The 115,343-nt window shown below is 38.6% G+C and carries 109 protein-coding genes, 2 pseudogenes, 5 riboswitches and 1 other annotated feature (2 of these 117 cut by a window edge); of the genes and pseudogenes, 89 read left to right on the top strand and 22 right to left on the bottom strand.

Going from position 1 to position 115,343, the window contains the following annotated elements:
• Positions 1 to 114, bottom strand: the start of a protein-coding gene (locus ACYQ2D_RS08550) for an ECF transporter S component (protein ID WP_022304241.1). 513 nt of this gene lie to the left of the window's left edge; the window shows 114 of its 627 coding nt (coding positions 1-114); its start codon is at positions 112 to 114; the stop codon falls past the left edge of the window.
• A 144-nt stretch (positions 115 to 258) separates the two neighbouring features.
• Positions 259 to 376, bottom strand: a riboswitch (FMN riboswitch).
• Positions 377 to 534: 158 nt separating this feature from the next.
• Here ACYQ2D_RS08550 and ACYQ2D_RS08545 point away from each other — a divergent pair.
• The 6 genes from ACYQ2D_RS08545 (at position 535) to ACYQ2D_RS08520 (ending at position 6,025) form a co-directional block, all read left to right on the top strand.
• Positions 535 to 2,115, top strand: a complete 1,581-nt coding sequence (locus tag ACYQ2D_RS08545) for a glucose-6-phosphate isomerase (protein ID WP_459785139.1) — start codon at positions 535 to 537, stop codon at positions 2,113 to 2,115.
• A 174-nt stretch (positions 2,116 to 2,289) separates the two neighbouring features.
• Positions 2,290 to 3,288: a biotin synthase BioB gene (gene bioB / locus ACYQ2D_RS08540; protein ID WP_022304243.1), complete on the top strand. Its 999-nt coding sequence runs from the start codon at positions 2,290 to 2,292 to the stop codon at positions 3,286 to 3,288.
• Positions 3,289 to 3,422: 134 nt separating this feature from the next.
• Positions 3,423 to 3,611 carry a DUF6472 family protein gene (locus ACYQ2D_RS08535; protein WP_022304244.1) on the top strand — a complete coding sequence of 63 codons (189 nt, stop codon included), beginning with the start codon at positions 3,423 to 3,425 and terminating at the stop codon, positions 3,609 to 3,611.
• 70 nt (positions 3,612 to 3,681) lie between these two features.
• Complete coding sequence (locus ACYQ2D_RS08530) at positions 3,682 to 5,004, top strand: MATE family efflux transporter (RefSeq protein ID WP_117457700.1); 1,323 nt, start codon at positions 3,682 to 3,684, stop codon at positions 5,002 to 5,004.
• 51 nt (positions 5,005 to 5,055) lie between these two features.
• Complete coding sequence (locus ACYQ2D_RS08525) at positions 5,056 to 5,709, top strand: ATP-binding cassette domain-containing protein (RefSeq protein ID WP_118701258.1); 654 nt, start codon at positions 5,056 to 5,058, stop codon at positions 5,707 to 5,709.
• A 1-nt stretch (position 5,710) separates the two neighbouring features.
• Positions 5,711 to 6,025, top strand: a complete 315-nt coding sequence (locus ACYQ2D_RS08520; protein ID WP_022304247.1) for a hypothetical protein — start codon at positions 5,711 to 5,713, stop codon at positions 6,023 to 6,025.
• A 70-nt stretch (positions 6,026 to 6,095) separates the two neighbouring features.
• Here ACYQ2D_RS08520 and thrH read toward each other — a convergent pair whose 3' ends face one another.
• Together thrH and ACYQ2D_RS08510 are read right to left on the bottom strand one after the other, a co-directional pair.
• On the bottom strand, positions 6,096 to 6,698 hold the full coding sequence (thrH, locus tag ACYQ2D_RS08515; protein ID WP_022304248.1) for a bifunctional phosphoserine phosphatase/homoserine phosphotransferase ThrH: 603 nt from the start codon (positions 6,696 to 6,698) through the stop codon (positions 6,096 to 6,098).
• Between the two features lie 247 nt (positions 6,699 to 6,945).
• The gene (locus ACYQ2D_RS08510) at positions 6,946 to 8,112 is read right to left on the bottom strand and encodes a glycoside hydrolase family 5 protein (RefSeq protein ID WP_117457698.1); all 1,167 of its coding nucleotides are present in this window, start codon (positions 8,110 to 8,112) and stop codon (positions 6,946 to 6,948) included.
• A 209-nt stretch (positions 8,113 to 8,321) separates the two neighbouring features.
• Between ACYQ2D_RS08510 and ACYQ2D_RS08505 the strand changes: the two genes are divergently transcribed.
• From ACYQ2D_RS08505 to ACYQ2D_RS08475, 7 genes and pseudogenes are all read left to right on the top strand, one after another.
• On the top strand, positions 8,322 to 9,590 hold the full coding sequence (locus ACYQ2D_RS08505; protein WP_117457697.1) for a helix-turn-helix domain-containing protein: 1,269 nt from the start codon (positions 8,322 to 8,324) through the stop codon (positions 9,588 to 9,590).
• Between the two features lie 89 nt (positions 9,591 to 9,679).
• Positions 9,680 to 11,008: an MATE family efflux transporter gene (locus ACYQ2D_RS08500; protein WP_459785136.1), complete on the top strand. Its 1,329-nt coding sequence runs from the start codon at positions 9,680 to 9,682 to the stop codon at positions 11,006 to 11,008.
• Between the two features lie 91 nt (positions 11,009 to 11,099).
• Positions 11,100 to 12,203, top strand: a complete 1,104-nt coding sequence (locus tag ACYQ2D_RS08495) for an ROK family transcriptional regulator (protein WP_022304252.1) — start codon at positions 11,100 to 11,102, stop codon at positions 12,201 to 12,203.
• Positions 12,204 to 12,429: 226 nt separating this feature from the next.
• Positions 12,430 to 13,458, top strand: a complete 1,029-nt coding sequence (locus ACYQ2D_RS08490; protein WP_022304253.1) for a zinc-dependent alcohol dehydrogenase — start codon at positions 12,430 to 12,432, stop codon at positions 13,456 to 13,458.
• A 56-nt stretch (positions 13,459 to 13,514) separates the two neighbouring features.
• Complete coding sequence (locus tag ACYQ2D_RS08485) at positions 13,515 to 14,879, top strand: MFS transporter (RefSeq protein WP_022304254.1); 1,365 nt, start codon at positions 13,515 to 13,517, stop codon at positions 14,877 to 14,879.
• Positions 14,863 to 15,818, top strand: a pseudogene (locus ACYQ2D_RS08480) (carbohydrate kinase family protein). Before ACYQ2D_RS08485 ends, ACYQ2D_RS08480 begins: the two are co-directional and overlap by 17 nt.
• Positions 15,819 to 16,024: 206 nt before the next feature.
• Entirely contained in the window at positions 16,025 to 16,597 is a 573-nt protein-coding gene (locus ACYQ2D_RS08475; RefSeq protein ID WP_459785133.1) for a family 43 glycosylhydrolase, read from the top strand.
• A 118-nt stretch (positions 16,598 to 16,715) separates the two neighbouring features.
• Here ACYQ2D_RS08475 and ACYQ2D_RS08470 read toward each other — a convergent pair whose 3' ends face one another.
• Positions 16,716 to 17,912, bottom strand: coding sequence for a metallophosphoesterase (locus tag ACYQ2D_RS08470; protein WP_187558843.1), 1,197 nt, complete (start codon positions 17,910 to 17,912; stop codon positions 16,716 to 16,718).
• A 183-nt stretch (positions 17,913 to 18,095) separates the two neighbouring features.
• Positions 18,096 to 18,296: a hypothetical protein gene (locus ACYQ2D_RS08465; protein ID WP_117457693.1), complete on the bottom strand. Its 201-nt coding sequence runs from the start codon at positions 18,294 to 18,296 to the stop codon at positions 18,096 to 18,098.
• A 361-nt stretch (positions 18,297 to 18,657) separates the two neighbouring features.
• Here ACYQ2D_RS08465 and ACYQ2D_RS08460 point away from each other — a divergent pair, with 361 nt between their 5' ends.
• The gene (locus ACYQ2D_RS08460; protein ID WP_118701267.1) at positions 18,658 to 19,122 is read left to right on the top strand and encodes an Hsp20/alpha crystallin family protein; all 465 of its coding nucleotides are present in this window, start codon (positions 18,658 to 18,660) and stop codon (positions 19,120 to 19,122) included.
• A gap of 133 nt (positions 19,123 to 19,255) precedes the next feature.
• Here the strand turns inward: ACYQ2D_RS08460 and ACYQ2D_RS08455 are convergent, their stop codons facing one another.
• The gene (locus ACYQ2D_RS08455; protein ID WP_117457691.1) at positions 19,256 to 20,626 is read right to left on the bottom strand and encodes an MATE family efflux transporter; all 1,371 of its coding nucleotides are present in this window, start codon (positions 20,624 to 20,626) and stop codon (positions 19,256 to 19,258) included.
• A 324-nt stretch (positions 20,627 to 20,950) separates the two neighbouring features.
• On the opposite strand from ACYQ2D_RS08455, the gene ACYQ2D_RS08450 reads away from it, so the two are divergent.
• Complete coding sequence (locus ACYQ2D_RS08450) at positions 20,951 to 21,415, top strand: Hsp20/alpha crystallin family protein (RefSeq protein ID WP_117457690.1); 465 nt, start codon at positions 20,951 to 20,953, stop codon at positions 21,413 to 21,415.
• Between the two features lie 82 nt (positions 21,416 to 21,497).
• Here the strand turns inward: ACYQ2D_RS08450 and ACYQ2D_RS08445 are convergent, their stop codons facing one another.
• The 3 genes from ACYQ2D_RS08445 to ACYQ2D_RS08435 are packed head-to-tail and all read right to left on the bottom strand — an operon-like array spanning position 21,498 to position 23,763.
• Positions 21,498 to 22,061, bottom strand: coding sequence for a hypothetical protein (locus ACYQ2D_RS08445; RefSeq protein ID WP_459785131.1), 564 nt, complete (start codon positions 22,059 to 22,061; stop codon positions 21,498 to 21,500).
• Positions 22,058 to 22,684 (bottom strand): YesL family protein, encoded by a 627-nt coding sequence (locus tag ACYQ2D_RS08440; RefSeq protein ID WP_118701274.1) that lies wholly within the window; start codon positions 22,682 to 22,684, stop codon positions 22,058 to 22,060. Before ACYQ2D_RS08440 ends, ACYQ2D_RS08445 begins: the two co-directional genes overlap by 4 nt.
• A gap of 11 nt (positions 22,685 to 22,695) precedes the next feature.
• Positions 22,696 to 23,763, bottom strand: a complete 1,068-nt coding sequence (locus ACYQ2D_RS08435; RefSeq protein WP_459785129.1) for a LacI family DNA-binding transcriptional regulator — start codon at positions 23,761 to 23,763, stop codon at positions 22,696 to 22,698.
• A 300-nt stretch (positions 23,764 to 24,063) separates the two neighbouring features.
• On the opposite strand from ACYQ2D_RS08435, the gene ACYQ2D_RS08430 reads away from it, so the two are divergent.
• From ACYQ2D_RS08430 to ACYQ2D_RS08400, 7 genes are all read left to right on the top strand, one after another.
• Positions 24,064 to 24,981 (top strand): ABC transporter permease, encoded by a 918-nt coding sequence (locus ACYQ2D_RS08430; protein ID WP_118701276.1) that lies wholly within the window; start codon positions 24,064 to 24,066, stop codon positions 24,979 to 24,981.
• Positions 24,982 to 24,992: 11 nt separating this feature from the next.
• Positions 24,993 to 25,898, top strand: a complete 906-nt coding sequence (locus tag ACYQ2D_RS08425; RefSeq protein WP_117457685.1) for a carbohydrate ABC transporter permease — start codon at positions 24,993 to 24,995, stop codon at positions 25,896 to 25,898.
• A 15-nt stretch (positions 25,899 to 25,913) separates the two neighbouring features.
• The gene (locus ACYQ2D_RS08420) at positions 25,914 to 27,605 is read left to right on the top strand and encodes an extracellular solute-binding protein (RefSeq protein WP_459785128.1); all 1,692 of its coding nucleotides are present in this window, start codon (positions 25,914 to 25,916) and stop codon (positions 27,603 to 27,605) included.
• Positions 27,606 to 27,682: 77 nt separating this feature from the next.
• The gene (locus tag ACYQ2D_RS08415; protein WP_459785126.1) at positions 27,683 to 29,167 is read left to right on the top strand and encodes a glycoside hydrolase family 32 protein; all 1,485 of its coding nucleotides are present in this window, start codon (positions 27,683 to 27,685) and stop codon (positions 29,165 to 29,167) included.
• Positions 29,168 to 29,218: 51 nt separating this feature from the next.
• Positions 29,219 to 30,172: a carbohydrate kinase family protein gene (locus ACYQ2D_RS08410; protein ID WP_459785124.1), complete on the top strand. Its 954-nt coding sequence runs from the start codon at positions 29,219 to 29,221 to the stop codon at positions 30,170 to 30,172.
• A 234-nt stretch (positions 30,173 to 30,406) separates the two neighbouring features.
• Positions 30,407 to 31,522, top strand: coding sequence for a GGDEF domain-containing protein (locus ACYQ2D_RS08405; RefSeq protein WP_459785122.1), 1,116 nt, complete (start codon positions 30,407 to 30,409; stop codon positions 31,520 to 31,522).
• A gap of 27 nt (positions 31,523 to 31,549) precedes the next feature.
• Positions 31,550 to 31,807 (top strand): hypothetical protein, encoded by a 258-nt coding sequence (locus tag ACYQ2D_RS08400; RefSeq protein WP_022303512.1) that lies wholly within the window; start codon positions 31,550 to 31,552, stop codon positions 31,805 to 31,807.
• 119 nt (positions 31,808 to 31,926) lie between these two features.
• On the opposite strand, the gene ACYQ2D_RS08395 is transcribed toward ACYQ2D_RS08400, so the two are convergent.
• Positions 31,927 to 33,306 carry an RNA-guided endonuclease InsQ/TnpB family protein gene (locus ACYQ2D_RS08395; RefSeq protein ID WP_459785120.1) on the bottom strand — a complete coding sequence of 460 codons (1,380 nt, stop codon included), beginning with the start codon at positions 33,304 to 33,306 and terminating at the stop codon, positions 31,927 to 31,929.
• A 96-nt stretch (positions 33,307 to 33,402) separates the two neighbouring features.
• Between ACYQ2D_RS08395 and tnpA the strand changes: the two genes are divergently transcribed.
• From tnpA to rsmA, 4 genes are all read left to right on the top strand, one after another.
• Entirely contained in the window at positions 33,403 to 33,825 is a 423-nt protein-coding gene (tnpA, locus tag ACYQ2D_RS08390; protein ID WP_459785118.1) for an IS200/IS605 family transposase, read from the top strand.
• Between the two features lie 177 nt (positions 33,826 to 34,002).
• Positions 34,003 to 34,170, top strand: coding sequence for a hypothetical protein (locus tag ACYQ2D_RS08385; protein ID WP_187558845.1), 168 nt, complete (start codon positions 34,003 to 34,005; stop codon positions 34,168 to 34,170).
• A gap of 320 nt (positions 34,171 to 34,490) precedes the next feature.
• Positions 34,491 to 36,842, top strand: a complete 2,352-nt coding sequence (locus tag ACYQ2D_RS08380) for a tetratricopeptide repeat protein (protein WP_334297838.1) — start codon at positions 34,491 to 34,493, stop codon at positions 36,840 to 36,842.
• Positions 36,843 to 36,958: 116 nt separating this feature from the next.
• Positions 36,959 to 37,828: a 16S rRNA (adenine(1518)-N(6)/adenine(1519)-N(6))-dimethyltransferase RsmA gene (gene rsmA, locus ACYQ2D_RS08375; protein WP_118701410.1), complete on the top strand. Its 870-nt coding sequence runs from the start codon at positions 36,959 to 36,961 to the stop codon at positions 37,826 to 37,828.
• Positions 37,829 to 38,108: 280 nt separating this feature from the next.
• On the opposite strand, the gene ACYQ2D_RS08370 is transcribed toward rsmA, so the two are convergent.
• Positions 38,109 to 39,275 carry an ROK family transcriptional regulator gene (locus ACYQ2D_RS08370; protein WP_459785116.1) on the bottom strand — a complete coding sequence of 389 codons (1,167 nt, stop codon included), beginning with the start codon at positions 39,273 to 39,275 and terminating at the stop codon, positions 38,109 to 38,111.
• Positions 39,276 to 39,640: 365 nt separating this feature from the next.
• Between ACYQ2D_RS08370 and ACYQ2D_RS08365 the strand changes: the two genes are divergently transcribed.
• Positions 39,641 to 40,546 (top strand): DUF1002 domain-containing protein, encoded by a 906-nt coding sequence (locus ACYQ2D_RS08365; RefSeq protein ID WP_459785115.1) that lies wholly within the window; start codon positions 39,641 to 39,643, stop codon positions 40,544 to 40,546.
• A 94-nt stretch (positions 40,547 to 40,640) separates the two neighbouring features.
• Here ACYQ2D_RS08365 and ACYQ2D_RS08360 read toward each other — a convergent pair whose 3' ends face one another.
• Positions 40,641 to 41,261, bottom strand: a complete 621-nt coding sequence (locus ACYQ2D_RS08360; protein ID WP_459785113.1) for a GTP pyrophosphokinase — start codon at positions 41,259 to 41,261, stop codon at positions 40,641 to 40,643.
• A 227-nt stretch (positions 41,262 to 41,488) separates the two neighbouring features.
• Between ACYQ2D_RS08360 and ACYQ2D_RS08355 the strand changes: the two genes are divergently transcribed.
• The 11 genes from ACYQ2D_RS08355 (at position 41,489) to ACYQ2D_RS08305 (ending at position 50,848) form a co-directional block, all read left to right on the top strand.
• Positions 41,489 to 42,532, top strand: coding sequence for a LacI family DNA-binding transcriptional regulator (locus ACYQ2D_RS08355; protein WP_117457034.1), 1,044 nt, complete (start codon positions 41,489 to 41,491; stop codon positions 42,530 to 42,532).
• 537 nt (positions 42,533 to 43,069) lie between these two features.
• Positions 43,070 to 44,434, top strand: a complete 1,365-nt coding sequence (locus ACYQ2D_RS08350; protein ID WP_117457033.1) for an ABC transporter substrate-binding protein — start codon at positions 43,070 to 43,072, stop codon at positions 44,432 to 44,434.
• Between the two features lie 91 nt (positions 44,435 to 44,525).
• Positions 44,526 to 45,419 carry a carbohydrate ABC transporter permease gene (locus ACYQ2D_RS08345; protein ID WP_118701339.1) on the top strand — a complete coding sequence of 298 codons (894 nt, stop codon included), beginning with the start codon at positions 44,526 to 44,528 and terminating at the stop codon, positions 45,417 to 45,419.
• Position 45,420: 1 nt separating this feature from the next.
• Positions 45,421 to 46,284 carry a carbohydrate ABC transporter permease gene (locus tag ACYQ2D_RS08340; protein ID WP_117457031.1) on the top strand — a complete coding sequence of 288 codons (864 nt, stop codon included), beginning with the start codon at positions 45,421 to 45,423 and terminating at the stop codon, positions 46,282 to 46,284.
• A 53-nt stretch (positions 46,285 to 46,337) separates the two neighbouring features.
• Positions 46,338 to 47,852 carry an arabinosylfuranosidase ArfA gene (gene arfA / locus ACYQ2D_RS08335; RefSeq protein WP_022303232.1) on the top strand — a complete coding sequence of 505 codons (1,515 nt, stop codon included), beginning with the start codon at positions 46,338 to 46,340 and terminating at the stop codon, positions 47,850 to 47,852.
• A gap of 261 nt (positions 47,853 to 48,113) precedes the next feature.
• Positions 48,114 to 48,338, top strand: coding sequence for a DUF3791 domain-containing protein (locus tag ACYQ2D_RS08330; RefSeq protein WP_459785110.1), 225 nt, complete (start codon positions 48,114 to 48,116; stop codon positions 48,336 to 48,338).
• Complete coding sequence (locus ACYQ2D_RS08325) at positions 48,331 to 48,897, top strand: DUF3990 domain-containing protein (protein WP_459785108.1); 567 nt, start codon at positions 48,331 to 48,333, stop codon at positions 48,895 to 48,897. The genes ACYQ2D_RS08330 and ACYQ2D_RS08325 overlap by 8 nt, the downstream gene beginning before the upstream one ends.
• A complete protein-coding gene (locus ACYQ2D_RS08320; RefSeq protein ID WP_459785106.1) occupies positions 48,885 to 49,127 on the top strand; it encodes a hypothetical protein in 243 nt (80 codons plus the stop codon). Before ACYQ2D_RS08325 ends, ACYQ2D_RS08320 begins: the two co-directional genes overlap by 13 nt.
• Positions 49,128 to 49,632: 505 nt before the next feature.
• Positions 49,633 to 49,998, top strand: a complete 366-nt coding sequence (locus ACYQ2D_RS08315) for an IS110 family transposase (RefSeq protein ID WP_459785105.1) — start codon at positions 49,633 to 49,635, stop codon at positions 49,996 to 49,998.
• Between the two features lie 141 nt (positions 49,999 to 50,139).
• Positions 50,140 to 50,391 (top strand): hypothetical protein, encoded by a 252-nt coding sequence (locus tag ACYQ2D_RS08310; protein WP_459785104.1) that lies wholly within the window; start codon positions 50,140 to 50,142, stop codon positions 50,389 to 50,391.
• The gene (locus tag ACYQ2D_RS08305; RefSeq protein WP_237925599.1) at positions 50,336 to 50,848 is read left to right on the top strand and encodes a transposase; all 513 of its coding nucleotides are present in this window, start codon (positions 50,336 to 50,338) and stop codon (positions 50,846 to 50,848) included. The genes ACYQ2D_RS08310 and ACYQ2D_RS08305 overlap by 56 nt, the downstream gene beginning before the upstream one ends.
• 139 nt (positions 50,849 to 50,987) lie before the next feature.
• Here ACYQ2D_RS08305 and ACYQ2D_RS08300 read toward each other — a convergent pair whose 3' ends face one another.
• Both ACYQ2D_RS08300 and ACYQ2D_RS08295 read right to left on the bottom strand, forming a co-directional pair.
• Positions 50,988 to 52,373, bottom strand: a complete 1,386-nt coding sequence (locus tag ACYQ2D_RS08300; protein WP_278713123.1) for a M56 family metallopeptidase — start codon at positions 52,371 to 52,373, stop codon at positions 50,988 to 50,990.
• Positions 52,374 to 52,387: 14 nt separating this feature from the next.
• Positions 52,388 to 52,765 carry a BlaI/MecI/CopY family transcriptional regulator gene (locus tag ACYQ2D_RS08295; protein ID WP_459785101.1) on the bottom strand — a complete coding sequence of 126 codons (378 nt, stop codon included), beginning with the start codon at positions 52,763 to 52,765 and terminating at the stop codon, positions 52,388 to 52,390.
• A 432-nt stretch (positions 52,766 to 53,197) separates the two neighbouring features.
• Here ACYQ2D_RS08295 and ACYQ2D_RS08290 point away from each other — a divergent pair, with 432 nt between their 5' ends.
• Complete coding sequence (locus ACYQ2D_RS08290; protein ID WP_278713125.1) at positions 53,198 to 54,274, top strand: C39 family peptidase; 1,077 nt, start codon at positions 53,198 to 53,200, stop codon at positions 54,272 to 54,274.
• 28 nt (positions 54,275 to 54,302) lie between these two features.
• Complete coding sequence (locus ACYQ2D_RS08285) at positions 54,303 to 55,202, top strand: hypothetical protein (RefSeq protein WP_459785099.1); 900 nt, start codon at positions 54,303 to 54,305, stop codon at positions 55,200 to 55,202.
• Between the two features lie 189 nt (positions 55,203 to 55,391).
• Here ACYQ2D_RS08285 and ACYQ2D_RS08280 read toward each other — a convergent pair.
• From ACYQ2D_RS08280 to ACYQ2D_RS08270, 3 genes and pseudogenes are all read right to left on the bottom strand, one after another.
• Positions 55,392 to 57,146 (bottom strand): annotated as a pseudogene (locus tag ACYQ2D_RS08280) (IS1182 family transposase).
• Positions 57,147 to 57,361: 215 nt separating this feature from the next.
• Positions 57,362 to 58,426 carry a PTS sugar transporter subunit IIC gene (locus ACYQ2D_RS08275; protein WP_459785098.1) on the bottom strand — a complete coding sequence of 355 codons (1,065 nt, stop codon included), beginning with the start codon at positions 58,424 to 58,426 and terminating at the stop codon, positions 57,362 to 57,364.
• Between the two features lie 24 nt (positions 58,427 to 58,450).
• Positions 58,451 to 59,158 (bottom strand): S1 RNA-binding domain-containing protein, encoded by a 708-nt coding sequence (locus ACYQ2D_RS08270; protein ID WP_459785097.1) that lies wholly within the window; start codon positions 59,156 to 59,158, stop codon positions 58,451 to 58,453.
• A gap of 216 nt (positions 59,159 to 59,374) precedes the next feature.
• Between ACYQ2D_RS08270 and ACYQ2D_RS08265 the strand changes: the two genes are divergently transcribed.
• The 24 genes from ACYQ2D_RS08265 (at position 59,375) to ACYQ2D_RS08150 (ending at position 84,573) form a co-directional block, all read left to right on the top strand.
• The gene (locus ACYQ2D_RS08265) at positions 59,375 to 59,878 is read left to right on the top strand and encodes a GNAT family N-acetyltransferase (protein ID WP_459785095.1); all 504 of its coding nucleotides are present in this window, start codon (positions 59,375 to 59,377) and stop codon (positions 59,876 to 59,878) included.
• 99 nt (positions 59,879 to 59,977) lie between these two features.
• Positions 59,978 to 61,633 carry a putative manganese-dependent inorganic diphosphatase gene (locus ACYQ2D_RS08260; RefSeq protein ID WP_117457019.1) on the top strand — a complete coding sequence of 552 codons (1,656 nt, stop codon included), beginning with the start codon at positions 59,978 to 59,980 and terminating at the stop codon, positions 61,631 to 61,633.
• Positions 61,634 to 61,678: 45 nt separating this feature from the next.
• The gene (locus ACYQ2D_RS08255) at positions 61,679 to 62,263 is read left to right on the top strand and encodes a flavin reductase family protein (protein WP_117457018.1); all 585 of its coding nucleotides are present in this window, start codon (positions 61,679 to 61,681) and stop codon (positions 62,261 to 62,263) included.
• Complete coding sequence (locus ACYQ2D_RS08250) at positions 62,260 to 62,769, top strand: shikimate kinase (protein WP_022303226.1); 510 nt, start codon at positions 62,260 to 62,262, stop codon at positions 62,767 to 62,769. The genes ACYQ2D_RS08255 and ACYQ2D_RS08250 overlap by 4 nt, the downstream gene beginning before the upstream one ends.
• Before the next feature lie 186 nt (positions 62,770 to 62,955).
• Positions 62,956 to 64,248, top strand: a complete 1,293-nt coding sequence (murA, locus tag ACYQ2D_RS08245; RefSeq protein ID WP_022303225.1) for a UDP-N-acetylglucosamine 1-carboxyvinyltransferase — start codon at positions 62,956 to 62,958, stop codon at positions 64,246 to 64,248.
• Positions 64,249 to 64,358: 110 nt separating this feature from the next.
• A riboswitch (cobalamin riboswitch) is annotated at positions 64,359 to 64,563 on the top strand.
• 355 nt (positions 64,564 to 64,918) lie between these two features.
• Positions 64,919 to 65,461, top strand: a complete 543-nt coding sequence (locus ACYQ2D_RS08240) for a DUF2284 domain-containing protein (RefSeq protein WP_459785093.1) — start codon at positions 64,919 to 64,921, stop codon at positions 65,459 to 65,461.
• A gap of 21 nt (positions 65,462 to 65,482) precedes the next feature.
• A complete protein-coding gene (rpoN, locus tag ACYQ2D_RS08235) occupies positions 65,483 to 66,829 on the top strand; it encodes an RNA polymerase factor sigma-54 (protein ID WP_459785091.1) in 1,347 nt (448 codons plus the stop codon).
• A 118-nt stretch (positions 66,830 to 66,947) separates the two neighbouring features.
• Positions 66,948 to 67,048: riboswitch (SAM riboswitch) on the top strand.
• A 101-nt stretch (positions 67,049 to 67,149) separates the two neighbouring features.
• Positions 67,150 to 68,343: a methionine adenosyltransferase gene (gene metK / locus ACYQ2D_RS08230; RefSeq protein ID WP_022303222.1), complete on the top strand. Its 1,194-nt coding sequence runs from the start codon at positions 67,150 to 67,152 to the stop codon at positions 68,341 to 68,343.
• Positions 68,344 to 68,645: 302 nt separating this feature from the next.
• Complete coding sequence (locus ACYQ2D_RS08225; RefSeq protein ID WP_117457016.1) at positions 68,646 to 70,163, top strand: sensor histidine kinase; 1,518 nt, start codon at positions 68,646 to 68,648, stop codon at positions 70,161 to 70,163.
• On the top strand, positions 70,164 to 70,853 hold the full coding sequence (locus ACYQ2D_RS08220; RefSeq protein WP_022303220.1) for a response regulator transcription factor: 690 nt from the start codon (positions 70,164 to 70,166) through the stop codon (positions 70,851 to 70,853).
• A gap of 44 nt (positions 70,854 to 70,897) precedes the next feature.
• A riboswitch (TPP riboswitch) is annotated at positions 70,898 to 71,004 on the top strand.
• Between the two features lie 285 nt (positions 71,005 to 71,289).
• Complete coding sequence (gene thiS / locus ACYQ2D_RS08215) at positions 71,290 to 71,487, top strand: sulfur carrier protein ThiS (RefSeq protein ID WP_022303219.1); 198 nt, start codon at positions 71,290 to 71,292, stop codon at positions 71,485 to 71,487.
• Between the two features lies 1 nt (position 71,488).
• On the top strand, positions 71,489 to 72,115 hold the full coding sequence (gene thiF / locus ACYQ2D_RS08210) for a sulfur carrier protein ThiS adenylyltransferase ThiF (protein WP_022303218.1): 627 nt from the start codon (positions 71,489 to 71,491) through the stop codon (positions 72,113 to 72,115).
• A 77-nt stretch (positions 72,116 to 72,192) separates the two neighbouring features.
• Complete coding sequence (locus ACYQ2D_RS08205) at positions 72,193 to 72,963, top strand: thiazole synthase (protein WP_022303217.1); 771 nt, start codon at positions 72,193 to 72,195, stop codon at positions 72,961 to 72,963.
• A 19-nt stretch (positions 72,964 to 72,982) separates the two neighbouring features.
• Positions 72,983 to 74,200: a 2-iminoacetate synthase ThiH gene (gene thiH / locus ACYQ2D_RS08200; protein WP_117457013.1), complete on the top strand. Its 1,218-nt coding sequence runs from the start codon at positions 72,983 to 72,985 to the stop codon at positions 74,198 to 74,200.
• Positions 74,181 to 74,768, top strand: a complete 588-nt coding sequence (locus tag ACYQ2D_RS08195) for a thiamine phosphate synthase (protein ID WP_459785089.1) — start codon at positions 74,181 to 74,183, stop codon at positions 74,766 to 74,768. The genes thiH and ACYQ2D_RS08195 overlap by 20 nt, the downstream gene beginning before the upstream one ends.
• 78 nt (positions 74,769 to 74,846) lie before the next feature.
• Positions 74,847 to 75,107, top strand: a binding site (T-box leader).
• A 92-nt stretch (positions 75,108 to 75,199) separates the two neighbouring features.
• Entirely contained in the window at positions 75,200 to 76,912 is a 1,713-nt protein-coding gene (locus ACYQ2D_RS08190) for a proline--tRNA ligase (RefSeq protein ID WP_022303214.1), read from the top strand.
• 66 nt (positions 76,913 to 76,978) lie between these two features.
• Positions 76,979 to 78,421 carry an aminotransferase class I/II-fold pyridoxal phosphate-dependent enzyme gene (locus tag ACYQ2D_RS08185; protein ID WP_459785087.1) on the top strand — a complete coding sequence of 481 codons (1,443 nt, stop codon included), beginning with the start codon at positions 76,979 to 76,981 and terminating at the stop codon, positions 78,419 to 78,421.
• A 3-nt stretch (positions 78,422 to 78,424) separates the two neighbouring features.
• The gene (locus ACYQ2D_RS08180) at positions 78,425 to 79,021 is read left to right on the top strand and encodes a nucleoside/nucleotide kinase family protein (RefSeq protein WP_117457011.1); all 597 of its coding nucleotides are present in this window, start codon (positions 78,425 to 78,427) and stop codon (positions 79,019 to 79,021) included.
• Positions 79,022 to 79,150: 129 nt separating this feature from the next.
• On the top strand, positions 79,151 to 80,140 hold the full coding sequence (holB, locus tag ACYQ2D_RS08175; protein WP_022303211.1) for a DNA polymerase III subunit delta': 990 nt from the start codon (positions 79,151 to 79,153) through the stop codon (positions 80,138 to 80,140).
• Positions 80,141 to 80,143: 3 nt separating this feature from the next.
• A complete protein-coding gene (locus ACYQ2D_RS08170; protein WP_117457009.1) occupies positions 80,144 to 81,025 on the top strand; it encodes a PSP1 domain-containing protein in 882 nt (293 codons plus the stop codon).
• Entirely contained in the window at positions 81,026 to 81,769 is a 744-nt protein-coding gene (locus ACYQ2D_RS08165; protein ID WP_118701349.1) for a tRNA1(Val) (adenine(37)-N6)-methyltransferase, read from the top strand.
• The gene (gene rsmI, locus ACYQ2D_RS08160) at positions 81,766 to 82,611 is read left to right on the top strand and encodes a 16S rRNA (cytidine(1402)-2'-O)-methyltransferase (RefSeq protein WP_118701350.1); all 846 of its coding nucleotides are present in this window, start codon (positions 81,766 to 81,768) and stop codon (positions 82,609 to 82,611) included. Before ACYQ2D_RS08165 ends, rsmI begins: the two co-directional genes overlap by 4 nt.
• 2 nt (positions 82,612 to 82,613) lie before the next feature.
• Positions 82,614 to 83,933, top strand: a complete 1,320-nt coding sequence (locus tag ACYQ2D_RS08155) for a CapA family protein (protein ID WP_459785086.1) — start codon at positions 82,614 to 82,616, stop codon at positions 83,931 to 83,933.
• Positions 83,934 to 83,988: 55 nt separating this feature from the next.
• Positions 83,989 to 84,573 carry a nucleoside recognition protein gene (locus ACYQ2D_RS08150; RefSeq protein ID WP_459785085.1) on the top strand — a complete coding sequence of 195 codons (585 nt, stop codon included), beginning with the start codon at positions 83,989 to 83,991 and terminating at the stop codon, positions 84,571 to 84,573.
• Positions 84,574 to 84,774: 201 nt separating this feature from the next.
• On the opposite strand, the gene ACYQ2D_RS08145 is transcribed toward ACYQ2D_RS08150, so the two are convergent.
• On the bottom strand, positions 84,775 to 86,139 hold the full coding sequence (locus ACYQ2D_RS08145) for an MATE family efflux transporter (RefSeq protein WP_459785084.1): 1,365 nt from the start codon (positions 86,137 to 86,139) through the stop codon (positions 84,775 to 84,777).
• Positions 86,140 to 86,288: 149 nt separating this feature from the next.
• Between ACYQ2D_RS08145 and ACYQ2D_RS08140 the strand changes: the two genes are divergently transcribed.
• From ACYQ2D_RS08140 to ACYQ2D_RS08100, 9 genes are all read left to right on the top strand, one after another.
• The gene (locus ACYQ2D_RS08140) at positions 86,289 to 87,107 is read left to right on the top strand and encodes a histidine racemase CntK family protein (protein WP_022303204.1); all 819 of its coding nucleotides are present in this window, start codon (positions 86,289 to 86,291) and stop codon (positions 87,105 to 87,107) included.
• Positions 87,108 to 87,110: 3 nt separating this feature from the next.
• Positions 87,111 to 87,800 (top strand): hypothetical protein, encoded by a 690-nt coding sequence (locus ACYQ2D_RS08135; protein WP_022303203.1) that lies wholly within the window; start codon positions 87,111 to 87,113, stop codon positions 87,798 to 87,800.
• 121 nt (positions 87,801 to 87,921) lie between these two features.
• Entirely contained in the window at positions 87,922 to 88,149 is a 228-nt protein-coding gene (locus tag ACYQ2D_RS08130) for an HPr family phosphocarrier protein (protein WP_022303202.1), read from the top strand.
• A 475-nt stretch (positions 88,150 to 88,624) separates the two neighbouring features.
• Complete coding sequence (metG, locus tag ACYQ2D_RS08125) at positions 88,625 to 90,592, top strand: methionine--tRNA ligase (RefSeq protein ID WP_117457003.1); 1,968 nt, start codon at positions 88,625 to 88,627, stop codon at positions 90,590 to 90,592.
• Between the two features lie 97 nt (positions 90,593 to 90,689).
• Positions 90,690 to 91,457, top strand: coding sequence for a TatD family hydrolase (locus ACYQ2D_RS08120; RefSeq protein ID WP_022303200.1), 768 nt, complete (start codon positions 90,690 to 90,692; stop codon positions 91,455 to 91,457).
• An 82-nt stretch (positions 91,458 to 91,539) separates the two neighbouring features.
• Positions 91,540 to 92,121 carry a TetR/AcrR family transcriptional regulator gene (locus ACYQ2D_RS08115; protein WP_022303199.1) on the top strand — a complete coding sequence of 194 codons (582 nt, stop codon included), beginning with the start codon at positions 91,540 to 91,542 and terminating at the stop codon, positions 92,119 to 92,121.
• 82 nt (positions 92,122 to 92,203) lie between these two features.
• Positions 92,204 to 94,114: a 1,4-alpha-glucan branching protein GlgB gene (glgB, locus tag ACYQ2D_RS08110; protein WP_459785083.1), complete on the top strand. Its 1,911-nt coding sequence runs from the start codon at positions 92,204 to 92,206 to the stop codon at positions 94,112 to 94,114.
• Positions 94,115 to 94,138: 24 nt separating this feature from the next.
• Positions 94,139 to 94,306, top strand: coding sequence for a PD-(D/E)XK nuclease domain-containing protein (locus ACYQ2D_RS08105; RefSeq protein ID WP_117457001.1), 168 nt, complete (start codon positions 94,139 to 94,141; stop codon positions 94,304 to 94,306).
• Positions 94,279 to 94,719 (top strand): DUF488 family protein, N3 subclade, encoded by a 441-nt coding sequence (locus ACYQ2D_RS08100; RefSeq protein ID WP_459785082.1) that lies wholly within the window; start codon positions 94,279 to 94,281, stop codon positions 94,717 to 94,719. The genes ACYQ2D_RS08105 and ACYQ2D_RS08100 overlap by 28 nt, the downstream gene beginning before the upstream one ends.
• 204 nt (positions 94,720 to 94,923) lie before the next feature.
• On the opposite strand, the gene thiC is transcribed toward ACYQ2D_RS08100, so the two are convergent.
• Both thiC and ACYQ2D_RS08090 read right to left on the bottom strand, forming a co-directional pair.
• The gene (gene thiC / locus ACYQ2D_RS08095; RefSeq protein WP_022303195.1) at positions 94,924 to 96,231 is read right to left on the bottom strand and encodes a phosphomethylpyrimidine synthase ThiC; all 1,308 of its coding nucleotides are present in this window, start codon (positions 96,229 to 96,231) and stop codon (positions 94,924 to 94,926) included.
• A gap of 100 nt (positions 96,232 to 96,331) precedes the next feature.
• A riboswitch (TPP riboswitch) is annotated at positions 96,332 to 96,442 on the bottom strand.
• Positions 96,443 to 96,473: 31 nt separating this feature from the next.
• Positions 96,474 to 97,511 (bottom strand): threonine aldolase family protein, encoded by a 1,038-nt coding sequence (locus ACYQ2D_RS08090; protein ID WP_118701354.1) that lies wholly within the window; start codon positions 97,509 to 97,511, stop codon positions 96,474 to 96,476.
• A gap of 260 nt (positions 97,512 to 97,771) precedes the next feature.
• On the opposite strand from ACYQ2D_RS08090, the gene ACYQ2D_RS08085 reads away from it, so the two are divergent.
• The 5 genes from ACYQ2D_RS08085 (at position 97,772) to ACYQ2D_RS08065 (ending at position 105,488) form a co-directional block, all read left to right on the top strand.
• Positions 97,772 to 98,959 carry a GTP-binding protein gene (locus tag ACYQ2D_RS08085; RefSeq protein WP_117456999.1) on the top strand — a complete coding sequence of 396 codons (1,188 nt, stop codon included), beginning with the start codon at positions 97,772 to 97,774 and terminating at the stop codon, positions 98,957 to 98,959.
• 103 nt (positions 98,960 to 99,062) lie between these two features.
• Positions 99,063 to 100,013 carry a TIGR03943 family putative permease subunit gene (locus tag ACYQ2D_RS08080; protein ID WP_022303192.1) on the top strand — a complete coding sequence of 317 codons (951 nt, stop codon included), beginning with the start codon at positions 99,063 to 99,065 and terminating at the stop codon, positions 100,011 to 100,013.
• 9 nt (positions 100,014 to 100,022) lie between these two features.
• Positions 100,023 to 100,595, top strand: a complete 573-nt coding sequence (gene pth, locus ACYQ2D_RS08075; protein ID WP_022303191.1) for an aminoacyl-tRNA hydrolase — start codon at positions 100,023 to 100,025, stop codon at positions 100,593 to 100,595.
• A 30-nt stretch (positions 100,596 to 100,625) separates the two neighbouring features.
• The gene (gene mfd / locus ACYQ2D_RS08070; protein ID WP_444146964.1) at positions 100,626 to 104,183 is read left to right on the top strand and encodes a transcription-repair coupling factor; all 3,558 of its coding nucleotides are present in this window, start codon (positions 100,626 to 100,628) and stop codon (positions 104,181 to 104,183) included.
• Positions 104,184 to 104,252: 69 nt separating this feature from the next.
• Positions 104,253 to 105,488 carry a SurA N-terminal domain-containing protein gene (locus tag ACYQ2D_RS08065; RefSeq protein WP_459785080.1) on the top strand — a complete coding sequence of 412 codons (1,236 nt, stop codon included), beginning with the start codon at positions 104,253 to 104,255 and terminating at the stop codon, positions 105,486 to 105,488.
• Positions 105,489 to 105,541: 53 nt separating this feature from the next.
• Here the strand turns inward: ACYQ2D_RS08065 and ACYQ2D_RS08060 are convergent, their stop codons facing one another.
• A complete protein-coding gene (locus ACYQ2D_RS08060) occupies positions 105,542 to 106,381 on the bottom strand; it encodes a PocR ligand-binding domain-containing protein (RefSeq protein ID WP_117456996.1) in 840 nt (279 codons plus the stop codon).
• 39 nt (positions 106,382 to 106,420) lie between these two features.
• Positions 106,421 to 107,530, bottom strand: a complete 1,110-nt coding sequence (locus ACYQ2D_RS08055; RefSeq protein WP_117456995.1) for a phosphotransferase enzyme family protein — start codon at positions 107,528 to 107,530, stop codon at positions 106,421 to 106,423.
• Positions 107,531 to 107,731: 201 nt separating this feature from the next.
• Here ACYQ2D_RS08055 and ACYQ2D_RS08050 point away from each other — a divergent pair, with 201 nt between their 5' ends.
• The 11 genes from ACYQ2D_RS08050 to pduL form a co-directional block, all read left to right on the top strand.
• Positions 107,732 to 108,259, top strand: coding sequence for a spore maturation protein (locus ACYQ2D_RS08050; protein WP_117457044.1), 528 nt, complete (start codon positions 107,732 to 107,734; stop codon positions 108,257 to 108,259).
• 143 nt (positions 108,260 to 108,402) lie between these two features.
• A complete protein-coding gene (hisZ, locus tag ACYQ2D_RS08045; RefSeq protein WP_459785078.1) occupies positions 108,403 to 109,602 on the top strand; it encodes an ATP phosphoribosyltransferase regulatory subunit in 1,200 nt (399 codons plus the stop codon).
• A gap of 33 nt (positions 109,603 to 109,635) precedes the next feature.
• On the top strand, positions 109,636 to 110,289 hold the full coding sequence (gene hisG, locus ACYQ2D_RS08040) for an ATP phosphoribosyltransferase (protein ID WP_459785076.1): 654 nt from the start codon (positions 109,636 to 109,638) through the stop codon (positions 110,287 to 110,289).
• A complete protein-coding gene (gene hisC, locus ACYQ2D_RS08035) occupies positions 110,286 to 111,344 on the top strand; it encodes a histidinol-phosphate transaminase (RefSeq protein ID WP_117456992.1) in 1,059 nt (352 codons plus the stop codon). The genes hisG and hisC overlap by 4 nt, the downstream gene beginning before the upstream one ends.
• A gap of 9 nt (positions 111,345 to 111,353) precedes the next feature.
• A complete protein-coding gene (gene hisB, locus ACYQ2D_RS08030) occupies positions 111,354 to 111,935 on the top strand; it encodes an imidazoleglycerol-phosphate dehydratase HisB (RefSeq protein ID WP_117456991.1) in 582 nt (193 codons plus the stop codon).
• Entirely contained in the window at positions 111,932 to 112,552 is a 621-nt protein-coding gene (gene hisH / locus ACYQ2D_RS08025; RefSeq protein WP_459785074.1) for an imidazole glycerol phosphate synthase subunit HisH, read from the top strand. The genes hisB and hisH overlap by 4 nt, the downstream gene beginning before the upstream one ends.
• On the top strand, positions 112,549 to 113,274 hold the full coding sequence (gene hisA / locus ACYQ2D_RS08020) for a 1-(5-phosphoribosyl)-5-[(5-phosphoribosylamino)methylideneamino]imidazole-4-carboxamide isomerase (RefSeq protein WP_459785073.1): 726 nt from the start codon (positions 112,549 to 112,551) through the stop codon (positions 113,272 to 113,274). Before hisH ends, hisA begins: the two co-directional genes overlap by 4 nt.
• The gene (gene hisF / locus ACYQ2D_RS08015) at positions 113,268 to 114,026 is read left to right on the top strand and encodes an imidazole glycerol phosphate synthase subunit HisF (RefSeq protein WP_459785071.1); all 759 of its coding nucleotides are present in this window, start codon (positions 113,268 to 113,270) and stop codon (positions 114,024 to 114,026) included. The genes hisA and hisF overlap by 7 nt, the downstream gene beginning before the upstream one ends.
• A 2-nt stretch (positions 114,027 to 114,028) precedes the next feature.
• A complete protein-coding gene (hisI, locus tag ACYQ2D_RS08010) occupies positions 114,029 to 114,364 on the top strand; it encodes a phosphoribosyl-AMP cyclohydrolase (protein WP_022303178.1) in 336 nt (111 codons plus the stop codon).
• A gap of 10 nt (positions 114,365 to 114,374) precedes the next feature.
• Positions 114,375 to 114,977: a hypothetical protein gene (locus ACYQ2D_RS08005; RefSeq protein WP_459785069.1), complete on the top strand. Its 603-nt coding sequence runs from the start codon at positions 114,375 to 114,377 to the stop codon at positions 114,975 to 114,977.
• 118 nt (positions 114,978 to 115,095) lie between these two features.
• Positions 115,096 to 115,343, top strand: partial view of a phosphate propanoyltransferase gene (gene pduL, locus ACYQ2D_RS08000; RefSeq protein ID WP_117456987.1) — the start only. The gene runs 322 nt beyond the window's last position; 248 of the gene's 570 nt are visible here — the first part of the coding sequence; the start codon lies at positions 115,096 to 115,098; the stop codon falls past the right edge of the window.

Here is a 115,343-nt window from a genome sequence, read left to right as displayed (position 1 = left end):
CGGAAATTCCAGATTCATCAAAATTCCTGCGATTGCACCAAGCATCGCAATCTGTGTAATTGTTCTTGTACGACTTCTTGTCGATACATTTCTTCTTAATACCTGTTCACTCATTTTTCGTTTCTCCTTTAAAACTTATGATTTTATTAAGAGAATTCTTTGAAAATTTCTTAGTCTATAGCATATATAACAAGTTTCCATAAACTAAAAAGCCCTTGGAATTTCTTCCAGGGGCTTGAGCACGTATTTAAAAATTTGCGCGTTCTTCTCTCATCCAGACTATACTGTCGGTTTCGGAATTTCACCGAATCAGCCGCTTGCGCGGGTCGCGGACTATACCGCCGGTAGGGAATCTCACCCTGCCCCGAAGAATTCTCTTTTTCTTTGTCCTCATTATACTATATATGTATTCTGGTTTCAATAGTGAATCTGTTTTTCACAGTTCGCTTGAATTTACCTTTGTTTCCGAGTATAATGAAAATAATTATAGGATGTTTTCTATTTCTATAAGTGAGAATTGAGGAGGAACTTATTATGATTAAGTGGAACAATTTAAACACTCTTTCTTCATTTGAGAATCTTTCAAAAGTAGAACGTGTAAAACTCGCAGAGGTAATGTCAGGAGAAAACGGTGCAGACCGTGTGAAAAAATACACAATTCCTATGGCAGCCGGTCTTTCTTACAATTATGCAGCAAAACAGGTAGATGATGATGTATTAGAAGCATTAACCAAGTTAGCGGAAGAAGCACAGCTTGCAGAAAAATTTGAAGCCCTCTACAATGGAGAAGTCATCAACACAGGAGAAAAACGTCTGGTTCTTCATCACATGACACGTGGTCAGTTAGGTGAAGCAGTAGAAGCAGATGGTGTGGATAAACGTACTTTCTATACAGAACAGCAGAAGAAAATTGCAGATTTTGCAAATAAAGTACATGCCGGTGAAATCACAAATGCAGCAGGCGAGAAATTTACAACAGTAGTTCAGATTGGTATCGGTGGAAGTGACCTTGGTCCTCGTGCAATGTATCTGGCACTGGAAAACTGGGCTAAGAAAAACAATACATTTAAGATGGAAGCAAAATTCATCAGTAATGTAGACCCGGATGATGCAGCAGCAGTTTTGAATTCTATTGATGTTGCACATTCTATTTTTGTACTGGTTTCCAAATCCGGAACAACTCTGGAAACACTGACAAATGAATCTTTTGTAAAAGATGCTCTGAAAAATGCAGGCTTAGACGCATCCAAACACATGATTGCAGTTACAAGTGAAACTTCTCCGCTTGCTAAGAGTGATGATTATCTTGCAGCATTTTTCATGGATGACTACATTGGCGGTCGTTTCTCCTCTACATCAGCAGTAGGTGGTGCAGTTTTATCTCTGGCATTTGGCCCGGAAGTATTTGCACAGTTCTTACAGGGTGCAGCAGAAGAAGATAAACTTGCAATGAATAAAAGCGTCTTAGAGAACCCGGAAATGCTTGATGCATTAATTGGTGTCTACGAACGTAACGTATTAGGATATCCGAGTACAGCCGTTCTGCCATACTCTCAGGCACTGAGCCGTTTCCCTGCACATCTTCAGCAGTTAGATATGGAATCCAACGGTAAATCTGTAAACCGTTTTGGTGAAGCAGTAGATTATCCAACCGGTCCGGTTATCTTTGGTGAACCAGGAACAAACGGACAGCATTCTTTCTACCAGTTACTGCATCAGGGAACAGATATTGTACCGCTTCAGTTTGTTGGTTTTAAAAACAGTCAGATTGGTACAGATGTTGTCATTCAGGACAGCACAAGCCAGCAGAAGCTCTGCGCAAACGTAGCAGCACAGATTGTAGCTTTTGCATGCGGAAAAGCAGATGAAAATAAAAACAAAAACTTTGAAGGTGGACGTCCATCCAGCATTATTATCGGAGAAGAACTGACACCGGAAGCACTTGGTGCACTCCTTGCTCACTTTGAAAACAAGATTATGTTCCAGGGATTCGTATGGAATGTAAACAGCTTTGACCAGGAAGGCGTACAGCTTGGTAAAGTTCTTGCAAAACGTGTCCTTGCACATGAAACAGATGGCGCATTGAAGGTATTCAGTGATTTATTAAACATCTAATTCTTTAATTTTAAATTTTTAAGAGAAAGTCTGTCTGTATAGAAAAATCTTGCGGACAGGCTTTTTTTAGGATGAATGTAAACTTATAAAAACAAAACGGTTGACATTTAATTCTTTTATGGATATACTAAATTTTATACGCAAAAACATCGAAAAATGAGAGGAAAGTATATTATGTCAGAATTATCCATCACATTACGTTTAGAAAACTGGGACGAGAGCAGACCGCTGACTCGTGAGGAAGCTGTTGAAATTTTAAATCTTCCGGAAGAGGAAATGCCAAAACTTCTGGATTGTGCTTACGCACTTCGTACGAAATATAAAGGGAAAAAAGTCAGTGTACAGCTATTAACAAATGTGCGCAGTGGAAACTGTTCCCAGAACTGTGCGTATTGTGCACAGTCTCGTGATTCCGAAGCTCCGATTGAAAAGTATCGCAGAGTTTCCGATGAAAAATTATACGGAGATAATGATTTGGTGGATGAAAAACATCTGGCAAGACATTGTATTGGCTTAAGTGGAATCGGTTTCTCCGATGAAGAAATTGAAGACTTGGCAGATCGTATCCGTGAAATGAAGAAAAAGGAAACACAGATTTGCTGTTCCATCGGATTTTTAACAGAGAAACAGGCAAAAATGTTAAAAGAAGCCGGACTGGATCGCATTAATCATAATTTAAACAGCAGTCGTTCTTTCTATCCGGAAATATGCACCACTCATACTTATGAACAGCGTGTAAACAATATTAAAATGCTTCAGGGCTTAGGTTTTGAAATCTGTAGTGGCGGAATTATTGGAATGGGCGAAAGCAAAGAAGATGTAGTAGATATGCTGATGGATTTAAGAGAAATCAATCCGGAATCCGTACCGATTAATTTTTTACTTCCAATTCCGGGAACAAGACTGGCAGACAGAGATATTTCAGAATTAACACCAGAGTATTGCCTGAAGGTGCTTTGTCTTGCAAGACTGATGATTTCAAAATCAGATATTCGATGTGCAGCGGGACGTGAAGTTTATTTCAAAGGAATTGAGCCGACTTTATTTAAAGTAGTAGATTCTATCTTTGCTTCCGGATATCTGACCGCAGGCGGACAGGGAATCGATGCGACAATGAAAATGATAGAAGAAGCCGGATTTACCGGAGAAATTGAATCGACAGATGAAGAGTAATAGAGAATCATAAAGCCCAACAAAGAAATAAGGGAAAAGACAAAGAAGCTGAAAAAATCGTTTCTTTGTCTTTTTTTGTGCTATAATCAAAAAAATAAAAAATAAAAAAACTTACAGGAAGGACGAAAATCATTATGAAAGAAAAACAAACCGGCAGTTGTGAAAGCTGTACCTATTATATTTACGATGATGAATATGAAAGTTATCTTTGTGATGTCAGCATGGACGAAGATGAGTATATGAGACTGGTTTCCGATACGCATTATCAGTGTCCGTATTACCGAAATGGAAATGAATATGCAGTAGTAAGAAAACAGATGTAAAGAACAGTAGTAACAATATAGAAGCAGAAAAAAGCGAATAGTAATCACGTTAGAAAAAGAGGAGAGAGCGATGACAAAAGATTTGACGACAGGAAAAATTATGCCGATACTGGTAAAATTTACGGTGCCGCTTGTCCTTGGAAATTTATTTCAGCTGACCTACAATGCAGTTGACAGTATTATTGTGGGACATTTTGTCGGAAAAGAAGCACTTGCGGCTGTCGGAATCTGCAATCCTGTCAGTACACTGATGATTTTATTTTTAAATGGACTTTGTATGGGTGCAAGTATTTTGATGGGGATTCAATATGGGGCAAGGGATTATAAAACTTTGCACCGCCAGATTAGTACAACGATGCTTTCAGGTGTTGTATTTTCTGTATTTTTAACACTTATTTGTGTCATTTTTGCGGTGCCGATTTTGCGGTTACTACAGGTAGACCCATCGATTCTGGAAATGACAAAAGAATATTTGAGAATTATTTTCTGGGGACTGGTATTTACTTTTTTATACAATTTTTTTTCAAGCACCCTTCGAGCACTGGGAGACAGCAGTTCTCCGTTGTATTTTCTGATTATCAGTGCAGTTTTAAATGTATTTGGCGATTTGTTTTTTGTCGTGGTATTAAAGGCTGGATGCAATGGCTGTGCGGTCTCGACGGTATTAAGTGAAGCATTGTGCTGTTTATTCTGTGTGATTTATATTCAGAAAAAAGTGCCGATTCTGCGATTGGGAAAGAAATGGCTGGTGTTTGATGCAAGTCTTTTAAAGCGAACGATTGCTTATGGATGGGCATCGGCAATGCAGCAGGCGACGGTACAGCTTGGAAAGATTGGGATTCAGGCGATTGTTAATACGATGGGAGTTTCCGTTGCGGCGGCATTTGCAGTGGTAAACAGAATTGATGATTTTGCATATACACCGGAACAAAATATCGCACATGCGATGACGGCACTGATGGCACAGAACAAAGGGGCAGGAAAGAAAGACCGTATGCGGGAAGGATTCCGTTGTGGATTTATATTGGAAGTGATTTATGGAATCTTGGTTTTGATTATCTGCTATGTGTTTGCAAGACCGCTTATGATGCTGTTTGTAAAAGATGAAGAGGTAATCGGTCACGGTGTGATTTATTTACAGTTGATTTCACTTATGTATATACTTCCGGGAATTACGAATGCACTTCAGGGATTTTTCCGTGGAATTGGAGATTTGAAAGTTACCTTAATCAGCAGTTTTACAAATATGGGAGTGCGTGTACTTGCAGCCGCTCCGATGGTTTTTTTATGGGGATTTGGAATTGAAGCACTTCCGTATTCTTATCTGGCAGGATGGATTGGAATGTTACTTGTGGAAGCACCGCTGTTAATTAAGATTTACAGGAAGAAATAAGGCACAAGCTGAATAGAATAATAAAAAAGAAAAATAAGAAATCAGAAATCTATGAAATTAGAACTTTTGCACATTTCAAAACAATATGGCAAAAAAACAGCAGTGGAGGATATGTCTCTTGTTTTGACAAACGGCGTGTGGAGAATTTCCGGAAATTCTAAATGTGGAAAAACAACTCTGCTTCGTCTGATTACAGGAAGCGTGAAGCCGACAGAGGGAAAACTCTTTTATAACGAAAGAAATATTTTTGAAGATTATTCACAATACAAAGCAGTGCTTGGTTATCTGCCGCAGCATTTTAAACCGGACCATTTATTTACGGTAAAGGAATATCTGAATTATATTTCAGCTTATAAGGGCTTATCGAAGAAACAGACAAAAAGAAGAACTGCAGAGGCACTTGGAGCACTTCGTTTGTGGGAAGTGCGGGACAAAAAAATAGCGAGACTTTCAAGAGGAATGAGACAGAGAGTCGGAATGGCACAGGCAGTTTTAAATAAGCCGAAGGTTTTAGTTTTAGACGAACCTTCGGCTTATTTAGATGAAAGAGAAGAAAATCTGTTTTATGAGCTGGCAGGAGAATTTTTTCAAAACCGCATTGTGATTATTACAGAGAGAAGCAGTTTGGATGAGACGAGAAGCAGATGCGAGGAAGTAGCGGACTGGAATCTGACGATGAAAAACGGGAAAGTGGGGAGTATTTAGAATGAACTCAATAAGTGCGAAATTAAAATCGGAAATAAAACGAACATTGTATACAAAATGGATTTGGTTTGCAGGATTTTTGGCATGTCTACTTGGAAAGATAACCCAGATGGCAGGACAGGACAGCATTACATGGAGGTGTATTTTTATTGCTTCGGCAATTTTAATCAGTGAAGTTTTTTGGCTGTTTGAGCTGAAAAGCCCGAAAGATGAGGCAGTACTCTGCACGAAATACGGAAACCGGTGGATGCATCAAAAAAGAGCAGTGATTCTGTGGGTGCTCGTGTTATTGATTTTATTAATTTTCGGTTTATAATTTTGTCAGAATAAAACAAAGAGACATTCGATTTTTTTCGGATGTCTCTTTTGCATATCAACCGCTTTACTTAATCAATCACTTTTTTGATTGCATCAAGCAGTTCGTCATAAGTTTCATAAGCCGGAATTTCCGGATATTCTGCTTTGATTGCTTCTGTACTTTTAAATAAAAATCCTGCTTTACTTGCCTGAATCATACCAAGGTCATTATGGCTGTCACCGCTTGCGATTGTGTCATAACCAATGGACTGTAATGCTTTTACAGTAGTATATTTGGATTTTTCACAGCGCATCTTAAAGTCTGTGATTTCTCCATTTTCTGCGACAACGAGAGAGTTACAGAAGATGGTCGGATAGCCGAGTTTTTTCATTAAAGGTCCGGCAAACTGGGAGAAGGTATCACTGATAATGATAACCTGAGTCATTTCTCTTAACTTGTCCAAAAATTCCTTTGCACCGGGAATCGGGTCAATCTTTGCGATGGTTTCCTGAATCTCTTTTAATCCAAGGTTGTGTTCTTTTAAAATGTTTAAGCGGTATTTCATCAGCTTATCATAATCCGGCTCGTCTCTGGTAGTTTTTTTGAGTTCCGGAATACCGGTTTCCTCTGCAAATGCAATCCAGATTTCCGGTACGAGTACGCCCTCTAAGTCTAAGCAAACGATTTCCATTTTTTCCTCCATTCTAAAGCAGGTTGATAGGGTCCATTCTATCGAACTCTGCTTTTGCTTAAGTATTTATCTACTATTATCAAAACCTATTATATTAGAAAACGAAAAAAAACGCCACTGAAAATTTTACGTTTTAATGCGATAAAATTTTCAATGACGCTTAAAAATCATTTTAGAATCAAATACAGGATTCAATTAATCTTAAAATAAATGATTGAATTGTACTTAAATAGTGGTAGGTGATTTTTTATTTCTCAATTGGAAACCAGCCAAAGTCAACGCATCTTCCAAGGTCCCAGCTGTCCCAGCCAACCCATCCAGGGGTGTTTACAGTATCGGTCAGCAGTTTGTAGCTCCAGTAGAAGTATCCGCTTCCGGCATCCCATGCATCTAACATGGCTTTTGCAAGTGTGTTGTAAATTTCTTTTTTCGTTTCAGCACTGATACATTCTTCGCTTAAACCTTCTACACCATTTAAGACTGTCTGTCCGCCTTTGGTGTCATGTCCAACAGCGAGAGAATTGAATAAGCACCATTCCCCACAGATAACCGGGAAGTATTCCTGCATTTCTGCAATGTCTTTTTTGAGTTCTTCTACATAAGAAACATAGTTTTCTACGTTCTGTTCACAGCCGTTCATCTCAGCAACCATCAGGTACTGGTGCGTATCAAGTACAACGTTTTTATATTTTTCCTCACGCATGAAATCTTTCCATGCTTTTAAGCGGAAGGCATCATGGAAAACAACGTATTTTTCTTCCGGCATGTGTTTGCGGATTCTGTCGTAAGCCTCCAAATAAAAACCGCGGATAAATTCCATTGTATTTGGTTTTGTTCCCTTTGCTTTTTCAGGGTCAACTGCCGGATAGCGTTCTGCTACGTTCATAGATTCCCACATATCTTCAAGTATAGGCTCGTTTAAAATTTCGATTCCCCATAAGCCTTTTCTTGTACCGTATCTTTTTGCAAGTCTTTCAAGAACAGTGAGTTCAAATTCAACTTCGTCCGGATCCTGTGACCATTTGCAGACACCACTGATTCCGCCATTATCAAATCCGTTCTGGCTGTCCGGTGCAGTATGTAAGTCGATTAAAATCTGAAGTCCATATTTTTCAGCCCAGTTAAATGCTTTGTCAAGTTCTTCGATACATCCGATAAAGGGCTCTCTGTCGCCAAAGATGAAATACGGAACAGGGATTCTGACTGCATCCATTCCCATCGATTTGATTCTTGTGAAATCTCTTTCTGTGATATATTCAGAACGATGGATTTTGATTTTTGCCTCATAAACTTCTTTGGAAAGTTGTGTTGGAAGATAATATTCATCTTCAGCAGTTGTTCCATCGAATAAAGATGGGCTCATCCATTTTTCAAGTACCAGCCAGTTACCAAGATTAACACCTTTTACTTTCATGTGTTCTGTTTCCTTTCTCTTTTTTAAAAAATTTTTTATTTAAAAATGTGATTCATTGTTTTTTGCAATCGTTATTTTACCCATCCAAATCTTAAATTTATATCATAATTATTGGAAATTTATCACTTATATTGTGAAAAAATCTGTGCTATAATGGAAAAGCAAAAGAAAATGCAAAAAGAAATGCAGGAAGAAGGGAGCGTGAAAATTTGAATATAGATTATCTTGCATGGCATGTTTCACATGAACTTCATACATTTGTAAGACGCTGGAGCGGTGAATTAAAACCGGATAATAAGCCGGAAATTTTTTGTGCCAGAAAGGATTTAAAAGACGATTATTTTTCTTTTTCAGAGTTTGAAGATTATATGAATCAATGTCTGGCTGGAAAATTTGTGTCTGCGTGTCCGGTAGTTTTTTCGGCAGGTTTAAAAGAGAATCAAGTCGCTTATGCCTATCTTCAGGCAGGAGATTTTTACTATTTAGTCGGACCGGTACGGTTTGATTCAAAGGTTCGTCTGTATTATCATATTGGAGAATTTGAAATCCCAAAGAGCGATTTTAATGCGGTATTTAGTTCTGAGTTTTATTTTTTCTGTTCTAATATTTTACTGATGTGTAATCTGTTTCGCAAGGAAATTTTGACAAGGGATGATATTGTCTATGAAAACTGTGAAGAACAGATTCGAGATTCGGAAATTATGGAAGAATACTCGGCACTTATCTTTGAAAGGCAGGAACTTGAAGAACCACACAATCCTTATGAACAGGAAATTCGAGAACTTACCAGTATTGAACTGGGTGACATCGAGATGTTGAAAAAAAGTATTGGAGAAGATTATCTTGGAAAGACCGGCGTGCTTTCTAAAGATGAACTGCGCAATACAAAAAATCTTGGAATTGTGGTTATGACGCTTGCGAGCAGGGCGGCAATTCGAGGCGGATTAATGCCGGAAATCTCGTATTCCATGAGTGATGTCTTTATCCAGAAAATCGAAGAAATGACAGATATTGTGGCGATTTATACGGCAATCCGTCAGTTTGAAATGGAATATGCAAAGCTGGTGGCAGAAATCCGTAAGCAGGATGAGAAAAAATCCAAAGAAAAGCAGAGTATCTGGGTGGAAGCAAGCAAAGAGTATATCTTTAAACATCTGCATGAAAAGATTCGGGTGCAGGAAATTGCAGATTACCTGCACTTAAATTCCAGCTATTTATCTGAACTGTTTAAACAACAGGAATCTATGACACTGACTGATTTTATTTTACAGGAGAAAGTAAAACTGACGAAGAATCTGCTGACGTATTCGCCGTATTCTTACATAGAGATTGCAACTTATCTGGGATTTTCTTCGCAGAGTCATATGGGAAAAGTCTTTAAGAAATATACGGATATGACCCTTAGGCAGTATCGGGAACGGTATGGAAGAGAACAGATACAGGAACGAAGAAAGGCAGAATTAATATCAAATGAATGAGGTTGAGGAGTTAACCGAATCAAAAAGAAAACAGCGAAGCGGAGAAAAAATATCCGCTTGATACAAAAAAAGAAAGAGGAAATTAAAAAATGGGAAATGACTTATTTGAAAAAGCACCGATTCCGAAAGCTTATTTCAGTTTTGCGCTTCCGGTGGTATTTAGCATGGTGATTTCGCTGGTTTATAATATGGCGGACACCTATTTTATTGCCGCTACCGGAAATACGAATCTGGTTGCGGGTGTTTCACTTGGCGCACCGATTTTTACGTTAATGATTGCGCTTGGTGATATTTTTGGACTGGGCGGAAGTTCGGTGATTTCACGACTATTCGGCAAAAAAATGGATGAGGACGGAAAGCGCTTAAGTGTGTTTTGTTTTTATGGAGCAATTGTATGCGGAATTGTTGTAGCAGTGTTGATGATGTTGTTCCGTGCACCGATTTTAACTCTATTAGGTGCAAAAGCGGATACCGTGCAGTATGCATCGAATTATTATACTTGGCTGGTAATCGGTGCTCCGTTTATTATTTTATCTTTTACGCCGTCTAATCTGCTTCGAACGGAAGGATTTTCAGTAGCATCTATGACAGGAACGGTGCTTGGCTCTGTGATTAACATTATCTTAGACCCGATTTTTATCTTCATGCTTGGCATGGGAGCAGCCGGTGCAGCGATAGCCACGGTAATCGGAAACATCGGTGCGGATTTATTTTTTGTATTTTTCTTACTGAAAAAAAGCAAACGTTTGTCTATCAATCCAAAAGGATTTTTTATCAGCAAAAGAGAACTTGGAGATATCTTTGCTATCGGAATACCGGCATCTGTTACCAACTTTATGCAGAGTCTTGGAATTGCGCTGACCAATCGTTTTTTACTGGTCTATGGAACAGACAAAGTGGCTTCGATGGGAATCGTAATGAAAATCAATATGATTGCAATGCTGATTTTAGTTGGCTTTGCTTTTGGTTCACAGCCGTTAATCGGATATAATTATGGTGCTGGAAATAAAAAGCGTCTGAAAGCGATTCTGGCATTTAGTTATAAATTTGAATGTGCAATGGGAGCTGTGCTGGCACTTATTTTATGTGTTTTTGCAAAGACTTTGATTTCGATGTTTATGAATCAGGAAAGCATCGTAAATGCAGGAGTTCCGATGCTCAGACTTCAGCTTGCAGGTGCAGTATTTACTGCGGTTACACTCGTAAGTACCTGTACGTTCCAGTCCGCCGGAAAAGCATTAAATGCTTTTCTTTTATCTGTTAGCAGACAGGGCGTTATCTTTGCAGTTGTGATTTTTATTTTGTCTAAAACAGTGGGCTATTATGGAGTAGTTTCGGCACAGCCGGTGTCAGATTTTCTTACAGCTGTGCTTGCCGTGATTCTGGTGAGAAGGAGCGTATACCGAGAGATACGATAAAAAATTAGAAAATGCCGTTATTGTGGTTTACAAATTGTCAAATAAAAGGTAATATACTTTTATAAAATATTTTATAAAAGGAAGCTTTTGTATGGCGGGAATAGAGAAAAAAAATGTTACAAAATCTAAAATTGTGAACTACATTATCAATCATAAGGCAACGTCTAAGGTAGAGTTATCTAAAGATTTAAATATCAGTATGCCGACAGTATTGTCTAATGTAAAAGAATTGCTAGCAGGTGGAATTGTGATTGAAACAGGAGAATACGAATCAACAGGTGGGCGAAAAGCGAAAAAGATTAGTATTAATCCTGCATATCGTTATGCGGTTGGAATCAGAATCACTGCAAAGCATATAGGGTTTGTGCTTGTAAACATGAAGTATGAAATTGAAAAATATGAAAGAATACGGCTGGAATTTTCAACAAATACTTCTTATTATTCAAAAATCAGGGAAGAATTGGAGGCATTTCTTAAGGATGTAGAAAACAGGGAGAGGATTCTGGGAATCGGTATTTCGATTCCTGGAATTGTTAACTTGGAGAATCGAATGTTGGTGAAATCTCATGCTCTTCAATTAGAAAATTATAGCTTGAATTTTCTGGAACAGGTGTTTTCACTGCCGGTATACTTTGAGAATGATGCAAATGCAGCGATGAGAGCAGAAGATTTAAATAGATATAAAAATGCGTTGTATTTATCTTTAAATAATACTTTGGGTGGTGCGTTTTGTATTGATGGAAAATTAATCTTGGGAGAAAATCAGAAGGCGGGTGAGTTTGGGCATATCATTCTTGTTCCAGGCGGAAAGCAATGTTATTGTGGAAAGCGTGGATGTGCAGATGTTTACTGTGCGGCGAGCGCACTGACGGATGATACCAGCCAAACATTAGAACAGTTTATGCAGCAGTTAGAAGAACGAAAGGAAAGTGCACAGCAGGTTTGGCAGGAATATTTGGAATATTTAGCGGTTTTAATTTCAAATTTGCGGATGGCTTATGACATGGACATCATTCTTGGAGGCGAAGTGGGTGGATATCTTTCAGATTATATGATTCCATTGGAAGAAAAAGTGATGAAATATAATGGGTTTGACCATGATGCAAGATATTTGAAGATATGTTCTTATAAAAGAGAAGCTTCTGCAGTAGGTGTGGCAAAGTATTTTTTGCAGGAGTTTATAAAAGATATTTAGTTGCTTGTAAAAGAGAAAAAGTTCCAGAGAGAAAGCAGTTTAAAGAATGTTTTCTCTCTGGAACTTTTTTTGCTTTCTGGAAAAATGCATAAATTCACAGAAACAATCTTGTGCAATAGGCAGAATTAAACGTTGGGATATTGACAAATTTTATCTTTTGGATAATAATGTAATTACTTTAATAAAATGTTTAATAAAAGAATATAAATAAAGGAGGAAATACATTATGTTACAGCAGGTAATGACAAATCCAGGAGAAATTATTTTCAGAGAGGTACCAGTTCCAGAGGTGAAAGACAATCAGGTGTTGGTTAAAATTATGAATATTGGAATTTGTGGTTCTGATATTCATGTATACCATGGAAAACATCCATTTACAAAATATCCGGTTACACAGGGACATGAAGTGTCTGGTGAAATTGCAAAGATTGGAAAAGATGTTACAGAGTTTCGTGAAGGACAAAAAGTAACAATTGAGCCTCAGGTATATTGTGGAGAATGTTATCCATGTCGTCATGGAAAATATAATCTTTGTGAAGAACTCAAAGTTATGGGATTTCAGACAACAGGAACAGCTTCTGAATATTTTGCAGTAGATGCGTCGAAAGTAACACCGATTCCAGAGGAGATGTCTTATGAAGAAGGTGCAATGATTGAACCTCTTGCTGTAGCAGTGCACGCTGTAAAACAGATGGGCGATGTGAAAGGAATGAATATTGCAGTGCTTGGAGCAGGTCCAATTGGTAATCTGGTTGCTCAGTCAGCAAAAGGAATGGGAGCAGCAAAGGTTATGATTACAGATGTCAGTGACCTTCGGTTAGAGAAAGCAAAAGAATGTGGAATTGATGTATGTGTCAATACAAAAGAAAAAGATTTTGGTGAGGCAATGATTGATGCCTTTGGTCCGGATAAAGCAGATGTAATTTATGACTGCGCAGGAAATAATATCACAATGGGTCAGGCAATCAAATATGCAAGAAAAGGAAGTGTAATTGTTCTTGTGGCTGTATTTGCAGGCATGGCAACAATTGACCTTGCAGTTGCCAACGACCATGAACTGGATATTAAGAGTACAATGATGTACCGCCATGATGATTATGTAGATGGGATTGCACTCGTAAATGAAGGAAAGGTACATTTAAGACCATTAATTTCTAAGACTTTTGCTTTTAAAGATTATTTGAAAGCATATCAGTATATTGATGATAATCGTGAAACAACAATGAAAGTAATTATTAATGTGCAGGAAAAATAGAACGATAAATTTTGGAAGGATGGGGTTTAGTCAGAAACGCTGATAAGGAGGAAGTTATGGGAAGTGAGAGTAAGAATGGAAAAGTGCCGTTGATTAGTAAAATCGCCTATGGATTTGGAGATGTAGGCTGTAATTTTAGCTGGATGTTTGTCAGTAACTTTTTAATGATTTTTTATACCGATGTGTTTGGAATCAGTATGGCAGCGGTATCAGCCTTGATGCTTTTTTCAAGATTCTGGGATGCAATCAATGACCCGATTGTAGGAGGACTGACAGATAAAACAAATACAAGATGGGGGAGGTATCGCCCATGGCTTCTGATTGCGGCTCCAATTACGGCGGTGCTTTTGATGCTCTCCTTCTGGGCACATCCAGACTGGTCGAATACAGCAAAAATCGTTTATATGGTAATTACATATTGCCTTCTGGTATTAGGCTATACTTGTGTAAATATTCCGTACGGAACACTTTGTGGAGCTATGACACAGGATATTGATGAACGTGCAAAAATTAATACTTCCCGTTCCGTGTCAGCGATGATTGCAATCGGAATTATTAATATTGTGACAGTGCCTTTGATTAGTAAGCTAGGAAGCAGTAGTGCCAAAAAAGGCTATCTGCTTGTTGCGATTATTTATGGATGTATCTTTGCAGCCTGTCATTTCTTCTGCTTTGCAAAGACAAAAGAACAGGTAACAATCCCTGAAAAAGAGAAAATTTCAATTAAAGTACAGCTGAAAGCAGTTATGCAGAATAAACCATATCTGCTTGCACTGGTTGGACAGGTATTGTTTGGATTTACATTGTATGGAAGAAATGCTGATATTTTGTATTATTTTACTTATGTTGAGGGAAATGCTTCTTACTATACCACCTATTCAATGTGCATTATTATTCCTTCTATTATTGGTGCAGCATGCTTCCAGCCAGTATTCCGTAAGTTAAATAATAAAGGAAGAACAGCTTCTATTTTTGCATTACTTACAGGTATCGCAATGCTTGCTATGTATTTCTTTAATGTAAAAGAATCACCAATCACATTTTATGCATTAGCCGGTATTACACAATTTTTCTTTTCAGGATTTAATACTGCAATTTATGCCATTATTCCAGACTGCGTGGAATATGGTGAGTGGAAAACAGGACTTAGAAATGATGGATTCCAGTATGCCTTTGTTTCTCTTGGAAATAAAGTTGGGATGGCAGTAGGTACTGCGTTTCTTGCAGCATTACTTGGAAAATATGGATATGTGGCAAATCAGACACAGAATCCGGAAGTAATTGCAATTATGAAACATGCATTTTCAACGATACCTGGAATTTTGTGGATTGTTACAGCAATTGTTCTGTTTTTCTATCGTCTGAATAAAAAACGCTATAATGAAATTGTGGAGGACTTGAAAAATGGCAAAAGAGGTTGATATTGTCGCTTTAGGAGAACTTTTGATTGATTTTACAGAGGCAGGAAAAAGTGATTCAGGAAAAAAGCTGTTTGAGCAAAATCCTGGTGGCGCACCGGCAAATCTTTTAACTCTAGCCTCACGTATGGGGTATCGCACGGAATTTATCGGTAAAGTCGGAACGGATATGCATGGGAATTTTCTGAAAAAAACTTTGGAGGAAGAAGGAATCGGAACAAAATATCTGATTTAGGATGAAAGATATTTTACAACTCTTGCTTTTGTAGAGATTGCGGAAAGTGGGGAGCGTCAGTTTTCTTTTTCCAGAAAACAAAGTGCAGACACACAGTTTTGTGCAGATGAGTTAAATCAGAAATTGCTTGAAGATTGTAAGGTATTTCATTTTGGTTCGTTGTCATTGACAGATGAACCGGCAAGAACAGCAACAATAGAAGCTGTAAAAATAGCAAAATCATCAGGTGCACTTATTTCTTATGACCCTAATTATCGGGCATCATTATGGGAAAAGAAACTGCTGTAGAACAGATGAAATCCATGATACCTTATGTTGAGGTGATGAAAGTGTCAGATGAAGAACTAGTTTTGCTGACAGGAAATAAAGATTATAGTCAGGCAGTTAAAATACTTCTTGATATAGGACCAAAGTTAGTGGCTGTGACGCTTGGAAGCGAAGGGGTTCTTCTTGCAACAAAACAGAGACAGGAGAAACTACCAGGATTTAAAGTGAAAGCGATTGATATGACAGGGGCTGGAGATTCTTTCTGGGGAGGCTTTTAAAGTGAGTATCTAAAACAAAATAAAAAAATTGAAGAGCTTACATGGGAAGAACTTAAAAAGTGTGCAAAGTATGGCAATGCAACGGCGGCATTGTGTGTGCAGAGAAGAGGTGGAATTCCGGCAATTCCTAAAAAAGAAGAAGTAGAAAGTTTGTGTAAGTAAATGATGCAAAGGGGAATGTGAAAAAAATGGATTTTCACGTTCCCTTTGATGTTTTATCGAGAGATACGATAAAAAATTATATTTAAAAATCCAAAAAAATCAGTTATTTTATTTCCAAGTAAAGATAAAATGTACTTTTGAAATGTACTTTCAAAACATTCCAAAAGTAAAAAAGTACATTGAAATATACAGGAGGAAATAAAGTTATGATTCATAATCCAATTTTACCAGGATTCCACGCAGACCCATGTATCTGTCGTAAAGGGGATGACTTTTACGTTGCCGTTTCTTCTTTTGAGTGGTTTCCAGGGATTCCGATTTATCATTCAAAAGATATGAAAAAATGGGAATTATATTCTCATGCGCTGACAAATGCCGATGACTCTGATTTGAAAAAACTGCCAAGTGCAAAGGGAATCTGGGCTCCGCATCTGACCAAACATGGTGATTATTATTACATTATGTGTGCCGAAGGTGATACAGGATATTATCACAGTGTGACAATGGGTCGTTCTAAAAACGTATACGGACCTTATGAGGCAGACCCATGCAATCCGATTTTAACTTCTGCACCAGGAAATTATAACGAACGTGCAGATTGGGATCATTTAAAACCACGTTACTACAATCCAGAGAGCAAACTTCAGAAATCCGGTCATGCAAGTTATGTGGATTTGCCAAATGGAGAAACCTGGATGGTGCATCTGACTTCCAGACCATTTGTACCGGAACTTCGTTGTACACTTGGTCGTGAAACTGCAATCCAGCGCATGAAATAGAAATAAAAAGTTCCAGTTTAGTTTTTTTAAGAACTATTCTGGAACTTTTTTGTGCATATCAGGAAGGGTTCGTACGAAGTTGTATATTGGAGATAACCTCCGATGCACACTAAAATTATTAATAATTGGAAAAATACACCGTAATCGTACAGATTTCGCTGTCTGTTCCAACCCGCATTGCCGGACCCCAGACACCGACTCCGGAAGTTACAATGCTGTTCAGATTACCTTTTTTTAAGTAACCGCAGGGATTTTCCCAGAATAATTTTACCGTTAGATTTCCGGGAAAAATCTGTCCATCGTGAGTGTGACCGCATAACTGCATATCTACGCCGGCATTATCAAGTTCTTCAAGTTGTTTTGGCTGATGTTCCAGGACAAAAACAGGTTTGGTTTTATCTACGTTCGAGAGCAGTTCTTCGATAGTTTTTCGGTTCGTTGTGCCGTCTCCTGGTTTTTGAATATCTTTTCGACCAACGAGATAAAAGGCATTGTCAATACAGGTGACTTCATCATCGAGAAGAGTGATATCGGCATCTTTTAGAAAACTTTCAAATCTCGGGTCACGGACTTCGTTTTCTTTTGATGTAACTGAAAATCCACCTAAGAGCCGTTCTGTCACATCATGGTTTCCGAACACAGCATAAGAGCCATAAGTACTTTGAATCGTAGAAAGTGTTTTGGCAATTTTATCTGGATTTTGAACGGCTTCATATTCGTTGTCAAAAACGTCGCCCGCAAATACAACAAGGTCTGCATTTTGTGCATTGATTTTCTTTACCATGCGCTGCATCTGCCTGTCATCGACACTGTAACCAAGATGCAAATCTGCAGCGAGAACGATTTTTAAAGAATCATGTCCGGCGCAGGATTTTTCTACAGTAATATCATAAGGCGTCACTTTTACGTGTTTGGAATGTAAAATTCCATAAGCGCTGATACCGCAGATAAGTGCGGTAAGCAGAAGTCCAACAAATACATAGCCGGCTTTACAAAAGAAAAACTCATGTATTTTTCCAGTAATTTGTTTTAAAATCAGCCGGAGAATATCTGCGACTGCAATAAACATTAATAAATATAAAAATGTGCCAAGCCAGTAGTTGCTGATTCGCTTTACAAGTACCTGAAATTCAGAGGCAGGCAGTAAAAATGCAAAAAGCAGAGAAAGCGCCAGCAGAGAATAAATAGTAAGATAAGGCACAACAAACCATTTGGAATGAAAACGCTCAGAACATGCAGTCAGCCATTTATGGATTCGGTGCAGGATGTAGGCGTTTAATAAAATATAAATGGGAATGATGAATATTAAAATCATAATAGGGCTTCCTTTTTGTTTTTCAGAATAGCACAAATGGCAGGAAGAAGCAAATGAAGGGTGGGCATTTGATTTTTGATAAGAAAAGACATATAATAAGTATAGCTAAGAAATGCGATTATACTCTAAGTGAGTAAAAAGAAGTTCGGAGTGCCAGCTCTGAACTTCTTTTTTTCTGATTTTTTATGCTAATCCCTCAATTGCTTCTTCTATGATATCAGCAAGTTTTTCTGTTGTAATTTCCATAAACAGTGACTGCATCGGTCCAAATGAATCAATAATTTCCATTAGTTTTTTGCGGTCATGAGGATTTTCTTTTAATTCTTTATACTGACCAGCACCATAGATGATGCGGACTGGCCCTTCATAAATAAAATCTTTCATGAGCTACCTCCAAAATAAAATGTTATATTAGTGTGTCCGTATAGTAGAAATATTAATATACTAGGGTAACCCGAGGGCAAGAAAAATTTTATCATATCTAAAGTTTACAATGTAGAATAAAAAGGCTAAAGGTGGAAGTTAGTTTTTTATTTGAATTTTCACAGAATGTTCACAAAAAATTAGCACTCACCTCTTGACAGTGCTAATAATATGTGCTATAGTACAACTAGAACAAAGGAAGAGGGAAATAGAGAGAGACAAAGAAATAAAAAAGCCTTTCCCCTCTGGTTTGACCTAAGTTCCAAAAAAGAAACAGGTAAACAGCAATTAAGATTTTGAGATAAAAAAGGAGAGATGACTTATGTTGATGCCTAGTATTTTTGGAGAAAATTTATTTGATGACTTTTGGGAATTCCCATTTTTTGATAACAGTAAAGAACAGAAAAACATTGAAAAGAAACTGTATGGACATCATAGTAAAAATATGATGAAAACAGATATCAAAGAAACTGAAAAAGGTTATACCATTGAAATGGATCTGCCAGGATTTAAGAAAGATGAAGTCAAAGTAGCACTTGAAAATGGTTATCTGACCATAGCAGCAGCAAAAGGACTTGATAAAGACGAGAAAGAAAAAGAAACCGGTCGTTACATCAGACGCGAACGTTATTCCGGTGCCTGTGAACGTAGCTTTTATGTAGGAGCAGATGTAAAACAGGAAGACATCAAAGCTCACTTTGAACATGGTATGTTAACTCTGTTCGTACCAAAGAAAGAAGCAAAACCGGCAGTGGAAACAGATAAATATATTTCCATTGAAGGATAAGCAGATTCCTCTTTAAACAAAATTAAAATAAATTAAAAAATCGCCCTGTGCACTTCGTTGGAGTTGAGATGCACAGGGCGGTTTTGATTTCAAACAAATGGATATTCGTAATCCAATTTGTTGCCTGATTAATTCAGTCAAATAAATTTTCTCTTGTAATATTCTGTGCCCATTTACCCTGACGGTAATGATGCAGTACCCAAGGCCATTTCACAAATTCATCTGTGCATAATAAGAAATAAACCCAGAGAACCGGAAGTTTTAGTACAAAGGCAGCGAAGAATCCAAGTGGAACTGCGTAAACCCACATATCAATGGTATCACAGATTAATCCAAATTTGGTATCACCACCGGCTCGGAATACTCCGGCAATGAGTGCGGTATTTACAGCCGAACCCATAATATAATAAGTGTTAATTAAGAGCATATATTTTAAGTAGTGCATTGCCTGATCATTTAGAGAGGCAAATCTCATTACAAAAGGTGTGATTGTCAGTACGATGACACCACCGATTGCTCCGGCAATCACAGTCATTTTTAACATTCTGGATGCATAAACTTTAGATTTTTCCAAGTCACCTTTTCCCATAACATTGCCAAGCAGAATGGTTCCTGCACTGGCAATCGCAAAACAGAACACGGAACCAATGTTACGGACTACTGTAACCAGAGAATTAGCAGCTACAGCATCGGTACCTAAATGTCCAAGAATAACAGAATACATGGAAAAGGCTACACTCCATGAGACATCGTTTCCAAGTGCCGGAAGTGATAATTTAATAAAGTCGTTTAATAAAACTTTACTATGGATAAACATATAAGCCGGATTTAGTTTTACGTTTTTACTCAGAAAAGAAACAATGATGCAGGCAATTAGTTCGATTAGTCGAGAAAAAGCAGTTGCAATGGCAACACCGGCTGCTCCGAGTTTTGGAAGTCCAAATAAACCAAAAATAAAGACCGCATTTAAAATAACATTTAAAACAAAAGCAAGCATATTTAATGCCATACTGATGGTTACCCGTCCGATACTTCGCAGAATTGCAAGATAAACTTCGGTCACGCCCCAGCATAAATAAGTAATTCCCATGATTCTTAAATAAGAAGAGCCGATGGATATTAACTCCGGGTCAGAGGTAAAGATTAGCATCATGCGGTTTGGCATCGTAAATGCAATCAGGGCAACGACACCGGAAATTGCGATTGAAAAACGAAGGGCAATTCCTTCGATTGCGTGAATCGCCTGTAAATTATTTTGTCCAAAGTATTGTGCACATAAAAGCGATGCACCTGTGCCAAGTCCATAATATACCATAAACAGGATATTAGAATAACTGGCAGCTAAAGAAACTGCGGAAATTGCGGATTGTCCGACATAATTGAGCATGATTACGTCGGCGGAATTGACGGCTGCACTTAACAGATTTTGGATGATAATCGGAAGTGTCAGCCGAAACATTTGCCGGTAAAAGTCATCTTTACCGGTTGAAACTATATTTTTCATAAAAATCCCCCATAAATTATTATAAAATTTATTATAATGTATTTGAGAGAAAATTTCGTCCTTTATTCTGACGGATTTCTACGTTATTTTGACTGTGATGTTTCTTCTGTCTGCAGGGTTCACAGAATTTTCACAAAAAATTAGCACTCACCTCTTGACAGTGCTAATAATACGTGCTATAGTACAACTAGAACAAAGGAAGAGGGAAATAAAGAGAGACAAAGAAAAATGAAAAAGTCTTTCCCCTCTGGTTTGACCTAAGTTCCAAAAAAGAAACAGGTAAACAGCAATTAAGATTTTGAGATAAAAAAGGAGAGATGACTTATGTTGATGCCTAGTATTTTTGGAGAAAATTTATTTGATGACTTTTGGGAATTCCCATTTTTTGATAACAGCAAAGAACAGAAAAACATTGAAAAGAAACTGTATGGACATCATAGCAAAAATATGATGAAAACAGATATCAAAGAAACTGAAAAAGGTTATACCATTGAAATGGATCTGCCGGGATTTAAGAAAGATGAAGTCAAAGTAGCACTTGAAAATGGTTATCTGACCATAGCAGCAGCAAAAGGACTTGATAAAGACGAGAAAGAAAAAGAAACCGGTCGTTACATCAGACGTGAACGTTATTCAGGCGCCTGTGAACGTAGTTTTTATGTGGGAGAAGATGTGAAACAGGAAGACATCAAAGCTCACTTTGAACATGGTATGCTGACCCTGTTCGTACCGAAGAAAGAAGCGAAACCGGCAGTGGAAACAGATAAATATATTTCCATTGAAGGTTAAAAACATTCCTTTTAAATAAAGATAAATAGGGGAAAGACGATAGTGGAAGTAGTAGTGTAGAAAGAAAAAAACAGCTTCGGAATTAAGTTTCCGGAGCTGTTTTTTTTATAAAATCAAGATATTTAAGACATTCATCCTTATGTGGAGCATTTTTGATAATTCCAACATAGATATCCCCATCAAATTTTGCATTTTTTAAAAGTGGAAAATCCGAGACATTGATACTGTCAGAGAGATATCCTTTTTTATTTAATTGTTCCATTGCTTCTCGATTCATAAATACGAGGTCTATTTTTTTTGCGTCAATTACAGCAAGAAGTCTGGTGCTTGATGCATAAGCGTATTCTAAGTTTTCCGAGTCCGGATTCTCCTGTATCAGTAAATTGTCATAAGTACAGATTTCATTTTTCTTTGCAGATAAATGTTCAAAGTCTAAAAAATCACTGGTCAGATGCTGAGAGAGAGATTCGCTCATATTAACATTAATAAATGCAATCGAGAGAACAGTTGTTTTTTTTACAAGCTGTCCGTGGATATTATAAACAAGAATATAAAGTACGATGCAAATAATAATAAAAGGCAGTTTGTAATAATCCCAAAGATATTGAAGTTTTGCTTTTCCGTGAAGTTGTTTTAATGCTTTCATAGAACATCATCCTTATTATTTTCAAGTCGTTCCAGAATCGGAAGAATCAGCCAGGAGCAGATAAGTGCTCCGAGTCCTTGTCCAAAAACAACAAATGGTGTGAAAATATTGATTATAACATAGTAAATAACAAAATAAACAACTGCCATCAAAATAGAACAGAACAGATAACGCAGTCCCATGACAAGTGCATTTTTAAAAGTTGCAGGAATTGTATTTTCAAATCGTGCAAATAATGGAAAAACATTCAGTAAAACGATGAGGTATACAACTCCGGCACAGATGAGCACTGCACCGCATAAAGTCCAGAATACATTTTCCAGACGAATATGATAAAGCACATAGCCGTCAATTCCAAATAGGATGCCAAGCCCCAAAAGAGGGAGCCAGATCAGTGTGGCTTTTTTGAAATTAGAACGAAATGCAGTAAAGAACTGCTTTGTAATATTGCCTTCTTCATTGCGTACGAGTTTGAATGAAACATAATAAAGGGCAGTTGTCGAGGCACCGATTGTAAAAACAGGAATACAACATAAAAACCAAAGGATATTGAGCCATGCAGCACAAAAAATTTTGTTTAAAAGCTGGATGAAACGATTATCAATTGAAAAAATCTGATTCATAATATTCTCCTTTACTTGGTTGGAGCAATGTTTACGGATTCTCGGTATACAATGTTTGTTTCGGTATAAACGGTTCGATAATTTAAAGTCGGATCTTTTATTCTGGAGAGCAATAAATCTATTGCACAAACTCCAAGAATTTCATTGTGAATGTGGATACTGGTAAGCGGTGGAGTGATAAGTTTAGCAGCAGGAGAATCGTCAAAGCCACATAGACAAATATCCTCCGGAACTTGAATATTTAATTGTCTTAATATTTGCATCAGATCAAAAGCAATAAAATCATTTGCACAGACAAAAACATCAGGAAGTTCTTTTAAATTTTGAATATAGTTAAAAAGATAAGTTTTATAATCTGTGAGTGTGTCTTTTGGAGCGTCTATAATAAAAAACTCTTCATTAATTGGAAGCGAATTTATATAGAGTGCATTACGAGTAGCCATGCAGCGTTCAAAAAAAGATTGGCAATGCAACTGCTCGCCGATAAATCCGATATTTGTTTTGCCACATTTTTTCATTTCACGAACGAAGGCAAAAATTTCATCCTGGTTATTCATAAGTAAACGATCAGCAGGAAGAGGTTTTCCCATAAGTACCGGATGGTCTACAAATAAAACCGGAATATCCAGATCGCAAATCATTTTTGCGTAGTCATAGTTAAAAGTTTCAATACAGATAATGCCACAGACATTCTCAGGATGAAACGAAATGGGAAGCTGGTAGTTGGCTTGTTCTTCATTGCTTACGCGGTGCATCGTAATGCTATAGCCAAGTTGAGTGGTTTCTCTTTGAAGCTTATCTAACATTGTAGAAGAAAAATGAAAATTATCGAGCGGAGCACAGGTTAGGATTGCAATTTCACCATGAGACTTTTGTGGAGTTGCTTCTTGTGGGGAAAACTTAAGTTGTTCCGGGTTCATATAGGTAAATTGTTTATAGCCCATTTCTACCGTTTTTTGTAACACTTTTTTTCTGGTTGAATCAGATAAGACTCCTGTGTTGTTGATGGCTTTTGAGACGGTATTTCTTGATAGTCCAAGAGCATCAGCGATATCTTGTATCGTCACACGTTTTGACATAATAAAATCTCCTTTTCAGTTCTAAAACAATAATTGGATTGTTACAAATGTAAAATGATTATCTGAGTTTATTATAGAATAAATTTGCGAATGTGTCAAATGTAAAATAAATAGTAAAAATAAACAAAAAAACAGGAAAAAATGAGGGAAAAACAGCATATAGCATCGTGAAATTCTTACAAAAGTGTGCGTATGTAACAATAGATAGTTGACATTTGAGTATAAAATTGATATTATGATGGCATAAGCAAAATATGTTATGTTTACAAATGCACATATTCTGTAGAAGGAGGAAAGAAAATGGAACAGAAAAAGAAATCTGGATTCGGTAATACGGTTGCATATGTGAAACGTCATTGGCAGTTGTATGTATTCTTTTTATTACCGGCATTGTTGCTCACTTTGATTTTTAAGTATATTCCTATGGGCGGCGTTTTAATTGCATTTATGGATTATAACCCGGTTCGAGGGATTCTTGGAAGTGATTGGGTTGGACTGGAACATTTCAGAAGATTTTTATCATCACCGGACTTTATGAGATATTTAGTAAACACATTGAAGCTTAGTGTGTATGGCTTATTGTGGGGCTTTCCGGTGCCGATTTTACTTGCATTTTTGTTAAATCGAATTGTTAGTAAAAGAAAGAAGAAAAATATTCAGCTCGTGCTGTATCTTCCGAACTTTATTTCTGTCATTGTATTATGTGGTATTGTACGAATCTTCTTGTCTGTAACAGGACCGGTAAACGGATTGTTTGGAACAAGTATCAACTTTATGACAATGCCGTCTGCTTTTCGTACGATTTACATTGCCAGTGGAATTTGGCAGGGGGCAGGCTGGGCTTCGATTCTGTATACAGCAGCATTATCAAATGCAAGTCAGGAGTTAAAAGAAGCGGCAGTAATTGATGGAGCAAATATTTTCCAACAGATTAAAGCGGTGGAATGGCCAGCCATCAAAGATATTGTATTAATTCAGTTAATCATGCAAGTTGGAAACATTTTAAGTATTGGTTTTGAAAAAGCCTATGCACTTCAAACCGATTTAAACCTTCCTACATCTGAGATTATTTCGACATACGTATATAAGAAAGGTTTGATTGATGGAGATTATGGATTTTCAACCGCAGTTGGCTTATTTAATACGGTAATCAATGTCATCTTATTAATTGCAGTAAATAAAATCGTTAAAAAAATGAACGATGGAAAAGGAATTTAGGAGGTGTGAGTATGAAGGCGAAGAGAAAAAGTCAATTTTCCAAATATGGCCGACAAGATAAAATTATTTTATCGATTGGATATTTTTTAATTGCATTGTTTGTACTTGCAATTATTGTGCCAATTTTTTACATCATAGTTGCATCTTTTATGGATCCGGTAACATTACAGAATAAAGGGATTACGTTTGATTTTTCAAAATGGACGATAACAGCGTATCAAAGGGTTATGTCAAATGGAGCAATCTGGATTGGTTTTAAAAACGCAGTTATTTATTCCGTTGTATTTACAGTAGTATCTGTTGTGGTTACATTACTTGTCGCATATCCAATGTCACGTACGGATTTCAAGGGAAGAAAATTATTTAATGTTATTTTTGTAATCACAATGTTTTTTGGCGGAGGCTTAATTCCGACATACTTATTGATTTCAAATCTTGGTTTATTAGACAGTATGTGGGCGGTTATCCTTCCGGGTGCATTTAGTGTATGGAACATGATTATTGCAAGAACGTATTATCAGGGAATTCCGGGAGAGTTAAGAGAAGCGGCAGAAGTAGATGGGGCAAATGAGTTGGTATTCTTCTTTAAAATACTGCTTCCGGTTTGCACACCGATCATTGCGACAATCGCATTGTGGCAGTTTGTAGGTATGTGGAACAGTTACTTTGATGCAATGATTTATTTAAATGATTCTGCGAAACAGCCGTTACAGTTAGTTTTGCGGTCCATTTTGATTCAGAACCAGCCGGAATCCGGCATGATTTCTGATATGCAAAGTACCGCACAGAGGGCACAGCTTGCAGAGTTATTAAAATATGCAACAATTATTATATCGAGTCTGCCTCTTTTAGTAATGTATCCATTTTTCCAGAAGTATTTCGATAGTGGAATCATGGCAGGTTCAGTAAAAGGTTGATGTAGGAGGGTAAAGATGAAAAAAAGAACGAAAAAAGTATGGAAAAGAACAATGTCTGTAGCATTGGCGGCAACAATGACAGCGATGGCGTTTACCGGATGTGGAAATAAATCCAGTGCAAAATTAAATGATGGAAGCTTTAAAGAAGTGGATGCGTCTACTCTGGAATTTCCGTTAAAAGAGAAAGCAACTTTAACCGGAACAATTAGTTATCCGGCAAATACAGAATCTGAACCGAATAAGAGAACGATTTTTAAAAGACTTCAGGAAAAGACGAATGTAGAAATTGACTGGACGGCGATTCAGGCAGATCAGTGGAGTGATAAAATTTCTCTGGAAATGGCAAATACAAAAAATATGACAGATTTTATCTTTTCAGCGGGATTCAGCGATAATGACTTGTTAAAATATGCCAAACAAGGTGTAATCATTCCGTTGGAAGAATATATTGACGCATATATGCCGAATTTACAGGCAGTTTTTGAAAAATATCCGGAATATCGAACCATGTGTACTGATACAGATGGACACATCTGGGCACTTCCATGGATTGAACAGCTTGGAAATGAAAAGACAGCAATTCAGACAATCGGAAATATGAGTTTTATTAATAAAAAATGGCTGGATTTCTTAAATCTTAAAGTTCCGACAACCGTAGATGAATTTGAACAGGTATTAATTGCGTTCCGCGATCATGCATCTGAAATTCAGGCAGAGTTTGGAATTGATGGAAGCATTATTCCGATGTCTTGCATTGTAAATGATGGAGACCAGGATCCGAGTTTAATTATCAATGGCTTTGGAGAAGGGTATGGAGATGCAGATAAAACAAGACATATTGCAGTGACAAATGATAAAGAAGTCATCTGTTCTGCAACACAGGATGGATACAAAGAAGGTATTGAATGGCTGCACAAATTATATGAAGAAGGCTTAATTGATACAGAAAGTTTTACACAGGAATGGTCTACTTATGTAGCAAAAGGAAAATCCGGACGTTATGGTGTTTGCTTTAGCTGGGATGTGGCAAATATTGATAACTTAGAAGACTGGGTTCCGCTTCCGGCATTAACAGCAGATACAAGAAATATTACTCCTCAGAATGGTTCTTTCACAAGTGGATTTGACAGAGGAAGATGTGTTGTAACAGCAGTAGCAGAAAATCCGGCACTTGTTTGTGCATGGTTAGACCAGATGTATGACCCATTCCAGTCTCCACAGAATAACTGGGGAACCTATGGTGAAGACGATGACTTTGATATCTTTGAACTCAGCAAGAATGCAGAGGGTGGAGAAATGCTCAAGCATGCACCGCTTGGAGATGCTTCACCGGTAGAAGTTCGTGAAGCAGAATCAGTTGGAGGTCCGCTTGCAGTATTAAATGATTACTATGATGTTTATGTGACCTGCCCGGATGATGCACAATATCGTTTAGACTGGATTAAAGAATATTATACACCGGATATGAACCTGGATTATGTATATCCAAATGTATTTATGAATCAGGAAGATACAAAGAAATTGTCTGACCTTCAGACTGATATTGAAAAATTAATCAATGCAAACAAATCCGATTGGATTATGAATGGATTTACAGATGATGACTGGAACCAGTACTTAAGTGAATTAGACGGATATGGTCTGGAAGAATATCTGCAGATTTTCCAGAAATATCTGGATGACTATTATGCAGATAGTGCCAAATAAAGAGAAAAGATAAGGCGAGAGGCTGCGTAACAAAACTGCGCAGTCTCTTTTTTGAAATTTTTTTTGGAGGAAAAGGAATGATTAACGATAAATTAAAAAAGGCGAGAGAATATGAAGTACGGAAAGAAAAAGAAATTGCTCCAGATAAAAGACCGGCGTTTCACCTGACTCCAAGAGTCGGCTGGATGAATGACCCGAATGGATTTTCTTATCATAATGGAGAGTATCATTTGTTTTATCAGTATCATCCGTATGATACAAACTGGGGACCAATGCACTGGGGACATGCAGTAAGTAAAGATTTATTAAAATGGGAATATTGTCCGACAGCACTTGCACCAGATGAAAGTTATGATAATTTTGGATGTTTTTCGGGAAGTGCGGATACTTTGGATGACGGAAGGCAGATTCTTATGTATACAGGTGTTCAAAACACAAAAGATGAAGATGGAAAAGAGATTGTGTTTCAGACTCAATGTATTGCAGTTGGAGATGGAACAAATTTTGAAAAATATGAAAAAAATCCAGTAATTACTGCAGATGCTTTACCGGAAGGCGCAAGTAAAATTGATTTCCGTGACCCGAAAATCTGGAAAGAAAAAGATGGAACATTTCGCTGTGTAGTTGGAAGCAGACCGGCAGATGGAAGTGGACAGATCTTATTATATAGCAGCAAAGATGGATTTTCCTGGAACTTTGAACAGATTTTGATTCAAAACAAAAATCGTTTTGGAAAAATGTGGGAGTGCCCGGATTTCTTTGAAGCGGATGGAAAATGGCTGTTGATGGTCAGCCCTCAGGATATGATGCCGGTAGGCCTGGAATATGGAGCAGGAAATGGAACATTATGCGTAGCAGGTCATTTGGACGAAAACAAACATTTTGTAGAAGAATATACACAGTCTATTGATTATGGAATTGATTTTTATGCACCGCAGACTGTTTTAGCACCGGATGGAAGACGTATTATGATTGGCTGGATGCAGAACTGGGATACCTGTGGAGTGCGGGAAGATGACATGAAATGGTTTGGTCAGACAAGTTGTCCGAGAGAAATTCAGTTTGTAGATGGAAAACTGATTCAGAATCCAATTCGTGAGTTAAGCAATTATCATAAGAATACCGTTTCTTATTCAGAAGTGCTTATATCTGACTGTATTTCTTTAGAAAAAGTCAGCGGAAGAATGATTGACCTGGAAGTAGAAATTAAACCGGAAGATGAAGAAAATTGTTATGATAAATTTGTAATCCAATTTGCCAAAAACGAGAGCTTCCATTCGGATATTGTATTTTATCCAAAGGAATCTGTTCTGGAAATTGACCGTAGCTGGTCAGGTATCAGAAGAGCCGTACAGCATCAGAAAAAATGTAAAGTGGCAGACAATAATGGAAGTATAAAATTACGAGTGATTCTTGACAGATACAGCGTAGAAGTTTTTGTAAATGATGGAGAACAGGCAATGTCAATGGCAGTATTTACAGAACAATGTGCAGATGAAATTTGCTTTTATGCAGAGGGAAAAGTGAAAGCTAATGTGACAAAAAGTGATTTGGAATTTTAAAAAAGAGTTGATTTTAGAAAAATTTTAATCTAAGAAAGCTGGGCTAAGAAAATGACAGATGTAACCGCATTGGGAGAATTATTAATTGATTTCACAGAAAATGGAATCAGTGAGCAGGGAAATCCAATTTTAGAGGCCAATCCAGGAGGCGCACCATGTAATGTGCTGGCAATGCTTACCAAACTTGGAAATCAAACATTATTTATCGGAAAAGTTGGAAATGACAGTCTGGGAAAGATGCTAAAAGATAAGGTAACAGCACTGGGAATAGATACAACTTATCTGTATCAGGATGAGATAGTGCATACGACACTTGCTTTTGTACATACTGCAGAAGATGGAGACAGAGAATTTTCATTCTATCGAAATCCAGGCGCAGATATGATGCTTCGTGCAGAAGAAGTGAATGAAGAAGCAATAAAAGAATCAAAAATTTTTCACTTTGGAACGCTTTCGATGACTCATGAAGGAGTACGCACAGCAACCAAAAAGGCAGTGGAAACAGCAAAACAAAATCAGGTTTTAATTTCCTTTGACCCGAATTTAAGAGAGCCATTGTGGGATAGTTTAGATGAGGCAAGGAAACAGGTTTCTTATGGAATGAGTATGTGCGATATCCTGAAAATTTCGGATAATGAAATTGAATGGTATACCGGAGAAAGCGACTATACAAAAGCAGTTGAGAAAATTTTGGAAAACTATCAGATTCCGCTGATTCTGGTTTCCATGGGAAAACAGGGAAGCCGTGCATATTATAAAAATCAGATGGTAGAAGTACCGGCAATTCTTCAGAAAAATACAATCGAGACAACAGGTGCGGGAGATACCTTTGATGCCTGTGTATTAGACTATATTTTAAAACATGGACTGGAAAATTTGTCTGAACAAAATTTAAAAGAAATGCTTACTTTTGCAAACGCAGCAGCGTCGATTGTCACAACCAGAAAAGGGGCACTCTGTGTGATGCCATCAAAGGAAGACGTAGAAGAAATTTTGAAAAAATAAGAAATGAGGGAGCAATTTAAGGCAGATTCAAAGCCGCTTTAAATTGCTCCTTGCTTGTTACAGCAGTGTCCGCTTTACAACGTGTTGAGCAGAGATTAATCGAAAAATTTTGACAGGTGAAGTCTGAAAAAAACAGGAGAACAATAAAAGTTTCTCCTGTTTTTTTGCAAGAATAAGCCAAAGTATGGTATGATATAGGCAGGTAACTAAAAAAAGAGGGATTGAGCGAAAAAGATGAAGAAACTATGGGATTGGGTGAAGGATGTTTGGGTATATTCAGGTCTGTCAAAAGAAAACTATGAAAATATCCAGCAAAGTGTGGCGCATAAAAATGCAAGATTGTTAAAAAATGCGATTCGTTCTTTTGAAGTGCTCACAGGAGTATTATTAATTGCAGCGTTCTTTTTTTCACAATTAAATGCGTTGAAGAGTTTTTTGATTCTTACTTTTATCGGTATGATGATGATGGAAATTATAGTACGTGTCTGTGATTTGAATAATTTTAGGACACTTCGGAGTGTCTGTTATGTATTTCTAAGTACAGTTTATTTATTTACAGCGATTTCGGGTACAGTTGGAAGTCCGAAACAGAGTGCAACTTCATATTTTATTTTATTGTTTGTAGGACCGCTTTTGTTTATTGACAAGCCATATCGGATGGCGTTGTTTCTTTGTATTATGACGGTGATTTTTCGATCTCTTGCACTGCATTATAAAGAGCCGGAGATTGCAAATTTTGATGTATCAAATGCAATCTGTTATACGATGCTTGCGATTTTATTATATCTTTTGACCAGTCGTACCAAAGCAGATGAGCATCGGCTTAGATGGGAAATCGCTAAGCAGAGAGATACAGATGAGCTGACAAAGCTTTTAACCAAAAATGCGATAGAGAGAAAGATAAAACAGTATATGGAGTTAACTCCGTCCAAGCCGGCAATGATGCTGGTGATCGATTTGGATAATTTTAAACATATCAATGACACGTTCGGACATGCTTATGGAGATGCAGTACTGCGTCTGATGGGAGAATGTATTAGAAGTAATTTCAGAGAAGATGATTATAAGGGAAGATTTGGCGGAGACGAATTTGTAGTATTTCTTCCAGGTATAGATGATAAGCAGCAGGTAGTAACCTATGTCAACAATCTGGTGGAAATGATGAAAGCTCATGTCAGAACGCCGGAGAGTGCAAATCCGGTACATGGAAGTATTGGGATTGCGCTGTATCCAAAACATGCGTCTACTTATGAAGAATTATTTAAAAAAGCAGATGAAGCATTGTATGCTTCAAAAGAACGAGGAAAAGACCGCTATACATTCTATATATCAAAAGAAGTATTAAAATAAAAGTCGGAAAGGGTTCGGTGAGTTATTATGGAAGAATTATATCAGGCAATTGAAGAAAAAATAAAAGCTTCGGGTTATCCGAGAGCAATTTCAGGAGCAGATGTGTACGATGATATCTGTGACCAGATTGAAGGAAAAGAGAATGGAAGTTATTTATTATTATCCAAATTTGAGGACGATGTAATATTTGAGTACCATGTGACCATTCAGGATGAAGAATTTAATCTTGGAATTTTGACCATGCGTACTCCGGAAGGAATATTTGAAGCTGATTTTGATAAATGAATTACCAACTCCCATGCGGTGCATAGCTCCTATGGAAGTGGTATCTGGGTGGCAGCAGGACACTTTATAAGTCGTCTTTCGAACCTAAAAATAAGCTGTCCACCACCTGCCGAGGCCGTTCACGCGGCCGCTATCCCTTTTACGGAAATACTTAGGGGATTCAGTTCGTGGAATCCTGACACTTCAGGTGATGCGAGGAATGAAAAATCAGTTATGCTGTTCCATGCATCCGTTATGGCCTTGCGCATGATATTTGCGGCACCGTTGCAGTCGGCATTGATGATCATGCCGTTAAAGCAGCGGTAGAGACTGCGGCTTATGCGCCTGCCAGAAAATACCGCATTTTCGGCATCAACGCCATAAACAGGAATGTAGTCCATTGCTGTTATGTCAGCCTGTGAGGTGTATGACTCTTCCTGCATGATTGTCTTTATTCCGGCATCAGATGCTTTGTAAATAATCATCTGTTTGAGCAGCCCTGTAGGCATTGAGACAAAGTTCTGGTTGTTCTGTGAACCCATGTCGCAGTCCTGTTTCCAGCGTTTGTTTTCGCCAAGAACAAGTGTACCGGCGTGATGTTCCATGCAGTAGTTTATAATGCTGCGGCTGATTTTATGGCACTGATCCTTAATGAAATCGGCATGATGCCGGCTTAAGGCGCTCAGATATCTGGAGCTGGCATGCCTGTGTTCATGACCTTTTGTGATAATGCTGACAGCTTTGGCTCTCTTTTTGTGAAACCACTGGCACTCTGACAGAACAGCTCCGCCCTTGTACAGCATTGATGAACCATCATTGCATACGACAGCTGCGAAGTTGCTCACACCAAAATCTATGGCACATATGTTGGGCATGTCTGTATTATCTGCGGCAAAATTTTCACTTTCGAGGGTAAGACACAGGATGTATCTTCCATAATAAGGCTTAATTTTAACCTCTTTGAGGACGGAATCCGCTTCTACATTTGAAAGATAAAGGCGTTCCTTTCTACCCGGGAGTTTTAAATTAACACCATGATCTGCGGGATATAATACAGCATCCTGATTCGTAATACCAAATGTGATAATCTTACGCTTCTGGTAGTGCGGCATCTGCGGTTTTCCTAAAAACTTTGACGGATCCTGCTTGTAAGTCTTTAAGGATTTCAGCCAGTTTGAGAAATCGGTTCCTGCATGTTTGACAACAGCCTGTGCCGTCTGCATTGGAAGTCCTGCAAAGAAGTCAGGGTTATGCGTAACGCGCATCAGTTTCTCAAGGTGACCGTATGAAATGACCTTTTTCACTTTAACAGAAGGATAAGTCTGTTGCAGAAGAGCTACTTCAGCAAAGACTTCTTTCTCATTGTCCGTACGAGAGTCTTTATCCCAGCCTGTGAAAATCTGTCTGATACGAAAGAGCGCAGCATTATACAACAGCTTTGCTTTTTGAGCATTGCTGTCGCAGTAATCATATATTAAGCTGTCCTGTGCTATCTGACACTGGATTACCTTATAAGACATATAGCTGCACTCCTTTTTTAAGTATTGAAAACATGGATTATCTCTGATATAATTATAGCAAACATATATTTGGATGTAAAGGAGAATTTGATCCTTATGAAAAAGAAAACAGGGTACGAATATTATATAAACAGGCACAGCTGTTTTTTATTGCAGTATCATATAGTACTTGTAACAAAATACAGACATCCGGTTCTTACCGGCGATGTAAAAACTGCTGTCTATGAACGGATTAATTATGTAGCTGAAAGCAGAGGGTTTAATATACTTGAGTTAAATGGGGAACTGGATCACATACATCTGCTTATTGAAGCGAACCCGCAGACTTCTCCGTCAGAACTTGTCAATGTAATAAAAACTCAGACGTCCCGCAAAGCTCGTAAGCTTTATGGCGATACATTGCTTAAAAAGTATTACTGGAAACCTTATTTTTGGTCTGACAGTTATTTTATTGCAACCGTAAGTGAAAATACTCTGGATGTAGTGAAAAATTATATTAAAAATCAGGGAATAAAATAAAACACAGCCATTCACCCACGCCTATGCAAGTATTATAGACGTGGTACTCTGGCTGATATAATAGAAAGAGTGGCTGTCGAGTTTTCGACAGTCCTTTTGTTTTTTCATAGCGTTTGTCGAAAAAACATAGTATAATAAAAAGGAAAGCTATTTTTAACCGAGGAAAAGAGGGCTCAAATGGGTGAAATTGGACAGATTTTTTTAAATCTGGGGGAATATTCCGGACCAATATTAATCGGGCTGCTGGTGGGAGTTTGGTTGTTCGGGAGGTTTCTGAAATTAAATTTAAAAGAAAAAAGAAAAAGAAATCTTCAGGATGCAAGAGATATTATTATTCTGAAATAGAAGAGGGAGAATCGGAAATCCATATTATGAGCCAGGTGAAGCAGATGGATGTTATCCTGTATTGCACAGGTGGCATCCATTTTGTTTTTGCCTGCTATTACTATATATACTATATGCGTTTTGTACCTCATTGAACCTCTGGGAAAGACTTTGACATCTAATCATGGGTATGATACACTGAACTTAACTATGGGTATTGTGTCATGGTATGGCAAATATTAATAGTAGAAACTTAATATACGTTATATATTTAGTACAAACACAGCAAAAGGAAGTATCGAATGTACAGCTGATTTTGAGCGTACATGAAACTAACAGAGGTGAAAATATTGGATAAAAAGGAATACCGTGCGAGACTGGATGAGATTAACAATCTGGTAGAGAAGCAGGATTACAGAGAAGCTCTGAATGTTGTAGAGACGATTGAGTGGAGACGGGTAAGAAGTGCAAGAACTCTTTGTATGGTAAGTGAAATCTACGAGGTTAATAAACGGTATGATGACAGTCTCAGACTGCTTCTGCTGGCTTATCAGAGAGCACCGAGCGGAAAGCTGATTTTATATCGTCTGGTAGAGTTGTCTGTAAAGATGACAGATTATGAAAGTGCAGTTAAGTACTATAATCAATTTATGAAACTCTCTCCAAATGATAACAACCGTTATATTTTGAAATATAAGATTTATAAAGGAAGAAAAAATCCGATTGAGGATCAGATTAAAATCTTAGAGAAATATAAAGCAAGTGAGTATACAGAACGCTGGGCTTATGAACTGGCAAGATTGTATGCAAGAGCCGGCATGTACGATAAATGTATCGCAGAATGTGACGAGATGGTTCTCTGGTTCAGCGACGGAAAGTATGTAAAGAAAGCTCTGGAGCTGAAAATGAAGTATACGGAGCTGACAGATGCGGAGAAAGAAAAATATAAGGAACTTTATGGAGAGCCGAAAGCAGTACGTATTGCAAGAACAGCGGCAAGTGTAAGTGCGGCAACTCAGGCGGCAGCAAAAATGCTCAATCAGACTGCGCAGACTATGGTAAAACCAGAGGAAGCAGTAAATTCAGTTAAAGCAGAGGCATTTCAGCTTCCGAAACCGGAGGCGATTAAGAAAGCTGAATCTGGGGCAGGCTCAGAAGCAAAAGCGGAAGAGGAAGTAAAACCGGAACTGGCAGAACAGCCGAAAATAATGAAGATGCCGGAATTTATTAAAACTCCGGAAGTTAAACCAGATTTTGAACCACTTCCGGAAATTCAAATGCCGGAAGAAATCAAAAAAGAAATCGAAGAAGAACTCGAAAAGAAAAAAGAGGTAGAAGCAAAACTGCAGGAAGAAACAGCGAAAATTGCAGAAGAAGAACCTGTTAAAGAATTTGATTTAGAGGCGGCACTTGGAGCTGCGGCAGATGAGATGGTTCAGGAAGAAAAAACTGAAGCAGTAGAAAACGAAGCGGAAGCAAAAACAGAAATGGAAGTGTCAGAAGGCGCAACTATCCAGCTTCCGTTAGAAGAGATAAAAGCAGCACGTCAAAATGCAGTAGAAACCGATGCAACGGTTGATTTATCAAATGTTGTAGAAGAAGCAATGGCGGAAGCGGTTGTGACAGCGGAGGAAGAAACAGCAGAAAAAGCGGTAGAAGCTGAAACTGAGGCATCAGAGGAAGAAGTGGCTGAAGCTGAGACAGAAGAGCCACAGGAAAATGAAGCAGCTGAGTCCGTTGAGACAGAAGAGCAGCAGGAAGAGAAAGTGACGGAATCTGCTGAACCGGAACCGATTGAAGTAGAAGAAGCACGAGAGAGTGAACCGGCACAGTGGATGCTTGAGGAGCCAGTGGAGTCAGAAGAAGAAAATGCAGAGCCGGAAGCAGAAGTAGCTGAAGAAGTAGAACCAGAACCGGAAAAAGTGCTTCGTCATCATTTGACAGAGGAAGAACACAGACGACTCTTTACTTATTTTGCACCAATTCCGGGAATGAAAGAACAGGTAAAAGAAGCTTTGGATATCGCACAGAAATCTGCGTGTGAAAAGACTTCCAAGGCAGGAAATATGATTGTAACTGGACGTTCCGGTTCAGGAAAAACCAGATTTTCAGAAAGCCTGATTAAAGCACTTTGCAAAGAACGCCAGATGGAAGGTGCAAAAGTGGCTTACCTGACCGCAGAGGTGTTAAATAAAAAAGACCCTGCATTTATTGTAGATAAACTTTCAGGAGGATTTCTGGCAATCGGACGTGCATCTGCAATGACTGCCCAAACAGTTGAGAATCTTTCCAAAGCGATGGAATTTAAGACCAATCGTCTGACTGTTATTTTGGAAGATTCAAAAGCCGGAATTTATACATTGAAGCAGGATTATCCGGAATTTATGGAAAAATTTGATTCGAGGATTGTAATTCCGGTTTTTACCAATGACGAGCTGGTGTCATTCGCCAAGACTTATGCCAAGGAAAAAGGCTATAAGGTAGATGATATTGCAGTACTTGCGGTATATTCTTTGATTGGCGATAATCAGTATGAAGATGACCCAGTCTGCGTCGGACAGGTAAGGGAAATGATGGATAGTGCAATTGCAAAAGCTTCCAGACTGGGCAGACGTCCAGGTAAAAAAGTGGCAAAACGTCATCTGGATGTAACCGGACGAATTATGCTGTATGAAAAAGACTTTAACCTGTAAGATATCATAACAGGAACAGTTTGCAGATAAAAATATAGATAAAATTTGCAGATAAAAATAGAGTCTGCAGATAAAAAATATAGATGAAAAAGCAGATAAAAAAGGGAGAAAAAAATATGGCAGTCCCATATCTTGGAAATTCAAAGAATACGATTGAAGTATTGCAGAAATATGATTTTGTTTTTCAGAAGAAATTCGGACAGAACTTTTTAATTGACTCCCATGTACTTGATAAAATTGTAAGCGCAGCAGGAATCACGAAAGATGATTTTGTACTGGAGATTGGTCCCGGAATTGGGACTATGACCCAGTATCTGGCAGCTTCTGCCAGAAAAGTGTTTGCGGTGGAAATCGATAAGGCGTTAATTCCAATTTTGGAAGATACCTTAAAAGAGTTTGATAATGTTCAGGTTATCAATCAGGATATCCTTAAAGTAGATATCAAAAAACTGGCAGAGGAGCACAATGACGGAAAACCGATTAAAGTTGTGGCAAATCTGCCATATTATATTACAACGCCGATTATCATGGGATTATTTGAAAGTCAGGTTCCGATTGATTCAATTACCGTAATGGTACAAAAAGAAGTAGCAGACCGAATGAAAGTTGGTCCGGGCACAAAAGACTACGGTGCGCTGTCACTGGCTGTTCAGTATTACGCAGAGCCGTATATCGTGGCAAATGTACCACCAAACTGTTTTATGCCAAGACCAAAGGTGGGAAGTGCAGTGATTCGCCTGACCAGACATGAAAAACCACCGGTTGAGGTGGCTGACGAGAAATTGATGTTCCGCCTGATTCGTGCTTCTTTTAACCAGAGAAGAAAGACCCTTGCAAATGGATTGAATAATTCACCGGAATTGTCTTATTCCAAAGAAGAAATCCAGCAGACTATTGAAAAATGTGGATTTAAAGCGGGAATTCGAGGAGAAGCACTGACTTTGGAGGATTTTGCAAAACTTGCCAATGCATTTTCTGAAAAGTGAAAAATTCAAGAAATAAAATGAATACAGAAAAAATGAATATAGAAATAAGACGAAAAGCCATCGCCCAGAATATCCGAAACTGGGCGATGGCTTTTTTCTATAAATATTAAAGGAAGGAGAGCCGGTCGTTTGCGACCGACATATGAAAAAGAAAATATAAAAATAATTTTTGTTCTTTATTATTTTTATGATTTTAGTATATTCGATAAATGTGTGCAAATCATGTTGAAGTTGTGAAGAAATCATGAACGAAATTCAAAACTTTTGTGAATGACAGATTTTATCGTATTTTGTTGGAAGAAAAGTTCTCGATTATCAAGTGACGAATATCCAGAAAATGTTCGACACCAATGCGGATTCCACCCATCAGACCGGAAATATCCTCAAGCTTTGATGGAATGATCTGGCATTTACGATTCTGATGATGGCGCAGATAGTCCTGAATCGAAAGGTTAATCTGCGGAATATAATTAGAAAACGAGCTGTTGAGCACGACCAGTTCAATATTAAACGTATTAATAATATTGTTGATTGCAATTGAAATATATTTGGAAAATAATTCCATCATTTCAAGTGCTTCAGGAACCTGGTTCTGATAGTCACGGACAAAAGCATCTATCGTAACCTGTTCCTGATGGGTGAGTCTGGCATATTCTTCTAAAATCGCTTTCTCAGAGGCATATTGTTCCAGACATCCATGATTCCCGCATGGGCAGGGTTTGCCGTCGGGAAATAAAATTGTATGTCCGATTTCTCCGGCATAGCCGTCCTGACCACGATAAAGATGACCGTTAATCATAATTCCCATACCAATTCCATCATGAATATTTAATAATACCATGTTTTGGTCATAATGATGAAATGCCGATTCACCGAGAACAGACAGGTTCGATTCATTTTCAACAAAAACCGGAATGTGAAACTCTGATTCAAGCAGTTTGGCCAGATTAGAATCCGGAAGCGGATAATAAGGAGTAAAAAGAATCTGATTTTGTTGTACAACACCATAGATTCCGATGGTAATTCCTACGATTTTATAGGGACAATTCCCATACTCAGGCAGGATATCACGAATTATCCGGCACAGATTTTTGTATAAATTATCTTCTTTTTGGAACGGATATTCTTTTAAACGGCAGTTTTCTCCTTTTAAATCCGAGGTTAAAGCGATAATCTGAGACGGATGCACGTCAATAGAAAGTACATATCCGCATTTTTTCTGAAATTCGAGTAAAATAGGTTTTCTTCCAAGAGAAGTCTGAGCACTTCCGATTTCTAAAATCAGATGCTGTTCAATCAGCTCCTGAACGATATTGGAAATGGTCGCTTTTGTCAGATGAAGCTGCTGAGAAAGTGCAGCTCTTGAGATTGGTGGATGGTTTACAAGATATTCAAGCACCTGTCTGCGGTTATTGTCGCGTATCATTTCCTGATTTGCAATAGCCATGAAAAAAATCCCTCCTTTAAGTGAAATGTACTCTTGAAAAATCAGCCGTAAAATCAAATACAGAAAGATTCGGAGAGTACATTGCGTGTATTATTTATCATACCACTTTTCTTAAGTGGCGGGCAAGAAAATTTGTATAATGGGTAAACAAAACGTAAAGGGGCAGTTGAACGCAGATAAGCATTCTCACACTTCAAGTGCGCAGAGCGCTAAGCAGTGGGTAAGGAGTTTGCTTTTGGGGTTGATTTTGCAAAACGATTAGGCAGAAAAAAGTTTCGGATAAAATTTCTTAATGAAAACTTTAGATGCATAAAAACAGGGAGTGTGTTATGATGAGGGTGAAACTTTGAAAGGAGATTTTTATTATGAAACTCAACAAAAGAAAATTAGCGTTACTGATGACAGGACTGATGCTGGTCATGTCTCCGGTCAGTGTATGGGCCGATAGAGAAGATGCAAAACTGGAGAAACCTTATGTATCCTTAGGTGCAGACTTAAGTGCAAATGACCGTGCAATCGTATTAAAATTGCTTGGTGTGACAGAAGATGACTTGAAAAATTATACCGTAACAACGATTACCAATGCCGATGAACACAAATATCTGGATTCTTATCTGAGTAAAAGCGTAATCGGAACAAGAGCCCTTTCTTCTGTACTGGTAAAAGGAAAAACTGACGGAAGTGGAATTAAAGTTACAACCTACAACATTACTTACTGTACGACCGGTATGTACCAGAACGCCTTGGTAACAGCAGGAATTGAGGATGCAGAGATTGTGGTAGCTGGTCCTTATAATATTTCCGGTACGGCTGCTCTGGTTGGAGCAATTAAGTCTTATGAGAATATGACAGGCGAAACTGTCAGTCAGGAAAATGTAGACACTGCGACAAACGAACTGGTTGTGACCGGAAAACTTGCAGAAAGTGTAGGTGATTCCGATAAAGCAGAACAGTTAGTCGGAGCAGTAAAAGAACAGGTTGTAGAAGGCAGTGACAATGGAAAAAAACTGACGGAAGAAGAAATCGGAAATGTAGTTGACCAGGCAGCACAAGAGATGGATGTCCAGCTTTCTGATGAGGACCGTCAGGAAATTGTTGCTTTGATGGATAAAATCAAGGGACTGGATATTGATGTGGACAGCTTAAAAGAACAGGCAAAAGATTTATATGATAAAATCGATGATTTAGGATTAAAATTAGACTGGAATCAGGAAAAAGTACAGGGATTCTTCTCTAAAATTATCGAATTTTTCAAAAATTTATTCAGCTAAAAACGAATAGAAACGGTTACATGGACAAGAATAAGGGGAAGCATTGTTAAGATGCCTTCCCCCTGTTCTTTTTAATGGACTCTCAGAGTCTTTACTATACTTGCTTTTTGGGCTGAGTTTCTTCATTTTCTGTTGCACTGTATTTCTGAATTGCCTCATTTAGAGATAGCATACGCTGGTCTAATTGAGCCACAATCGTAGCACATTCCTGTAAGTCTTTACTGATGTAATCCGGTGCATTTCCCTCAAACTTGTAATAAATTTTATGTTCCAGGCTTGCCCAGAAATCCTGTGCAATTGTTCGAATCTGAACTTCTACGGGAACATAGAGAGTCTTATCATAGAGATAGACCGGAACAGAAACCAGTAGATGATAACTTTGATAACCGCTCTCTTTTGGCTGTTTCATATAGTCTTTTATGTTCTCAATGCGCAAATCATTTTGTTTGCGAATAAAATCAGCAATCAGATAAATATCAGAGGTGAAAGAACAGATAATGCGGATTCCGGCAATATCGTTTACATATCGAATCATGTTTGGAATATTTGATTCGTAACCATCTTTTTTTAATTTTTTTACAATGCTTTCCGGAGTTTTGATTCTCGATTTTACGTGTTCAATCGGATTATAATGCTGAATATACTGAAATTCGTCGTTTAAGATATCAATTTTAGTTGCCACCTGTTTTAATGCGGCATGATAAAGAAACATCATAGTTTCCCAGTCATTGACATCTCCATATTCTCTTTCAAAAATTGAATTATTTATAGTATCACTTCCTTTTTTGTCGCTTCTGTATAGTATAGCATAAAAGATAAAAGATGAATAGAAAGAAAATAAAAAAGAGATTTTCCGAAAAAGGTTGACAGAAGAGAGGGGACGTTGTTTAATAAAATTATTATATTAAACGTTTAAGTAAAAAAGAAGGTGAAAAAAGGAAAATGGCGACGATTAAAGAAATCGCAAAGGCATGTCATGTATCAGTGGCTACCGTTTCCAACATATTGAACAAAAAGCCAGGTGCAAGTGAAACGACAAGGGAACTTGTACTCAAAACAGCTAAGGAAATGGACTATATGCCAAATTATGTGGCGAAAAATCTTAAAACAAAGAATACAAGAAGCATAGGTGTTATAGCGGAGGACATGACTATTTTCAGTATTCCGGATATTATTGACGGGATTACGGAATACTGTGAGGAAGTTGATTATCAGATTTTACTTACGAATTTACGGCTGTATAAGAAGTATCAGGATGTGTATTATGGCAGGGAAGATTATTTTGAAAGGGTAAAACAGGAAATAAAAAAGCTTATGGCAAAGCAGGTTGAGGGGATTATTTATGTGACAGCTCATGAGAGGGTGATGCATTGTATTCCGGATGACCTGCCGATACCGGCAGTCATGGCTTATGGATATACGGAAAGCAAAAAAGTGCCGTCGATTGTTGTGGATGATGAACATGGAGCGTATGAAGTTGTCTGTCATCTGATTCGGCATGGACACAGAAGAATCGGTGTAGTTATGGGAAAAAAGGATAGTCTTCATGCACAGGCACGTCTTGTCGGATACCAGAAAGCACTGCGAGACAACGGGATTGTGTATGATCCGGAACTTGTTGCACAGGGAGACTGGACAAGAGAAAGTGGATATAGAATGGCAGATGAACTGCTTGCACATGATGTGACAGCAGTCTTTTGTATGAATGATCTTATGGCAGGCGGACTTTATGACCGACTGGATGAACTTGGGAAAAAAATACCGGAGGAACTTTCTGTTGTAGGATACGATGACAGAGAGTTATCAAGTTATTATAAGCCACCGCTCACGACAATCCGACTGCCGCTGCATGATATTGGATATCGTGCAGCAGAAGTGATGATTGCTTTGCTGGAAAAACGGATTGTACCGCAGGAAGAAGAAGTGATTTATCAGATGCCTTGTGAGATGTTAATTCGTAAGTCTGTGCAGGACTACAAATTATAGTGGTACAAGTTGTGAGAATAGGATACAAGCAATGAAAAAAACAGCTTTTTGAGACTTTTTTTAAAAGGTTTTGGAAAGCTGTTTTTCGTTAAAATATACAAAGAAAACAGGATTTGAAATTGATAAATATTAGGATTGAGAGGGGAAATGTTGTGCAGTTTGTACATACTTAAACGATTTAAAAAAATTAAAACATGTAGAAAAGATGGAAAACAAAGAAAAAATGAGATAATAAGAAAAAAAAAGAGATTATAGAGATATTAATCGTTAAAAAATAAAATTTATAAGCTTTTTATTGTGTAAATAATGTGGTATAAATAAGAAAAACAAACAAGAGCGTTGTACAAAATCAATAATGACAGACAAGATTCGGGCAGATTAGACAAAAAAAGGTCGGAAATAGGAATCAAGTTCAAAAGAGCGGAACATTTAAATGTTAAACGTTTAATTGAAAAATGTCAGTATTTGTCAACCAGGTATCATGCAGAAGCAGGAGGCTTCTGAGTTGATAAAATTATTAAAGGAGGACACTATAATATGAAAAAGAAAGTGTTAGCAGCATTATTATGTGCAGCAATGGTAGGAACTACATTGGCAGGTTGTGGTTCATCAGGCAGTGATTCCGGAAGTGATGATTCCGCAAAACAAACAGGTAAAAAAGAAATGGATGTAGAGGGAGATGACGTTACCACTCTTAATGTATGGACATTCATTGAAAACCATCAGGATTTCTACACAGATATGGCTGAAAAGTGGAACGAAGAGAATCCTGACAGAAAAGTAAAACTGGTATTATCCAACATGGCTTATGATGATATGCACAACAAACTGTCTCTGGCTCTGGAATCCGGAGAAGGTGCACCGGATGTTGTTGATATCGAGTTAGGAAAATTCCCGGCATTTATGACAGGAAACATCGGACTGAAAGACTTAACAGATGCAATTGCACCATACAAAGATAATGTAGTACAGTCCAGACTTGACTTATATTCTAAAGACGGTAAATGCTATGGACTTCCAACACATGTTGGTACCACTGTTGCATTCTATAATACAGAAGCTTTAGAAGCAGCAGGAATTGATTACACAACAATCAAAACATGGGATGACTTTAAAGAAGCCGGTATCAAATATCACGATGCAACCGGAAAAACATTTGCAGCAGCTGAAACAACTGCACAGTGGACACTGAACCTGATGTTAGCTCAGAAAGGTGGAAGCTACTTAAAAGAAGATGGTTCTCTTGATGTAAACAACGACAAGATGGTTGAAGTATTACAGTGCATGAAAGATATGCAGGATGCAGGTGCACTTGCTACAATCGCTGGTGGACAGCCTGATAATGAAGAAGCTTATCCTCTGTTTAATGATGGAGAGGTTGCAGCAGCAATCATGCCATTCTGGCAGACAAGCCGTTACTTAAGTTACATGACAGACCTTTCCGGTAAAGTTGCAATCGCAGCTCCTCCAGTATTCGGTGACAATGATGCCGTTAAGACAATCGGTGGTGGCGGTACCGGTACTGCAGTTGTAGCATCCGGTGAAAATGCAGACCTTGCAGCAGACGTATTTGCATTCATCAAACTTTCTGATGAAGCCAACGTAGAAGTATGGAACGTATTAGGATTTGACCCTGTAAATACAGAAGTTTGGACACAGACAGATATTACAGAAAATCCAGACAACCAGTATGTAAAATACTTCAATACAAAACCATTTGATACACTGTTAGAAGTACAGGATGGCATTGGCTTATTAGACTGTTATACAGATGAAAAAATGCCTTCTATTAACAATGTATTTACGACTCAGACTTTAAATGATATCTTTGAATCTGGCGTAGATGTAAAAGAAGCACTTGATGAAGCACAGGATACTCTGGAAAACGAATTCGCAGAATAATCATTTGTAAGTGATAAGAAATGTAATATAAGAAGAGCGGGATGTGGGGAAATCCCATGTCCCGCTCTTATTAGAGAGAGGAGTATATATCATGAACAAGGTAAAAAAATTCTTTTACTCACAGAAAGCCGCTCCTTATGTATTTATTCTTCCATTTGTATTGACAATTCTTTTATTCTGGATTGTACCGATTGCAAATGGTGTACTTCTTAGTTTTCAGGATGTACTCAAAGATAAATGGGTAGGCTTTAATAACTATTCGAGATTGATTTCAGATAAGATGTTCTACAAAGCAATTTACAACAGCGTAAAATACATGATTGGAACTTTGATTTTACTGATTCCATTTCCAATGTTATTTGCAAGTCTGTTAAACAGTAAGCTGATGAAAGGTGCAAATTTCTTCAAATCTGTTTACTTCCTTCCGGCTTTAACATCTGTTGTAGTTGCAGGTACTATTTTCCGTCTGATGTTTGGTGAAATGGACACCGCACTGGCAAACCAGATTATCGGTCTCTTTGGACATTCACCAATCAAATGGTTAAAAGGTGAGTGGACCAGTTACTTTGCACTCCTCTTGGTTGCATGTTGGAGATGGACGGGTGTAAATATTCTTTACTTCCTTGCAGGTCTCCAGAATATTTCAACTGATATTTATGAAGCGGCATCTATCGATGGTGCAACAAAGTGGCAGCAGTTTATTAAAATTTCATTCCCATTATTAAAACCAACAACCGTTTATGTGTTAACAATCAGTATCTATGCAGGTCTGTCTATGTTCCTTGAGTCCTTCATGTTATGGAAAGGAAATAACTCACCAAGAAACATCGGTCTTACTATTGTAGGATATCTGTACAGACAGGGTATTGAAAAGAGAGCAATGGGATATGCGTGTGCAGTTGGTCTTGTACTGTTAATCATCGTTATGATTATCAATATGATTCAGCTTGTTGCAACAGGAACATTCAAGAAGGAGGAGAGATAATATGGCAGCAGAAGCAATTGGAAAAAGCCAGAAAACAAAAAACAGAGTGGCAACCGTGCTTATGGTAATTTTCTTTACGATTCTTGCCATCTTGATTATCCTGCCGATTTATGCCATTATTCTGGCAAGTTTTAAACCGGGTAATCATCTTCTTCAGTATGGTTTGAACCTTGATTTAGACAGTGCAAGCATGACACTTTCAAACTACGTGTTACTGTTTACCGGTCAACATGACTACTGGATTTGGTTTAGAAACAGTTTATTCTTAACTGTTGTTACTGTAGTATTAACCTTACTGGTAAGTGCTTTCGTAGCTTATGGTTTTGCAGCTTATGATTTCAAAGGGAAGAATTTCTTCTTTGTATTAGTATTGATTATTCTTTCTATTCCTTTTGAAGTTATCATGCTTCCTTTATACAAACAGATGTCAACATGGGGACTGATGGACAGCTATGTAGCAGTTGTACTGCCATTCCTTGCACATGCGTCAACGATTTTCTTCTTCAGACAGTACCTGCTTGGTACACCAAAATCTCTGATTGAAGCAGGTCGTATTGATGGAGCAACCGAATATGGAATTTTCTTCCGTCTGATTGTACCGATTTTGAAACCGGCATTTTCCGCTATGGCAATTTTAAATGGTATGAATGCATGGAACAACTACATGTGGCCATTACTGGTTATACGTTCTTCCAGCAAATATACGTTAACAATCGGTTTGAATACACTGATTAACCCTTATGGAGATAACTACAGCCTGTTAGTAGTAGGTTCTGTATTCTCCATTATCCCAATCTTTATTCTGTTCTTATGCTTCCAGAGATACTTCATCGAAGGTATGACTGCCGGAGCTGTAAAAGAATAAATACTTAAAATACTTACATAATTATGATTTTGAATTCTCAGGAGGATTAAAAAATGAGCAGAAGAGCGAAAATGGTTCTGGATAAAGAGTTCCAGATTGCACCGATTGATAAGAGAATTTATGGTTCTTTTATTGAGCATTTAGGAAGAGCTGTATATGAGGGAATCTATCAGCCAGGTCATCCGGCAGCAGATGAAAATGGATTTCGTAAAGATGTTATCGAGTTGGTAAAAGAACTGGATGTTCCGATTATTCGTTACCCGGGCGGAAATTTTGTATCTAATTTTTACTGGGAAGATTCTGTAGGTCCCGTTGAGGAAAGACCACATAGACTGGAACTTGCATGGAGAAGTCTTGAGAAAAATGAAATTGGTCTGAATGAATTTTCAAAATGGGCAGAAAAAGTAAATTCTGATGTTATGATGGCAGTCAATCTTGGTACAAGAGGAATTTCAGATGCCTGCAATCTTCTGGAATACTGCAATCATCCATCCGGAACAAAATATAGTGACATGCGAATTAAGCACGGAGTAAAAGACCCACACAACATTAAAGTATGGTGCCTTGGAAATGAAATGGATGGTCCATGGCAGATTGGACATAAAACAATGGAAGAATATGGACGTCTTGCAGCAGAAACCGCAAAAGCAATGCGCCTGATTGACCCGAGTATTGAACTGGTATCCTGCGGAAGTTCTTTCCGTGACATGCCGACTTTCCCAGACTGGGAAGCAACGACTCTGTCCCATACTTATGAGTATGTAGATTATGTTTCCATGCATCAGTACTATGGAAACAGAGACGATGACAGCAATGATTATCTGGCACAGTCTGATGATATGGATGATTTCATTCGTACGGTTATCTCAACCTGTGACTATGTAAAAGCGAAAAAACGTAGTAAAAAAGTGATGAACTTAAGCTTTGATGAATGGAATGTATGGTTCCACTCAAATGCAGCCGATGATGATATCACAGAAAATCATCCATGGCAGGTAGCACCGCCAATGCTCGAAGATATCTATAACTTTGAAGATGCACTGTTAGTTGGCTTAATGCTGATTACACTTATCAAACATGCAGACCGTGTTAAAATGGCATGTCTGGCACAGTTAGTAAATGTAATTGCTCCGATTATGACAGATGCAGCAGGTGGCGCATGGAAACAGACTATTTTCTATCCATTTATGCATGCTTCCAAATACGGACGTGGCGTTGCACTGCTTCCGGTTATGAACAGTACAAAACATGCAACTGCAAAACATGATGAAATTACAGACGTTGAATCTGTTGCAGTTTACAACGAAGAAAAAGACGAAGTAACAATCTTTGCAGTAAACCGTAACTTAGAAGAAGACGTAGAACTTACAACAGATGTAAGAAGCTTTGAAGGCTACCGCATATTAGAACACATCGTTATGGAAAACGAAGACCTGAAAGCAGGCAACAGCCTGGCCGGAGAAAAAGTTTATCCTGTAAATGGCGATGAGAGAAGCAAACTTGACGGTGGAGTGCTGACAAGCGTAATCAAAAAAGCATCCTGGAATGTGATTCGTCTGGGTAAATAAAAAATAAAAGAAGTAAATGAAGAACGAATTGTCGTATTAATGTTTGAGAAAAATGTTAATGCGACGATTCGTTTTTGATTTAAATGAAAAAAATTATGAAACAAATAACTGTGATATACCTACAGAGGCGAGATGAATTGTTCAATAATTGGGATTGTGATATAATGAAATTGATAAATTAGTGGGAGTTTGTAGTCAGATACTTTTGGAACTGTGAATGAGGCAAAGTATTAGAAAATTGAAGATTGTGGAGGGTTTATTATGAGTGAGAGAGCAGAAATTACTTTTATGCAGACAAGATTAATCCGACTTGCTTCAGAAGAATGGCATTTACCGATTGAACAGATTATTTACTTGTTCAAAAAAGTAGATGTTCTTGGATATATAGAAAAAGGTTATGGGATTTTCCATTGCGAAGGTGATGAGGCTGTACTGGAAGATATTACGGAGCTTCTTCAAGGAAAGGGGATAGAGGTTAATGCTTGAAGTAAAAGATGGACTTATTCTCTATCATGGAAGTTATTGTGAAGTAAAAGAACCAGACCTTGCCAAATGTGCGAAAAGAAAAGATTTTGGCCGGGGATTTTATTTAACTACATCCAAGGAACAAGCAGAAAATTTTTTAAGGACTTCAATAATTAAGGCAATAGCAATTGGAAAAATTGAAAAGGGACAGAATTATGGCTATATTTCGACTTTTGAAGTAAAACTTTCGGGAAAACTTGAGACACATATTTTTAAAAATGCGGATGTTGACTGGTTACACTGCGTTGCAGCTCATAGAAAGAAAAAAATGTTCATCGAAGTTGAACAGGAAATGACAAAATATGATATTATTGCAGGAAAGATTGCGGATGATGCAACAAATGCCACCCTCACGGCATACCTTGCTGGTGCTTTTGGAACGGCAGGTGATAAGGAATCAGATGATTTCTGTATTAAACGGTTGTTGCCGAATAAATTAAAAAATCAATATTGTTTTAAAACAAAAGCAGCTATTGAGTGTTTGAAATTTGTGGAGAGTGAAAAGATATGTCTGAAGTAACAATATCAAAAGAAAGGATAAACTATACAATAGACCTTCTTATTACTATGGTAACGGAAGAAATTGCAGAAGAGACGGGCAGGGATAGAAAAGAAGTGCTGATGGATTTTCTATGTTCTAAGACAGGAAAGGCATTATACGACGAGAAAACAAAGCTTTGGTGCAATGGACCGTCGTATATAGCTGAAGTGTATATGGAGGAATTAAAGCAAAGAGAGATTGATAAATGAGAAGATAAAAAATGAATTGTCGTATTAATGTTTGAGAAAAATGTTAATGCGATGATTCGTTTTTTGTTTTAAATGAAATAAATAATTGTTGTATGAATTAAGGAGAGAGACAAATTGTTCTATCATTGGGATTATAACATGTAACGGGAAGAAAGATGGTTATTATTTGCCATCTTTTTTCTCGTTCTGATAAAATTTAGGAGGGGTGACTCGAAATGGATCACACCCTCCTCTTAGTTGGAACTATCTATTTTCCGACAGACAATCATGAGAAAATCTCACCACAATAAATGAAAACTGGATACTAGCTATACGTTATGTAGTGGTATACTTAAGGTGCCGAATAAGATCGGAAGGGGATTGGTGCTTACAAGCCCGTCCGACAGACTGATTTTCAGCTCCTTAGGTGTACCACTTTTTGTTTCCATCGGGTTTTGATGAGGACGCAGGACAGCCAACAATTAAGCAAGGAGCTGCATCGGCTTATGCGAAGGAGGTTTGCTTTATGGAAGTATTGTATAAGCGGTGTTGTGGGATTGACATTCATAAAAATATGATGGTAGCCTGTATTTTTACGAGTGTCAGAAAAAAAGAAATCCGTCAGTTTTCAACAATGACGGAAGATATTCTCCAATTAGTTTCGTGGCTGAAAGAAACAGATTGTGAGATGGCTGCCATGGAAAGTACGGGCTCTTATTGGAAACCTGTATATAACATATTCGAAGAAGAACAGATACCGATCATGGTTGTGAATGCGCAGCATATCAAAGGAGTTCCCGGACGTAAGACGGATGTAAAAGATGCAGAGTGGATTGCCGATCTGGTACGCCATGGATTAGTAAAGGCAAGTTACATACCAAATAGGGATTAAAGAGAACTGCGAGAAATAACCCGTTACCGCCAGGAGGTAATTGAAGAACGTGCTCGTGAATTAAATCGAATCCAAGCTGTGTTAGAAGGCTGCAATATTAAACTGAGCAGTGTAATTACCGATATCAGCGGAAAAAGCGGTATGGCAATTTTAAAGGCAATTGTATCTGGAGAAACAGATCCGGTTGTTTTAAGTGAACTTGCCGAAGGAAGAGCCAGAGATAAAATTCCAGAAATGCAGAAATCCCTACAAGGACGGATATCAGAACATCAACAAAAAATGTTGAAACATCAACTGGGGCATATTGAAAGCCTGACCGCTTTAATTGTGGATTTAGATGCAGATATTAAAAAAAACAGAATCCATAAACTGGGCAATCGAAGCTTTGGATGATATGCCTGGGATTGGAAGAAAAAGTGCAGAACGAATTTTAGCGGAAACTGGTGTGGAAATGGAGCACTTTCAAAATGAATCCCGTTTCAGCTCATGGGCGGGACTTGTGCCTGAGTGTAAGGAAAGCGCCGGAAAAAAGATGAGTACACGAATACGGAAAGGAAATAAATATTTGAAAGCAACGCTGGTGGAATGTGCTCGTGCTGGAATACGAAACAAGCAAAGTTATCTCTACTCCCGTTATCAAAGAATTGCCGCGCGCAGAGGTGGGAAAAGGGCTTTGATTGCAGTAGCCCATACCATGTTAATCGCGATCTATCATATACTAAAAGAGAAAGTTCCTTATCATGACCTTGGAGCGGATTACTACTCCGTTATCAATCAAGAAAAGATAATCAATAGGAATATTCGTACATTAGAAAAGTTAGGGGTAAATGTAATGATTCAGCCGAAATGAATCTCTTTAACTGTATAATTAAGAGAAGGAAATAAGCCCGCCAAAAGGCGAGCTTATTTAGAATGCTTGTTTATAGATTATCGCTGAACTACGTTTTCAGGACAGCCACTTTTTTGTGAATTGTAGAAATTAGAAAAGATTAATGAGGACATTTTGTATATGTATAAGTTGAAATCAAATTTCCTAATACTAAATTCTGGCAGGAAGAACATCTTTGCGCTTGATATTTTAGAACCTTGCAACTGCCGTTGGTCTTTTTATCATGTCTGGTATAAGTTCCACTTACATAGGTATGCTTACATAATTTTTTTTCTGATATGGCTACATCTGGTATGGCCACATTATAAGAAGTTCCATTTTCATCTGTGAAATAAGAATTAGAAAAAAGAAAAGTATCCTCCTCTTTATCAACAACTGAGAAGAAGCCTTCCGTTCCAGATATATTTTTATCTTTATTAAGAACTTCTTCTAAGGAGTGAATATTATCTATTTCTACAGCGGGTGTATTATAAGCAAGAATGGTAAGGGAAGAAGAAATACTTAAGAATATAATTCCGAATCCAGTTACAATAGAAGTAAAAATAGGGTGCTTATGTACAGTATGTTTTTTCAAATGAGTAATCCTCTCTTTCAGTGTATTTTTTCGATGAAACGTAAATCCACTTGAAGAAACAAGTGAAAGATGCGGTGGTGTAGATGAATATTTTAAAAGGACCTTGCCATAGTTTCTTTTTTGTTCGAGTGTACAATTCATTAACGCTAAATCATCAGCGGCTAATTCTGAAGTATTTTGATAAAATTGAATTAAAAGATAAATACATGGGTTATACCAAAACAAAACAGATAAAAGCATAAGAGTTAGCTTAAATAAATTATCATGGTGTTTTAGATGTGCAAGTTCATGTTTAATAATCAAATGGTTTGTATCATCAGACAAATTAAAAGATAAAGGTAAAAATAGTTTCGTGTTCAAAAATCCTGTCACAAAAGGAATTGAAATGTGGTCGGATAATGAGAGAATTGGAGATTTAGATAATCTCAAATCCCTCGATAAGTTTGTAATGATAGCTTGGTTTGGCTGAATGAATTCTTTAAAATTAAAATCGGAAGCAATAGTTGAGCAGAAACTTTTAGTTTGAAGATATAATCGGCGTATGTAAATAGCTCTAAACAGCATAATGCTAATGCATAAAAACAGTCCGATTAAAATTCCAATACTGATATTCGGTGGACGAAGAACCAGATGATTTTGAACAATTCTGATTGAATCATCAACAGGTATTTTATCTGTTGGTTTTGGATGCATCATAAATGGAGAAAACAATCGTTTGTAATAATTTGTAAGTAAAGGAACAGGAAGTAAAAATAAGAAGATATTTACTTTACAAAATAAAAGTTTATGCTTGGGCGCAAGCTGTTTGTTAAATAAATGCGTTGCGCCAATAGATAAAAATAAAAAGACACTTCCGATAAGATTCATATAAAAAAGTAAGCGAATGGAAGAAGCAATTATTAAATTTATCATAAAAAAATCACATCCTAATCTTTATTGAGAAAATCTCTTAGTTCATCCAGATCTTCTTGTGTACAATCTTTTTTGTTGCCTGTAAGGGCGGAAAGAAACAAGTTCAAAGAACCATTAAATGCATTGTTTAAAAAAGATTTTGCATATCTTTGAGTGAGCTGCTCACGTGTCAATTTTGGAAAATAAGCTTTTTTACGTCCTTCATTTTTACAGTCTAATGCACCCTTTTCAATTAGACGTGAAAGATGAGTGTGTAAGGTTTGCTTTTTCCAGTCTTTTCCATTGTTATTAAAGAAATCCAAAATTTGATTGAAATAAATGGGGCATTGAGAAGACCATATCATTTCCATGATTTCCAATTCTGTGTCAGATAAACCGTATCGATTTGGCATAAAAACCTCCTTATGAATGTAGTACTATTTTAAAATAGTACTATAAAAATGTGGGGAGGTCAAGAAGAAATAATAAACAAATAATTAATAAATAATTAATAAATAATTAATAAAAGTATTGACGAATACTATATTTATATAGTACAATTGTATTATAAAGATATAGGACGTAGCTCGAGCAATGGTGAAAATGTAAAGTAGAGTATTATCAAAGTAAAAAGGAATGTGTAGTATAAAAATCTAATATTTACTAGTAAGTTTTAGCTAATAGAAGACTTTGTCTTTGTAACAGTTTATTGGCATAATAATATTATAAATTTTCAGAATATTATTAGAGTTGCTGGCTTTTTTAAAAAAAATGAAGGCTTAAGAGACAACGGCAAACTCAGGAAAGTAATAGTTCGTGATTGAAAAAATGAAAGGAATGAAAAAATGAAGAAGATAATAAATAAAGTTATTGTGTTCACATTGATTTTTAATATCAGTATTATTATTAATGCTATATCTATTCGAGCAGCAGGTGATGATGATAAAAAAGTATATACGGAATTAGATGAAAATGTGAGGAACATACAAGATAGTAAAGATGCCTGTATTGGTGTGGAGGGCGAAACAGAGCCAAATGAAATGATTGAGTATAGTAGAGCAACTACAAAACCAGGTAAATGGATTAAGGCATCTGATGGACGTTGGTGGTATAAGCATAACGATGGAACTTATACTAAAAATGGATGGGAATATATAGATGGAAAATGGTACTATTTTGATAGTAACGGTTGGATGAAGACAGGATGGATTAAAGTAAATAATAAGTGGTATTATTTAAATAGTAGTGGAGCAATGGTTGTAGGATGGCAAAAGATAGGAAGTACATGGTATTATTTTAATTCCTCGGGAGTTATGCAAACTGGGTGGAAAAAAATAAATAATAGATGGTATTTTTTAGAATCTAATGGAGCAATGAGAACAGCAGCTTTAACACAGGGCGGTTCAAACTATACATTTCAGAGTTCGGGAGCATTAAATACAACTAGGCTGGGAGTTCAAAGGCAAAGGCAGGAACGAACTAATTGGTGCTGGGCAGCTTCTTGTGTTATGGTCGGAAGATATGATTTGCCGGCATCATTACAAACAATAACACAAACATCAGTTGTTTTACATGTAAAAGGAGAAATTATTAATCTTGCAGGAAATGGCTCAGAAGAAGTGAGAGGAATAAATCATGCTTCTCAAAGTTTAAAGCATGCAACATCTTTAGAAAGAACTCTCTCTTTTACTGAGGTACTTAATACTATTGATAATAGACATCCGTTTATTGTAAGAATGAGATGGGATGGTGGCGGTGGTCATGCAGTTGTATGTGCTGGTTATAGATATTCTGATTCTTCATTATACCTTATAGATCCGTGGGAAAATACAGCGTCGAGGTATTATTCACGTAATAGTCTGGTAAGAGGTACTTCTATTGCTACTGGTACAGGTCAATATAGATTTTCGGTAATATATTAAAAGGATGATAAGAAAGAAGGGCGTAGTTATGAAAAAATTTTTGATAATAGCAGTATTTACTTTCTCAATTATATTTTTAAATTCCTCTAATACATACGCTTACTCAATCGAAACACTAGACAGTAATCCAGATTTACACGAAATTTCCCAAATGGAAGACGAGATTTACCGTTGGGCGCAAGGCGCAGTAGAAGATGAAAATACGAATTTACAAATCGATTATTCTCGAGCAGTGAAAATATATATAGATACAAATATTTTTGAACAAGAAGAACTGACGGCTGAAAATTTACAAGATACTTTAGATAATGCGGTTTATATTTGGGAAGTTCCTGTAAAAGTTTCAGAAGACAGATATGTGATTGTAACTGTAAGCAGGGCACTGCCAATTGATGAAGAATTGCAGCAGGAGCTTCTTGAAGATGGCACTTATACACAGGAAGAACTGGAAATGGAACTTGAAAAAGTAGGTAGTTGGACAATTCCAACAGCCGGATATGATGAAACAAAATCAGACTATATTGGAAAGTTAGATTCTGTTTTGGGAGAAACTCTTAATAAAGAGGATTTAGATATGATATACCTTCTTGGTGGAACTCCGAAGATGAGACAGCCTTTTGGTGTTGTTTGTAGAGAAGGCAAATATCAGATTGTTACATTAGATGTGGTAACCGGAGAAAATGATATAAGTGCTTTTAGTTCAGAAGAAAGTCAGGAACTGAATGAGAATAGTATTTATAGTTTTGAACAGGTGAAAGAAGTAATAGAGTCAATGCCAGAAGTGGATGACGAATCAGATACAGGGCTAGCTCCAACATTAAAAAAAGAAAATATTAAAAAAGAAAGGATATATGGTGTTGTAGTTTTACTGATAACAGTTTTGCTGGTTGGCGTAGCTGTGGGTAAAAAATTGAAACGGAAAAAATAAACTTAGAGAAAGAAGGGGAAATCGGCTAATGCCGATTTCTACCTTGTTTAAAGAGAAATAAAGATACCCTGCGGAAATGCGTGATTCTTGGCACTGGCATATTCCGTAGGGTATCTCTAGTTTTAAGAAGGATTCTTATTTTTGGGCGCACAAAATCAAGGGGGTATGTAAAATCAATCCGGCTTTTATTTAAGCTACAGTTTCTTCTTTTTTACCCTCAAATTTCTGTATTTTATTGCATAGAAAACGATGATATTTATTGATATTTCTACCGATTGCATACAACAGGAATTCTTTGTATACTTTATCGGCTGTACGATGATTAAACCGTCGAAAGTCATCATTTTCTTTGATATCTCCAAAATGACCTTCTGTTTGAATGGAACGAATCTAGCGGTTCAGGATTCCTTTTTCACTCTGAATATTAGCGTGGGAGCTTTCTTTTAATGCTTCCCAGCGCTCATTAATCTTCATGACTTTGTTTTTGTCTGCATCCTTTTCTGGATGATATCGATAAAGGCATCGGGCTTTGTGTTCACAGCCACTGCAGTCCGCACATCCATACACTTCCAGAGTTTGTGTATAACCATCCATTTCTTTTTCTTCTGTACGGATATGCCGCAACTCCCGTCCATCATGGCAAATGTAAAAATGCTCGTCTTCGAATATCTGAGTTGTCATGTTATAATATTTCCCGATATCTTCTTTGTAAGCACGCGTCTTTCTTTGCTCATGATCTTGCAGCTTGATATAGCTCTCTATGTTATGTTCTTTTAAAAACAGCAGATTTTTCTCGCTGCAATATCCACTGTCTGCTGTGGTTTCTTTCAACACTTCTCCAAAAGCATGGATATGCTTTTGAACAACTGGAATCAAGGTATTGTAATCCGTTCGGTCATTACTTACATATGCATGAACAATAAAGTAATTCTCTACTGCAATCTGAACATTGTAAGCTGCTTTCAGTTGTCCATTCTTCATGTGGTCTTCTTTCATTCTCATAAAAGTGGCTTCCAGGTCTGTCTTGGAATAACTGTTCCGCTCTTTTCCCATGACTTCAAAGCACTCTTTATATTCCATAAGTTTGTTGCCGCAGGCATCCAATTCTTCATAAAGTTTCTGTAGTTCTGATTTTTTCTTTCCTTTTCCAGAAACGAATGGAATCCCTTCGTTTTCTGCTATTCTCATCAGATTTTTCTGCACCTTTAATAAATCCAGTGGAGAACAATTGTCTATCTCAATGATGGTATTGTTTGACAGTTTTTTGTGCTTTGTGAGCTTCCGCTTCCGGTTCTTTTCAATCACCGCACGTACTTTATCCATACCTTCGATGAAAAACATCCTTGCATTTCCCAAGCCGTATTTTTCGCCATACCCATTCTCTTCTAACAATTCGTTGTATTTCTGGTAAAGAGACTCTATGTTGTCAAGAAGTCCCACGAGATGATAGTTTAAAGTTCCACGCCAGACAAAAGTATAACGGTTTGCATTGGCTTCTATCTTTGTTCCATCAATAAAAAGTGATTCTAATGTAATCAGACCTTCCTTCTTTAAAAGTCGTAACAACTGATAATTCAGGTCATCTAATATTTCCGGTGTCAGTTTTTTGTTTATAAAATCATAAAAGGCATCTCTTTTTGGCTGTGTTCCTTGAGAAAGCCAGATAAATGCCAAATCTCTTTTGCATAGCTCTACAATGCGGTCTATCTCACGAACTCCACGCATGTTTGCGTAGGTAAGAACTCCATACTTCATGATTGGGTTAAACCCGTGTTTCCCCTTGCCTGAATACTGTGCGAATAAAGCTGTAAAATCCATTTCCTCCATTACTTTTTTAAGGGTAAAGACTGGATCGTCATCCGGTAAACTCAATTCGTAGAAGTTGAAGTTAATTTTCTGTTGCCCGAATTCAAAAAATTCATTATAATAATTATTGTTAGTCATAGTTACATTATAACATGTAACGGAGAGAAAGATGGTTGTTGTTAGCCATCTTTTTTTCTTTTTATAGATAAAATTTAAAGGAGGCAGATGAACCGTTTCGATTCATCTGCCTCCTCTATTAGAACTGTCATTAACCGACAGCCCCTTTCTTTTTCTAAGTTAGTCAAGCGGATATTCGTATTCTGACTCGCTACTTCCTTGATTTGGTTAAATTATTACATAGGAAGAGCCATATCCCCATCTTTAATCCAGCCTAAATTTCTCATCATATTTGAGAAGAAATAGGTCAGTGCAGCCGGAAGAGCAAAGTGCATAATTAAAATTTTAAATAATACCACTACGCTTGAAACTCCCGGAACAGCCATGGTCTGCCAGGTCATAATCTGTCCGACAAGTCCTGCTGTTCCCATTCCGGAACCGGTTGCATTGTTTGCCATTTTAAAGAGGAGTGTAGAAACCGGTCCTAAGATGGCACTCGATAAAATGACAGGAAGCCAGATGAGTGGTTTCCTCATAATATTAGGAACTTGAATCATGGAAGTTCCAAGCCCCTGTGCGATCAGACCAGGAGCTCCATTTTCTTTATAACTTGCAATTCCAAAACCGACCATGTTACAACAGCATCCGACGGTTGCTGCACCGGCGGCAAGCCCGGATAGATTTAGAATAATTCCAAGGGCTGCGGAACTAATCGGAAGAGTTAAAATCATACCCATTAAAACAGAGACGATAACGCCCATTAAGAGAGGCTGTTGTTCGGTTCCCCAGTTGATTAACTCTCCTAATTCGGTCATTAACTTGCTGATTGGAGGACCAAAGAAAAGACCGATAGCCGAACCGGTTAAAATTCCGGTTAAAGGGGTAATAATAATGTCAAGTTGGGTTTTGCCGGAGACAACATGAGCAACTTCAATTGCAATATAAGCAGCAAGAAAAGCGCCAAGCGGTTCTCCGGGACCGGAAAGTAACAGTGCACCATCCTCCGTGAAAATCGTTCCGGCAAGGATTTTGCTTGAATAACCGCCAACCATACCGGCAGTTGCAGAAGAGAGTACAACCAGAGGACTTTCGCCAAATTTGCAGGCAACACCGATGCCGATACCGGCGCTGGTCATACCGGCAGCTATTTTACCAAACTGATAGAGGTAAGTGCCAATTTCACCACTGATTAAAGTACCAATCTGTTGAAGAATTGTTCCGATAATAAGAGTGGCGAACAGACCGTAAGACATACCGGTGAGTCCATCGATAAAAAATCGGTTTAATATTTTTTTTACCATGATATCTCCTGTATTCTATTTTACTTAATCTAATTTAATATTTTTAAAAAGAGAGCCGAGTGTTGTAGTAGCTTCTTCTGCTTCTGGAAGTTCATAGTCGATGACTTCTTCCTCTTCTTCTTCCGGAGCTTCCATTAAAGCTTTCATGCTGAGACTCAGTTTTCCATCTTCATTTTTGATAACTTTTACGGTTACGTTATCGCCAACAGAGAGGACTGCTTTTGGAGATTTGATTCGTTTCTGGCTGATCTGTGAGATATGAACCAGACCGGAAATGCCATCTCCGAGGTCGATAAATGCGCCGTAAGTCTGAAGACTTTCTACGGTACCTTCTAATACGCTTCCAACTGTAATCTGCTGTGTTTTGGCAAGTTTTTCGGCGTCAGCCTGCTCTTTTAACAGTTCTCTTGCGGAAAGGACAAGACGGTTTTCTGCTTCATCCACTTCAAATACACGTACCATCAAAGTTTTCTTTAAAAATTCTTCCGGTTCTTTGACATATTCCAGAGAAAGTTTGGAAACCGGAATAAAGGCACGGATGCCTTCCACGTAAGCGATTGCTCCGCCTTTTACGATGCCTTCAATAGTAACTTCAAACGCTTCTTTATCTTCTTTCATCTGTTCTAATTTGTCCCAGATTTCCATGTCTGAGTCACGGAAATTGCTGAAAGAAGCTTCGATTTCCTGTGCAAAATCATCCATTGTTTCCTGTTTTTTTATTTCTTCGCTCATGATGCTACCTCCATTAATACTTCCTTAAATAAAATTGAAAAATAGGAAGCTTTTTGTTTTCGATTATAGCACAGGAAAGTGAAAATCTGCAATGGAGTAGAGAGAATGTTGAAAGATTTGTTGATTTTGTCGGGTGGGTTAAGGTAAGATAAGAAAGACTAAAAACCGATGTAGATAGTTCTGACAAAAAGCCAGAATAGAAAGAGAGAAAGACCGATGGAAATCAGAAAAGCAAAAATAGAAGAACTCGATGAAATTATGGAAATTTTTGAACATGCACGTCAGTTTATGGCGAAGAACGGAAATGCGTCCCAGTGGGGAACAACTTATCCGGAGCAGGAAATCGTAAAAGCAGATATCAAAAAAGAAGAGTGTTATGTGTGTGTCGAAAATGGTGAAATCGAGGCAACGTTTGTATTTTTTATGGGAAAAGTAGAACCAAATTATGTGGATATTTATGACGGAGAGTGGAAAAATGAAGCTCCTTATGGTACAATCCACCGCGTAGCAAGTCGCGGAAGAGTTCCGGGAATCTCAAAAATCTGTATGGATTTCTGCAAATCACAGATTTCGAATCTGCGTGGAGATACTTATAAGGATAATATTGTAATGCAGAAAGTATTTGCCAAAAATGGATTTGAAAAATGCGGTACGATTTATCTTGCTGGAAAAAAAGAAGATGGAAATGCACGAATTGCCTATCAGTTTGTGGGTAAATAATTGCACGCAGAAGAAAAATGGGATATTATATAGAGTAGAAGAAAAATTTGAAATAGAAAAGAATTTGGAATGTAAATATAAGAAAGGGAAGCACACAACATGGCGAAACAAGAAAAAATCTATATTTTAGGACATAAAAATCCAGATACCGATTCGATTTGTTCAGCGATTGCTTATGCAGATATTAAAAATCGTTCGAATGATGGAAGAAAGTATATTGCAAAACGTGCAGGTCAGATAAATGAAGAAACAGAGTATGTTTTAAAACGTTTTGGCGTTGATGCACCAGGCTATCTTCCGGATGTCGGAACTCAGGTAAGAGATATGGAAATTAGGGAAACTCCGGGAGTTCCGCACAGCATTTCCATTAAGGATGCATGGGCGATTATGAAAGAAACCAATGCGGTGACACTTCCTATTACAAAAGAGGACGGACAGTTAGAGGGACTGATTACAACCGGAGATATTGCAAAATCTTATATGGATGCGCATGATAATTATTTCCTTTCCAATGCGAGAACCCAGTATCGAAGTATTGCGAATACAGTAGAAGGAAAGATTGTAACCGGAAACGGACATGGATATTTCTTAAGAGGAAAAGTTGTAATCGGTGCGACACTTCCGGAAAAACTGGGAGAGTACTTAGAAGAAGATGATTTGGTTATCTTAGGAGATAGATACGAAGACCATTTATGTGCGATTGAAGAAAATGTAAGCTGTATTATTGTGTGTAACAATGCGGAAGTTGCAGAGGATATTCAGGAAGCAGCAACGAAAAATGACTGTGTAATTATCCGTTCTCCGCTTGATACCTTTACGATTGCGCGTCTGATTAATCAGAGTATTCCGGTCAAACACATCATGAAAAAAGATAATCTGATTACCTTCCAGACCGATGATTTTACAGACCAGATTAAAGAGGTGATGGTAAAGAACCGTCACAGAGCCTTCCCTGTAGTAAATAAACATGGAAAATATATTGGAACGGTTTCCAGACGAAATTTGCTGGGAATGAAGAAAAAAGAAGTGATTTTAGTAGACCATAATGAACGTTCCCAGGCAGTTGATAATATTGAGGCAGCGGAGATTCTGGAAATTATTGACCATCACAGAATCGGCTCTATCGAAACCATGTCTCCGATTGTCTTTCGTAATCAGCCGGTGGGCTGTACTGCGACGATTATGCATCAGATGTATGTGGAACGAAATCTCGAAGTTTCTCCGGCAATCGCAGGGCTTTTATGCGCAGCGATTATTTCTGATACGCTGATGTTTCGTTCGCCGACCTGTACACACAGAGATAAGATGGCAGCAGGAGCACTTGCTTTAGTAGCCGGTATTAACATAGAAGAATTTGCCAAAGAAATGTTTACGGCAGGAAGCAATTTAAAGGGAAAGACAACAGAGGGAATCTTCTATCAGGATTTCAAACGTTTTACAACCGAACAGGTAAACTTTGGCGTAGGACAAATCAGTTCTATGAATCAGGATGAACTGTTAAGCTTAAAGAAACGTCTGATTCCATTTATGAAAAAAGAATGTGGAAAAAATGGAATTACGATGGTATTTATTATGCTTACGAATATTTTGGAGGAAACATCAGAAATTATCTGTTATGGAGATGGAAGTGGCAGATTGGTTGAGGATGCCTTTAATGTAAAAGAAGAAAATGGCGGATATATTCTTCCGGGAGTCGTATCAAGAAAGAAGCAGTTAATTCCGGAATTTATCACTGCCTTACAGCAGAATAGCTAAAAGAGAAAATCTCGAAGAAATGAAAAACAGAAGAAGGGGAAACACATGGGAAAAATTGAATGGAAGCCTGGAAACATGCTTTATCCTCTGCCGGTTGTAATGGTCACGGTGGCAGATGAAGCAGGGAATGATAACATTATCACGGTAGCATGGGCGGGAACGGTCTGCACCAACCCTCCTATGGTATCAATTTCGGTAAGACCGGAGCGGTATTCTTATACAATGCTATGTGACACAAAGGAATTTGTCATCAATCTGACAACCGAAAAACTGGTTCGCGCAACGGACTATTGTGGTGTAAAATCAGGAAGAGAGGTAGATAAATTTAAAGAAACAGGACTCACCAGAGAAAAAGCATCTCATGTGGGTGTTCCGATGATTAAGGAATCTCCGGTCTGCATTGAATGCAGGGTCAGGGAAATCAAAGAACTGGGAAGCCACAGCACATTTGTTGCCGATGTGCTTGCAGTCCATGTAGATGATAAATATATGGATGAAAAAGGAAAATTTGATTTAGCACTTGCCAATCCGATTGTATATTCTCATGGGGAATATTATGGACTGGGCAAAAAACTGGGAACTTTTGGATACAGCATAAGAAAACAGAGAAAGAAGAGACAAAAGAAATGAGTAAAGAAAATATCGTTTTAATTGGCATGCCTGGAGTTGGCAAAAGTACAGTAGGTGTTATTTTGGCAAAAGTATTGGGATATCAGTTTATTGATGCGGATTTAGTAATTCAGAAAAGAGAAAACCGCCTGTTGCATGAAATTATTTCAGAAGAAGGTTTGGATGGCTTTTTAAAAGCAGAAGAAAATGCAAATGTATACATTGCGCAAAATGAAGAAAAATCGATTGTTGCGACAGGTGGAAGTGTTGTGTATTGTGAAAAAGCGATGCAGGAGTTGAAAAAAACAGGACGAGTTATATACTTGGAGTTGGAATATGACCAGCTGAAAAAGAGACTGGGAAATTTAAAAGGTCGTGGTGTGGTATTAAAAGATGGTCAGGATTTAAGAGGGTTATATGAAGAAAGAATTCCGCTGTATGAGAAATATGCGGATTTGACAGTTAATGAAAAAAATCTGGATGTAGAACAGACTTTACAGAAAATAGTTGACAGACTTTCATTATAACTGACAAAATGAGGAATTGCAAGCAGTAAATCTAGGCAAAAGACGATTTTTTGTTTACAAACCCGGTAAGATGTTATAAGATAAGGGTTGACTATTATGAAACTTTGAAAATCAGGTTATGAATTTGATGATAAGAATGACAAAAACAGGCATCAGATACATGAATAAAAATATAGAGGTGTGTATATGGAACAATATGTAATCAAAGGCGGTAACCCGCTCGTTGGTGAAGTTGAAATCGGTGGAGCAAAAAATGCAGCACTTGCGATTCTGGCAGCGGCAATTATGACAGATGAAATGGTTTATATTGAAAACCTTCCGGATGTAAGAGATATCAATGTATTACTCGAAGCAATTAAAGAAATCGGAGCAGTTGTAGAAAGAGTCAGTCCGACAGAAGTAAAAATCACAGGTTCTACTATTTCTGATATCAGTGTTGAATATGAATACATCAAGAAAATCAGAGCATCTTATTACTTATTAGGAGCACTGCTCGGAAAATATAAATCCGCAGAAGTTCCACTTCCGGGCGGATGCAATATCGGAAGTCGTCCGATTGACCAGCATTTAAAAGGATTCCGTGCACTGGGTGCATCCGTAGATATTCTTCACGGTGCAGTCGTTGCAAAAGCAGAGAACTTGACAGGAAAACATATTTTCCTGGATATGGTATCTGTAGGTGCTACAATCAATATCATGATGGCAGCTGCAATGGCAACCGGAAATACCATTATTGAAAATGCAGCAAGAGAGCCGCATGTTGTCGATGTGGCAAACTTCTTAAACAGCATGGGAGCAAGTATCAAGGGTGCAGGTACCGATGTAATCCGTATTCAGGGTGTAGAAAAGTTACATGGAACAACTTATTCCATTATTCCGGATCAGATTGAAGCCGGAACATTTATGTGCGCAGCCGCAGCGACCAGAGGCGATATCATGGTAAAAAATGTAATTCCGAAACATCTGGAAGCAACAACTGCAAAATTAGAAGAAATCGGATGTCAGGTAGAAGAATTTGATGATGCGGTGCGTGTAGTGGCAAACAAACGTCTGACTCGTACTCATGTAAAGACTATGCCATATCCGGGTTATCCAACCGATATGCAGCCTCAGTTTGCAGTCGCACTTACTTTGGCAGAAGGAACAAGTATTGTAACAGAATCTATCTTTGAAAATCGTTTTAAATATGCGGACGAGCTTTCTCGTATGGGTGCCAATATCAAAGTAGAAGGAAATACAGCAATCATTGATGGCGTGGAAAAACTGACAGGCGCAAGAGTCAGCGCACCAGACCTTCGTGCAGGTGCAGCACTTGTAATTGCCGGTCTTGCGGCAGAAGGATTCACAGTCGTAGATGATATTGTTTATATCCAGAGAGGATATGAGCGATTTGAAGACAAATTAAGAAGCCTTGGCGCTGAGATTGAACGAGTATCCAGTGAAAAGGAAATTCAGAAATTTCAGCTTAGAATCGGCTAAAAACCAGTAAAATAGCATAAAAAATAAGAAAAACGGTTTGGAATAAAATCCAAATCGTTTTTTCCTTGACAATGTTTAGCACCTGTGCTATGGTAAGTGCGTGTATAGATTTCATATCAACTTATTAAGTGCATCACAGACATTTTCCCCTCTTTTTTTGTCCGTGGTGAAAAGGGAATCAGGTGAAAATCCTGAGCGGTCCGGCCACTGTAAGCAAGGAGCGAAGCGCAAGAATCCATTGTATTAGAGCGTACGAGAAGGAGCGCCAAGCGTTGATAGGCAAGTCAGGAAACCTGCTTAAGTAAGTGAAAGGTTGAAACTTCCGAAGAAAGTTTTCCATCCATGATATCTGATATGGAACGCCTTATGCTTGAAAAAGCACGTATCAGAAGAACGGTACATTCTGATACAAACTTAGAGGAACCTGTGTACGGAATTTATACATCCTTTACTTTGAAAGGGCAGGAGAATTCCAAAAGCTGTATTCGTACATAAAACCTCCGCAAAAAATATGTATGATTGGTCAATACAGGTGGAGGAATTCCTCCTGCAAAAAGTTAAAATAGACAATAAAAACAAAGCTGTTATAGATAATAGTATCTTATCTGTAACGGCTTTTTTTGGTATAATAGAAAAAGTTAGTAAAGGTATTTGAAAGGGGAAATTTAAGATGAAAAAAATAGAAATGGAAAAACAGGCAAAAGCATTTGGATTTGCAACAATGAAATTTATGGAAACAAAAGATCTGGAGTTTGAACATGAATTTCGACAGTTTTGTGAGATGAATGACTGTGGGAATTATGGAAATAATTATGCCTGTCCACCGCTTTGCGGAACACCGGAGGAAATGGAGCAAAAGGTAAGAAAATACGAACATGCGTTGGTTTTTCAGTCAAGAACTCCGGTTCAAAATATTTTTGATGATGCAGAAACAAAAATTATTAAGAAGATGCATACAAACAAAACCTTACATGCGGTAGAAGAATTGAAAGAGCAGGGTCTGCCTGATAATGGAATGTTTATTATGTGCGGACCATGTAATTTCTGTGAGGAATGTAAAGCAAAAGCAAAAGAACCATGTGTAAATGAAAATATGCGTTTTTCATGTCTTTCTGCTTACTGTATTGATGCAGGAAAGATGGCAAGACACTGTAAGATGAACATGGAATGGAATGGAGATGTGGTTTCTTTTTTTAGTTTGTATGTTTTTTAAGTAAAAGGGTATGGGGTGTATATGAGACAAGAACTGAATTTAACACAAACGCAAAAACTATCGGAAAAGATGCTTCAATCCCTTCAGATTCTTCAGATGAATACGCAGGAATTAGAAGAGTACCTAAAAGAAAAAGAATTGGAAAATCCATTGATAGAATTGGAAGAAAATAGTAGTGATTCAGAAGAAAAAAATGATTTTCAAGAGAAACTGGAGTGGCTTGCCAAATCGGATGAACAAAACCGCATTTATTATCAGGATGAACAAAATGAGCAAAGAGAAGAACGGGAATTTCTAGAGAAAGAGAGAGGACTTCCTGAATATGTACTTTCTCAGTTGATTCCATTTTTTAAAACGGAGAAGGATTCGGAAATTTATGAATTTCTGGTATATTCTCTCGATGAACGGGGATATCTTATAGATAATGTAGAGGAACTTGCGGATAAATTTTTTCTGTCTGTAGAAGAGATGAAAGTTTACATAGACAGGCTGAAAAAATGTGACCCGGCGGGAGTAGGAGCGGCAGATTTACAGGAATGTCTGTTACTGCAACTCTTGCGCAGGGAAAATGAGAATCAAATTGTAAAGCAGATAGTAGAACATCATTTGGTAGAATTAGGGAAAAATCAGATTCCACAGATTGCAAAAGCGCTTAAAATTTCACGTGATGAGGTAGTAAGAGCTTGCGAAGAGATTCGGAAGCTGAATCCAAAACCTGCGCAGGGATTTGCTTCGAAAAATCATTTGAGTTATCTGGTTCCGGATGTGACGGTTGTAAAATTTAAAGAATATTTTGAAATTATTCTGAATGAAAAAAATGCTTACAACAAACCATTTAGCTCTTATTATCTGAGTCTGATGAAGGAAGACAGCTCTATAGAGGTAAAAGAGTATCTTCAGGAAAAATATAAACAGGCGCAATGGATTTTTCAGTGTGTTGCTTCTAGAAAAGATACCATGATGAAGATATGTAGAATTCTGGTAGAAGAACAAAAAGAGTTTTTTGAAAAAGGAAGTGCCTATTTGAAGCCGCTTCGTATGCAGGAACTTGCAAAAAAAGCAGGAATTCATGAATCGACAGTAAGCCGTGCGGTAAAAGAGAAATATTTACAATGTTCCTGGGGAATTTTTCCAATAAATTATTTCTTTGCACAGAGTGTATCTGGAAAAGAAATACATACAAAGGATACTGTCAAAAAAGAACTGAAGAAAATAATTCAAGAGGAAGATAAAGAGCATCCGCTTAGTGACCAGAAAATTGCAGAGAAGATGCAGGAGAAAGGAATCAGCATTTCAAGAAGAACGGTTGCGAAATATCGGGGTCAGATGGGAATCGCAGATGCCGGAGGTAGAAAAGTGTATTTGTAAGAAAATATAAGGAGATATTTTAGTAAAAATAAGGAAAATCGGAAAAATACCTTGCTTTTTTAAAAATAACGTGTATAATACACCATGAAACTATAAAAAAATCAAATAGTGGTTATCCCTTTTATTCAGAGTGATGGAGGTACATAGGACCTGTGAAGTCACGGCAACCCCTTGAAAAAGGAAGGTGCCAGCCTGAGCGAGTAAGTCGAACAATAAGAGGATTCATTTAAAAACTTATGGGTCCGCTTGTCTGCGGACCTTTTTACTTGCATGTAAATGGGAATAAGAAACAAAAAATCAAACAAAGGAGAACAAGAAGAATGGAAAAAAGATTATTTACTTCCGAGTCCGTAACAGAAGGACATCCAGACAAGATGTGTGATGCGATTTCCGATGCAATTCTGGATGCATTAATGGAACAAGACCCAATGAGCCGTGTTGCATGCGAAACATGCACAACAACCGGTGTTGTTATGGTTATGGGTGAAATTACAACAAAAGCTTATGTAGATATTCCGAAAATCGTAAGAGAAACGGTTCGTGAAATCGGATATACAAGAGCAAAATATGGTTTTGATGCAGATACCTGCGGTGTTATCACAACAATTGATGAGCAGTCTGCTGATATTGCGATGGGTGTTGATAAAGCACTGGAAGCAAAAGAAAACACCATGTCTGATGAAGAAATCGATGCAATCGGTGCTGGTGATCAGGGTATGATGTTCGGTTTCGCGAGTGATGAAACAGAAGAATATATGCCATATCCAATTGCTCTGGCTCACAAACTGTCTCGTCAGCTTACAAAAGTTCGTAAAGATGGAACTTTAACTTATTTAAGACCGGATGGAAAAACACAGGTTACTGTAGAATATGATGAAAATGACAAGCCAATGCGTCTCGATGCGGTTGTATTATCTACACAGCATGACCCGGAAGTAACACAGGAACAGATTCATGAAGATATCAAAAAATATGTATTTGACCCGATTCTTCCGGCAGAAATGGTAGATGAAAATACAAAATTCTTCATCAACCCGACAGGACGTTTCGTAATCGGTGGACCTCACGGAGACAGTGGTCTGACAGGACGTAAAATTATCGTAGATACTTACGGTGGATATGCTCGTCACGGTGGTGGAGCTTTCTCCGGAAAAGACTGTACAAAAGTAGACCGTTCTGCAGCTTATGCAGCACGTTACGTTGCAAAAAATATGGTAGCAGCAGGTCTTGCAAAGAAATGTGAAATTCAGCTTTCTTATGCGATCGGTGTTGCACATCCAACTTCTATCCAGGTTGACACTTTTGGAACAGGAAAACTTTCCGACCAGAGACTGACAGAAATCGTTCGTGAAAACTTCGACTTAAGACCGGCAGGAATTATCAAAATGCTTAACTTACGTCGTCCGATTTACAAACAGACAGCCGCTTACGGACATTTCGGAAGAAATGACTTAAATCTGCCATGGGAAGCACTGGATAAAGTAGAAGAACTGAAAAAATATCTGGAAGATTAATAAAAGAAATTTCTAAGATTCACTAAAAAAAGTGGAGAATAGATAAGAATAACAGGGAGTTTTTTGTAGAAATATGAAAAATTTCCTGTTTTTTTGTGATATAATATGATGTAAGTGTCAAAAGTATAAATTGCGGTTGTGCTTGCACAAAAAGCAATTTATAGAAAGTTTAGACTTGTTTTATTAATATTTTCAAGAAAGAGAAGAGGTTTATGTTATAATTATCGTTATAAAAATTTTATCTTAAGTTTTGGAATGGGATAAACACTAAAAAAACAGGCAGGAAAGGAGAAAAAGGAGCAATGAAACTTAAAACAAGAATCGTTATCTCCTTTTTTGTTATTATCCTCGAACCGCTAATCTGCGCAAGTGTTGCATTTTGGGCATTCAGCCAGCATCAGTTAAATGTGATGGAAGAACAATATGGAATTGAAAATGCCTCTTATGATTCACTTTCTAATACGGCAGAAGTGATTAACAGCATGACCGATGACATTGCAGAAGAGCTGAGGGAGACGGCAAAAAAAGATACGAAAGAATTAGAGAATGAAGATTATTTAAATCGAATCAATGGCAGATTAAAGGAAGTACATTCCTATCTCTTAGTAAGAGAAGGAAACCAAATTATCTATTATGGAAATGAAAATTATTCAAGTGAACTTGTGAAACGGCTGCCTCCTTATGCCTCAATTGAAGATGAGAACTCCGAAGAAGCCATTGATGCACAGGATAATGATGGACTTTATCTGGGAGGAACAGTACAGGCACTGGTGAAACAGATTAATTTTGAAAAACCAGATGGAACACAGGGCAGTGTCTTTATTGTGTCAAGTATTTTAAAAACTCTGCCGCAGTTAAAGGCACTGATAAAAAATATGATGATTTCTGTAGTGGTGATTTTGATTCTTACCGGTCTTGGACTGACCTGGTGGATTTACCGTGGAGTCATTGCACCGCTTGATAAACTGCGTACAGCGACACAGAAGATTAAAGATGGAGACCTTGATTTTTCGATTACACCGGAAGGTGTGAGTGAAATTTCGGACTTGTGTCAGGATTTTGAAGAAATGCGTCAGCGTTTAAAAGAGACATCCGAAGAGAAAGTTCAGTTCGATAAAGAAAGCAAAGAGTTAATCAGCAACATTTCCCATGATCTGAAGACGCCGATTACAGCAATTAAAGGCTATGTGGAGGGAATCATGGATGGTGTTGCCAATACACCGGAAAAAATGGATAAATATATCCATACGATTTATAATAAGGCAAACGATATGGATCGTCTGATTAATCAGCTTACATTTTATACAAAGATGGACACTAACCGAATTCCATATACATTTAACAAGATTTCCGTAACCGAATTTTTTAATGACTGTGCAGAAGAAATTGGAATGGAACTTGAATCAAAAGGGGTAGAGTTTAACTATTCAAACTATGTAGGACCGGAGGTGCTGGTTATTGCGGATGCAGAACAGATTAAGCGAGTGATTAATAACATTACCAGCAATTCTTTGAAATATATGGACAGCACCAGAGCACGCCGAATTAATTTAAGAGTAAAAGATGTCGGAGATTTTATTCAGGTAGAAATCGAAGATAACGGAAAAGGAATCTCAGCAAAAGATTTACCAAATATCTTTGAACGGTTCTACCGAACAGATGCGTCAAGAAATTCTTCTAAAGGCGGAAGTGGAATCGGTCTTTCGATTGTAAAGAAAATTATGGAGGATCATGGAGGAAAAGTCTGGGCAACCAGCAAGGAAAATATTGGTACAGTCATGTACTTTGTTTTAAGAAAATACCAGGAGGTTTATCAGTAAATGAGTAAAATTTTAATTATTGAAGATGAAGAGGCAATTGCTGATTTAGAGAAGGATTATCTGGAGTTGAGCGGATTTGAAGTGGAAATCGAAAACCGCGGAGATGTCGGATTAAAAAAGGCATTAGAGGGAGAGTATGATTTATTTATCCTTGATTTAATGCTTCCGGAAGTAGATGGATTTGAAATCTGTCGTGAAATCCGAAATGTGAAAAACACACCGATTATCATGGTTTCTGCAAAGAAAGATGATATTGATAAAATCCGTGGTCTTGGACTTGGCGCAGATGATTATATGACAAAACCGTTTAGCCCGAGTGAGCTGGTTGCAAGGGTAAAAGCCCATCTGGCTCGTTATGAACGCCTGATTGGAACCGGAGTACAGGAAAATGATATCATCGAAATCCGCGGCTTAAAGATTGATAAGACAGCAAGACGTGTCTGGATTAATGGAGAAGAGAAGAACTTCACAACCAAAGAATTTGATTTATTAACCTTCCTTGCACAGAATCCAAACCGTGTCTTTACAAAAGACGAACTCTTTAAAGAAATCTGGGCGATGGAATCCATTGGTGATATTGCGACAGTAACCGTACACATTAAAAAGATTCGTGAAAAGATTGAATTAAATACAGCAAAACCACAGTATATTGAGACAATCTGGGGTGTTGGATATCGTTTCAAAGTCTGAAAAAATATACTTGACAAATACGCAAGAATATCGTACAGTAAAGTGGTAAAAACAAGGGGAGCTTATTTGATAGGCTGAGAGGAAGTTAAGAACTTCGACCCATAACCTGATTTGGATAATGCCAACGTAGGGACAGACGTATGAAATGTTGCGGGAAATGTCAGAAGTTGGCACCTCCCGTTTTTTTATGTATCCTCATAATCAAGCACAGAAAGATTCTGAGGGTACGATGCTTTTTAATTATTTGACAATTGAATAAGTAATACCAAGTGATTGAATGAGAGTTCATGAAGGGGTGCACCACCGCGGGTGTATTTCTTTCGTGAACTCTTTTTTATTTCATTAAAAAGTTTTGTCATGAAAAATAAAAAACATGTTCTACAAAATGCCAAACAGGAAAATTAAGAAAGTACATCAAGAAAGTGAGGAGTTTAGAATGATTAAAGTAAATGGAAGAGAGCGGGATTTTGTTCCGAATACCACCATTGCACAGCTCTTAGAGCAGATGGGTTACAACCTGACTCGTGTAGCGGTAGAGTGTAATGGAAAGATTGTTCCAAAGAAGCATTTAGCTGAAACATTAACAACAGATGGAGACGTCTTAGAAGTTGTAAGTTTTGTAGGAGGAGGCTGAGATGTTAACAAAAGAAGAAATCAGGGAGGCGCTTGTTGAACGTCATTCGGAGGAAGTTCAAAGTAAATTAGATGAGGCAAAAGTGGCGATTGCAGGACTTGGCGGACTTGGTTCAAACATTGCATTTTTTCTTACCAGAATCGGTGTGGGACATCTGCATCTGATTGATTTTGATAGAGTAGATATCACGAATTTAAACCGTCAGCAGTATCGCATGGAACATATTGGCAGATACAAGACAGAAGCACTTTTGGAGGAACTTCGGGAAATCAATCCATACCTTGAGGTAGAGACAGACTGTGTGAGAGTGACCGATGAAAATGTAGGGACTTTATTTCACAATGAAGACATTATCTGCGAAGCATTCGACCGTCCGGAAGCAAAAGCAATGTTAGTCAGCGGAGTAGGAGAATATTATCCGGATAAGATTTTAGTCGCCGGCTCCGGCATGGCAGGCTATGGAAGAAGCAACGAGATTGTGACAAGAAAAATCAATGAGCATTTTTATTTATGTGGGGATGCGCATACCGAACCGGTAAAGGGAAGAGGGCTTATGGCACCGAGAGTTGCAATCTGTGCAGCACATCAGGCAAATCTGATTACAGAACTGATTATCAGAGGCAAATAGAGAAGATAAAAAGAAAGTTAAAAAGAAAATAAAATAAGAAAAAATAGGATATAGAAAACCAGATGGAGGAAAACAAAATGAATAATGATACATTTACACTTGGGGGACATACATTTGAGTCTCGCTTTATTTTAGGTTCAGGAAAATATTCCCTGGATTTAATCAAAGCAGCAGTGGAAAAAGCAGGAGCACAGATTATTACATTGGCACTGAGACGTGCAAATGAGGGAGGAATGGCAAATATCTTAGACTACATTCCTGAAAATGTTACGCTGCTTCCAAATACATCGGGTGCAAGAAATGCAGAAGAAGCAGTGCGTATTGCAAGACTTTCCAGAGAACTCGGCTGTGGAGATTTTGTAAAAATCGAAGTCATCCATGATTCAAAATATCTGTTTCCGGATAACTATGAAACCATCAAGGCAACGGAAATTCTGGCAAAAGAGGGATTTGTCGTTATGCCATATATGTATCCGGATTTAAATGTGGCAAGAGAACTTCGGGATGCCGGTGCAGCGTGTGTAATGCCTCTTGGTTCTCCGATTGGTTCAAATAAAGGAATTTGCACAAAAGAATTTATTCAGATTTTAATTGATGAAATTGATTTACCGATTATTGTAGATGCAGGAATCGGTAAACCATCTCAGGCATGTGAGGCAATGGAAATGGGGGCAGCAGCAGTTATGGCAAATACTGCAATTGCAACAGCAGGTGACATTCCGGCGATGGCAGAGGCATTTAAGAAAGCAATTGAAGCAGGAAGAGCCGCTTATCTGGCAGGTATGGGACGTGTCATGGAAAAAGGAGCAAGTGCATCTTCTCCGCTTACCGGATTTTTACAGGATTAAGAGCGGGGGGAGAAAAAAGATGAGTACAGAAAACCATGTAAATGAGAGTATTTTAAATGATGAAATTAAAGAGTGGCAGAAGAAAAACCGTATCGACCACATGACTTATTTAAAAGGAATGGAAGTGCTTGAGTCCGATGTGCAGAAACAGGTCATTGATGCCATGAATGAGTATGACTATGAGAAATATACCGCAAAGGATGTAGAACGTGCCCTTGCGCATGAAAGCCGTACTCCGGAAGATTTTGCGGCACTGTTATCACCGGCAGCACTGCCGTATTTAGAGCAGATGGCACAGGCTGCAAAGGCAGAAAAAGAAAAACACTTTGGAAATGGTGTCAATATGTTTACACCGATTTATATTGCAAATTACTGTGAAAATTTTTGTATTTATTGTGGATTTAACTGCCATAACAAAATTAACCGCGCAAAATTAAATGCACAGGAAATCGAGAAAGAGATGGCAGCAGTTGCCAAAACAGGACTTCAGGAAGTTTTGATTTTGACTGGAGAAAGTCGAAAATATTCGGATGTGAAATACATAGGAGAAGCCTGTAAAATCGCAAGAAAATATTTTAAAGTAATCGGTCTTGAGGTTTATCCGATGAATTCTGATGAGTATGCTTATCTGCATGAATGTGGCGCAGACTATGTAACCGTATTCCAGGAATCCTATAATTCGGATAAGTACGAAACGCTGCATCTTGCAGGTCATAAACGAATTTTCCCATACCGCTTAAATGCGCAGGAACGTGCCTTAAAAGGTGGAATGAGAGGTGTTGGATTCGCCGCTTTGCTTGGTCTGGATGATTTCAGAAAAGATGCGTTTGCAACAGGTATGCATGCGTATCTGCTTCAGAGAAAATATCCACACGCAGAAATTGCATTTTCCTGTCCGAGACTGCGTCCGATTATCAATAATGACAAGATTAATCCGATGGATGTCCATGAACCACAGCTGCTTCAGGTAGTATGTGCTTACCGCCTGTTTATGCCATTTTCGAGTATTACGGTATCAACCAGAGAGTGCTCCCGTGTGAGGGATAATCTGGTCAATATTGCAGCAACAAAGATTTCAGCAGGAGTCAGCACGGGAATCGGAGAACACGTAGAAGAGATTGAGAATAAAGGAGATGACCAGTTTGAAATCTCGGATGGAAGAAGTGTGGAAGAAGTCTATGAGGCACTTCTTGATGAAGGACTTCAGCCGGTTATGAATGACTATGTTTATGTATAAAGAACAGGTAATAGCAGTTACGAACCGAAAACTCTGCCGAGACAGAGAAGCGTTTTTGTGTCAGATAAAAAGAATTTGCATGAATCAGCCTCATGCTGTGATTCTGCGTGAAAAAGACCTTTCAGAAAGTGAATATACAGCACTTTTGTTTTCGGTAAAAAAGATTTGCGAGGAGCATAAGGTAAGTTGTATTGCACATACTTATACGGAATCGGCACTTGAAGTCGGATGCACGAAAATTCATGTTCCGCTTGCTGTTTTAGAAGCAAACCCTGAGATTGCACAGAAGTTTGAAGTGACGGGAGTTTCTACACACAGCAAAGAAGATGCAAAAAAAGCGCAAAAGCTGGGTGCTTCTTATGTGACAGCCGGACATATATTTGCGACAACCTGTAAACCGGGACTTGAACCGAGAGGAACGGCATTTTTAAAAGAAGTGTGCGATGAGGTGGAAATCCCGGTGTTTGCAATCGGGGGCATGAAAACAACGAGGGAATGTGTGGAGGAAATGCGAAAACTGGGCGCTTCAGGAATTTGTGTCATGTCTGAGTGTATGAAATGGATCTGACTGCGTAAAAGAAATTTCAGCTTGCAAGAACGTACAAAATATGCTAAGATTCCATCGAAAGCAGTATTATTTGAAATAAGAAAAGCGATGAAGAGAAATAGTAGATATTAGTCCTATGTACAGAGAGAAGCCGGTTGGTGGAAGGCTTTGATAAGATGGTATCGAACCGGTCTTGGAGCTGCAGGTTGAAATTGAGCCGGAAATTTGTCAGGCATAAGAAAGTAGACACTGTCGGAAGTCCCCCGTTAAAAGGAAATGATATCGAGGAAACTCTGTATCTATGAGTGTGGGAGTAATCCTGAATTCAGGTGGTAACACGGATGAATATTCGCCCTGAACTGATTGAAGAAATTTGTCAGTTCAGGGTTTTTTATTTCATTAATTAATTTCATTTTTTGTTGAGTTTAAAGATTTTTTAGGAGGAAGTAAATATGAAGTTAAGTAAACTTGTAGGAGACAGATTTAAAGAAAGACCGTCTGATTGTGTTATCGACAGTCATGCACTGATGGTAAGAGGCGGTTACATGAAGTATGTGGCAAACGGAATTTATTCCCAGTATATGCCGCTTCGTCGTGTATGCCAGAAAATTGAAGCAATTATCCGTGACGAGATGGATAAAATCGATGGACAGGAAGTACAGTTTCCGGTTGCCCTGCCGGCATCTTTATGGGAAGAATCCGGAAGATATGAAAGCGTTGGAAGTGAACTGCTTCGTTTCAAAGACAGAAACGGAAGCAAAATGGTACTTGGTATGACCCATGAAGAGGCAGCGGTTCAGTTAGTAAGAGAATATGGACAGACTTACGCAAAATATCCATTTATGATTTATCAGTTCCAGACAAAATTCCGTGATGAAGCACGTCCAAGAGCCGGTCTGATCCGTGTACGTGAATTTACTATGAAAGATGCGTATTCTTTCCACACATCTCAGGAAGATTTGGAAGAATATTATGACAAATGTTATCATGCTTATGAAAGAATTTTTGCGAGAGCCGGAATTCCGGAAACAATCGCAGTTGCATCTGACTCTGGTATGATGGGTGGAAGCCTTTCTCATGAATTTATGCTTTTGACTCCGGTTGGAGAAGATTCCATTGCAGTATGCCCGGAATGTGGTTACAAAGCAAATGTAGAGGCAGCAGAAAACATTGTAGAAAATGAAGCTGAAGAATATCAGGAATTAAAACTGGTGAGCACTCCAAATATGCATACAATCGAAGAAGTATGTGAATTCTTAAACAGCTCAGCAGAAAAATCCTGTAAAGCGGTAGTATATCAGAAAAATTCCAATGATGAATACGTTGTATTATTTATCAGAGGGGACTTGGAAGCAAATGAAACAAAACTGACAAACTTCTTAAAAGAAGAAATTCATCCGGCAGAAATTACCTTAGAAAGTGGATTACATCCAGGATTTATCGGACCTTACAAGATGGATGCAAATGTAACTGTTTTATATGACAGTTCTTTAAAAGGTGGATGCAATCTTTGCTGTGGCGGAAATCAGGATGATTATCATTACACAGGGCTTTGTATGGAAAGAGATCTTCCGGATGCAGAATATCATGATTTCGCAAAAATCGTAGATGGCGGAATCTGCCCATGTTGTAAGAAAAAAGCAATCAAAGTATCAAGAGGTATCGAAGTCGGAAACATTTTCCAGCTCGGAACAAAATATACGAAGAGCATGGGAATGAAATATCTCGATAAAGACAGCAAAGAAAAATATCCGATTATGGGATGTTATGGAATTGGTGTCGGCAGACTTGCTGCATCTGTCTGCGAAGCACATCATGATGAGTATGGTCCAATCTGGCCAATGACAATTGCTCCATGGCAGGTTCACCTTTGCTGTGTACGTCCGGACAATGAAGAAATCAAGAACTATTCAGATGGTTTATATGAACAGTTACAGAACGCAGGAATTGAAGTACTTTACGATGACAGAAAAGTAAGTGCCGGTGTTATGTTCAGCGATGCTGACTTAATGGGTATTCCGGTTCGTATCATTGCAAGCCCGAGAAATATGAAAGAGGGATGCTGTGAAGTGGTAACAAGAGATAAATCTGTAAGAGAAAAAGTAGCATTAGAGGATGTATTTGCAACTGTTCAGAAAATGGTACAGGAAGCACTTGCAAGATAAGTTAACCGAATGAAAGAGTGAAGTGGATTGTGAATATCCACCGGACAAATATAAGAAATTAAAAAAATGAAAAAATATATCGATGAAGCATTATATGAATACAGCAAAGGAGAGGTTTATCCATTTCACATGCCGGGGCATAAGCGCAGCTTCTGCCCTGAGACATTAAAAAATCCTTATGAAATTGATATTACCGAGATTACCGGATTTGATAATCTGCATCATGCGGAGGGAATTCTCTTAGAAGCACAGAAACGTGTTGCAAAGTTGTACCATGCAGATAAAAGCTTTTATCTGATAAATGGAAGTACCGCCGGGCTTTTAAGTGCAGTTTCAGCATGCACCAGTGATGGGGGCAGTATTTTGATGGCAAGAAACTGTCATAAAGCTGCCTATCATGCAGTTTATTTAAGACGTCTGCATGCACATTATTTATATCCGGCTGTGTTTGAAGAGACAGAATTAAACGGTGGAATTACACCGAAAGCGGTAGAAGAAGCTTTGAACGTCTGTCCTGAGATAGAAGCAGTACTGATTACTTCGCCATCTTATGACGGAATGGTGTCTGATATTGCTGCAATTAGTGAGATTGTACACGCACATCAAATTCCGCTGATTGTAGATGAGGCACATGGAGCTCATCTTCGTTTTTCAGATACATTTCCAGAGTCTGCACTTGAAAACGGCGCAGATATCGTAATCCAGAGTCTGCATAAAACTTTGCCTTCATTGACACAAACTGCCCTGCTGCACACGCAGGGCAGTCTTGTATCTGAAGAACGGTTGAAGCGGTTTCTTTCAATTTATCAGAGCAGTAGCCCGTCTTATGTTTTTATGAGCAGTATGGATGCCTGTATCCGACTGCTGGAGTCTTCTTCGGAAGTGTTATTTAAAGAATACACGGTACGATTAAAGGAGTGCCGCAGAAAGCTTTCTGATTTGAAGCATCTGCATCTGGTCAAACCGGATGAAGTAGTCGGGAAAAATGGCGTCTATGATATGGATTGTTCTAAAATTATTATTTCAACAAAGGGGACTTCTATTGATGGAGAGATGCTTCGGGAAAAACTGCTTGATAAATATCAGTTAGAAATGGAAATGACCGCTCCGTCTTATGTGCTGGCACTTTCAAGCGTGATGGACAGTGAAGAAGGATTTGCACGGCTTGCAGGTGCACTTTTGGAAATTGATTCGGCATTTGATTCTGAGATGAAAAATCAAATAAAGGAGAAAGCGCAGACAAAAATTGAGTTTACAGATAAAGATGCAATATGTACCATTGCAGAGGCGATGGATGCAGACTGGGAAGAAGTGAATTTAAAAGAAGCAGAGGAAAGAGTGAGTACAGAGTTTGCGTATCTTTATCCACCGGGGATTCCGTGTATTGTGCCGGGAGAAAGGGTAACAAAAGAGCTGATTGAAAAAATAGAGAACTGGAAAATGCAGGGGCTTGAAGTACAGGGATTGATTGATTATCATGCACAGAAGATTCGTGTGCAAAAAAGGTGAATTATGGGAAAAATATTTTATATCATGGGAAAAAGTTCTTCCGGAAAAGACACCATCTACCGAAAGCTTCAGGAATCAGAGAATTTAAAGCTTGGAAGACTGGTGCTTTATACTACTCGCCCGATTCGTGACGGAGAAAAAGAAGGACAGGAATACCACTTTGTAGATGAGGCAAAGTATTTTGAATTTGATAAAGCAGAAAAAGTGATTGAAGCAAGAACCTATCAGACAGTTTACGGACCGTGGACTTATTTTACAGCAGATGACGGTTCGGTTGATTTAAGCAAAACCAGTTATCTTGCCATTGGAACGCTTGAATCCTATCAGAATCTGAAAGCATATTATGGAGTAGCGTCGCTGTGTCCGATTTATGTGGAGGTGGAAGATGGGGAGCGTCTAAAACGTGCCATTGCAAGAGAGGAAACCCAGAAAGAACCACATTATGAGGAACTCTGTCGTCGTTTTCTTGCCGATGCGGAGGATTTCTCGGAAGAAAAATTAGAGCAGGCAGGAATTGAAAAACGATTTTTTAATAAAAGTTTAGAGACGTGTCTGAGTGAAATAACAGCATATATCAAAAAACGCTTAATAGAATCTTAATAGAAATGTTAGAGAAGGAATTATTGAGTGCATTTCAATCGTGTGGTATAATGAGAACATATTCGAAATGGTATCACGTTATCATTTTGAGACATACAAGACATTATTAGGACAAGGTGGGTGATTGCAATGCAGGAAGTTGAAAAAGTATTGGGACACGAAGAGGTAATCCGTCATTTGCAGAATGCAGTTGAGAAGGAACAGGTTTCACATTCTTATATTTTTGCAGGAGAAAAAGGAAGCGGTAAAAAACTTCTGGCAAAATTATTTGCCATGACATTGCAATGCGAGGAACATAAAAAAGAGCCGTGTATGCATTGCAGTTCCTGTAGAAAAGCAATGAGCCGGAATCATCCGGACATTATCTATGTGGAGCATGTAAAGCCGACTTCGATTGGTATCGAAGAAATCCGCGAACAACTGGTTTCGGATGTGGAAATCAAACCGTATACCGGTCCTTATAAAATTTATATCGTAGATGAAGCGGAGAAGATGACGATACAGGCTCAAAATGCTCTGTTAAAGACAATTGAAGAACCGCCGGCTTATGCTGTGATTCTGCTTTTGGCAAACAATAATACCGGACTTTTGCCGACGATTACTTCAAGATGCGTGACACTGAATTTTAAACCGGTGCGCGATGAAGTCATTCGTAAGTATCTGATGGAAGAACTGCATGTACCGGATTATCAGGCAGATGTCAGTGTGGCATTTGCACAGGGAAATGTAGGAAAAGCAAAACAGATTGCAACTGCAGAAGATTTTACAGAAATGATGGATGCGGCTTTCCGTATCTTACGTCGTGGAAGCGATATGGAAGTTTATGAAATGGTAGATGCACTGAAAAACCTTTCTGAACAGAAACATACGATTTATGAGTATCTGGATTTGTTTTTAGTATGGTTTCGAGATGTGTTGTTATTTAAGGCCACCAAAGAAATGGACAGTCTGGTTTTTAAAGATGAATACAATTTTATTAAAGAGAGAGCAGATAAGAGCTCTTATGAGGGACTTGAGAATATTATCAAGGCGATTGAGACTGCAAAAGCGCGTCTGCAGGCGAATGTTAATTTTGACTTAACGATGGAACTATTGTTCCTGACAATCAGGGAGAACTAATAAATGACAAGAGTAATAGGAGTCAGATTCCGTAACGTGGGAAAGATTTATTATTTTTCACCGAAGGATTTTGATATTTGTGTTGGAGACCACGTAATCGTGGAGACAGCGAGAGGAGTGGAATACGGGCATGTCGTGCTTGCTCCGAGAGATGTGGAAGATGAAAAGGTGGTACAGCCTTTAAAAGAAGTAATCAGAATTGCGACTCCACAGGATGACAAAAAAGAAGAGGCAAACCGGAAGCGTGAAAAAGAGGCGTATCAGATTTGTTTAAAGAAAATCAGAGAGCACGGACTCGAGATGAAACTAATTGATGTCGAGTATACCTTTGATAATAATAAAGTATTATTTTATTTTACCGCTGATGGAAGAATTGATTTCCGTGAGTTGGTAAAAGATTTGGCAGCTATCTTTAAGACAAGAATTGAACTGCGCCAGATTGGTGTGCGTGATGAGACAAAGATTTTAGGTGGAATCGGAATCTGTGGACGTCCGCTGTGCTGTCACACTTATCTTTCTGAGTTTGCACCGGTATCCATTAAGATGGCAAAGGAACAGAATCTGTCGTTGAATCCGTCGAAAATTTCCGGTGTATGTGGACGACTGATGTGCTGTCTGAAAAATGAGGAAGAAACTTACGAAGAATTAAATCGCAAACTTCCGGGAATCGGTGACAGAGTGACCACCGCAGATGGTTTAAGAGGAGAGGTGCACAGTGTCAGCGTGTTAAGACAGCTGGTAAAAGTTATTGTTGATGTGGATGGCGAAAAAGAAATTCGGGAATATCCGGTGGAAGACTTAAAATTCAGACCGCGTCAGAAAAAAGAAAAATTCCGCCTCAGCGATGAGGAAATGAGAGCTTTAAAAGAACTGGAGAAGAAATAAATGAAAGACAAGAATGAACGTCTTGATGACCTTCAAAATGGCTATATGCTCTTTCAGAATCCGAAACAGTTCTGTTTTGGGATAGACGCTGTCCTTCTTGCCTGGTTTGCAAAAGCCAAGCCGGGTGAGAGGGTACTTGATATGGGGACGGGCACAGGAATCGTCCCTATTTTAATGAAAGCAAGATATCCGAAAGGATATTTTACAGGACTGGAAATCCAAGAAGAAAGTGCAGAGCTGGCAAGAAGAAGTGTCGCATATAATAAACTGGAACAGGATATTGATATCGTAACCGGAGATATCAAAGAAGCAGGTGCAGTGTTTGGCGGCGCTTCTTTTGATGTCGTAACGACAAATCCTCCGTATATGATTGGGAGTCATGGACTAACCGGAGAAAACAGTGCAAAGACGATTGCAAGGCATGAGACGTTGTGTACACTGGATGATATCATAGCTCAGGCAGCGAAGGTGCTTGTGCCAAAGGGAAGATTTTATATGGTGCACCGGCCGTTTCGTCTGGCTGAAATTATGTCGGTTATGGTAAAATATAAAATTGAGCCAAAGAGGATGCGTCTGGTACAGCCTTATGCAGACAAAGAGCCAAATCTGGTCTTAATTGAAGGACTGCGTGGAGGAAAATCACGGATTGAAGTGGAACGCCCATTGATTGTGTATGAAAAAACGGGTGTTTATACCGATGAAATTCTTGATATCTACGGAAGAAATCATGAGGAAAAATTATGAGTGGAAAATTATATTTGTGCGCAACTCCGATAGGTAATCTGGAAGATATGACGTTTCGTGTGGTGCGCACATTAAAAGAAGTGGATTTAATTGCGGCGGAAGACACCAGAAACAGCATTAAGCTTTTAAACCATTTTGAAATCAAAACACCAATGACCAGTTATCATGAATACAACAAGATTGATAAAGGGCATTATCTGGTAGAACAGTTATTAGAAGGAAAAAATATTGCGCTGGTTACGGATGCCGGAACGCCTGGGATTTCCGACCCGGGAGAAGAACTGGTTGCGATGTGTTATGAGGCAGGAATTGAAGTAACATCCCTTCCAGGTCCGGCAGCCTGTATTACAGCTTTGACTTTATCCGGACTTTCTACACGGCGCTTTGCGTTTGAAGCGTTTTTACCGTCTGATAAAAAAGAAAAAAAGAAAATATTAGAAGAGTTAAAAACAGAGACTCGAACCATGATAATGTATGAAGCACCACATCGTCTGCTTCGTACCTTGGAAGAATTATTTGAAACCCTTGGAGATAGAAGGCTTACCGTGTGTCGGGAACTGACAAAGAAACATGAGACAGCATTTGTGACAACCATTTCAGAAGCCCTTAAGTGGTATGGAGAACATGAACCAAAAGGGGAGTGTGTACTTGTAATCGAAGGAAAGAACCGAAAAGAAATGGAAGAAGAAGCCCAGAAAAAATGGGAAGAGATGCCGTTAGAGGAACATTTAGAACATTATATGCAACAGGGAAACGACAAAAAAGAAGCAATGAAAAAGGTGGCAAAAGACAGAGGAATCAGCAAACGTGATGTATATCAGGCACTGCTGAAAAAGGAATAAAAATGAAGCAGATGGATAAAAAAGACTTAAGCAAAAAGGCAAAAATATGGTTCGAAAAGGCAAAAGAAGCCTTAAAGAAACTGGAATTAAAGAAAAAATATGAGTTGTTTAAGGAAAAGCTGCCGGAGGATAAAAAAGCAAGAACAATTATTCTGGCAGATATTGTATTAGTGGTTTTATTGATTTTTACACTGCTTCTGGTAGGATGTAAAAACCTGTTGACCGGAGGAAAGAAGCAAAAAGAAGAGACAGCCATTTCAGAAGAAATGGAAAAAACAACAAAACGGAAAAATAAAACGGTAAGTTTTACCATTAGTGCAGTGGGAGACTGTACATTTGGAACGGATGAAAATTTTGCTTATGAGGGCAGTATGCCGGCAAAATATGATGAGGTTGGAGATTTTAATTATTTCTTTGAAAATGTAAAATCTGTTTTTGAAGAAGATGATTTAACAATTGTAAACTTTGAGGGTACGCTGACAGACAGTACAACCCGTGAGGATAAACAGTTTGCGTTTAAAGCAGATAAAAGCTATGCGGAAATTTTAACAGATGGCTTTGTAGAGGCTGCCAATCTTGCGAATAATCACAGTAAAGATTATGGTGAACAGAGCTATAACGATACGATGGATGCACTTGATGAAGCCGGAATTACGAATTTTGGTTATGACAGGGTTGCAATCAAGAAAGTAAAAGGCATCAAGGTTGGTCTGGTTGGTACTTACGTATTGGCAGATGGTCTGGGCGTGAAAGATTCCATGGAGAAAAATATTCAGGATTTGAAGGATGAGGGCGCACAGGTTATCATTGCGAGTTTTCATTGGGGAGAGGAAAAAGCAGAGTATCCAAATGATGTGCAGGTAGAACTTGCGCATGCTGCAATTGATGCAGGAGCAGACTTGGTGCTTGGACATCATCCACATGTACTTCAGGGAATTGAACAGTATAAAGGAAAAAATATTGTATACAGTCTTGGCAATTTCTGCTTCGGTGGAAATATGTATCCATCTGATATGGATACCATGATTTTCCAGCAGACTTTTACTCTAAAAGGTGGAAAACTGCAGGAAGATAATGTGACAAATATCATTCCATGCAGTGTTTCTTCGGTAGAGGGCTATAATAATTATCAGCCGACACCGGCCGCAGGAGAGAAAGAGACGGAAATCTTAAATAAGATAACCCAAAGAAGTCAGGGACTTTCTAATGAAAATACAGAAGAATCTGATTCGGAAAATGATAATAGCGATTCTGATGAAAGCTATGATGATTCGGAAGATGATAATAGCGGTTCTGATGAGTATGATGATTCTGACGAGTAATATTCCGATTCCTTCTTGTATAGAATAAAAAGAAGAGTCAAAACAGGATAAAAGTATGCTGAATCTTTTATGGGGAGCTATGATGCTCATCGGCATTCTGTATGGCGCAGTGACAGGAAGGCTTGCGGAAGTAACGGATGCAGCGTTGTCCTGTGCTAAAGAAGCGGTTGCACTTTGTATTGCGATGTCCGGAATTGTAGCGATGTGGATGGGAATCATGCAGATTGCGAGAAGTTCGGGGTTAATCGATAAGATGACAGAGAAAATGCAGCCGCTTTTGCATTTTTTATTTCCTAAAATACCAAAAGAACATCCGGCAATGGAATATATTTCCGCTAATGTCATTGCAAATTTTTTAGGGCTTGGCTGGGGTGCAACACCTCTGGGATTAAAAGCAATGGAAGAACTTGCAAAACTGGAAGAAGAACGAAAAGGGAAAAAACCCAAATCCGCCAGCAATGAAATGTGTACATTTTTGATTTTAAATATTTCATCATTACAGTTGATACCGGTCAATGTTATTGCCTATCGAAGCCAGTACGGAAGTGCAAATCCGGCAGGGGTGACAGGTCCGGCAATCGTGGCAACATTTGTCAGTACGCTTGTGGCAATATTGTTTTGTAAATGGATGGATCGATAAAAAAGCAGTCTGCTTAAAATTTAACCAAATCAAGTAAGTCCCCTGCTTCAATTGCGAAAAGCAATAAGCAGGGGTGAGGACTTGCTTGTATCAGGAGGGGGGCAAGCCCCTTCTGATAAGCTGCGTAGCAGCTATTTGGTTATGAGCAAGTAGCGAAGCGGATTGCGAATATCCACTTGACTGCAGACTGCTTTTAGTACATTATTCTTCTTTATGTGTGCTGAAGAATTGTTTCTGGCGGATATAGTAATAAATAATAAACAGGATAGATGTGACACCCCAGGAGATCGGATAACACATCAGAATAATTTGGATTCCTGAAAAATGCGGGACAACAAAGAAAATCCATAAAATACGAAGTACGCAGACACCGCCACAGGTCATCAGCATGGGAATCATAACATCTCCAATACCACGGAGGGCACTTGAGAAGATTTCAATAAAGATAAATAAAACATAGCTTGGTGCAAGTAAGGAAATAATTTCCATTCCGACTTTGATAACGCCGGCATCCTGTGTAAAGAGCCGGAAGAGATATTTTCCAAAGAAAATCAAAATCAGGCTTACAAGCAGAGAGGCAGCAAGGTCCATCAAAAGACAGACAGTTACGCTTCGTTTCATCCTTGAATACTTTCCAGCACCATAGTTTTGTCCGACAAACGTTGCAATCGAAACCGAAAATGCACCGGAAATCATCCAGTAGAAGGCGTCCATTTTTCCGAATGCAGTATAGGCTGCTATTGCATCTGTTCCCAGATGATTTAAAGAGGACTGAATAATGATATTGGCAATATTGTACATCATAGATTGAAAGCCTGCCGGAAGTCCGATTGTAAGAATAGAGAAAAGCAAAAATCGGTGCAGGCGGATTTTTTTCGGTTCAAGCTGATACATTTCTTCTGGTTTCATCAAAGCACGAATTACCAAAATGGCACTGACAGCCTGAGAAAATAAGGTTGCAAGGGCAGCGCCGGTAATGCCAAGATTAAATCCGACGACCAGAAAAATATCCAAAAATACATTAATAAAGCAGCAGACAATCAGATAATAAAGCGGTCGTTTGGAGTCACCCATGGCACGCAGAATAGCCGAACCAATATTGTAGACAAAGACAAAGAAAATTCCGGCAAAATAAATACGCAGATAAATGACAGAACCGGTCATTACATTTGACGGAGTATTCATAAACCGGAGCATAGCGGGAGCAAGTAAAATTCCAAATACGGTGATTATGATGCTTCCGATAATGGCAAGGGCTGAAGCTGTATGCAGTGCCAGATTTAATTCTTTTTTATTCTTTGCGCCATAGTAGCGTGCAATGATGACGGTTGCACCGGAAGAAAGCCCGACAAAGAATCCGACAACGAGATTGATTAGCTGTCCGGAAGAGCCACCAACACAGGCAAGCGCTTCTTTTCCGACGAAGCGTCCGACAATAATGGCATCGGCAGTATTGTAAAGCTGTTGAAATAATGTTCCGAGCATAATCGGAAAAAAGAAAAGCAGAAGCTGTTTCCAGATAACACCCTCCGTAATTTGATTGACAGCAGAAGTTTTTTGTTTCATGACTACACCCCCTGGTTAAAAAAATAAATCAATCTGCTACTTACATATATAGCATACAATTTCACGAAAGTCGATATCATGTTTTACAAATTTTTGGCGAAAATGTGGTATAATAGACACAAGAATTTTTTTGAAAGGTGATGTTAAGTATGGAGGTAAAATTACGAGTAGCAGACCCGGCCGGAAATATCACAATTTTTGTTACCAGTCCGGTGGAAAGAAATTTATATGCAAAGGTTGCAAATGAACTGTTAGCAATCAAAGAGTTCCGTGGAGAACAGGTTGGTTTCATTGAAAGACATGAAGATGGAAGCAGTCACATGGAAATGATGGGTGGAGAATTTTGTGGAAATGCAACCAGAAGTTTTGGCTATCTGCTTGGAAAGGAGCAAGAGTCAAAGGACGCCTACAAAAAGACGGTAACTGTAGATGTCAGCGGTTCTTCTGAAAAACTTGACGTGGAAGTAGATTATGAGGCAGGAACAAGTAAAACCATGATGCCGCTTCCTGAAAAAATAGAAGAAGTGGAAACTGCTCAGTACGGAAGCTATCCAATGGTTGTCTTTGACGGAATTAATCATGTAATTGTAAAAGGTCCAAGAAGAGAAGATGCGTTTGTACAGGCGGTGCTTGAAGCTGCAATGGCAAAACATAAATGTGATGCGTGTGGAATTATGTTCTTAGAGCCAAGTGCAGATGGAATGGAAAAACGTTACCGGATGACACCGGTTGTCTATGTAGAAGAAACAGGTTCTCTTGTATGGGAAAGCAGTTGTGGAAGCGGAAGTATGGCAACGGCGGTTTATTTAAGCAAACAGAAGAATGATGGAAAATATGTTTATATTTTAAAACAGCCAGGGGGAATTATTGAAGCAACGGTCGTAAAGGAAAATGGAAAAACAGTAGAATGTAAAATGGGCGGACCGGTTTCTGTTTCATTAGAAAAAACAGTTGAGGTTAAGGTCTGATTAATGAAGAGGTATCGTCTGTGTAATCCGTTTCCATCAATCGAAAAAGAAGGCAGTCTTTCTTATGGGGGAAATCAGAATTGGAGCAGTTCTAAGACCATTCGCAAATGCGGATGCGGAGTGATTGCAGGAACGGATTTATTGTTGTACCTTGATTTAAATAAACAAAGATGCAGAACAAAGTTTTTTGAAGAAGTGCAGGATTCAAACGGAATTATCGAACGGGAACAGTACTTAAAGTATGTCCATAAAATGAGACGAGATTATCTTCCGCTGATTCCACACTTTGGTATGCCGGGATGGGTGCTGGTAGTGGGTTTAAATGCTTATTTGGCAAAATATCACACCGGCTTGACTGCAAGCTGGGGATTTGGGCGCAAAAAGTTATGGAACCGCATGAGTGCCATGCTGTCCCATGATATTCCGGTTATTTTATCCATTGGTCCGAATCTGCCATTTTTCCGGAAAAAAGAAAAACTGAATCTGTATCAGAAAAACAGTATGGGAAGCTATCTTTCCTCGAATAAGGTATCTGCGCATTTTGTGACAGTCACAGAGATGGACGAAGAATGGATGCGGGTTTCTTCGTGGGGAAAAGAGTACTATATCAATAAAAAAGAGTATATCGGCTATATGACAAAGTATAGCAATGCATTATTTTGCAATGTGTGTTACATACGAAAGCGGAAATAGCTGAAAAAATTCAAAAATCTAAAAAAATTATACATTGCATTTTTCTTGATTTTGGTATATCATCCTAATCATAACAATCGACAAAAAATTAACGAGCATAAGAAAAGCGGAGGAGTATACCATGAAAGAGCAAATCATATCCTTTAAGACAGTAGAAGAAATTAAAGAATTTGTAGGAGCAGCCTGTAATTGCCCGTTTGATATCGACGTGGTAAGCGGAAGAATTACAATTGATGCAAAATCAATTCTCGGAATGTTAAGTGTGAACTGGCAGGAAGAACTTTGTGTCATCTATGAAGCACAGAATGAAAAATTTGATACTGTTGTGCAGAAATATGCGGTTGGATAATGCATCTGCTACCTTTACAAAATCAGAAAAATGTGTTAGTCTCTAAAAAGATGACAAACACGATGACGGAGAGAGTACGCATTGCTTTTCTTTTACAGAGAAATTCCGGTGGCTGAGAGGAATGAAGAAAACTTTGGGGAAGATGGCTCCTGAGAGGTGCACCGAACCTGTAATTTAGTAAAATCAGGTAAGGCTGCAACAGGTTCCGCCTGTTATAGCGGGAGAGGTGTGAAAGCACCCATTAAGGTCTTGGCTGTGAGGCTAAGATAAAAAGAAGTGGTAACACGGGTATATAGCTCGTCTTCTTTCGTTCTGAAATCAATCAGAATGAAGAAGATGAGCTTTTTTGGTCTGTCAAAAAAAATTGATTCAAAGAAACCCGTTAAACAAAAATGTACGCTCGGAATCTTTACGCTCGGAATCTTTCTGTGTTTGATTCTGTGAGTACATAGAAAAAAGTAAAGGAGAAAAAATCATGGATAAGAAAAAATATTATATTACCACAGCGATTGCCTATACTTCCGGCAAACCGCATATTGGAAATACTTATGAAGCAGTACTTGCAGACAGTATTGCAAGATTTAAAAGACAGCAGGGATACGATGTATTCTTCCAGACCGGTACAGATGAACATGGACAGAAAATTGAGTTAAAAGCAGAAGAGGCAGGTGTAACCTGTAAAGAATTTGTTGATAAAGTATCTGGAGAAATTAAAAACATCTGGGATTTAATGAATACTTCTTATGATAAATTTATCCGTACAACAGATGCGGACCATGAAAAACAGGTTCAGAAAATTTTTAAAAAACTGTACGACCAGGGAGATATCTATAAAGGATACTATGAAGGAATGTACTGTACTCCTTGTGAATCTTTCTTTACCGAATCTCAGTTAGTCGATGGAAAATGTCCGGACTGTGGACGTCCGGTTACACCGGCAAAAGAAGAAGCTTATTTCTTTAAAATGAGCAAATATGCACCGAGACTGATTGAATACATTAACGAGCATCCGGAATTTATTCAGCCGGTTTCCAGAAAAAATGAAATGATGAACAACTTCCTGCTTCCGGGACTTCAGGATCTCTGTGTTTCCAGAACTTCTTTCAAATGGGGAATTCCGGTTGATTTTGACCCGAAACATGTTGTTTATGTATGGTTAGATGCGTTGACCAACTATATCACAGGAATCGGTTATGACTGCGATGGAAACAGCACAGAGCAGTTTAAGAAAGACTGGCCGGCAGATTTACATCTGATTGGAAAAGATATCATCCGTTTCCATACCATTTACTGGCCGATTTTCTTAATGGCACTTGATTTACCACTTCCAAAACAGGTATTTGGACATCCGTGGCTGCTTCAGGGCGATGGAAAAATGAGTAAATCCAAAGGAAATGTTATTTATGCAGACCAGTTAGTTGATTTCTTTGGAGTAGATGCCGTTCGTTATTTTGTACTGCACGAAATGCCATTTGAAAACGATGGTGTGATTACATGGGAATTAATGGTAGAACGTTTAAATTCTGAACTGGCAAATACCCTTGGAAACCTCGTAAATCGTACGATTTCCATGTCCAATAAATATTTTGGCGGAGAAGTAAGAAGTACCGGAGTGACAGAACCGGTTGATGAAGAATTAAAATCAGTTGTACTTGGAACAAAGAAAAAAGTTGCAGATAAAATGGAAGAGCTGCGTGTTGCAGATGCAATCACAGAAATCTTTACTCTGTTTAAACGTTGCAATAAATATATTGATGAGACAATGCCATGGGCACTTGCAAAAGAAGAAGATAAAAAAGACCGCCTTTCAGAAGTACTCTACAATCTGGTAGAAGGTATCTGCATCGGGGCTTCTTTACTCGAATCCTTTATGCCGGAAACAACAGAAAAGATTTTAGCTCAGTTAAATGCACCAAAGAGAACTTATGAAGAACTTGATACATTTGGTTTATATCCGGCTGGAAACAAAGTAACAGAAAAACCGGAAATTCTCTTTGCTCGTCTTGATATCAAAGAAGTGATGGAAAAAGTAGAGGCAATGAAGAAAGAAGAAGCCGAGAAAGTCGGAACAGCAGAAGAAAAGAAAGAAGAACCGGTAATCGAAATTGAAGCAAAACCGGAAATTACATTTGATGATTTCATGAAAATGCAATTCCAGGTAGGTGAAATTATTGCCTGTGAAGAAGTGAAGAAATCCAAGAAACTGCTTTGTTCTCAGGTAAAAATCGGAAATCAGGTAAAACAGATTGTATCTGGAATCAAGTCCAATTACAAACCAGAGGATATGGTTGGAAAGAAAGTAATGGTATTGGTAAACTTAAAACCGGCAAAACTTGCAGGTGTACTTTCTGAAGGTATGCTGTTATGCGCAGAGGATGAAAATGGTACATTGGCATTAATGACACCAGATAAAGAGATGCCGGCAGGTGCAGAAATCTGCTAAAATAAGAGAAAACTTTCTGATATATAAATTACAACAGACCTCCATAGGTAAGATGAAAATCGGACTATGGGGGTCTTTTCCTAAAAAGGAGAAAGAAATGATATTTGAAACACATGCACACTATGATGACGAGGCGTTTGATGGGGACAGGGACAGCCTGATTTGGGCGATGCATGAACATGGAATTGATACCATTATCAATGTTGGGGCAAGCCTTAGAGGGGTAAGAGAAACGGTAACCTTGATGGAACGTTATCCGTTTGTCTATGGCGCAATCGGTGTTCATCCGGATGAAGTCGGAGATTTGGATGAAGAAAAAATCGCATGGATGCGTAAGCTTTGTGAAAAAGAAAAGACAGTTGCCGTCGGTGAAATCGGCCTGGATTACTACTGGGATAAAGAGAGCCATGAAATTCAGAAGAAATGGTTTGTGCGTCAGATGGATTTAGCAAAAGAGATGAGCCTGCCGATTATTGTACACAGCAGAAATGCGGCAAAAGATACCATGGATTTGATGAAGGCAGAGAGGGCGGATTATTTAAGAGGAGTGATTCACTGTTATTCCTATTCTTTAGAACATGCAAAAGAATATATGAATATGGGATATTATCTTGGAATCGGCGGTGTTGTCACATTTAAAAATGCAAAGAAATTAAAAGAAGTGGTAGAATATGCACCGCTTGATTATTTACTGCTTGAGACGGATTCGCCTTATCTGGCGCCGGAACCGTATCGTGGAAAACGTAACTGCTCGTTGTATTTAAATTATGTGGCAGAGGAAATTGCGAGAATTAAAAAAATTTCTTATGAAGAAGTTGTCGAGACAACGAAGAAAAATGCGCAGAAATTATTTGGTGTAAAATAAAGAAGAACAAGGCTTGCTTTTTAATATACCGATTGGTATAATAGAGTACAACGAAGACATGCAGACAGCCGGAGGGCAGTTTATGGATAATAAAGAATTGATAAAAAAGTCAGCGTTGAACCTTTTTTATGCAAGAGGATATGACGCAGTTGGGGTACAGGAAATTGTAAACACTGCAGGGATTACCAAACCAACGCTGTATTACTATTTTGGAAGCAAACGGGGACTGCTTGAAAATCTGCTACAGAGTGGATATCAGCAGTTAGAGGATGAAATCCTGGACGCAATTAATAAAAGCGGAGATTTAAAAGACGTGCTTTATCGTGTTGCGCGCACATTTTTTGATTATTGTAGCAAGCATCAGAAATTCTATTTATTCATGCTGTCTCTTTTTTATCTGGGAAGAGAAAATGAAGCTTATCAGGTGGTTGCACCTCTGATTGAGCGGCATTATAGAATGATGGTTAAAATTTTTGAAGATGCGGCAGGACAGCTTGGAAATATGAGAGGACGTCAGGAATTATTTGCGGTTGGATTTACCGGTGTATTAAATCACCACATTCTGACTGTAAATTACAGTCTGAAAGAAGGCGAGACGTTTCACATTTCGAATGAGACAACGTATGAGATTGTGCATCAGTTTTTACATGGGATTTATACCTGAAATGGCTGCGGGGTTTGACAGAAAAAGAAAAAATAAAAATATAAATGATAGAAAATTATCAGTTTAAAGAAGGGGAAAGCTTATGGCGAAAAATCAAACTTTAAAGATTACGGAAATGGACCGTTATCTGTTCGGTCAGGGAACACATTATGAGATTTATAAACTCATGGGAGCACATCCGACAAAACAGAAAGGAAAAGACGGCGTTTATTTCGCAGTATGGGCTCCTCGTGCACAGGAAGTAGCGGTAGTTGGAGATTTTAATGGATGGGACCCAAATGAAAACATTATGAAATGTGATAATGACATGGGAATTTATCAGCTTTTCATACCAGGAGTCAAATCTGGAGACTTATATAAATTCTGTATCACATCACCATCAGGAGAACTGCTTTATAAGGCTGACCCTTATGCAAATTATGCAGAAAAACGTCCGGGAAATGCTTCCCGCGTTTATGATATCACAAACTTTAAATGGAATGATTCTGTATGGATGAAAAATCGTCAGAACTATGATGTAAATAAAAATGCGATGTCCATTTATGAAGTACATCCGGGTTCATGGAGAAAACATCCTCAGAATGAACATGATGAAGATGGATTCTATAATTACAGAGAACTTGCACATTCTCTGGCAGAATATGTAAAAGATATGGGCTATACCCATGTAGAATTAATGGGAATTGCAGAACATCCATTTGATGGCTCCTGGGGCTATCAGGTAACCGGATATTATGCACCGACTTCCAGATATGGCACACCGGATGATTTCCAGTATTTTGTCAATTACATGCATAAAAATAAAATCGGTGTTATCTTAGACTGGGTACCGGCGCATTTTCCGAAAGATGCTCATGGACTGGCTGATTTTGACGGCACACCGACTTATGAATATGCAGACCCGAGAAAGGGTGAACATCCGGACTGGGGTACAAAAGTATTTGATTATGAAAAAAATGAAGTAAAGAACTTTTTGATTGCAAATGCGCTGTTCTGGATGGAACAGTATCACATTGACGGACTTCGTGTAGATGCGGTGGCTTCCATGCTGTATCTGGATTACGGAAGAGAAAATGGACAGTGGGTTCCGAATAAATACGGAGAAAATAAAAACTTAGAAGCGATTGAATTTTTCAAACATTTAAATACAGTCGTGCTTGGAAGAAATAAAGGAACGGTCATGATTGCCGAAGAGTCTACAGCATGGCCGAAAGTAACCGCACATCCGGAAGACGGCGGTTTAGGATTCAGCTTAAAATGGAATATGGGATGGATGCATGATTTCCTTGAATATATGAAGTTAGATCCGTATTTCCGTCAATACAATCATCATAAGATGACGTTCTCTCTGACTTACGCATACAGTGAGAATTATGTGCTGGTATTATCACATGATGAAGTGGTTCATTTAAAATGCTCCATGATTAATAAAATGCCGGGACTTGGACAGGATAAAATCGAAAACTTAAAAGTCGGTTATTCTTATATGCTTGGACATCCGGGTAAAAAACTGCTCTTTATGGGTCAGGAATTTGGACAGTATCAGGAGTGGAGCGAAGCAAGAGAACTCGACTGGTATTTAACAGCAGAGTCCAGCCATCGTGAGTTAAGAGACTATGTAAAAGAGCTTTTGAAAATGTATAAAAAATATCCGGCACTTTATGCAACAGACCACACAGAGGGGGCATTTGAGTGGATTAATGCGGATGATGCCAGCAGAAGCATTTACAGCTTTATCAGAAAATCACCGACAGGAAGAAATAATCTGTTGTTTGTCATTAACTGTACACCGGTAGCGAGAGATGATTATCGTGTCGGTGTTCCGAAAAAGAAACAGTACCGTCTGGTATTAAACAGTAAAGACCCGAAATTTGGCGGGAATGTGCCGGTAGAGAAAACCGTTTATATGGCACAGAAAAAAGAATGTGATGGAAGAGAATTTTCTTTCGCATATCCATTACCGGCTTATGGAGTTGCTGTATTTACATATTAATTAGAGGACGGAGTTTTTGGACTTTTGGGGTCTGAAAACTCCGTAGAAAAAGATTGTAAAGAAGCATTAAAACAGATAGACGAAAAGAGATATACACAAATGTTGGAGAAAGAAGGAATCGAACAGATTCTGAAATATGGAATTGCATTTCAGACGAAGAAGTGTTGTGTAAGAAGAGGCGAGTTGTCATAATTTATACCGGATGTATCCCAAAAATTGATGAAACAAAATATGATGAAGTCTGGTGGATTGTCCGTTCCCCAGACTCAACTCCCACAACAGAAAAGCTGGTGCAGGAACTGAGTCCTTCAAAGGAAGTATTTAAAGCATACAGAAAGGCGTTCCACCTTGGAATCTTTGATGAAGAATATTTTCAAACCGTTTATGTACCTCATTTTTTAGACGACCTTGTAAAGAATCAAAGCGCGCTAGAGAAGCTTGGATGGTTGTGTGAAAAAAGCAGAGAAAAAAATATCATACTGGGATGTTACTGTGAGGAAGAAGCGCTTTGTCATAGAAGCATTATAGCGGGAATATTGCTTGGAATGGGAGCAAAAATAGAAACGAAAGCAGAGTATATCAAATATTTTAACCAAATCAAGTAAGTCCCCTGCTTCAATTGCGAAAAGCAATAAGCAGGGGTGGGGACTTGCTTGTATCAGGAGGGGGCAAGCCCCTTCTGATAAGCTGCGTAGCAGCTATTTGGTTATGAGCAAGTAGCGAAGCGGATTGCGAATATCCACATGACAACAATGGAGTTTTTGGTTTGAGCCAAAAACTCCATTGTTGTCATTTTATCAGTTGTAGTATCATTCATCGTAAATATTTACAATTTCCCCATCTAAGATACGGTTCATATTTTTTACAGCACAGAAGTTTCCACACATACTGCAGGTATCTTCTTTTTCCGGTTTGGCTTCGGCGCGGTAGCGTCTTGCTTTTTCCGGGTCAATACAGATATCAAACATTTCCTCCCAATCTAATTTCTTTCTTGCAAGGCTCATCTGGTGATCCCATTCGATGGCACCTTTTACGCCTTTTGCAATATCAGCGGCATGTGCTGCAATTCTGGAAGCGATGATGCCTTCTTTTACGTCATCAAGGCTTGGCAGACGCAGATGCTCTGCAGGAGTTACATAGCAAAGGAAGGAAGCTCCGGATGCGGCAGCGATTGCACCACCGATTGCAGCTGTGATATGGTCATAGCCTGGAGCAATATCTGTTACTAAAGGTCCGAGCACATAGAAAGGTGCACCCTTGCAGATGGTTTTCTGGATTTCCATATTTGCGGCAATCTGGTTCATTGGCATATGGCCAGGACCTTCTACCATAACCTGTACGTCTTTTTCCCATGCCCGTGCAGTCAGTTCGCCTAAAGTAACAAGTTCTTCAATCTGGGAGATATCAGAAGCATCTTTTAAACATCCTGGACGGCAGGCATCTCCAAGACTCATAGTGATGTCGTATTCACGACAAATGTCAAGAATTTCATCATAATGTTCATAGAATGGGTTTTCTTCACCGGTCATTTCCATCCATGCAAAAATGATAGAACCACCACGAGAAACGATATTGGTAAGACGACGGTTTGCTTTGAAACGTCCTGCGGTGGCTTTATTGATACCACAGTGAATGGTCATAAAGTCAACTCCATCTTCCGCATGCATACGCACGATATCAATCCATTCTTTGGAAGTGATTTCTTTTAATGGTTTGTGATAATAAACAACTGCGTCATAAATCGGAACAGTACCGATCATAGCCGGACATTCTTTGGTAAGACGTTTACGGAAGGTGCGGGTATCTCCGTAAGAGCTTAAATCCATGATAGATTCAGCCCCCATTTTGACTGCATTGTTTACTTTTTCGATTTCCATATCCATGTCTTTCCAGTCTCTGGAAATTCCAAGGTTTACATTGATCTTAGTTTTGAGCATAGAACCGATTGCGTTTGGTTCGATTGAAGTATGGAGTTTGTTACAAGGAATGATAACCTGGCCTTTTGCCATATATTCCATTAATTCTTTGACATCCATGTTTTCTTTTTTTGCTGCGATTTCCATTTCTTTTGTGATAATGCCTTTTCTTGCGGCATCCATCTGTGTTGTGTATTCCATGATTACGGTTGATTCTCCTTTCGCATTTAGATTGATAAGCTTTTGTTTGAAGACGTTTAGCTAATAAAAAAAGGTGCACCCCCGACAGGTACACCTTAATCATTCACATAAAATATGCTTCCTACGCCGGCATTATCCGTATCAGGTTCATAGGGTCGAAATCCGTTCGTATTTCTTCTCAGCCGACGCGTCAGCTCCCCTTTTCTTTGTTTTTTATATCATATCGTCTATTCTGATATTTGTCAAGCATAGATATAAGACCACTGTTTTAAATCTTTGATAAAATCTTCAACAGCCTGTTCATTTGTCGCCCAAGAGGTGCAGAAACGAAGACAGGTATGGTTTTCATCCGGTTTGCACTGGAAAGTTGTGACATAATTCTCATTGATTTTTTTGGCGAATTCATTCGGGAAAATCGGGAAAAGCTGATTGGTAGGTGAATCGCATAAAAATGGAATCTTGCAGTCGATAAAGCCTTCTTTTAAACGCTGTGCAAGTGCCACACTGCGTTTTCCAAGTTCGAGATATAAATTATCCTGGAAAAGTTCTTCAAACTGTACGCCAATCATCCAACCCTTGGCGAGAATCGCACCACGCTGTTTCATATTAAAACGGAAATGGTCTTTTAAATCATCGTTTACTAAAATGAGTGCTTCACCAAACATTGCTCCGTTTTTTGTACCGCCAATATAAAAGGCATCGCATAAATCCGGCAGATCTTTTAAGGTCAGCTGTGTTTCTTCTACAGCAAGTGCCATGGCAAGACGTGCACCATCGATATAAAGATACAGATTATGGCGTTTGCAGAACTGATAAAGTTTCTCAAGTTCTTCTTTTGTGTAGACGGTTCCGAGTTCGGTTGGGAGAGAAATATAGACCAGACGAGGTTCTACCCAATGCTCATTTTCGTGCTGTTTTAAGACCGGACGAATCAGGTCAGCAGTCAGTTTTCCATCGGTACAAGGAATAGAGAGCACTTTATGTCCGCTTGCTTCGATCGCTCCGGTTTCGTGTGTATTAATATGACCGGTATCCGCACTGATGACTGCCTCATAAGGGCGCAGAGCATGCGAAAGAAACGTAAGATTTGTCAGCGTTCCTCCGGTAATAAAATGAATATCAACTCCATAATTTTCCAGTGCTTCCTGGATTTTATCGCGGGCATTATCGCAATGCTCGTCTAATCCGTAAGAATTATTCTGGTGGTAGTTGATGGTTTCAAGTGCGCGAAGAATATTTGGATGTGCTCCTTCGCTGTAATCATTCTGAAAACTGTACATAATAAAAATCCCCTTTTTTCAACAACATCTTTCATCTCATTCTAACACAATTTTCGTAAAAAGAAAGTGAAAAGATTTAGAAGAGAAAATTAATTGACGATGGACTGGACAATTTCGAGTTAGTTGTGGTAAAATCCTAAAATAGATGATAAACAGGGGCGGAAGTACTGAAAGTGGAACTTTCGTCCCCTTTTACCGTGCTATACAAAATGTACTCTTGGAGTCTTTAAACATTTGTTTTGGAAAGGAAGTAATTGAAGATGACAAAAATTGATATTTTTTCAGGATTTCTTGGAGCAGGTAAAACAACATTAATCAAAAAGTTATTAAAAGAGGCATATAAAGGCGAGCAGGTCGTTTTAATTGAAAATGAATTTGGTGAAATCGGTATCGACGGCGGTTTCTTAAAGGAAGCAGGAGTAGAAATTCGTGAAATGAACTCCGGATGTATCTGCTGCTCTTTAGTTGGTGACTTTGGAACTGCTTTAAAAGAAGTAATCGCAAAGTATGAACCACAGCGTATCGTAATCGAACCATCAGGAGTCGGAAAACTTTCTGATGTTATCAAGGCTGTTCAGAAAATCGAAAACGAAGTTGAAATCAAATTAAACAGCTTTACAACTGTAGTGGATGCAACAAAATGCAAAATGTATATGAAAAACTTCGGTGAATTTTTCAGCAACCAGATTGAATATGCCGGAACTGTTATCTTAAGCAGAACGGATAAAGCTTCCGAAGAAAAAATTGCAGCGGCACTTGAGATTATCCGTGGACTGAATCAGACAGCAGCAGTTATCACAACTCCGATTGAAAAACTTTCCGGAGAAAAGATTTTGGATACAATGGAAAATAACCGCTCTTTGGAAAAAGAATTAATGGATGAAGAAGTTTGCCCGGTATGTGGTGGACATCATGCTCATGAACATCATCACGACCACGACCATGAAGAGTGTGGATGCGGACATGACCATGACCACGAACATCATCACGACCACGACCATGAAGAGTGTGGATGCGGACATGACCATGATCATGAACATCATCACGACCATGACCATGAAGAATGTGGATGCGGACATGACCATGATCACGAGCATCATCATGATCACGACCATGAAGAATGTGGATGCGGACACGACCATGACCATCATCATCACCATCATGCAGATGAAGTGTTCACAAGCTGGGGGAAAGAGACAACAAAGAAATATACAAAAGAAGGAATTCATGAGATTCTGGAAGCACTCTCTAACCATAATGACGAGTACGGAATGGTACTGCGTGCAAAAGGTATGGTAGAGGGCGAAGATGGACAGTGGATTTACTTTGATATGGTTCCGGGTGAAGCAGATGTACGTGAAGGTGCACCGGAATACACCGGAAGAATCTGCGTCATCGGTTCTAAGATGAATGAAGCAAATCTGGCCAGATTATTCGGTCTTGCATAATCAAGATACGAGAGAAAAATAACAATACAAATAAGCTTAAGGTGTGAGTGTTGAACTGAAGTTTTGACACTCACATCATGATATTTAAGAAAGGTTATAAAAAATGGACGAATTTAAAGTACCGATTTACCTTATGACAGGTTTTCTTGAGAGTGGAAAAACATCATTTTTGAATTTTACACTCGCACAGGAGTATTTTCAGATTGATGAACCGACCCTTTTAATTCTCTGTGAGGAGGGTGAAGAAGAATACGATAAAAAAGTGCTGAAAAAAAGCCGTACTTCTGTAGAAGTAATCGACAGCATTGAGGAACTGACCACAGAGCGTCTGGTTGCTTATGATGCATTTTATAATCCGGGTCGCGTTATCATTGAATACAACGGAATGTGGCAGGTAAGCAAATTAGAAGAACTGACATTTCCGTCTGGATGGGGAATCGAACAGCATATTGTGACAGTAGATGCAAGTACCTTTCAGGTATACCTTAACAATATGAAATCCCTGTTTATGGAAATGGTAAGAAATGCAGATTTAGTATTATTTAACCGTGCAGATACCGAACTTCCGCTTGCAAATTTCAGAAGAAGCATTAAAGTTGTAAATCCGGGTGCAGAACTGATTTTTGAAGATGAAGAGGGTGAAATCGAGGATATCTTTGACGGAGAAATGCCATTTGATGTCAAGGCCGAGACGATTGAAATTCCAAATGAGGATTATGGAATCTGGTATCTGGATGCGAGAGACCATGCGGATACTTATAACGGAAAGAAAGTTTCTTTTACCGGAATGGTGTTAAAATCCAGAGAATTTGCTAAAAATGAATTTGTACCGGGACGTATGGCAATGACCTGCTGTGCAGATGACACCACATTTTTAGGATTTGTCTGCAAGAGCGATGAAGCACGTCATCTAAAAACCGGAAAATGGGTGAATGTCGTAGCCAAAGTGAAATATGAATTTGTACCGGCTTACGGTGAAACAGGTCCAGTACTCTATGCGATTTCTGTGGAAGAGACAGAACCGTTAAAAGATGAACTGGTATATTTTAGTTAAGGAGCTGATATGTATTTAATAGTAGGACTTGGAAATCCAGGAAAACAGTATGATAAAACCCGCCACAATATGGGATTTGATACCATTGATGAATTGATAGACCGTCATCGGATTGCCGGATCTGGAATCGACCGGAAAGCGATGTATGGCAAGGGAGTGATTGCCGGAGAAAAAGTCATTCTTGCAAAGCCGATGACCTATATGAATTTGAGCGGAGAAGCAGTCAGGGAATTAATCAATTATTATAAAATGGATGCAGAGACAGAACTGGTTGTCATCTATGATGATATTGATTTGGACCCGGGACAGATAAGAATCCGTAAAAAAGGCAGCGCCGGTGGACACAATGGAATCAAAAACATTATTGCCCAGCTTGGAACCCAGAATTTCTATCGAATTAAAGTAGGAGTCGGAGCAAAACCAAAGGGATGGGATTTGGCAGATTATGTACTGGGACGTTTTGATAAAGACGAACGTGTTCTGGTCGATGAAGCAATCAAAGAAGCTGCCGATGCAGTAGAATTAATTTTAGCAGAGGGCATTGAAACTGCCATGAACCGTTATAACGCAAAAAAGAAATAGGAATGAAATAAATAAATTGAGGGAGAAAACATGCAGGCACTTTTGCAGCCACTTTCAAAACTTGGTGAATACGAAGAAATTAAAAACAGAATAGAGAAAAATCGTGGAATTTTACAGCTTGCCGGATGTATTGATTCGCAAAAAGCGCATGTCATTTACGGACTGGGGCAGGAAAAGAAGAACCGTCTTGTCATTGCGGAAAATGAATTAAAAGCAAAAGAGTTGTACGAAGATTTGAAATTTTACTATCCGGATGTTTTTTATTATCCGGCGAGGGATTTAATTTTCTTTGAAGCAGATATTCATGGAAATCTGCTCACAAAACAGCGGATGCAGGTAATTGCAGCACTTTTGGAGAAAAAGAGTGTGACGGTGGTGACAAGCATCAGTGGCTGTATGGATTATCTTCTTCCGATTTCCGTACTTAAAAAGCATGTCCTGCATTTTAAAAATGACAGTGTGCTTGATACCGAAGCACTCAAAAAAGATTTGATTAATATGGGATTTGAGTACAATGCGCAGGCGGAGACCCCGGGACAGTTTGCCATGCGTGGTGGAATTGTGGACATCTTTCTTTTAACCGAGGAAAATCCGGTGAGAATCGAGATGTGGGGCGATGAGATTGATTCTATCCGCAGTTTTGATGCCGAAAGTCAGCGTTCCATTGAAAATCTGGACGAGATTACCATTTATCCGGCAGAAGAGATGATACTTGATGATTCGGTTTTGGAAAAAGGTCTGATATCCATTGAAAAAGAGCGGGATAAGACGATACAGGCATTTCGGGATGCCTTTTTGCCGGAAGAAGCCGGACGTATCAAAAATATGGTAAATGAAGCAGTCAGCGCAATGCGGGAATTTCATGATTTTTCATCAGCAGAACATTTTATCCGATATTTTTATAAAGAACCGGTCACTTTTTTAGACTATTTTGAGGAGGAGGATACACTCCTTTTTTTAGACGAAACAAATCATCTTTTAGCAAGTGTGGAAGCAGTGGAAACGGAATTCCGTGAGAGCATGAAGCACCGCCTTGAAAAAGGTTATCTTCTGGCAGGACAGACAGATTTATTATGCGGGAAAAAACTGCTGATTCATAAAATTAATCAGAAAAACGGCATTGGAATCTGTACGATGGAACAGCAGAAAGAGGACTGGCAGATAAATGATTCCTTTTATCTGACAACCAAATCGGTAAATTCGTATAATAACAGTTTTGAACTTTTAATAAAAGATTTGAAAAACTGGAAAAAACGGGGATATCAGGTGTTGCTGTTGTCCGGTTCAAGAACAAGGGCGAAACGTCTGGCACAGGATTTATTAAATGAAGGCTTGACGGCGGTTTATACGGAGGATAGAAATCGTGAAATCCATGAGGGTGAGATTGTAACGACGTATGGATATGCCAGAAGCGGATTTGAGTATCCGATGGTGCGTTTTGTTTTGATTACTGAAAGCGATATCTTCGGAAAAGAGAAGAAAAAGAAGCGAAAGAAAACAGAATACAGCGGAAAGAAAATTCAAAGTTTTTCAGAACTTTCGATTGGAGATTATGTGGTTCATGAAAATCATGGATTGGGAATTTACCGTGGGATTGAAAAAGTTACCGTAGATAAAGTAGTGAAAGATTATATTAAAATTGAATATGCGGGTAACAGCAATTTATATATTCTGGCAACTCAGTTAGATTTACTGCAAAAATATGCCGGAGCGGATGCACGTGCGCCGAAGTTAAATAAATTAGGCGGTCAGGAATGGAACAAGACCAAAACAAAGGTGCGTGGAGCAGTAAAAAATATTGCAAAAGATTTGGTTGCTCTTTATGCTGCGAGACAGGAGAAGAATGGTTACTGCTATGAACCGGATACGGTCTGGCAAAAAGAGTTTGAAGAAATGTTTCCATTTGAGGAGACGGAAGACCAGTTAGCGGCGATCGAAGCGACTAAAAAAGATATGGAAAGTAACAAGATTATGGATCGTCTGGTCTGCGGGGACGTCGGATATGGAAAGACCGAAATTGCAATTCGTGCAGCATTTAAGGCGGTTCAGGAAGATAAACAGGTGGTCTATCTTGTTCCGACGACTATTCTTGCACAACAGCATTACAATACCTTTGTTCAGAGAATGAAAGATTTTCCGGTGCGGATTGATTTGCTTTGCCGGTTTAAGACTCCGGCAGAACAAAGAAAAACCATTGAGGATTTGAAAAAAGGGTTTGTGGATATCGTAATCGGAACGCATCGATTGTTGTCAAAAGATGTGGTCTATAAAGATTTGGGAATGTTGATTGTGGATGAGGAACAGCGGTTTGGCGTGACTCATAAAGAAAAAATCAAAAAACTCAAAGAAAATGTGGATGTATTGACGCTGACGGCAACACCGATTCCGAGAACCCTGCACATGAGTCTGATTGGAATCCGTGATATGAGTGTATTAGAAGAAGCGCCGATGGATCGTATGCCGATTCAGACCTACGTAATGGAATACAACGAAGAGATGGTAAGAGAGGCGATTAACCGCGAGCTGGCAAGGGGCGGACAGGTTTATTATGTGTATAACCGTGTCAATGATATTGATGAAATCACAAATCGGATTGCAAAATTAGTGCCGGATGCAAATGTAGCCTTTGCACACGGTCAGATGCCGGAGCATCAGTTGGAAAAAATTATGTATGGATTTATCAACGGAGAAATTGATGTGCTGGTATCCACGACAATTATCGAGACTGGTCTGGATATTTCAAATGCCAATACCATGATTATTCATGATTCTGACCGGCTTGGTTTGTCCCAGCTTTATCAGCTTCGTGGTCGTGTGGGTCGTTCAAACAGGACTTCTTATGCCTTTTTAATGTATAAAAAAGATAAGATGCTAAAAGAAGTTGCCGAGAAAAGATTGCATGCCATCCGGGAATTTACGGATCTGGGAAGCGGATTTAAGATTGCGATGCGTGATTTGGAAATTCGCGGTGCGGGAAATCTTCTGGGTGCAGAACAGCACGGGCATCTTGAAGCGGTTGGATATGATTTGTACTGTAAAATGCTCAACGAAGCGGTTCAGGAAGAAAGAGGAATGGAACAGGCAGAAGAGTTTGAGACTACAATTGATTTGGAGATGGATGCCTACATTCCGCCAAAATATATTCCAAATGAATATCAGAAGCTGGATATTTATAAACGGATTGCCGGAATTGAAAATGAAGAAGAATATGAAGATATGTTAGAAGAACTGATGGATCGTTTTGGAGAACCGCCGAAGGCGGTACAGAATTTGCTTGCAATTGCAAATTTAAAGGCGCTTGCACACAGGGTTTATGTAAGAGAAATCAAGCAGATCAATCAGGAAGTAAAAGTAACGATGTTTGAACGTGGAAAATTAAAAACGGAGGGGATTCCTGCGATTTTAGAAAAATATAAAGACCGGATGTCTGTGCGGACAGGAAAAGAATTTTATTTCCTGATTTCCCTGAAAGGAAGAAAAGCGAAAGAGTTCTATAAGGCGCTTGACCTGGTTTTGGAAATTCTCCATGAGTTTGAGGCATTATTACCAGAAAGTTCACAAAAAATCCCTTGCTCAAAGGAACAATAAAGATTATACTTAACAAGTACACCAAAAGTACATCAAATATCGAATGGAAATGAAAATACGGGAGGAATTATGAATAAATTAGGAAGGGTTCTTGCCTGCACGACTCTTGCGGCAACATTGACAATGACCAGTTTGACTGGATGTGGAAGTACATTAGATGGAACGAAGACAGTAGCGACGGTTGGAAAGGAAGAAATTACAGCCGGAACAGTGAACATGATGCTTCGTATGACCCAGGCTCAGATGATGTCTTACTATTCCATGTTTGGAACATCCACTACAGGAATGTGGGGAAATAAAGGCGATGATGGCAAAACTTATGCAGAAAGCACCAAAGACGACATTATGGATCAGCTTCATAATCTGGTATTGTTAGAACAGCATGCAAAAGATTATGATGTAACCATCACAGATGAAGAACAGAAAGAATTAAAAGCCGCAGCAGAAAAATTTATGACAGATAATGATGCAGAAACGATTGCAAAACTCGCAGTGACCCAGTCCGACATTGAAAAACTGCTTGAGTTATACAGCTATCAGACAAAGATGTATGACCCGATGACAGCTGATGTAGATACCAATGTAGAAGATAAAGAAGCACAGCAGAGTAAAATTACGTACTGCAAAGTTTCTACAGAAGCGACTAAAGATGATGAGGGAAATTCTACAGAGTTGACAGATGAAGAAAAAGCTGCAAAGAAAGACCAGGCACAGCAGGTATTAGATAAAATAAAAGCGCAGGAAGATATTGCCGGCGCAGATGTGGACAGTCTTGCAAAAGAAGTGGATGAGTCGCTTAGTTCGTCTACTGCAACTTACAGCACAAATGAAGACGATAAAGATTCCTCTCTTGATGCTGACGTAATGAAAGCAGCAAAAGAACTGACAGAAGATGGTCAACTTGCTTCTGATGTCATCGAAGGCAGTGACGGATACTATGTAGTCCGTATGGACAGTGTTTTTGATAAAGATTCTACTCAGACAAAAAAAGACAGCATTGTAAAAGAAAGAAAACAGAAAGCTTATGATAAACTGCTTAAAAAATGGGCAAAGAAAACGAAAATCTCAGTTAATAAAAAAGTATGGAAAACAGTAACATTAACAGATGAAGATGTTTACAGCTTCAAACAGGCTGATACATCAAGCGAAACAACAGAAGCAACAGAAAATACAGATAGTTCAGAAGCAGAAGAAAGCACTGAGACAACAGAAAATACAGAGGAATCCTCTGACAGCACACAGGCAGATGAAAATTCAGATGCAGGTGAAAATGCTGATACAGAAGCAACCGAAACAGCTGAATAATAAAAAAAGTCCGTTATCACTATTTATATTTAGGTGATAACGGACTTTTTAACTTATAAACGACTCTGGCGGAATTTTTTTCGATAATCCCTTGGGGTCATTTTTTGTGCTTTATAAAAAGCACGTGTAAAATAGTTCTGGTCATTATAACCACAGTGAAATGCAATTTCTCCGATACTCAAATCAGAAGATTCCAATAAGCGACGGCTGTTTTTCAGCCGAACCTGACTGATATGAGTATGAATGGAAATTCCGTAAGTCTCTTTGAATTTTCTGGTGAGAGAGGAACGACTGCAGAAGAACTGGGAGCAGAGGTTATCAATGGTGATATGCTGTCCATAGCGTTCTTCAATGTAGCTGTGGACTTCTGAAACCAGCTCTTTTTTCGTTAACTGCATACGGTTTGTCAGAGTAATATACTGAGCGCAGATTTCCATGATTGTAACAAGGGAGTCGATTGTCTGACGGTCACTGACCGGAATCTGGGCAATCGTATCCTGCAACAATTCATAGTCATCTTTTTTCATATAAGGAAGCGCTTTTTTGAATGTCTCTTTTGCAGCTTCTTTTCCTTTGTTGATGGTCTGACCCATCATCAGATATCCGGTTAAAGTACCGAAACTATAAAGCGGGGCAACTGCCTCATATAGCCCTAAGTGGCATTTATAAATGTGAAGCCGTTTTTCATCCTGTACTTTACGAAATGCCATGATATCCTGTTCTACGCAGTGTTTTCGACCTTTCGGATTTTCCTGTATCAGCGAACAGAGACAGCCGAGTTCTTTCGGGAAAGCAGCAATTTCCTGAAAATAAGTATCGTAAACACTGATACGGAAGCCGGATATATGATAAAGTTCTTTTAAAATCTTTTCGATTGAAATTGTCTGCTCCATAAAGAATTCCTCCTTAAATTTCAGTTGAACAGAGAAAATTTAGATGTATTTTGTGACAATCTGTTTCATATCATCCATTTTACGTTCCATGTCAGCAACCAGAATCATCTGAGTGCGAGTGCGGTCAAGATTATGATGTTCTCTTTGGATTTTAAAGTAGGTATCTCCATTTAAATAATCAGTAAGGAAACGAAGTCCACATTCGAGAGTCATCAGTTTTGCAGAAAATGGAATCAGTTCAATTTCTTCTTTCGTTAAAGAATCGCCTGCTTCAGAAAGAAAACCGGCAGTGTAAGCTTCAAAGAGTTCTAAGCTCATGGAAACTTTGGTTAAATCAATTTCATCTTCGGCAGCAGTGCTTGCGCCAAAACGGATGCTGTCACCAAAATCGTATAAAACAGAACCGGGCATTACAGTATCCAAATCAATGACGCAGATTCCCTCGTTTGTGGTATTGTCCATCATAATGTTGTTCAGCTTTGTATCATTATGGGTTACACGAAGTGGAAGTTTTCCGGCATTGATGGCATCAACTACTGTTTTTCCGTCGGTTTCACGCTCCAGATAAAATTCGATTTCCTGCTGTACATTTTTTGCACGACCTTTTTTATCTGCTTTTATGGCCGCTTTAAAATCTTCATAGCGGGATGGAGTGTTATGGAAATTTGGGATGATTTCATGCAGGGTGTCAGCTGGATAGTCGGCAAGCAGTTTCTGAAAATGTCCAAACGCTTTTGCGGCATTTTTGAAGATTTCAGGAGAAGAAACGGTCTGATAGCAGGTTGCATCTTCAATAAAAGTATAGCTTCTCCAGTAAACCCCTTCGCTGTCTTTAAAAAGGGAAGAGCCGGATTTTGTAGGAATAACAGTAAGAGTTCCACGGCTTGGGTCTTTTCCCTGCTCAATTAGTTTTTTCCTTAAGTGAGAAGTAACGCCTTCAATATTTTCCATCAATCCATAAGGGTCTTTAAAAATAGAAGTATTGATAGCCTGAAGGATGTAGCGGACAGGTGGTTTCGTTTCACGGCTGAAATAAACGGCAAACGTACTGTTGATGTGACCACAGCCAAATGGTTCTTCATAAATAAATGTACCGTTATACAGAAACTGAGGTACGATTTCATTTTTTATTTTTTCAGAGATAGACATGGTTTTCCTCCTGAGCTTTAAATTAAATTCTTATTTCTTAATTATATAAAAAAGAAAAGAAAATTCTATAGAAAACTGACTCATAAATAGCAAAAACAGGAGAAAAAGATAAAAAATGCTAAAATGAAAGAGGGTGGGATTTTTAAGGCTGATGTAGAGTATAATGAAAGAAAGAATAAAAATGGGGTGTACAGGGATAAGATGAGAGTTCTGCTGTTTTTTTCAGAAATGATAATTCCACTGATTTTATTTTACGTTGTCGGTTTCGGTGTATTAATGAAATGTGACATCTATGAGGAATTTGTAAAGGGCGCAAAAGAGGGCTTAGAGACAGTCATTCAGATTCTTCCAACATTAATCGGGCTTATGGTGGCAGTAGGAGTCCTGCGTGCTTCAGGATTTTTGACCATGCTTGGAGAAGTGCTCGGAAAGGTGACAGAGCCGTTTGGATTTCCGTCGGCTTTAGTACCGCTTACAATTGTGCGGATGTTTTCTTCAAGTGCGGCAACAGGGCTTTTACTTGATGTTTTTCGGGAATTTGGAACGGATTCTCGAAACGGAAAAATTGCTTCTATTATGATGTCGTGTACGGAAACAATTTTCTACACAGTGTCGGTGTACTTTATGGCAGCAAAAATAAAGGATACGAGATACACGATAGCAGGCGCATTTCTTGCTTCTGCGGTGGGAATTGCTGCAAGCGTATGGCTTGCAGGCTACATGGGGTGAAAAAGGTTGACAACCCAAAATTTAGATGTTACTATGGTAGCACGTTAAAATATGAAAAATGGATATTATAATGGAGTGAGCGAGAGAACCCACGGTTTTAATCGTTTGAAAATACATAGAAAGGCAAGGGTCGAAAAAGAAAAATGAGATATTATGATAAGATAACACCAGATGGAACAAAAGATTTACTTTTCGGTGAATGTGAACAGCGTTCACAGGTAACAAAGACCCTGAAGGACTTGTTTACAGCCCAGGGGTATCGGAGGGTTATGACACCCGCACTTGAATTTTATGATGTATTTGGAAAATCAGCGGCGAAATATCTGCCAAAGGAAAGTATGTATAAACTGACAGACCATAAAGGAAGACTGATGGTACTCTGTCCGGATTGTACCGTACCTGTGGCCAGATTGACGGCAACCAGATTAAAAGGGATGCCGATGCCGCTTCGTTTATTTTATAACCACAATATTTACCGTATGTTTCCGGAGTTAAAAGGAAAGAGTACAGAAATCAATCAGGTCGGAATTGAACTGATTGGCGGAGAAAAATTAAGAAGTGACCTTGAAGTGGTTGAACTTGCAGCAAGATGTTTAAGTACTATCGGAAATGGAAAATACCGTCTGGAATTATGTGATATTGGTTACTTCAAGGCAATTATGAACAGTCTGGATGTGGATGAAGATACCAAAGAGGAAATCCGTTATCAGATTGAACAGAAAAACTATGCCTCTCTTACCGATATGCTTGGAAAATACAAAGACAGCAAAGCTGCGCAGGCACTTTTGAAGCTGCCAAGATTGTTTGGCGGCGCAGAAGTATTTGAAAAAGCGTATGAACTATTTGATGAAAATGGCGCAAAAGAAAGTCTGGATTACTTAAAGGGAATTTATGAATACTTGCAGGCACTGGGACTTGGTGATAGAGTAATCATCGATTTGGGACTTGTTAACTTGGCAGAATATTATACCGGAATTATCTTCCGCGGTTATTTCCACGGAATTGGAGAGCAGGTGCTTTCAGGCGGTCGTTACGACCAGCTTCTGCAGGATTTTGGAGTGGAAGAATGTTCTGTCGGATTTGGAATCAATGTAGATTTGGCAAGCCAGAAAGTAAAAACGGTAGAGGAAAATATACCGGAAGTGCTGGTATTTGCACCGGATACGAAGTTTTTGGCAAAAGCAGTCCATCATCGCAGAGAACTGGAAGACCAGGGCATGCTGACGGAAAACTGCGTTTTTGATACAATGGAAGAAGCATTTGATTATGCAAAAATGAGAGGAATACCGAAAGTGCATCTGGTGGGAGACGATATTACCGTTTGTTTAACGAAAAAAAAATAGGATGTATAGCTACTCACTGGGAGGCAATGAAAGATGAAACCAATTAGAATCGCGCTTACAAAGGGGCGTTTAGAAAATAAAACAGTAGAACTTTTAGAACGTTTAGGATATGACTGTACCAATGCCAGAAAAAAAGGCAGAAAATTAATCATGCCAATTGGAAATGGTGAAATCGAAGTCGTGCTTGCGAAGGCGGCCGATGTTGTTACTTATGTAGAAAGTGGTGTCTGTGACATGGGTGTAGTCGGAAAAGATACCATCATGGAAAAAGGCGGAACATTTTATGAAGTGGCAGATTTAGGATTTGGAAAATGTCGTTTTGCTGTTGCGACCTTAAAAGAGAAAGACTTATATGAAGGCTATAAAACTTTAACGATTGCAAGTAAATATGTCAATGTCGCAAAAAATTATTTTGAACAAAAAAACATGGATGTAGATATTGTAAAAATTGAAGGCTCCGTAGAACTTGCACCGGTACTTGGACTTGCAGATGCAATTGTAGATATTGTGGAAACCGGTACAACTTTAAAAGAAAACGGGCTTGTTGTAAAAGAAGAGGTGTGTCCGGTCAGTGCCAGACTGATTGTTAACATCGCAAGCATGAAGCTTAGAAAAAAAGAAATCGAAGAATTAATTGATAAAATCGAAAAAGATATAAAAAAAGAGCAAAGGAGGCCTAGAAAATGACGTATGTATTACCGGAAAAATTAAAAGACTTAAATCCTTATGACCCTGTAACGGAGGATTTTCGGATTCATCTTGATGCAAATGAAAGTTTCTGTGAAGTACCGGAAAACATCAGGCAGGAAATTTTAAATGCGGTTTCTAATATTGCATTTAACCGTTATCCTGACCCGTACGCAAGAAAATTATGTGAAAAAGCAGGTGCATATTATCATGTAGACCCGAAACTTTTAACTGCCGGAAATGGTTCGGATGAATTAATTTCTCTGGTAGTACCGTATTTTCTGGACGAGGGTGATACGATGCTTGTCGCAGTACCGGATTTTTCCATGTACTGGTTTTATGCACCGTTTCACAAAATCAAAGTAGAATCCCTTCAAAAAGAAAACAGCATGAAAACTTCAGCAGAAGAGATTTTACAGCGTGCGAAAGAGAAAAATGCAAAACTGCTGATTTTTTCCAATCCGTGTAATCCGACTTCTCTTGGAATCGGACGTGACGATATTATAAAAATTATCGAGGGTACAGATGCGCTGGTGATTGTGGATGAAGCTTATATGGAATTTGAAAATGAAAGTAATTCCGTCTTAAACGAAGTAGAAAATTATGATAATTTAATTGTTTTAAAGACTTGTTCGAAGGCATTTGGAATGGCAGCAATCCGCCTTGGAATTGCAGTTACCAACGAAAAGTTGACAGGAATTTTACATGCAATCAAAGCACCGTATAATGTCAATTCCGTGACACAGGCAATCGGATGCGTATTATTTTCTCATCCGGAATATCTGACTTCCTGCATTGATGCTTTAAAGGCATCCAGAGACGAGTTATATCAGGCGGTGAAAGCGATGGAAGATAAAAAAACAGAAATCGAAACCGTCTACGAGACGAGTACAAACTTTATTTTTATGAAGGTAAAACGTGCAAAAGAAGTGTTTGAAGCATTAAAGCAAAGAGGCATTTCGATTCGATTTATGAATGGCTATCTTCGAGTAACCGCAGGAACAAAAGCAGAAAATAAAGAAGTGATGGAAGCACTTTGGGAACTGATTCAGTAGGAGGCGGATATGAGAGAAAAGCAGATTATAAGAACCACAAAAGAAACAGACATCAATCTGACTCTGAATTTAGATGGAAGCGGAACGTATAACGGAACTTGCGGAGTTGGATTTTTTGACCATATGCTGAGTGCATTTTGTGTTCATGCGGGGTTTGATTTAGACCTTAAGATGAAAGGCGATTTGGAAGTAGACTGTCATCACAGTATTGAAGATTTGGGAATTGTGCTGGGACAGGCATTTGCGGAAGCAGTTGGTGATAAGGGAAGTATCTGCCGGTACGGAAGTTTTTATATTCCAATGGATGAGGCACTTGGTTTTTGTTCCCTGGATATCAGTGGACGTCCATTTCTGGTATTTGACGCAGAGTTTACGAATCAAAGTGTAGGAACATTGGACTGCTGTATGGTAAAAGAATTTTTCCGGGCATTTGCATTTAACGGCGGAATTACACTGCATTTGAAATGTTTGTACGGCGAAAATGACCATCACATCATAGAGGCATTATTTAAGGCAGTGGCACATGCATTAAAAGAAGCAGTAAAGCCAAATGGCGGACAAATCTTATCTTCAAAGGGGATGCTGGCATGATAGCAATTATTGATTATGGGGCAGGAAATCTGTTTAGTGTAAAAAATGCATTGGATTTTTTGCAAAAAGAAAGTACAATAACAGAGGATGTGCAGGAAATCCGTAAGGCAGATGCAATGATTCTTCCGGGAGTCGGAGCATTTCCGGATGCCATGCGCATGTTGAAAGAAAAAGGACTTGATAAAGTTATCTGTGAAGAAGCGCAAAGAAAACCACTGCTTGGAATCTGTTTAGGTATGCAGATGTTATTTGAGACAAGCTATGAGTTTAAAGAAACAAAAGGGCTTGGACTCTTAGAAGGCAGTGTCGTTCCAATTGATGGAGGCGGATTAAAAATTCCTCACATGGGATGGAATAACCTGACGATTTTAAATCCGTGTAAGATGACAGAAGGATTAAAAGAAGATTCTTATGTGTATTTTGTACATTCCTTCCGTGCAGAGACAAAGGACGAAAATATTTCCTGCTATACGATGTACAATGAGAAAATTCCGGCACTTGTGCATAAAGGATTTGTATATGGAGCGCAGTTTCATCCGGAAAAAAGCGGTTCGGTGGGACTGGGATTACTCGAAAGATTTGCTGATTTAGCGAAAATACAGGAGGAAGAGCGATGATTATATTACCGGCAATTGATATTAAAGATAAACAATGCGTACGTCTGGTAAAGGGAGATTATGCAACTGCTCATCAGGTTGCCGAAAGCCCTTATGAGACTGCAAAATCTTTTAAAGCTGCAAATGCCTCCTGGATTCACATGGTAGACCTTGACGGCGCAAAGGAAAGAAAACCAGTCAATCAGGAGATTTTTGAACGTGTGGCAAAGGAATCCGGATTAAAAGTAGAAGTGGGCGGAGGAATCCGTGACATGAAAACCATTGAATATTATCTGGAACGCGGAATTGAGAGGGTGATTCTTGGTTCTGTCGCAGTAAAAAATCCGGAGCTTGTAAAAGAGGCTGTAAAAGAATTTAAAGAGCACATTGCGGTTGGAATTGATGCAAAAAATGGAATGGTTGCAACAGAAGGCTGGCTGGAAAAAAGCGATGTCAGCTATCTGGATTTGGGACTTGCGATGGAAGATGCAGGCGTAAAGACAATTATTTTTACCGATATTTCAAGAGACGGAACTTTAACCGGAGTTAATACCGAACAGCTTGGTCGTTTAAATGAGACCGTATCCTGCAACATCATTGCAAGTGGAGGAGTCAGTTCCATCAAAGATATTGAAGATTGCCTGGAGTTGAATCTGTATGGATGCATCTGCGGAAAAGCACTTTACACAGGAGCATTAAACTTAGAAGAAGCAGTGCGAAAGGCGGGTGTGCAGACATGTTAGCAAAACGAATTATTCCGTGTCTGGATGTCCGTGACGGAAAAGTGGTAAAAGGTGTCAATTTTGTTGGAATCAAAGAAGTCGGAGACCCGGTGGAGTGTGCCATTGAGTATGACAAACAGGGGGCAGACGAAATCTGTTTTCTGGATATCACGGCGACCCATGAAGGAAGAGGAACAATGGTTGATGTCGTCAGAAGAACGGCAAAACATGTTTTTGTTCCTCTGACAGTAGGCGGAGGAATCCGTACAGTAGATGATTTTCGTGAGATTTTAAGAGCTGGTGCGGATAAAGTCTCGGTCAATTCAGCAGCAGTCAGACGACCGGAGCTAATTCGTGAAGCAGCGGAAATCTTTGGAAGTCAGTGTGTGGTTGTCGCAATTGATGCCAAACGAGATGAAACTGGCACATTTAAAGTTGTGGTAAACGGCGGAAGAATTGATACCGGATTAAATGCCGTAGAATGGGCAAAAAAATGTCAGGAACTTGGTGCAGGAGAAATCCTTCTGACTTCAATGGATACGGATGGATGCAAAGAAGGATTTGACCTGGAACTTTGCAATGCCGTCTGTAATGTGGTCAGTATTCCGGTCATTGCAAGTGGCGGATGCGGAAAACTGGAACATTTTTCGGAAGTGTTTGAAAAGAGCGATGCAGATGCGGCACTTGCAGCTTCCCTGTTTCACTTTAAAGAACTGACTGTCGAAGAAGTAAAAGAACATTTAAAGGAATGCGAAATTCCGGTAAGGAGATAGAGATGGATTTTGACCGTTATTTTGTAAAAGGGGAGTTGATTCCGGCAATTGTGCAGGAAGAGGGAACAGGAGAAGTTTTAATGCTTGCCTACATGAATAAAGAAAGCTTAAAAAAGACATTTGAGACAGGATATACCTGGTTTTATAGCCGTTCCAGACAGGAACTCTGGAATAAAGGTGCAACTTCCGGCCATCTGCAGAAAGTGGTAGATATCAAATCAGACTGCGATGATGATACGCTTTTAGTGACTGTGATTCAGACAGGTGCTGCCTGCCATACCGGAAATCACAGCTGTTTCTTTACAGATATCTGGAAAGAAGGAGGAGAACGTAATTAGACGTTTTTTAATGATAACAGGCAAGGTGCTCTTGGCACCTTTCCTGTTTTGTTTATTTTGGATTTCAAGAATCTTTGAATTATTTTTAAAGATTTCAAGACCAATTGTTACGATTCTATGTGCAATCGGTTCGGTAGGAATTACAATCGGGGCAATCATCCATATTTTTTTCTATCTTCAGGGAAGAGGAATCAGTGTATGGGGGATTGTCCTTTCGGTGTTTTTTGCAGCAGCCCTGATGGTTGTGCCGGCAGCAGGTGTTGGAGTGGTAATCGTAGTGTTGGAGGGGATTTGCAATGGGATTTATCGAATGTACCGTCCGGCGATGGAAAAGATGAATCTGGAAGAAGAGAAAAAAGATTATCATCTTGCGGAATGTGAGTGGGATGAAAAGACACCGGACGTTCCCTGGAAAAATAAAGAAGAATGCGAACGAAGAATTCATTATTTTAAAGGGGTAAAAGACAAAGAAGAACTGGAAAAACGGCTTTCCGGGCTCTTACGGATTTACCGGCCAGAGAAAGAATTTGCCGAAGATGCACTGACACGAAGCATTTTGGATGAATTTGAGTATCTAAAGGGCAGGCTTCCGGAGAAAGCAAAAGATGTATGATGAAAAATGCAAAAACCGCCCGAAGAAATCCTGTCCGAGAAGTTGACAAGACCTTGAAAAGCGATATAATAAAAGAATAAAGAATGTTTAAAATTCAATTATTGTGGAGGAATTTAAAATGAAAGTATTAGTTGAAACATCTGCAAGACATTTACATTTATCACAGGAACATCTGGAAATCCTTTTCGGAAAAGGTCATGAGCTGACAGTGAAAAAAATGCTGAGCCAGCCGGGACAGTTCGCATGTGAAGAAAAAGTAGAAGTAGTTGGACCGAAGAACTCTTTAAAAATGTCCGTATTAGGACCGGTAAGAAAAGATACACAGGTTGAAGTATCTTTAACAGATGCAAGAGCAATCGGTGTTAC

The sequence above is a fragment of the Blautia stercoris genome, from assembly GCF_054657695.1.
This window is presented reverse-complemented; position numbering and strand designations above follow the sequence as displayed.

Bases quoted from the DNA above. Each gene is read 5' to 3' on its own strand.
- ACYQ2D_RS08170 (WP_117457009.1), top strand. From the start codon at position 80,144: ATGACAAGAGTAATAGGAGTCAGATTCCGTAACGTGGGAAAGATTTAT.
- hisF (WP_459785071.1), top strand. From the start codon at position 113,268: ATGTTAGCAAAACGAATTATTCCGTGTCTGGATGTCCGTGACGGAAAA.
- ACYQ2D_RS08355 (WP_117457034.1), top strand. From the start codon at position 41,489: ATGGCGACGATTAAAGAAATCGCAAAGGCATGTCATGTATCAGTGGCT.
- rsmI (WP_118701350.1), top strand. From the start codon at position 81,766: ATGAGTGGAAAATTATATTTGTGCGCAACTCCGATAGGTAATCTGGAA.
- arfA (WP_022303232.1), top strand. From the start codon at position 46,338: ATGAGCAGAAGAGCGAAAATGGTTCTGGATAAAGAGTTCCAGATTGCA.
- hisA (WP_459785073.1), top strand. From the start codon at position 112,549: ATGATTATATTACCGGCAATTGATATTAAAGATAAACAATGCGTACGT.
- ACYQ2D_RS08115 (WP_022303199.1), top strand. From the start codon at position 91,540: ATGGATAATAAAGAATTGATAAAAAAGTCAGCGTTGAACCTTTTTTAT.
- ACYQ2D_RS08410 (WP_459785124.1), top strand. From the start codon at position 29,219: ATGACAGATGTAACCGCATTGGGAGAATTATTAATTGATTTCACAGAA.
- ACYQ2D_RS08415 (WP_459785126.1), top strand. From the start codon at position 27,683: ATGATTAACGATAAATTAAAAAAGGCGAGAGAATATGAAGTACGGAAA.
- bioB (WP_022304243.1), top strand. From the start codon at position 2,290: ATGTCAGAATTATCCATCACATTACGTTTAGAAAACTGGGACGAGAGC.
- thiC (WP_022303195.1), bottom strand. From the start codon at position 96,231: ATGGAATACACAACACAGATGGATGCCGCAAGAAAAGGCATTATCACA.
- ACYQ2D_RS08260 (WP_117457019.1), top strand. From the start codon at position 59,978: ATGGCGAAACAAGAAAAAATCTATATTTTAGGACATAAAAATCCAGAT.
- ACYQ2D_RS08150 (WP_459785085.1), top strand. From the start codon at position 83,989: ATGCTGAATCTTTTATGGGGAGCTATGATGCTCATCGGCATTCTGTAT.
- ACYQ2D_RS08085 (WP_117456999.1), top strand. From the start codon at position 97,772: ATGACAAAAATTGATATTTTTTCAGGATTTCTTGGAGCAGGTAAAACA.
- ACYQ2D_RS08195 (WP_459785089.1), top strand. From the start codon at position 74,181: ATGACTATGTTTATGTATAAAGAACAGGTAATAGCAGTTACGAACCGA.
- hisZ (WP_459785078.1), top strand. From the start codon at position 108,403: ATGAGATATTATGATAAGATAACACCAGATGGAACAAAAGATTTACTT.
- glgB (WP_459785083.1), top strand. From the start codon at position 92,204: ATGGCGAAAAATCAAACTTTAAAGATTACGGAAATGGACCGTTATCTG.
- ACYQ2D_RS08240 (WP_459785093.1), top strand. From the start codon at position 64,919: ATGAAAAAAATAGAAATGGAAAAACAGGCAAAAGCATTTGGATTTGCA.
- ACYQ2D_RS08385 (WP_187558845.1), top strand. From the start codon at position 34,003: ATGGGTGAAATTGGACAGATTTTTTTAAATCTGGGGGAATATTCCGGA.
- ACYQ2D_RS08395 (WP_459785120.1), bottom strand. From the start codon at position 33,306: ATGTCTTATAAGGTAATCCAGTGTCAGATAGCACAGGACAGCTTAATA.
- ACYQ2D_RS08310 (WP_459785104.1), top strand. From the start codon at position 50,140: ATGGCAATTTTAAAGGCAATTGTATCTGGAGAAACAGATCCGGTTGTT.
- rsmA (WP_118701410.1), top strand. From the start codon at position 36,959: ATGGCAGTCCCATATCTTGGAAATTCAAAGAATACGATTGAAGTATTG.
- ACYQ2D_RS08005 (WP_459785069.1), top strand. From the start codon at position 114,375: ATGATAACAGGCAAGGTGCTCTTGGCACCTTTCCTGTTTTGTTTATTT.
- ACYQ2D_RS08285 (WP_459785099.1), top strand. From the start codon at position 54,303: ATGAAAAAATTTTTGATAATAGCAGTATTTACTTTCTCAATTATATTT.
- hisH (WP_459785074.1), top strand. From the start codon at position 111,932: ATGATAGCAATTATTGATTATGGGGCAGGAAATCTGTTTAGTGTAAAA.
- ACYQ2D_RS08460 (WP_118701267.1), top strand. From the start codon at position 18,658: ATGTTGATGCCTAGTATTTTTGGAGAAAATTTATTTGATGACTTTTGG.
- ACYQ2D_RS08445 (WP_459785131.1), bottom strand. From the start codon at position 22,061: ATGAAAGCATTAAAACAACTTCACGGAAAAGCAAAACTTCAATATCTT.
- ACYQ2D_RS08140 (WP_022303204.1), top strand. From the start codon at position 86,289: ATGGAGGTAAAATTACGAGTAGCAGACCCGGCCGGAAATATCACAATT.
- ACYQ2D_RS08165 (WP_118701349.1), top strand. From the start codon at position 81,026: ATGAAAGACAAGAATGAACGTCTTGATGACCTTCAAAATGGCTATATG.
- thiH (WP_117457013.1), top strand. From the start codon at position 72,983: ATGAGTACAGAAAACCATGTAAATGAGAGTATTTTAAATGATGAAATT.
- ACYQ2D_RS08360 (WP_459785113.1), bottom strand. From the start codon at position 41,261: ATGATGTTTCTTTATCATGCCGCATTAAAACAGGTGGCAACTAAAATT.
- ACYQ2D_RS08400 (WP_022303512.1), top strand. From the start codon at position 31,550: ATGGAAGAATTATATCAGGCAATTGAAGAAAAAATAAAAGCTTCGGGT.
- thrH (WP_022304248.1), bottom strand. From the start codon at position 6,698: ATGGAAATCGTTTGCTTAGACTTAGAGGGCGTACTCGTACCGGAAATC.
- ACYQ2D_RS08220 (WP_022303220.1), top strand. From the start codon at position 70,164: ATGAGTAAAATTTTAATTATTGAAGATGAAGAGGCAATTGCTGATTTA.
- ACYQ2D_RS08295 (WP_459785101.1), bottom strand. From the start codon at position 52,765: ATGCCAAATCGATACGGTTTATCTGACACAGAATTGGAAATCATGGAA.
- ACYQ2D_RS08205 (WP_022303217.1), top strand. From the start codon at position 72,193: ATGAATAATGATACATTTACACTTGGGGGACATACATTTGAGTCTCGC.
- ACYQ2D_RS08525 (WP_118701258.1), top strand. From the start codon at position 5,056: ATGAAATTAGAACTTTTGCACATTTCAAAACAATATGGCAAAAAAACA.
- ACYQ2D_RS08495 (WP_022304252.1), top strand. From the start codon at position 11,100: ATGGCGGGAATAGAGAAAAAAAATGTTACAAAATCTAAAATTGTGAAC.
- ACYQ2D_RS08250 (WP_022303226.1), top strand. From the start codon at position 62,260: ATGAGTAAAGAAAATATCGTTTTAATTGGCATGCCTGGAGTTGGCAAA.
- ACYQ2D_RS08455 (WP_117457691.1), bottom strand. From the start codon at position 20,626: ATGAAAAATATAGTTTCAACCGGTAAAGATGACTTTTACCGGCAAATG.
- ACYQ2D_RS08180 (WP_117457011.1), top strand. From the start codon at position 78,425: ATGGGAAAAATATTTTATATCATGGGAAAAAGTTCTTCCGGAAAAGAC.
- ACYQ2D_RS08510 (WP_117457698.1), bottom strand. From the start codon at position 8,112: ATGAAAGTAAAAGGTGTTAATCTTGGTAACTGGCTGGTACTTGAAAAA.
- ACYQ2D_RS08465 (WP_117457693.1), bottom strand. From the start codon at position 18,296: ATGAAAGATTTTATTTATGAAGGGCCAGTCCGCATCATCTATGGTGCT.
- hisB (WP_117456991.1), top strand. From the start codon at position 111,354: ATGAGAGAAAAGCAGATTATAAGAACCACAAAAGAAACAGACATCAAT.
- ACYQ2D_RS08320 (WP_459785106.1), top strand. From the start codon at position 48,885: ATGTCTGAAGTAACAATATCAAAAGAAAGGATAAACTATACAATAGAC.
- ACYQ2D_RS08330 (WP_459785110.1), top strand. From the start codon at position 48,114: ATGAGTGAGAGAGCAGAAATTACTTTTATGCAGACAAGATTAATCCGA.
- hisG (WP_459785076.1), top strand. From the start codon at position 109,636: ATGAAACCAATTAGAATCGCGCTTACAAAGGGGCGTTTAGAAAATAAA.
- ACYQ2D_RS08450 (WP_117457690.1), top strand. From the start codon at position 20,951: ATGTTGATGCCTAGTATTTTTGGAGAAAATTTATTTGATGACTTTTGG.
- ACYQ2D_RS08225 (WP_117457016.1), top strand. From the start codon at position 68,646: ATGAAACTTAAAACAAGAATCGTTATCTCCTTTTTTGTTATTATCCTC.
- ACYQ2D_RS08425 (WP_117457685.1), top strand. From the start codon at position 24,993: ATGAAGGCGAAGAGAAAAAGTCAATTTTCCAAATATGGCCGACAAGAT.
- pth (WP_022303191.1), top strand. From the start codon at position 100,023: ATGTATTTAATAGTAGGACTTGGAAATCCAGGAAAACAGTATGATAAA.
- ACYQ2D_RS08080 (WP_022303192.1), top strand. From the start codon at position 99,063: ATGGACGAATTTAAAGTACCGATTTACCTTATGACAGGTTTTCTTGAG.
- ACYQ2D_RS08340 (WP_117457031.1), top strand. From the start codon at position 45,421: ATGGCAGCAGAAGCAATTGGAAAAAGCCAGAAAACAAAAAACAGAGTG.
- ACYQ2D_RS08315 (WP_459785105.1), top strand. From the start codon at position 49,633: ATGGAAGTATTGTATAAGCGGTGTTGTGGGATTGACATTCATAAAAAT.
- ACYQ2D_RS08485 (WP_022304254.1), top strand. From the start codon at position 13,515: ATGGGAAGTGAGAGTAAGAATGGAAAAGTGCCGTTGATTAGTAAAATC.
- ACYQ2D_RS08420 (WP_459785128.1), top strand. From the start codon at position 25,914: ATGAAAAAAAGAACGAAAAAAGTATGGAAAAGAACAATGTCTGTAGCA.
- ACYQ2D_RS08120 (WP_022303200.1), top strand. From the start codon at position 90,690: ATGATATTTGAAACACATGCACACTATGATGACGAGGCGTTTGATGGG.
- tnpA (WP_459785118.1), top strand. From the start codon at position 33,403: ATGAAAAAGAAAACAGGGTACGAATATTATATAAACAGGCACAGCTGT.
- ACYQ2D_RS08345 (WP_118701339.1), top strand. From the start codon at position 44,526: ATGAACAAGGTAAAAAAATTCTTTTACTCACAGAAAGCCGCTCCTTAT.
- ACYQ2D_RS08490 (WP_022304253.1), top strand. From the start codon at position 12,430: ATGTTACAGCAGGTAATGACAAATCCAGGAGAAATTATTTTCAGAGAG.
- ACYQ2D_RS08270 (WP_459785097.1), bottom strand. From the start codon at position 59,158: ATGAGCGAAGAAATAAAAAAACAGGAAACAATGGATGATTTTGCACAG.
- ACYQ2D_RS08060 (WP_117456996.1), bottom strand. From the start codon at position 106,381: ATGGAGCAGACAATTTCAATCGAAAAGATTTTAAAAGAACTTTATCAT.
- ACYQ2D_RS08055 (WP_117456995.1), bottom strand. From the start codon at position 107,530: ATGTCTATCTCTGAAAAAATAAAAAATGAAATCGTACCTCAGTTTCTG.
- metG (WP_117457003.1), top strand. From the start codon at position 88,625: ATGGATAAGAAAAAATATTATATTACCACAGCGATTGCCTATACTTCC.
- ACYQ2D_RS08405 (WP_459785122.1), top strand. From the start codon at position 30,407: ATGAAGAAACTATGGGATTGGGTGAAGGATGTTTGGGTATATTCAGGT.
- ACYQ2D_RS08545 (WP_459785139.1), top strand. From the start codon at position 535: ATGATTAAGTGGAACAATTTAAACACTCTTTCTTCATTTGAGAATCTT.
- holB (WP_022303211.1), top strand. From the start codon at position 79,151: ATGCAGGAAGTTGAAAAAGTATTGGGACACGAAGAGGTAATCCGTCAT.
- ACYQ2D_RS08440 (WP_118701274.1), bottom strand. From the start codon at position 22,684: ATGAATCAGATTTTTTCAATTGATAATCGTTTCATCCAGCTTTTAAAC.
- ACYQ2D_RS08145 (WP_459785084.1), bottom strand. From the start codon at position 86,139: ATGAAACAAAAAACTTCTGCTGTCAATCAAATTACGGAGGGTGTTATC.
- metK (WP_022303222.1), top strand. From the start codon at position 67,150: ATGGAAAAAAGATTATTTACTTCCGAGTCCGTAACAGAAGGACATCCA.
- ACYQ2D_RS08325 (WP_459785108.1), top strand. From the start codon at position 48,331: ATGCTTGAAGTAAAAGATGGACTTATTCTCTATCATGGAAGTTATTGT.
- mfd (WP_444146964.1), top strand. From the start codon at position 100,626: ATGCAGGCACTTTTGCAGCCACTTTCAAAACTTGGTGAATACGAAGAA.
- ACYQ2D_RS08500 (WP_459785136.1), top strand. From the start codon at position 9,680: ATGGGAAATGACTTATTTGAAAAAGCACCGATTCCGAAAGCTTATTTC.
- ACYQ2D_RS08520 (WP_022304247.1), top strand. From the start codon at position 5,711: ATGAACTCAATAAGTGCGAAATTAAAATCGGAAATAAAACGAACATTG.
- ACYQ2D_RS08370 (WP_459785116.1), bottom strand. From the start codon at position 39,275: ATGGCTATTGCAAATCAGGAAATGATACGCGACAATAACCGCAGACAG.
- ACYQ2D_RS08350 (WP_117457033.1), top strand. From the start codon at position 43,070: ATGAAAAAGAAAGTGTTAGCAGCATTATTATGTGCAGCAATGGTAGGA.
- ACYQ2D_RS08265 (WP_459785095.1), top strand. From the start codon at position 59,375: ATGGAAATCAGAAAAGCAAAAATAGAAGAACTCGATGAAATTATGGAA.
- rpoN (WP_459785091.1), top strand. From the start codon at position 65,483: ATGAGACAAGAACTGAATTTAACACAAACGCAAAAACTATCGGAAAAG.
- ACYQ2D_RS08475 (WP_459785133.1), top strand. From the start codon at position 16,025: ATGATTCATAATCCAATTTTACCAGGATTCCACGCAGACCCATGTATC.
- ACYQ2D_RS08190 (WP_022303214.1), top strand. From the start codon at position 75,200: ATGAAGTTAAGTAAACTTGTAGGAGACAGATTTAAAGAAAGACCGTCT.
- hisC (WP_117456992.1), top strand. From the start codon at position 110,286: ATGACGTATGTATTACCGGAAAAATTAAAAGACTTAAATCCTTATGAC.
- ACYQ2D_RS08275 (WP_459785098.1), bottom strand. From the start codon at position 58,426: ATGGTAAAAAAAATATTAAACCGATTTTTTATCGATGGACTCACCGGT.
- ACYQ2D_RS08305 (WP_237925599.1), top strand. From the start codon at position 50,336: ATGCAGATATTAAAAAAAACAGAATCCATAAACTGGGCAATCGAAGCT.
- ACYQ2D_RS08530 (WP_117457700.1), top strand. From the start codon at position 3,682: ATGACAAAAGATTTGACGACAGGAAAAATTATGCCGATACTGGTAAAA.
- ACYQ2D_RS08535 (WP_022304244.1), top strand. From the start codon at position 3,423: ATGAAAGAAAAACAAACCGGCAGTTGTGAAAGCTGTACCTATTATATT.
- ACYQ2D_RS08090 (WP_118701354.1), bottom strand. From the start codon at position 97,511: ATGTACAGTTTTCAGAATGATTACAGCGAAGGAGCACATCCAAATATT.
- ACYQ2D_RS08050 (WP_117457044.1), top strand. From the start codon at position 107,732: ATGAGAGTTCTGCTGTTTTTTTCAGAAATGATAATTCCACTGATTTTA.
- ACYQ2D_RS08435 (WP_459785129.1), bottom strand. From the start codon at position 23,763: ATGTCAAAACGTGTGACGATACAAGATATCGCTGATGCTCTTGGACTA.
- ACYQ2D_RS08065 (WP_459785080.1), top strand. From the start codon at position 104,253: ATGAATAAATTAGGAAGGGTTCTTGCCTGCACGACTCTTGCGGCAACA.
- ACYQ2D_RS08470 (WP_187558843.1), bottom strand. From the start codon at position 17,912: ATGATTTTAATATTCATCATTCCCATTTATATTTTATTAAACGCCTAC.
- ACYQ2D_RS08300 (WP_278713123.1), bottom strand. From the start codon at position 52,373: ATGATAAATTTAATAATTGCTTCTTCCATTCGCTTACTTTTTTATATG.
- thiF (WP_022303218.1), top strand. From the start codon at position 71,489: ATGTTAACAAAAGAAGAAATCAGGGAGGCGCTTGTTGAACGTCATTCG.
- ACYQ2D_RS08255 (WP_117457018.1), top strand. From the start codon at position 61,679: ATGGGAAAAATTGAATGGAAGCCTGGAAACATGCTTTATCCTCTGCCG.
- ACYQ2D_RS08365 (WP_459785115.1), top strand. From the start codon at position 39,641: ATGAAACTCAACAAAAGAAAATTAGCGTTACTGATGACAGGACTGATG.
- ACYQ2D_RS08155 (WP_459785086.1), top strand. From the start codon at position 82,614: ATGAAGCAGATGGATAAAAAAGACTTAAGCAAAAAGGCAAAAATATGG.
- ACYQ2D_RS08185 (WP_459785087.1), top strand. From the start codon at position 76,979: ATGAAAAAATATATCGATGAAGCATTATATGAATACAGCAAAGGAGAG.
- thiS (WP_022303219.1), top strand. From the start codon at position 71,290: ATGATTAAAGTAAATGGAAGAGAGCGGGATTTTGTTCCGAATACCACC.
- ACYQ2D_RS08135 (WP_022303203.1), top strand. From the start codon at position 87,111: ATGAAGAGGTATCGTCTGTGTAATCCGTTTCCATCAATCGAAAAAGAA.
- hisI (WP_022303178.1), top strand. From the start codon at position 114,029: ATGGATTTTGACCGTTATTTTGTAAAAGGGGAGTTGATTCCGGCAATT.
- ACYQ2D_RS08130 (WP_022303202.1), top strand. From the start codon at position 87,922: ATGAAAGAGCAAATCATATCCTTTAAGACAGTAGAAGAAATTAAAGAA.
- ACYQ2D_RS08430 (WP_118701276.1), top strand. From the start codon at position 24,064: ATGGAACAGAAAAAGAAATCTGGATTCGGTAATACGGTTGCATATGTG.
- murA (WP_022303225.1), top strand. From the start codon at position 62,956: ATGGAACAATATGTAATCAAAGGCGGTAACCCGCTCGTTGGTGAAGTT.
- ACYQ2D_RS08290 (WP_278713125.1), top strand. From the start codon at position 53,198: ATGAAGAAGATAATAAATAAAGTTATTGTGTTCACATTGATTTTTAAT.